The sequence below is a fragment of the Fulvivirga sp. AWR4_260 genome (genome assembly GCF_056158185.1).
On record NZ_JBSWSU010000015.1, the window covers coordinates 461,373 to 576,715 of the forward strand.

At 37.4% G+C, this 115,343-nt stretch carries 88 protein-coding genes and 2 tRNA genes (2 of these 90 cut by a window edge); 44 read left to right on the forward strand and 46 right to left on the reverse strand.

All coding sequences use genetic code 11. The features are described from left to right. The 11 genes in view from ACXACQ_RS08485 to ACXACQ_RS08535 are tightly spaced (at most 24 nt apart) and all read right to left on the reverse strand, a layout consistent with a single transcriptional unit that may run on beyond the window. Positions 1-920, reverse strand: partial view of a protein-glutamate methylesterase/protein-glutamine glutaminase gene (locus ACXACQ_RS08485; protein WP_474975502.1) — the 5' portion only. Its footprint begins 151 nt before the window's first position; 920 of the gene's 1,071 nt are visible here — the first part of the coding sequence; the start codon lies at positions 918-920; the stop codon falls past the left edge of the window. 24 nt (positions 921-944) lie between these two features. Beyond that, the gene (locus ACXACQ_RS08490) at positions 945-1,418 is read right to left on the reverse strand and encodes a chemotaxis protein CheD (protein ID WP_474975503.1); all 474 of its coding nucleotides are present in this window, start codon (positions 1,416-1,418) and stop codon (positions 945-947) included. After that, on the reverse strand, positions 1,418-2,299 hold the full coding sequence (locus ACXACQ_RS08495; protein ID WP_474975504.1) for a sensor histidine kinase: 882 nt from the start codon (positions 2,297-2,299) through the stop codon (positions 1,418-1,420). The genes ACXACQ_RS08490 and ACXACQ_RS08495 overlap by 1 nt, the downstream gene beginning before the upstream one ends. Positions 2,300-2,304: 5 nt before the next feature. Then, complete coding sequence (locus ACXACQ_RS08500; RefSeq protein ID WP_474975505.1) at positions 2,305-3,144, reverse strand: CheR family methyltransferase; 840 nt, start codon at positions 3,142-3,144, stop codon at positions 2,305-2,307. 5 nt (positions 3,145-3,149) lie between these two features. Then, the gene (locus ACXACQ_RS08505; protein WP_474975506.1) at positions 3,150-4,817 is read right to left on the reverse strand and encodes a methyl-accepting chemotaxis protein; all 1,668 of its coding nucleotides are present in this window, start codon (positions 4,815-4,817) and stop codon (positions 3,150-3,152) included. Positions 4,818-4,830: 13 nt separating this feature from the next. Next, a complete protein-coding gene (locus ACXACQ_RS08510) occupies positions 4,831-5,328 on the reverse strand; it encodes a chemotaxis protein CheW (RefSeq protein WP_474975507.1) in 498 nt (165 codons plus the stop codon). Between the two features lie 22 nt (positions 5,329-5,350). Then, the gene (locus ACXACQ_RS08515; RefSeq protein WP_474975508.1) at positions 5,351-7,372 is read right to left on the reverse strand and encodes a chemotaxis protein CheA; all 2,022 of its coding nucleotides are present in this window, start codon (positions 7,370-7,372) and stop codon (positions 5,351-5,353) included. Positions 7,373-7,374: 2 nt separating this feature from the next. After that, the gene (locus tag ACXACQ_RS08520) at positions 7,375-7,740 is read right to left on the reverse strand and encodes a response regulator (RefSeq protein ID WP_474975509.1); all 366 of its coding nucleotides are present in this window, start codon (positions 7,738-7,740) and stop codon (positions 7,375-7,377) included. Positions 7,741-7,754: 14 nt separating this feature from the next. Continuing rightward, on the reverse strand, positions 7,755-8,072 hold the full coding sequence (locus ACXACQ_RS08525; protein ID WP_474975510.1) for a hypothetical protein: 318 nt from the start codon (positions 8,070-8,072) through the stop codon (positions 7,755-7,757). A gap of 20 nt (positions 8,073-8,092) precedes the next feature. Then, positions 8,093-8,761: a hypothetical protein gene (locus ACXACQ_RS08530; RefSeq protein WP_474975511.1), complete on the reverse strand. Its 669-nt coding sequence runs from the start codon at positions 8,759-8,761 to the stop codon at positions 8,093-8,095. 9 nt (positions 8,762-8,770) lie between these two features. Next, the gene (locus ACXACQ_RS08535) at positions 8,771-10,513 is read right to left on the reverse strand and encodes a GAF domain-containing protein (RefSeq protein ID WP_474975512.1); all 1,743 of its coding nucleotides are present in this window, start codon (positions 10,511-10,513) and stop codon (positions 8,771-8,773) included. 582 nt (positions 10,514-11,095) lie between these two features. Between ACXACQ_RS08535 and ACXACQ_RS08540 the strand changes: the two genes are divergently transcribed. Together ACXACQ_RS08540 and ACXACQ_RS08545 are read left to right on the forward strand one after the other, a co-directional pair. Next, a complete protein-coding gene (locus tag ACXACQ_RS08540; RefSeq protein WP_474975513.1) occupies positions 11,096-12,682 on the forward strand; it encodes an aspartate:alanine exchanger family transporter in 1,587 nt (528 codons plus the stop codon). Positions 12,683-12,787: 105 nt separating this feature from the next. Further along, positions 12,788-13,618: an NAD(P)-dependent oxidoreductase gene (locus ACXACQ_RS08545; protein WP_474975514.1), complete on the forward strand. Its 831-nt coding sequence runs from the start codon at positions 12,788-12,790 to the stop codon at positions 13,616-13,618. Between the two features lie 27 nt (positions 13,619-13,645). Here ACXACQ_RS08545 and ACXACQ_RS08550 read toward each other — a convergent pair whose 3' ends face one another. Then, positions 13,646-13,999 (reverse strand): DoxX family protein, encoded by a 354-nt coding sequence (locus tag ACXACQ_RS08550; protein ID WP_474975515.1) that lies wholly within the window; start codon positions 13,997-13,999, stop codon positions 13,646-13,648. 109 nt (positions 14,000-14,108) lie between these two features. On the opposite strand from ACXACQ_RS08550, the gene ACXACQ_RS08555 reads away from it, so the two are divergent. Continuing rightward, on the forward strand, positions 14,109-14,462 hold the full coding sequence (locus tag ACXACQ_RS08555) for a winged helix-turn-helix transcriptional regulator (protein ID WP_474975516.1): 354 nt from the start codon (positions 14,109-14,111) through the stop codon (positions 14,460-14,462). Between the two features lie 50 nt (positions 14,463-14,512). On the opposite strand, the gene ACXACQ_RS08560 is transcribed toward ACXACQ_RS08555, so the two are convergent. Next, positions 14,513-15,469, reverse strand: coding sequence for a phosphatidylinositol-specific phospholipase C (locus ACXACQ_RS08560; protein WP_474975517.1), 957 nt, complete (start codon positions 15,467-15,469; stop codon positions 14,513-14,515). 256 nt (positions 15,470-15,725) lie between these two features. Between ACXACQ_RS08560 and ACXACQ_RS08565 the strand changes: the two genes are divergently transcribed. Then, entirely contained in the window at positions 15,726-16,226 is a 501-nt protein-coding gene (locus ACXACQ_RS08565; RefSeq protein WP_474975518.1) for a YcxB family protein, read from the forward strand. On the opposite strand, the gene ACXACQ_RS08570 is transcribed toward ACXACQ_RS08565, so the two are convergent. Continuing rightward, entirely contained in the window at positions 16,223-17,194 is a 972-nt protein-coding gene (locus tag ACXACQ_RS08570; protein ID WP_474975519.1) for a LysR substrate-binding domain-containing protein, read from the reverse strand. The two genes, ACXACQ_RS08565 and ACXACQ_RS08570, sit on opposite strands and share 4 nt — an antisense overlap. Positions 17,195-17,368: 174 nt before the next feature. Here ACXACQ_RS08570 and ACXACQ_RS08575 point away from each other — a divergent pair, with 174 nt between their 5' ends. Then, positions 17,369-17,785 carry an OsmC family protein gene (locus tag ACXACQ_RS08575; RefSeq protein WP_474975520.1) on the forward strand — a complete coding sequence of 139 codons (417 nt, stop codon included), beginning with the start codon at positions 17,369-17,371 and terminating at the stop codon, positions 17,783-17,785. 47 nt (positions 17,786-17,832) lie between these two features. On the opposite strand, the gene ACXACQ_RS08580 is transcribed toward ACXACQ_RS08575, so the two are convergent. From ACXACQ_RS08580 to ACXACQ_RS08595, 4 genes are all read right to left on the reverse strand, one after another. Beyond that, complete coding sequence (locus ACXACQ_RS08580; RefSeq protein ID WP_474975521.1) at positions 17,833-18,816, reverse strand: YeiH family protein; 984 nt, start codon at positions 18,814-18,816, stop codon at positions 17,833-17,835. 84 nt (positions 18,817-18,900) lie between these two features. Continuing rightward, complete coding sequence (locus ACXACQ_RS08585) at positions 18,901-19,797, reverse strand: LysR substrate-binding domain-containing protein (protein WP_474975522.1); 897 nt, start codon at positions 19,795-19,797, stop codon at positions 18,901-18,903. 204 nt (positions 19,798-20,001) lie between these two features. Further along, positions 20,002-20,484: a hypothetical protein gene (locus ACXACQ_RS08590; protein ID WP_474975523.1), complete on the reverse strand. Its 483-nt coding sequence runs from the start codon at positions 20,482-20,484 to the stop codon at positions 20,002-20,004. Next, positions 20,481-21,449, reverse strand: coding sequence for a heme-binding domain-containing protein (locus ACXACQ_RS08595; RefSeq protein ID WP_474975524.1), 969 nt, complete (start codon positions 21,447-21,449; stop codon positions 20,481-20,483). Before ACXACQ_RS08595 ends, ACXACQ_RS08590 begins: the two co-directional genes overlap by 4 nt. A gap of 186 nt (positions 21,450-21,635) precedes the next feature. Here ACXACQ_RS08595 and ACXACQ_RS08600 point away from each other — a divergent pair, with 186 nt between their 5' ends. Continuing rightward, positions 21,636-22,739 carry a LytTR family transcriptional regulator DNA-binding domain-containing protein gene (locus ACXACQ_RS08600; protein ID WP_474975525.1) on the forward strand — a complete coding sequence of 368 codons (1,104 nt, stop codon included), beginning with the start codon at positions 21,636-21,638 and terminating at the stop codon, positions 22,737-22,739. 13 nt (positions 22,740-22,752) lie between these two features. Here the strand turns inward: ACXACQ_RS08600 and ACXACQ_RS08605 are convergent, their stop codons facing one another. From ACXACQ_RS08605 to ACXACQ_RS08615, 3 genes are all read right to left on the reverse strand, one after another. Beyond that, entirely contained in the window at positions 22,753-23,238 is a 486-nt protein-coding gene (locus ACXACQ_RS08605; RefSeq protein ID WP_474975526.1) for a zinc ribbon domain-containing protein, read from the reverse strand. Positions 23,239-23,358: 120 nt separating this feature from the next. Further along, positions 23,359-24,465 carry a DNA alkylation repair protein gene (locus tag ACXACQ_RS08610; RefSeq protein WP_474975527.1) on the reverse strand — a complete coding sequence of 369 codons (1,107 nt, stop codon included), beginning with the start codon at positions 24,463-24,465 and terminating at the stop codon, positions 23,359-23,361. Positions 24,466-24,530: 65 nt separating this feature from the next. Then, entirely contained in the window at positions 24,531-28,520 is a 3,990-nt protein-coding gene (locus tag ACXACQ_RS08615; RefSeq protein ID WP_474975528.1) for a hybrid sensor histidine kinase/response regulator transcription factor, read from the reverse strand. A gap of 275 nt (positions 28,521-28,795) precedes the next feature. Between ACXACQ_RS08615 and ACXACQ_RS08620 the strand changes: the two genes are divergently transcribed. From ACXACQ_RS08620 to ACXACQ_RS08675, 12 genes are all read left to right on the forward strand, one after another. Continuing rightward, positions 28,796-29,986, forward strand: coding sequence for a glycoside hydrolase 5 family protein (locus ACXACQ_RS08620; protein WP_474975529.1), 1,191 nt, complete (start codon positions 28,796-28,798; stop codon positions 29,984-29,986). 36 nt (positions 29,987-30,022) lie between these two features. Next, a complete protein-coding gene (locus ACXACQ_RS08625) occupies positions 30,023-31,168 on the forward strand; it encodes an aldose epimerase family protein (RefSeq protein WP_474975530.1) in 1,146 nt (381 codons plus the stop codon). Then, complete coding sequence (locus ACXACQ_RS08630) at positions 31,165-32,199, forward strand: glycoside hydrolase family 43 protein (RefSeq protein ID WP_474975531.1); 1,035 nt, start codon at positions 31,165-31,167, stop codon at positions 32,197-32,199. Before ACXACQ_RS08625 ends, ACXACQ_RS08630 begins: the two co-directional genes overlap by 4 nt. 27 nt (positions 32,200-32,226) lie before the next feature. Continuing rightward, positions 32,227-34,662: a glutaminase family protein gene (locus tag ACXACQ_RS08635; RefSeq protein WP_474975532.1), complete on the forward strand. Its 2,436-nt coding sequence runs from the start codon at positions 32,227-32,229 to the stop codon at positions 34,660-34,662. A 27-nt stretch (positions 34,663-34,689) separates the two neighbouring features. Then, on the forward strand, positions 34,690-36,504 hold the full coding sequence (locus ACXACQ_RS08640; RefSeq protein WP_474975533.1) for a glycoside hydrolase family 2 protein: 1,815 nt from the start codon (positions 34,690-34,692) through the stop codon (positions 36,502-36,504). A 179-nt stretch (positions 36,505-36,683) separates the two neighbouring features. Further along, entirely contained in the window at positions 36,684-37,247 is a 564-nt protein-coding gene (locus ACXACQ_RS08645; RefSeq protein WP_474975534.1) for an RNA polymerase sigma factor, read from the forward strand. A gap of 554 nt (positions 37,248-37,801) precedes the next feature. Further along, the gene (locus ACXACQ_RS08650; protein ID WP_474975535.1) at positions 37,802-41,050 is read left to right on the forward strand and encodes a SusC/RagA family TonB-linked outer membrane protein; all 3,249 of its coding nucleotides are present in this window, start codon (positions 37,802-37,804) and stop codon (positions 41,048-41,050) included. 11 nt (positions 41,051-41,061) lie between these two features. Next, positions 41,062-42,921, forward strand: a complete 1,860-nt coding sequence (locus ACXACQ_RS08655) for a RagB/SusD family nutrient uptake outer membrane protein (RefSeq protein WP_474975536.1) — start codon at positions 41,062-41,064, stop codon at positions 42,919-42,921. 10 nt (positions 42,922-42,931) lie between these two features. Beyond that, entirely contained in the window at positions 42,932-43,672 is a 741-nt protein-coding gene (locus ACXACQ_RS08660; protein WP_474975537.1) for a DUF3823 domain-containing protein, read from the forward strand. A 213-nt stretch (positions 43,673-43,885) separates the two neighbouring features. Next, positions 43,886-45,907 (forward strand): beta-L-arabinofuranosidase domain-containing protein, encoded by a 2,022-nt coding sequence (locus ACXACQ_RS08665; protein ID WP_474975538.1) that lies wholly within the window; start codon positions 43,886-43,888, stop codon positions 45,905-45,907. Between the two features lie 35 nt (positions 45,908-45,942). Further along, entirely contained in the window at positions 45,943-49,320 is a 3,378-nt protein-coding gene (locus tag ACXACQ_RS08670) for an RICIN domain-containing protein (protein ID WP_474975539.1), read from the forward strand. Positions 49,321-49,468: 148 nt separating this feature from the next. Beyond that, positions 49,469-52,135: a glycoside hydrolase family 2 TIM barrel-domain containing protein gene (locus ACXACQ_RS08675; RefSeq protein WP_474975540.1), complete on the forward strand. Its 2,667-nt coding sequence runs from the start codon at positions 49,469-49,471 to the stop codon at positions 52,133-52,135. Positions 52,136-52,167: 32 nt separating this feature from the next. Here the strand turns inward: ACXACQ_RS08675 and ACXACQ_RS08680 are convergent, their stop codons facing one another. The 6 genes from ACXACQ_RS08680 to ACXACQ_RS08705 all read right to left on the reverse strand — a co-directional run bounded on the left by ACXACQ_RS08680 (position 52,168) and on the right by ACXACQ_RS08705 (position 58,344). Beyond that, a complete protein-coding gene (locus ACXACQ_RS08680; RefSeq protein WP_474975541.1) occupies positions 52,168-53,016 on the reverse strand; it encodes a DUF3298 and DUF4163 domain-containing protein in 849 nt (282 codons plus the stop codon). Positions 53,017-53,143: 127 nt separating this feature from the next. Beyond that, positions 53,144-54,484: a PhoH family protein gene (locus ACXACQ_RS08685; RefSeq protein ID WP_474975543.1), complete on the reverse strand. Its 1,341-nt coding sequence runs from the start codon at positions 54,482-54,484 to the stop codon at positions 53,144-53,146. A 160-nt stretch (positions 54,485-54,644) separates the two neighbouring features. Beyond that, complete coding sequence (locus ACXACQ_RS08690) at positions 54,645-55,052, reverse strand: GNAT family N-acetyltransferase (RefSeq protein WP_474975544.1); 408 nt, start codon at positions 55,050-55,052, stop codon at positions 54,645-54,647. Continuing rightward, complete coding sequence (locus ACXACQ_RS08695; RefSeq protein ID WP_474975545.1) at positions 55,052-55,702, reverse strand: AlbA family DNA-binding domain-containing protein; 651 nt, start codon at positions 55,700-55,702, stop codon at positions 55,052-55,054. The genes ACXACQ_RS08690 and ACXACQ_RS08695 overlap by 1 nt, the downstream gene beginning before the upstream one ends. A gap of 17 nt (positions 55,703-55,719) precedes the next feature. Next, positions 55,720-57,228 carry a sigma 54-interacting transcriptional regulator gene (locus ACXACQ_RS08700; protein ID WP_474975546.1) on the reverse strand — a complete coding sequence of 503 codons (1,509 nt, stop codon included), beginning with the start codon at positions 57,226-57,228 and terminating at the stop codon, positions 55,720-55,722. An 18-nt stretch (positions 57,229-57,246) separates the two neighbouring features. Then, positions 57,247-58,344, reverse strand: coding sequence for a vWA domain-containing protein (locus ACXACQ_RS08705; RefSeq protein WP_474975547.1), 1,098 nt, complete (start codon positions 58,342-58,344; stop codon positions 57,247-57,249). Between the two features lie 178 nt (positions 58,345-58,522). Here ACXACQ_RS08705 and ACXACQ_RS08710 point away from each other — a divergent pair, with 178 nt between their 5' ends. Then, the gene (locus ACXACQ_RS08710) at positions 58,523-58,654 is read left to right on the forward strand and encodes a hypothetical protein (RefSeq protein WP_474975548.1); all 132 of its coding nucleotides are present in this window, start codon (positions 58,523-58,525) and stop codon (positions 58,652-58,654) included. Positions 58,655-58,779: 125 nt separating this feature from the next. Here ACXACQ_RS08710 and ACXACQ_RS08715 read toward each other — a convergent pair whose 3' ends face one another. Further along, the gene (locus tag ACXACQ_RS08715; protein WP_474975549.1) at positions 58,780-59,304 is read right to left on the reverse strand and encodes an anti-sigma factor; all 525 of its coding nucleotides are present in this window, start codon (positions 59,302-59,304) and stop codon (positions 58,780-58,782) included. 4 nt (positions 59,305-59,308) lie between these two features. Further along, entirely contained in the window at positions 59,309-59,866 is a 558-nt protein-coding gene (locus ACXACQ_RS08720; protein ID WP_474975550.1) for an RNA polymerase sigma factor, read from the reverse strand. Positions 59,867-60,017: 151 nt separating this feature from the next. Between ACXACQ_RS08720 and ACXACQ_RS08725 the strand changes: the two genes are divergently transcribed. Beyond that, a complete protein-coding gene (locus ACXACQ_RS08725) occupies positions 60,018-60,368 on the forward strand; it encodes a DUF6249 domain-containing protein (protein ID WP_474975551.1) in 351 nt (116 codons plus the stop codon). A 357-nt stretch (positions 60,369-60,725) separates the two neighbouring features. Then, entirely contained in the window at positions 60,726-63,188 is a 2,463-nt protein-coding gene (locus ACXACQ_RS08730; RefSeq protein WP_474975552.1) for a TonB-dependent receptor, read from the forward strand. A gap of 43 nt (positions 63,189-63,231) precedes the next feature. Here ACXACQ_RS08730 and ACXACQ_RS08735 read toward each other — a convergent pair whose 3' ends face one another. The 11 genes from ACXACQ_RS08735 to ACXACQ_RS08785 form a co-directional block, all read right to left on the reverse strand. Next, positions 63,232-66,225 (reverse strand): DNA polymerase III subunit alpha, encoded by a 2,994-nt coding sequence (locus ACXACQ_RS08735; protein ID WP_474975553.1) that lies wholly within the window; start codon positions 66,223-66,225, stop codon positions 63,232-63,234. 2 nt (positions 66,226-66,227) lie between these two features. Next, a complete protein-coding gene (gene dinB, locus ACXACQ_RS08740) occupies positions 66,228-67,442 on the reverse strand; it encodes a DNA polymerase IV (RefSeq protein ID WP_474975554.1) in 1,215 nt (404 codons plus the stop codon). 54 nt (positions 67,443-67,496) lie between these two features. Next, positions 67,497-68,924, reverse strand: a complete 1,428-nt coding sequence (locus ACXACQ_RS08745) for an SLC13 family permease (RefSeq protein WP_474978467.1) — start codon at positions 68,922-68,924, stop codon at positions 67,497-67,499. A 141-nt stretch (positions 68,925-69,065) separates the two neighbouring features. Continuing rightward, positions 69,066-70,721 carry a DNA repair protein RecN gene (recN, locus tag ACXACQ_RS08750; RefSeq protein WP_474975555.1) on the reverse strand — a complete coding sequence of 552 codons (1,656 nt, stop codon included), beginning with the start codon at positions 70,719-70,721 and terminating at the stop codon, positions 69,066-69,068. Next, positions 70,722-70,943: a hypothetical protein gene (locus ACXACQ_RS08755; RefSeq protein WP_474975556.1), complete on the reverse strand. Its 222-nt coding sequence runs from the start codon at positions 70,941-70,943 to the stop codon at positions 70,722-70,724. After that, positions 70,944-71,837, reverse strand: a complete 894-nt coding sequence (gene porD / locus ACXACQ_RS08760) for a type IX secretion system protein PorD (protein WP_474975557.1) — start codon at positions 71,835-71,837, stop codon at positions 70,944-70,946. Then, complete coding sequence (gene coaBC, locus ACXACQ_RS08765; RefSeq protein WP_474975558.1) at positions 71,825-73,021, reverse strand: bifunctional phosphopantothenoylcysteine decarboxylase/phosphopantothenate--cysteine ligase CoaBC; 1,197 nt, start codon at positions 73,019-73,021, stop codon at positions 71,825-71,827. The genes porD and coaBC overlap by 13 nt, the downstream gene beginning before the upstream one ends. A gap of 13 nt (positions 73,022-73,034) precedes the next feature. Continuing rightward, on the reverse strand, positions 73,035-73,355 hold the full coding sequence (locus ACXACQ_RS08770; protein WP_474975559.1) for a DNA-directed RNA polymerase subunit omega: 321 nt from the start codon (positions 73,353-73,355) through the stop codon (positions 73,035-73,037). A gap of 21 nt (positions 73,356-73,376) precedes the next feature. Further along, complete coding sequence (locus ACXACQ_RS08775; protein ID WP_474975560.1) at positions 73,377-74,192, reverse strand: outer membrane protein assembly factor BamD; 816 nt, start codon at positions 74,190-74,192, stop codon at positions 73,377-73,379. A 105-nt stretch (positions 74,193-74,297) separates the two neighbouring features. After that, entirely contained in the window at positions 74,298-74,714 is a 417-nt protein-coding gene (locus ACXACQ_RS08780; RefSeq protein WP_474975561.1) for a T9SS type A sorting domain-containing protein, read from the reverse strand. 116 nt (positions 74,715-74,830) lie between these two features. Further along, the gene (locus tag ACXACQ_RS08785) at positions 74,831-76,465 is read right to left on the reverse strand and encodes an OstA-like protein (protein ID WP_474975562.1); all 1,635 of its coding nucleotides are present in this window, start codon (positions 76,463-76,465) and stop codon (positions 74,831-74,833) included. Positions 76,466-76,512: 47 nt separating this feature from the next. On the opposite strand from ACXACQ_RS08785, the gene tilS reads away from it, so the two are divergent. The 3 genes from tilS (at position 76,513) to mdh (ending at position 79,384) form a co-directional block, all read left to right on the forward strand. Then, entirely contained in the window at positions 76,513-77,838 is a 1,326-nt protein-coding gene (gene tilS / locus ACXACQ_RS08790; protein ID WP_474975563.1) for a tRNA lysidine(34) synthetase TilS, read from the forward strand. 91 nt (positions 77,839-77,929) lie between these two features. Continuing rightward, a complete protein-coding gene (locus tag ACXACQ_RS08795) occupies positions 77,930-78,349 on the forward strand; it encodes a Crp/Fnr family transcriptional regulator (protein WP_474975564.1) in 420 nt (139 codons plus the stop codon). Positions 78,350-78,451: 102 nt separating this feature from the next. Next, positions 78,452-79,384 (forward strand): malate dehydrogenase, encoded by a 933-nt coding sequence (gene mdh, locus ACXACQ_RS08800; protein WP_474975565.1) that lies wholly within the window; start codon positions 78,452-78,454, stop codon positions 79,382-79,384. 140 nt (positions 79,385-79,524) lie between these two features. On the opposite strand, the gene ACXACQ_RS08805 is transcribed toward mdh, so the two are convergent. The 3 genes from ACXACQ_RS08805 to ACXACQ_RS08815 all read right to left on the reverse strand — a co-directional run bounded on the left by ACXACQ_RS08805 (position 79,525) and on the right by ACXACQ_RS08815 (position 84,281). Next, the gene (locus tag ACXACQ_RS08805; RefSeq protein WP_474975566.1) at positions 79,525-80,139 is read right to left on the reverse strand and encodes a sterol desaturase family protein; all 615 of its coding nucleotides are present in this window, start codon (positions 80,137-80,139) and stop codon (positions 79,525-79,527) included. A 71-nt stretch (positions 80,140-80,210) separates the two neighbouring features. Then, on the reverse strand, positions 80,211-81,353 hold the full coding sequence (gene bshA / locus ACXACQ_RS08810; RefSeq protein ID WP_474975567.1) for an N-acetyl-alpha-D-glucosaminyl L-malate synthase BshA: 1,143 nt from the start codon (positions 81,351-81,353) through the stop codon (positions 80,211-80,213). Positions 81,354-81,368: 15 nt separating this feature from the next. After that, positions 81,369-84,281, reverse strand: coding sequence for a glycoside hydrolase family 3 N-terminal domain-containing protein (locus tag ACXACQ_RS08815; RefSeq protein WP_474975568.1), 2,913 nt, complete (start codon positions 84,279-84,281; stop codon positions 81,369-81,371). A 122-nt stretch (positions 84,282-84,403) separates the two neighbouring features. Between ACXACQ_RS08815 and ACXACQ_RS08820 the strand changes: the two genes are divergently transcribed. The 4 genes from ACXACQ_RS08820 to ACXACQ_RS08835 are packed head-to-tail and all read left to right on the forward strand — an operon-like array spanning position 84,404 to position 88,379. Continuing rightward, positions 84,404-84,754, forward strand: a complete 351-nt coding sequence (locus ACXACQ_RS08820; RefSeq protein ID WP_474975569.1) for a hypothetical protein — start codon at positions 84,404-84,406, stop codon at positions 84,752-84,754. Between the two features lie 15 nt (positions 84,755-84,769). Then, positions 84,770-86,638, forward strand: a complete 1,869-nt coding sequence (gene mutL, locus ACXACQ_RS08825; RefSeq protein WP_474975570.1) for a DNA mismatch repair endonuclease MutL — start codon at positions 84,770-84,772, stop codon at positions 86,636-86,638. A gap of 7 nt (positions 86,639-86,645) precedes the next feature. Further along, complete coding sequence (locus tag ACXACQ_RS08830) at positions 86,646-87,440, forward strand: rhomboid family intramembrane serine protease (protein WP_474975571.1); 795 nt, start codon at positions 86,646-86,648, stop codon at positions 87,438-87,440. Positions 87,441-87,443: 3 nt separating this feature from the next. Further along, positions 87,444-88,379 carry a rhomboid family intramembrane serine protease gene (locus tag ACXACQ_RS08835; RefSeq protein WP_474975572.1) on the forward strand — a complete coding sequence of 312 codons (936 nt, stop codon included), beginning with the start codon at positions 87,444-87,446 and terminating at the stop codon, positions 88,377-88,379. Positions 88,380-88,430: 51 nt separating this feature from the next. Here the strand turns inward: ACXACQ_RS08835 and rlmN are convergent, their stop codons facing one another. Next, the gene (rlmN, locus tag ACXACQ_RS08840) at positions 88,431-89,474 is read right to left on the reverse strand and encodes a dual-specificity RNA methyltransferase RlmN (protein WP_474975573.1); all 1,044 of its coding nucleotides are present in this window, start codon (positions 89,472-89,474) and stop codon (positions 88,431-88,433) included. Between the two features lie 233 nt (positions 89,475-89,707). On the opposite strand from rlmN, the gene clpB reads away from it, so the two are divergent. After that, a complete protein-coding gene (gene clpB / locus ACXACQ_RS08845) occupies positions 89,708-92,317 on the forward strand; it encodes an ATP-dependent chaperone ClpB (RefSeq protein ID WP_474975574.1) in 2,610 nt (869 codons plus the stop codon). 90 nt (positions 92,318-92,407) lie between these two features. Further along, positions 92,408-92,947 carry a DUF1697 domain-containing protein gene (locus tag ACXACQ_RS08850; RefSeq protein WP_474975575.1) on the forward strand — a complete coding sequence of 180 codons (540 nt, stop codon included), beginning with the start codon at positions 92,408-92,410 and terminating at the stop codon, positions 92,945-92,947. A 68-nt stretch (positions 92,948-93,015) separates the two neighbouring features. Here ACXACQ_RS08850 and rlmD read toward each other — a convergent pair whose 3' ends face one another. Then, positions 93,016-94,437 carry a 23S rRNA (uracil(1939)-C(5))-methyltransferase RlmD gene (gene rlmD, locus ACXACQ_RS08855; RefSeq protein WP_474975576.1) on the reverse strand — a complete coding sequence of 474 codons (1,422 nt, stop codon included), beginning with the start codon at positions 94,435-94,437 and terminating at the stop codon, positions 93,016-93,018. A gap of 41 nt (positions 94,438-94,478) precedes the next feature. Here rlmD and ACXACQ_RS08860 point away from each other — a divergent pair, with 41 nt between their 5' ends. Beyond that, entirely contained in the window at positions 94,479-97,154 is a 2,676-nt protein-coding gene (locus ACXACQ_RS08860) for a T9SS type B sorting domain-containing protein (protein WP_474975577.1), read from the forward strand. Position 97,155: 1 nt separating this feature from the next. Here ACXACQ_RS08860 and ACXACQ_RS08865 read toward each other — a convergent pair whose 3' ends face one another. Further along, entirely contained in the window at positions 97,156-97,884 is a 729-nt protein-coding gene (locus tag ACXACQ_RS08865; protein ID WP_474975578.1) for a hypothetical protein, read from the reverse strand. A 204-nt stretch (positions 97,885-98,088) separates the two neighbouring features. Here ACXACQ_RS08865 and ACXACQ_RS08870 point away from each other — a divergent pair. From ACXACQ_RS08870 to ACXACQ_RS08930, 13 genes are all read left to right on the forward strand, one after another. Further along, positions 98,089-98,161 (forward strand) — tRNA-Lys (locus ACXACQ_RS08870). Positions 98,162-98,328: 167 nt separating this feature from the next. Beyond that, positions 98,329-98,401 (forward strand) — tRNA-Lys (locus ACXACQ_RS08875). A gap of 375 nt (positions 98,402-98,776) precedes the next feature. Next, positions 98,777-99,676, forward strand: coding sequence for a bestrophin family protein (locus ACXACQ_RS08880; protein ID WP_474975579.1), 900 nt, complete (start codon positions 98,777-98,779; stop codon positions 99,674-99,676). A 141-nt stretch (positions 99,677-99,817) separates the two neighbouring features. After that, positions 99,818-100,411 (forward strand): TetR/AcrR family transcriptional regulator, encoded by a 594-nt coding sequence (locus tag ACXACQ_RS08885; RefSeq protein WP_474975580.1) that lies wholly within the window; start codon positions 99,818-99,820, stop codon positions 100,409-100,411. 40 nt (positions 100,412-100,451) lie between these two features. Further along, positions 100,452-101,504: an efflux RND transporter periplasmic adaptor subunit gene (locus ACXACQ_RS08890; RefSeq protein ID WP_474975581.1), complete on the forward strand. Its 1,053-nt coding sequence runs from the start codon at positions 100,452-100,454 to the stop codon at positions 101,502-101,504. A gap of 11 nt (positions 101,505-101,515) precedes the next feature. After that, the gene (locus ACXACQ_RS08895; protein WP_474975582.1) at positions 101,516-104,626 is read left to right on the forward strand and encodes an efflux RND transporter permease subunit; all 3,111 of its coding nucleotides are present in this window, start codon (positions 101,516-101,518) and stop codon (positions 104,624-104,626) included. Positions 104,627-104,628: 2 nt separating this feature from the next. Next, positions 104,629-105,957: a TolC family protein gene (locus tag ACXACQ_RS08900; protein ID WP_474975583.1), complete on the forward strand. Its 1,329-nt coding sequence runs from the start codon at positions 104,629-104,631 to the stop codon at positions 105,955-105,957. A 155-nt stretch (positions 105,958-106,112) separates the two neighbouring features. After that, on the forward strand, positions 106,113-107,477 hold the full coding sequence (locus ACXACQ_RS08905) for a M28 family metallopeptidase (RefSeq protein ID WP_474975584.1): 1,365 nt from the start codon (positions 106,113-106,115) through the stop codon (positions 107,475-107,477). A 65-nt stretch (positions 107,478-107,542) separates the two neighbouring features. After that, a complete protein-coding gene (locus ACXACQ_RS08910; RefSeq protein WP_474975585.1) occupies positions 107,543-108,433 on the forward strand; it encodes an energy transducer TonB in 891 nt (296 codons plus the stop codon). Between the two features lie 205 nt (positions 108,434-108,638). Then, positions 108,639-109,502 carry a substrate-binding periplasmic protein gene (locus ACXACQ_RS08915; protein ID WP_474975586.1) on the forward strand — a complete coding sequence of 288 codons (864 nt, stop codon included), beginning with the start codon at positions 108,639-108,641 and terminating at the stop codon, positions 109,500-109,502. Between the two features lie 192 nt (positions 109,503-109,694). After that, the gene (locus tag ACXACQ_RS08920; protein ID WP_474975587.1) at positions 109,695-112,304 is read left to right on the forward strand and encodes a beta-mannosidase; all 2,610 of its coding nucleotides are present in this window, start codon (positions 109,695-109,697) and stop codon (positions 112,302-112,304) included. A 287-nt stretch (positions 112,305-112,591) separates the two neighbouring features. Then, the gene (locus ACXACQ_RS08925) at positions 112,592-113,335 is read left to right on the forward strand and encodes a copper homeostasis protein CutC (RefSeq protein ID WP_474975588.1); all 744 of its coding nucleotides are present in this window, start codon (positions 112,592-112,594) and stop codon (positions 113,333-113,335) included. A gap of 12 nt (positions 113,336-113,347) precedes the next feature. Then, positions 113,348-115,343 carry the 5' portion of a GH92 family glycosyl hydrolase gene (locus ACXACQ_RS08930; protein ID WP_474975589.1) on the forward strand. The gene runs 275 nt beyond the window's last position, so 1,996 of the gene's 2,271 nt are visible here — the first part of the coding sequence; its start codon is at positions 113,348-113,350; its stop codon lies beyond the right edge, outside the window.

Consider the following 115,343-nt stretch of genomic DNA (forward strand, 5'->3'; position numbering starts at 1 on the left):
ATTTCTAATAATCCTTTTGCTCCATCTCCTCCCATTCCTGTCATTATAATGCCTACTGCATTTCTTCCTGCATATTTGGCAGTGGAGTAGAAAAGAACATCTACGGAAGGCCTGTGTCTATTCACAGGGTCTCCGTCTTTTATTTCAACATAGTACCTTGCACCACTTCGTTTTACTTCCATATGTTTATTGCCGGGTGCTATAAGTGCTTGTCCTCTCAGTATGGAGTCTCCATGACTAGCTTCTTTTACTGTTATTTTGCAAGTACTATTTAGCCTGTCGGCAAAAGATTTGGTAAATAATTCAGGCATGTGTTGAACGATTACTATTCCGGGGCAATCAATTGGCATGTCCAATAAAAATTTCAAAACTGCCTCAGTGCCTCCTGTAGAAGCCCCTACAGCCACTATTTTTTCTGTGGTGCGTATCATGCTTTGGTTTGTAGGGAGAGCACTATTGGGGGCTGCTGTAGCCATTGGAGTGGCTTTAGTAATCACGCTTCTTTTTCTTTTTACCACTGCCTTGCCTGCAGCTTTTACTATATCAATAATATGTCTTTCTGCAGTAGAGATGTTGTTTTTGTTTAAAGCTGATTTTTTTATAACATCTACAGCGCCAATTTCTAAAGCGTGCACGGCAGTTTCTGTGCCTCGTTCTGTTAAACTGGAGATAATAACTACTGGTATGGGGTGTTGAGACATTATTTTTCGCAAAAAAGTAATTCCATCCATGCGTGGCATTTCTACATCTAGGGTGATAACATCGGGTACTTCTTTGCTGATCTTTTGTGCTGCAATGTAAGGGTCTGCAGCTGTTCCCATTACCTCAATTTTTGGGTCAGAATTTAATATTTGAGATAATGTTTGCCTTACAACGGCAGAGTCATCAATGATAAGCACTCTTAATTTATTATTGATCATACCTGCTATTTCAGCTTTTAAGGGTTAAATTTTACTTATAAACTTCATTAATACTTGTCCTGTTCCTGTATTATACAGGATTTTACGGCCTGTATCACCTCCGGTGTTAGCGGCTATAATAGGAATTCTATAATCTTTAAGCATATCTTCGGCTAGTTGCACGTTTTGCTGAGCTATGCCATAAGATGCCATTTTTTCATATTGCGAAGCGCCTCCAAAAACCTTAGCGATAAGATTTTTTTCATTAGCACCTAGTCTTATCATCCTTTCTAAGAGCTTTTCTATAGCTATATTCCCATATTTGGGAGAGGCTAATCCGGAGCCTTTCCATACCGGTAGCATGTAATGGTTAATGCCTCCAAAAGCCGAATACTTATCGTATAGGCATACCGAAACACAAGAGCCCAATACTGTTTGTACTATAGTGGGCTTTCTTTCTGCGAATAATGAGGAGGCAAAAAGAAAATGAGAAGGTAAATTGGCTGGCGCATCAGTCATTAGAAGATTTGATCATTGCCAAACATTGATTCATCCCACTTATCCATTTTATTTGCATTTTGTTTTATTTGGCAAGGTATGCTCACGGTGAAGGTGCTTCCTAAATTACTGCTGTCCGTAAGAGATAGTGTTCCTCCTAAAATCTCTGTGATTTCTTTGGTTATAGATAAGCCAAGGCCATGGCCACTATGTTCTTTTTTAATGCCATAGTCTAGTTGGTAAAACCGTTGAAATATCTTTGATTCCTCTTCTTTTTTTACCCCTTTGCCTTCGTCTTTGATGCTCATTTTAAAAACTCCAGATTTAAAAAATGCCTCAACTTTAATTACACCATGCGGCTTTGAGTATTCTATTGCATTAGAAATCAGGTTAGAAATAACGATATACATCATGTAGCTATCCGTAACTATGCACAGCGGCATTACTTCCATTACTTGAGAGAAAGAAAGGTTTTTTTGATCTATCTTAAATTGGAAACTATCAATAACGTCATAAATTAATCTGGTGATGTCCACCATTACCATTTCAGGGAGTAACTTGCCTGCTTCTATTTCTGCCGCGGCAAAAATATTACGCATTTGAAAGTCAAGGTTGAAGGCTTCATTATGGATTAAAAAAGCTTTTCTTTGAATAGTTTCAGGTTCAAGCCCATCTGCCTGCATTAAAAATTTGGATAAACCCAGTACTGAAGAAAGAGGGTTGTTGATTTCATTTCTTATGTTGGATAAGAAATTTGTTTTTAATTGTTCAGACCGCTTTAATTGTTCTCCTAGATCTTCAACAGTTTTGAATATTTCACTTTGGCTATCCAGCCTGTCTTCTCGGGCCTTGGCTAGTCTTGAGCTCAAAATGTTTATTAATTCATCATCTGATAGTCCCATAGGCATTATTTTTTTTGAAAGATGGTAGGTCTTTTTTGGCTCACAGGTAAGTTCATGTGGTATATAGATTCGGAATGTCCAATAAACAAATAGCCACCTGCTTTGAGGTGAGATAAAAGTTTAGAAACCACTTTCTGTTGAGTGGGACGGTCAAAGTAGATTAAAACATTTCTGCAAAATATTAAGTCATAATCGTGGTCAACGTCCAGCGTACCATCAATTAAATTTAACCTTTTAAAACCAACTTTGCTACGAAGTGCAGGCACTATTCTAACAGTACGGTTGATTCTATCTTTACTTTTTAGTAAATATCTTTTCTTAATTTCTAACGGGATATCTTCTACATCTTTTTCAGTATAAATGGCCTTGAGGGCTTTGTTGAGTATTTTTGTGGAGATGTCAGTAGCCGTAATTTTATAATCAATTTTGTGTTTTAGACCATATTCTTCCATTGTCATGGCTATGGTGTAGGGTTCTTCTCCCGATGAGCATGCTGAGCTCCATACCTTGAATGGTGTTCTGCTATGGCTAGCGGCATATTCGGGTAAAATATGTTCAGCCATAAATTGAAAGTGCATGGGTTCCCTAAAAAAATCAGTTTTATTGGTCGCTATTGCATCAATCATATGAACCAACTCTTGTTTGGCACCTGCAGGGCTCATTACAAAGTCGAAATAAGCTTCAAAAGAGGTGAGGTTAAGGAAAGAAAGCCTTTTTCTTAACCTACTCTCTACTAAAACTTTTTTTGGGGAGGGTAAATTTATACCGCATTCTTTATAAATAAAGCTACTTATCTGTTGAAATAACTTAGTCGATAAATTTACTGATGCCACACTTTCTAACATAGGCTTTAATATTTTTCGTACCCACTATCCAAACTATCTGCGCCTCCCATATCTAATTTAACGCCACCTTTTTTTGTGCTAGGAGCAGGTGTGTATACATGCTTTTTGGCTGGCTGTGGTTTTACTTTTTTAACTTCTGTAGGCTTGTTTGCAGTCTTTTTAAATTGCTGCATATTATCCACTCTAAAGAAAGAAATAGTTTCTTTAAGGTGTTCGGCTTGGCTTGAAAGTTCTTCTGCGCTTGTTGCCATTTCCTCAGCAGCAGCAGCATTTTGTTGTATGATTTGGTTAAACTGCTGAATGGCATTATTTACCTGATCAGCTCCTGCATTTTGTTCGATACTAGCCGCTGAAATTTCTTGCACTAGCTTTGATGTATTTAATATGTTAGGCACAATATGCTCTAAGAGTTTTCCAGATTTGTCTGCAACGGAAACACTAGAGCCTGATAAGTCATTGATTTCGGCAGCTGCGGTTTGGCTTCTTTCGGCTAGCTTGCGTACTTCTGCTGCCACTACAGCAAACCCTTTTCCATGATCTCCTGCTCGGGCTGCTTCTACGGCAGCGTTAAGTGCCAGTAAGTTGGTTTGGCGAGCTATTTCACCAATTATTGTGATTTTTTGTGCTATTTCTTTCATGGAATCCACTGTAAGGTTTACGCTCGCACTACCTTCCTGAATGTCATCAGCGGCCTTTAAGGCTATCTTTTCAGTTTGCTGAGCGTTATCGGTATTCTGCTGTATGTTTGAGGCCATTTCTTCCATGGAGGATGATATCTGTTCTGCAGAAGCGGCTTGCTCTTGCGTGCCTTGGGACATAGATTGTGAGGTGAAACTCATTTGGTTGCTGGCAGTGGCAATATGATCAGAAGCTGTGGTAATAAATGAAATTACTTCTTTAAGTTTTATTACCATGGTTTTTAAATATTCGAGTAGTTCTCCTATTTCATCTTGATTTTTATTTTCTATTTTGATGCTAAGGTTGCCTTCCGAAATTTGCTTTATTATTTCTTTTGCCTCTCTTATAGAGTTACCTATAGACCTGATGATCCATGTGGATAGGCCGAATGCAATAATTAAGCTTACACCCAATAAAATCAAGGTGTTTCTTTTAGAGGCCGAATAAGCATGTTCTGCATGGTTGCGAGCCTCGGCCAGGGCTTTTTCATTTTTTTTGACTATTCGGGTAATCGTGCTCACCGCGGAAAGGGCAGCATCTCGTGCTTCGGTGGTAGATACTGTGTATGCTTCTATGTCTGAAGAGTCGCTGTTAATAAGTGCTAGTTTTTTAATTTTTGAAAAGGATTTTTGATAATCTTCCCATTCGCTGTTGAATTCATCGATTATAGCTTTTCCGTTTTCATCAGAAATAGAGTTGAGCTCTGTTATGCGTGAAGATAGTTCTATGTTTCTTTCGTCAATCATTCGTAAATACTCGCGCACTTCCATCTCGGTATTTACTAATATTACTTCTTTTTCTCTTTTAGTAATATATTGAATGTCTTCAGCTGCTTTTGATGCTAATATTAATCGCTTAACGTTAATATCAATTATTTGATTGATGCGGTCATTGAGGCTGCTTAAGTTGGTGTTTCCTAAGTAAAAAATGATGCCACTAAAAGCCACCAATAGTGTGAAGGCTAAAATGAGCCTTGATTTGATACTTGTTGTCATGATGTAGGTTGGATTAAGTGGTTTTTTCTTCTTTGGTTGCATTTTGCAGCATGCTTAAATCTTCTGCATTGAATACACGGTTCAGGTTGAGCATCATAATAAATTGATCATCCATTTTAACCATGCCGTCAATAAACTCCGATTTATATTTAGAGCCAATCGATGGGGGCTCTTGCATCTCGCTTTCACTTACTTCCAATACTTCCTGCACAGTATCTACCAATGCACCTATTTCTAATTCATGCTCTTCTAGCTCTATAGATAATACAATAATGCAGGTATTGATGCTGTCTGAAATGGGCTCAAATCCAAATTTATATCGTGTATCTATAACTGGTAGTACATTTCCTCTTAAGTTGATAACACCGCGCATATAGGCGGGCGCTCCAGGAACTTTTGTTATTTTAGAAAGTTCTAATATCTCTTTAACTTGAGACACGTTGGCCCCAAAAAATTCTTCTCCTAAACGAAAAGTGAGATAGGACTGAATGGCAGACTCATTTGTTTCCATACTCATTAGTTATATAAAAAAATTACAATTGTGCTTCTTCTTCTTTTTGAATTAGCTGTTTAATAAATTTATTAGTGTCTAGTACAAGGGCTACACTCCCGTCTCCTAAAATGGTAGCTCCGCTAAATTCGTCTTGGTTTTGGTAAAGCTCACCTAGTGGCTTCATTACGGCTTGGTATTCTCCTATTATAGTATCTACAGTTATGCACACGGGAAATTCATCATATTTTATTTGAATAACTTGTGTCACCTCTCCTGTATGCGGTTGTTCATGAAAAGCCGACCTTAGGTTAAATACCGGAGTTAGTTTGCCGTCAAAAACATGTTTTTGACTTACCTCATCTGATAGCTTATCTGTATATATCTCAAAGCATTTATCTACATGATTAAGCGGAATAAGGTAGTCTGTGTCAGCTATTTTTACCAACATGCCATCCATGATAGAGAGCGTGAGAGGTAATTTAATAGTAATGGTGGTTCCTTCTCCTTTTTTTGAGGTGATAAATACTTCTCCTTTTATGGCTTCAATCTTTCTCTTTACTACATCCATTCCTACGCCTCTTCCAGAAACATCAGTGATGGTTTCGGCAGTAGAAAAGCCAGGGAGAAATATTAATTCCAGGGCTTTGTCTTCATTAAAATCTGAGGCCCGGGAGATTAGCCCTTTTTCAAATGCTTTTCGCTTTATTTTTTTAGGGTCAATGCCTTTGCCATCATCTTTTATTTGGATGTAAACATGTGTGCCTGAGTGGTAGGCATTAAGCTCTATGGTGCCATGGGCAGGTTTGCCCGCTTTTAGCCGATCTTTAGGGGATTCGATACCATGATCAATGCTATTTCTAATAATATGTAATATAGGATCACTAAGGTTTTCAATTAGTGATTTGTCAAGTTCTGTTTCTGTACCTAGGGCTACAAAAGTAACTTCTTTTTCTAGCTCACTAGCCAAATCGCGGACCAGACGCTGAAAACGAGTTACAATTATTTCTATAGGGACTAAGCAAATAGAGAATGTATTGTCCCTTAATCTTCGAGTGATTTTTTCCATGCTTTCAGCAAGGCTTGTCAACTCTGGGTTCTCATTTTTTTCGGCAATAAGCGTTATCTGAGCTTGGGTAGTGACTAGTTCGCTTACCAAGTTCATTAGCTCGTCAAGCTTTGAGGATGCAACTCTTATGCTGTTTTCTGACTTTCCTTTTTCTGAAGATGTTATAGTTTCTTTTGTTTCCGCTTCTTCGGTATGCGTTTTTGCTAATGTTTCGATTATTTCTAGTCCGAAAATGGGCGATTCAAAAGGCTTGGATTCTATGGTGTCTTTGAAGTTTTCAATTTCTAGTAAATTGCCAATGGCCAATTGCTGAATAGTTATATGGCACTGGTCTTCCGCAAAAATGAAAACATCGTTTATTTCTGAAATAGGCTTTTCTGTAGCTAAAATAATTTCAAAAGAAGTATAGCATTCATCGGGCTGTAAAGCTGAAAACTCAGGTATTTCACTGCCACTAGCGGCTACCGCAGCTTCACCTAAGGCAGCTACATCATCAACTAAAAAAAGAGGGTTTGTGCCATTTTTAAAGATGGAGGAATGCGGCTCTATTAATACATAGAAGGTTTTAATCTCTTCTTTTTCTTCTGTAGTTGTGGTGGTTTCAGGGGCGCTGTCGTCTGTTTTTTCCAGAATAGCTTCAATACTTTTTGTTATCTTTTCATGGTTGCTTTTATTTTTAGGATCATTTAAAAATTGGTCGTTGAGGGTTCTTTTTAAATGGTCTAAGGCTATGAAGGTAACATCAAGAATTTCTTTAGAAGCTTTTATCTTGTTATTTCTTATTTGGTCATAGATAGTTTCAAGGTGATGAGTAGTTGAACTTATAGAGTCAAATCCAAACATGCTGCCGCCCCCTTTTAAAGTGTGCATGATTCGGAAAATTTCTTTTACTGACTGTTCATTTTCTAAGTCCTGTTCAAAACTCAATAGTGCTTTTTCAAGATTGGCAATAAGTTCTTCAGCTTCTTGTAAAAAGGATTTTTGAAACTTATCCATAATTATCTAATTACTTTTTGAACTACGGCTAATAACTTTTCTTGTACAAATGGTTTTACAATCCAGCCTGTGGCTCCAGCTTCTTTGGCTTGTTGTTTTTTTTCAGCTTGAGATTCTGTAGTTAGAAGCAGTATAGGTGTAGTAGCATAGTCATTTTTGGCTCTTACTTCTTTGATAAGCTCTATACCATCTAGTTTCGGCATGTTAAGATCAGTAATTATCAGGTCGATAGGTTGTCCATTGAGCTGGTCTACAGCGTCTTGCCCATCTATAGTTTTTATTACTGTGTAGCTGGCAGACTGTAAGGTTAGTTCTACCAAATCTCGAATGCTTTCTGAGTCGTCAGCGATAAGTATAGTTTTACTCATGAATATATAGTTAATTAAGTTGTTTGTAATTGTAATAGTTGGGCTAGTCCTGTTTTTTTGATTAGGAGTTCGTCATTTGGACTTACATCAGCTATGATTTTGCAGCTTTTACCTTGGTTGGTGATGCTTTCGCTGTAAGACCATAACATTTGTAAGAAGCACAGATCAATGCCGATGGGCTCGTTTATTTCTAGCTTTATGTTTTTGCCTTCGAGTTTTATCTCTTGAAAAAGCTCATATAAATAACTAGCATGCTTAACCGTAAGGTCTCCTTTTATTTTAAGGTGACATGTTTCTGTGGATTCTTCTATTTTAGTTATTTCTGGCTTCATTTTTATTTTATAATATAAGCTTAAAAAAGGAAATCTGAGGCAGAAGTATCAGCTTTGTTTGTCTTTATTTCTTGTATTATTACCTCAGGACTAATAGATTCTACTCTTAGATAACTGCTAAGTACCTGGCGCTCTGACGCGGTAGAATACAATGTTTCAAAATATGAAACTTTTTCTTTTACATCAATGACTAGTCCATCGAGACCTAGGTCTATAATGGATTTAAACATATTTTTGATTCTATCAACCCATCTTATTATGAGGTTGTAAGTTTCAGCAGTATATTGAGGTTTGTCTTCCTGATCTAATAGGTTGAGACAATTGTTAATATTGTCTATGGTTTTGTATAATTCTATGCTGGCGACTTCAAACTGAAGTAAGTTGAGCTTGAATACAGAGTGTGTAGCTTGTGGAGTTGCAGAACTCTGAGTTTGCTGCTGGCTAAGCTTTTGCTTAATAACTGCATGAATACTTTTAATATGCTCAACTTTTTGTTGTAGCAGGTCAAAGTATTGCAGTTCTTCTACCAATGAAGGAAGCGCATTTTTATTGGTTTTAACCTCTTTTACTTTTTTGATATAATTGGAAATCTGCCTGAATTCAGTGCCTGTGATCTGAAGGAAGTCAGACAGAATTTTATCCAAATCTTTTAATAGGTTGTTTAAAAGTTCGATTTCTTCTTTTTTCATCTGCCAACATCAAAATAAATCAATGGAAATTTTTTGCATGAAGAATGTGAAAATGACTCTTTTTTGAAATTCTACCTGCGTAGAAGTAATAAGTACATCCACCCATTCTCCAGCATTATTTTTTATCATAGTTTCAGTTCTCACTGAAATCTCCTTTTCTTCGCTATTGTGGTGATAATAAGGTTTTGCTTTATCTCCATCTTTGCGGATGGATACTTCCATTAAGTTTGATAGTTTGTTATTGATGATTTCTGCTTTATTCATAGCGAATATTTCTGCAGCTATGCTATTGCAGAACTCAATCTTGCCTGACTCATCAAAGCTGATTACACCGTCAACGCAGCCTTCTAGTATGGCATTGTTGCGGTTTTTTTCCTCTTCAGCCGATTTGAGCTGCTCTTGAAGTTTTACTTGTGTTTCTTCTTGAAGCCTGTGTATTTCTACCAGTTCGTTAGCCTGTTTTTGGGTTAGCTCTTCAAGTTTTAGTTGAGTTTGTTTATTTACTTTCTGATTGAAGCTATGGGCGGCAATGCTTTCAGCTACTCTTTCAATGTAATCTATCTGCTCGGGCTTGAAGCCTTTAAATGAGGCTAATTCTATAGCACCATATAAATTGTTTTTAAATAATAAGGGCACCATTAGTACTGATGCGGGCTCAGAGTTTCCTAGTCCTGATTCTATTTTTAAGTATTGAGAAGGTATATTTTCTAATACTAATGTTTCTTTCCTTCTTCCTAGCTCGCCCAATTGCCCTTGGCCTAGGTATATCTTTTCATCGTTATTGGCCAAAATGCCATAACTAGATAGGCTGTGGAAATATGGATTTTGGTCATCGTCTTCGTAGTTATATAGTACGCTGGCCATAGACGATACTGATTTTGATAAAAGAGAGATTATTCTTTTGTATAAATCGGGGTCTTCACTACTGGTTTTGAGTAGTTTTTCTAGCTCTGATAAGCTGTTGTTGATCCATGATGCTTGTTGTTCTTTGCTGGATAGATCGTCAAGCTGCTGTTGCATTTTTTTGAGCGACTCGCCAAAATGCCCTGTTAAATGAACACTTACTTCTTCATCAACACGGTTTGTGGTTATTTGATCTACAAATTTAGAGGCCGATTGTTGGGTTTCTTTGTAATATCGGGCCAGTTTAATCATTCTATTTATAGGAGAACCCTTTATTTTTTTTCTCACACTTTCATCTACATTCTCTTCAAGAAAGAGATTGAGAGCATTTAATGGCTTCATATACCCATAATAATTGAATGCGGGAACACATATCATCACCATGCATAGTAATATTAGTGAGCTCGATTTGGTGTGTTTGTACCATTCTAAATGCTTGTTGTATCGCTGTATTGCTAATGTGGCATGCTCGTTAATAGAGTCTATAAACTCCTGCATGCTTTCTATGTTGTGAGCAGTTAGGGAGGTGTTACTAGTGGTGGATACCGTTCTAAATATGGGCTGGTTAAGTTTCTTTATAATTGATTCAGTTTCAATATTTAAATATCTTAATTCTCGTTGAAGTTGTTGTATGTGCTCTTGCTGCTGTTTGTCAACAGTGCTGTTGTATTGTAGCTCTAGGTGAACTTTCTCTAGTTGATTTTGAATGGACTGAAGCTTTACGATGAGCTCATGTTGTTCGGCCTTTTCTTCTGCGAAATAAAAAGTCACGAATAAAGAACCAGCCAAAAGAGTAAATACTACTATTAGCACTATAGTATAGAGGCCGCTTCTGTGAATTTCTTTCATGGCACGCTGATTTAGGAATTCTTAGTAAATAATTAAGAGTTATGGTTTCTTTATATATCAGACATGCACACGTTAGGTAAGCGGACTTTTCAAAGGATTTTTATAATTGAGTGTTATCCTTAGTATTGTTGATTTTGTATTTAATTGAAATGTCTCTGTATTATTTTGCCTTATGAGTTTTGTAGAATAGTTGCTTCGTAGTTTGGCTAAATTATTTTTTCATTTATTAATGCTTGATATAGATAAAATATGATACGGTATTTTAATTGAATTATTTTATGTATTTATTGATTTATAATTAAGTGTAAGTTTCTTGGTCAATGTTTTGAAATAAAAAAAAGTTATGAGTTCACACTTACTATATTACACAACTAATATAAAACGGATTTTCTATTAAACTGATTAACAGCTTAATATGAAGGAGGCGTAATGAAACTGATTTTTGTCACCTGTTTATGTCATTTATTCTGTAGTTGAAAGTTGATATCTTCATGAGTAAACAAAGCCATATTAATTAAGGAGTTTCATTTAAATCAAAATTAATGGGCTTAATCTGCATTTAAGAGCATAAATCATATTGCTATGGATCTTTTTTCTAACAGCTATTTCGCATTATTTCTAATTATAGCCTTAGGTTTTATAATTGGAAGGATACAGATTAAAGGAATATCACTTGATGTTTCTGCTGTAATATTTGTTGCCTTAGTTTTTGGTCATTATGGAGTGTCTATACCTAAAGATTTTCAATATTTAGGATTGGTCCTGTTTATCTTTACTATAGGTATTCAGGCTGGGCCTGGTTTTTTTCAGTCATTTAAAAAGAATGGTCGAGAGTTGGCTGTCTTGGCTGTTATTCTTGTGGTATCATCAGGGTTAGTAACTTATGCCTGCTGCTCGTTTTTTGGGGTAGATAAAAGTTTATGCATTGGTTTGTTAACCGGTGCACTTACTAGTACTCCTGGTTTGGCTGCGGCTATTGATACTACAGGTTCTCCATTGGCTTCTATAGGGTATGGTATTGCTTATCCATTTGGGGTTATTGGGGTTATTTTATTTGTTAGCTTTTTGCCCAAAATATTGAGGGTGAACATTAAGAGTGCTGAGACTGATTATTTGAGTGAGCAGTCTACCGGGTATCCTGAAATATGTACACGAAACTTTATTGTCGAAAATGAAAATGTGGTGGGCAAAACCATTGAGTCAATCCATATCAGATATATGACTAAGGCGGTGGTTTCAAGGGTGATGAAAGGAGATGAGGCCATAACACCTACTTTAGATACGGTATTAAATAAGGGAGATATTATTAAGGCTGTAGGTGCGCATAGCGCTCTTGAAAGTGTGAAATTACTGATAGGGAGAGAGACGGATATAGAAATCCCTTTGGGAAAGTCTTCGGAGGTGCGCTCAGTGTTGGTGACTAATAAAAATGTGGTCAATAAAAGCTTAGCAGAGTTAAATATTTTAAATACTTATAGTGCTACTGTAACCCGTATTAGAAGGGCCGGAGTTAATATCGCACCTAGCCCTAGTTTCAGGTTTAAAATGGGGGATAAGGTAATGGTGGCGTGTAATAAAGATAATTTACCTCAAGTAATTAGAATTTTAGGAGATGATGATAAGCATTTAAGTGATACGGACTTCTTGCCGATTGCTGCAGGGATAATTTTAGGTGTGTTAGCGGGTAAGCTAAGTTTAAGCTTTGGAGATTTTACATTTAGTTTAGGCCTTACAGGAGGCATTTTATTAACGGCACTGGTGCTTGGTAGTATGGGGAAAACAGGGCCTTTTATGTGGACTATGACCGGGGCAGCTAACCAGCTTTTAAGGCAATTCGGCTTATTATTTTTTCTTGCAGCAGTGGGTACAAGTGCAGGTAAAAGTTTAGTGGCCACCTTCAATGAGTATGGAATAGATCTGTTTGTGTATGGTTTTTTCATTACTATTATTCCATTAATAATAGCTACAGTGGTTGCTAGGTATTTCTTTAAAATGAATTTACTTACATTGTTAGGAACACTCACCGGTAGTATGACTAGTACGCCAGGTTTGGCCACTGTAGATGGCATGTCTGACACCGATGCTGCCAGTATAGCTTATGCTACGGTATATCCTATAGCTATGGTTTTGTTGATCATTACGGTGCAGATATTAAGTCTTGTGGGCTAAATTTTATTAATACCGCAACAAAAGTTGTGATTTCGCATTTAACAGAGCTAAGGGGAGTAGTAATGTACTACCTTTGATTAGATGTGAAACTAAAAAATATATTTCATGAAACTAGGTTGGATAGGACTAGGAAAAATGGGGCGGCCCATGTCCCAAAAGTTGATAGAGGCAGGTTTTGACTTAACGGTTTATAACAGAACTAAAGCTAGAGTGTCTGAATATGACCAAGTGGCTGAATCGATAGATGAGCTGGTCAAACAAGTGGATGTGGTTATTATGATGGTGTCTGATGATGCGGCCGTAGAGGAGATTTTTAATGCTGATAATGGAGTAGTTGCTGGATTGACTAAGGGTAAAATTATAGTAAATATGAGTACCATATCCCCTGAGGTGAGCAGGTCCATGGATGCTTTGTGTAAAGTGTCTGAAGCATATTATGTTGATGCGCCTGTTTCTGGAAGTGTTAAGCAAGCCGAAGAAGCTTCATTAGTGGCTATAGTTGGAGGCGAAGTAGATATAGTTGAAAAAGTGAAGCCAATATTAAATGCCATGACTAAGGCTACTGTGCATATAGGTGCTGTTGGGGCTGGTAATGCTGCAAAATTAGCTGTTAACACATTTTTGGGAGTAGTGACTCAAGGTTTAGCTGAAGCTATTCAATTTTCTAATGCCATGAATGTAAAGACAGAGGACTTGTTGGGGATATTAAATAACAGCGCCTTGGGTAGTCCATACATTAAAATTAAGGGAGATGCTGTTGTTAATGATAACTATCAGGCAGCATTTACGCTTGAGCATCTTGCTAAAGATTTAAGGTTAGCAAAAGAGAGTGGATTAAAAGGGGAGGTAAGCCTTACTACTCATGATAATTTTCAAAAGGCTAATGAATCTTTGGGTGCAGAAGATGTTATGTCCATCATAAAATATTTAAAATAGTGAAGCGGGGCCAGAGGCCCTGCTGTTTCAGTTTTTATTAAGAAATAACCTGCTGGTAATTAGTAAAGCCAAGGCTACTATTGGCATTACTTGAGCCGAAGTAGGATCTCCACTTACAGTGTGGCCAATAAATGCAGAAATAAATGTGATTCCAAAGCCTGCATAGGCCCATTCTTTCATGACTTTTGGCGCAACAGGGATCACTAAAATCAGTACACCTATTATTTTAGCTATGGCCAATTCAATCCTAAGATAGTCCGGAAAGCCTAGAGTTTGAAAGCTTTCTTTCATGTGTGGGTTAGTGAAATATGCGTATGCACTGAAAAGCATCATGAGGCTTATTAATGCCGTAGGTATCCAATAAAATAATTTGTTCTTCATTTTTTACTTTGTTTCTAACAAACTTAAAGAAGCTTACTATACTTTTGTAAGTACTATACCAAAGTATAGTGCTATACTTTAATATAGTATTGTTTAAATAATAAGCGTAATGAAATACAAAGATCCTAAAGACCATCCCAAGTGTGTAGGTATGATAAGACCAGTACAAGATGCTCTAGATATATTAAATGGTAAATGGAAACTTCCAATTATTGTGGCCTTGGGGTTTGGTCCCAAACGTTTTTCTGAAATAGCGGCTGAGGTAACTGGCATTACAGATCGAATGCTATCAAAAGAGTTGAGAGATTTGGAGATGAATAAGTTGGTCTCACGCAAGGTGTATGATACATTTCCTGTAAAAGTAGAATATTCATTAACAGAGTATGGAGGTAGTTTGGATGAGGTGATAGACGCTCTAAGGAAATGGGGGCAGAATCATCGTAAAGTTATTTTTAGTGATTAATTTATAATGGATAATATCAAACAAGGAGCCTATTGGCTCCTTGTGAAGGGTTAAAAATTAGTTTCAATTATTGGTGAAACTAATTCTGTGCTGGCAAAATCCATAATTATAATACCATGTTTTCCTGATCGAGGTGTGTTAAAATATTCAACAAGTTTAGGATTCATGAAATCTGATACTGCGTTGATATCTGGTATGTTAAAAATGCCAGGTTTAGAACCACTGGTGAAGTTTATGAATAGCTTGCCGTTGCTATTGCTCAGTGCTTGGTTAAAATGATCTGTTATTAAATTCCATTTATTGCTGTTGTTAGGCACATTATACACATCTTGCACGCCCATTAAAGGTGTGTTATTTGTGAAAACTGCATTGTCTGGCCAGTAAGATGCATTTATGCCTTTAGGTGCCGAAGCTCCAAATCTCCTGAATAGCACAATTTTACCTCTTACATCACTAAGTAGAGGTATTTCATCTGCCAAATGCCAAAGGTGCGGATTCTTGTTTGTGTAGAAATCGAATGTTTCTTCAAATGAACGGGTGTTGTTGCTGGGTTCATGCTCCTCTTTTACTGACATCACTATGGTTTCGGTAGGGTGGGCAGCTAAAAAACTATTGCAATAATTGATAACATCATCAAAATTTATGTTTTGATAAACTACTCCATGGTGTATGGTGAAGGAATTTTCAATATGCCTGCATCTAATATCTAAGAAGCGAACGCCTATATTTAGTTGCTCAGAAATAGTTAAATCCTGACATTTTGCTGTCTTTTTTAATATTACATGGTCAAATCTTGCACCGGCATCGTGAGTGCCAGGAATGGATATATCTGATATTTTCATGTTTCCATTAATATTTGCCATCCAGTTTGTAGGTAGCCAGTTTAGTGCAAGTGCTCTTGGTTTTGTGAGATTTTCTGTTTGGTATGGTGAAATTTGGTCGCCTTCGCATGAATACAATGCAATACTTAGCACAAGTAGTGTAATCAATAGCTTGATACTTTTCATAGTTTATTAGGTTTAGGTTGATTGTTGAATCTTCAAGCTATATATAATTCTGCTCATACATGATAAGAAATAATTAAGACTGTGTTAATTCCTTTCACATGTGGGTTTTATAGGCATAAAGATTTAGCAATTGGCTTTAAATGACACGTAGAGGCGCTAAATCGTAGGGGTAGGTTTAAACACTTAGGTATACTTATGGGTTTTTATATCACTTAGCAGTAGCTAATTATATTATATAACCTAAGAAACTAAACATATGTCAAGCATAAAGATAAATACCCGATTAAGTTTTAAAGACTATTTAAGAGCTAATTATTTTCTGTTGTATCAGAAGTTATCCATGCGAATAATCACCATAATAGGGGCATTATGTATGGTAGCATTTTTTGTGCTTTATTTAGCCGCAGATATTTTTATTGGTCCTCTTGCCTTTTTAGGGCTTGCCTTAACTACGGCATTGCCACTTTATACTTATATGCGAAGCTTACATTTTTATAATAAGAACTATAAAATAAAGGAGAAGGTGGCGTATTATTTTGATGATAACGGTGTGTTGATAAAAGGAGAAACCTATAATTCAAATTATAATTGGCCACAGTTTAAGGTGTCGGAAAGTGAAAAATCCATTTTAATATGGACTAACAACCGCATCTCTAACTTTATACCGAAAAATGCATTTACGAATAAGGACCTAAGTGCTTTCCGAAAAATGGTGCAAAATAGATCGAGAATGGGCAATGCATTGAGGGTTTCTTAATGATCACCATTTAGTATATTATTGAAATAAGGAGAGTCGTTCCACTTAATTTTTTTGCGTGGAAACTCTCCTTTTATGTCTTCTGGAATACACTCATACATTGCTTCACTCATTTTTTCTAACAGTAGTTTTTTAGTGAATGTATCTGACACTACTAAGCTTATTTCTCTTACGGGCTGAGGCGAGGTAAAAGTTTTAACCGATTTAGTATTCATTTCATTAATGGCCGCCAGTTTAGGGATAATGGCAAAACCTTGGCCTGCCTTCACTAGGTTTTTTAGTGTTTCGATAGAGTTGATATCATAATTAAATTGATGTTGTAATTCATTATCACTTTTTAATTCGCATATGTCTAATAACTGAGCATTATAGCAATATTCATTTTTGAGTAGCAATAAATCGTTCAAATTTTGGTGGTCAATAGAATAATGCAGCTGACTAGCCGCTGGGTGGTTGATGTTTAAATAGGCTACAAATGGCTCTAGGAATATCGGGAATTCTTTAAAGCCATTATGGCCAGTAGGTGTAGACATTAGTGCAATGTCTATTGCGCCCGTTTCCAAATCTTGCATTAGCTGATAGGTGCTAGCTTCTTTTATTATATAATGTATTGCTGGAGTTACATCTTTAATTTTGCCAATGAAATTTGGAATTAAATAAGGCGATAAAGTGGATATTACTCCTAATTTTATTTCGCCTTCTAAGCTATTTTTTTGTGTTGCCACATAGTTTCTAATTCCTTCTGCTTCTCTGATTATTTTCTTTGCCCTGAGTATAATTTCTATTCCTGCTGTGGTGGGCTTTAATGGAACTTTGTTTCTGTCAAATATTCTTATGCCGATTTCTTCTTCAAGGTTTTTCAGTTGAATCGTTAAACCTGGTTGCGAAACAGCACATGCTTCAGCTGCTTTTGAAAAATTTCTCTCTTCATCTAAAGCAATAATGTACCTGAGTTGCTGTATAGTCATGATTATAAATTTAATTTATAAATGTAAAAAATTATTAATTTGATTTATGTAATCGCTCATTCTATTTTTGAATCATGATTGAAACAGAAAGGGTTAAGAAGGTAGTGAATAAGTAATTATTGGCTGGTAATTAACCTGTTAAAATAAAATTTAAAAAACTTAAATATTAGCAAGATGAAATTTACAAGAAAAGCGAGCGCAAACTGGAAAGGTACTGGTATGGAAGGTAAAGGTACCATTAGTACTCAAAGTACAACATTGGATAATACTCAGTACTCTTTTAAAACTAGATTTGAAGAGGGTGTAGGAACTAATCCGGAAGAGCTTGTGGCTGCAGCTCATTCAGGTTGTTATACTATGCAACTGAGCTTTCTGTTGAGTGAAGCTGGGTTTACTCCAACTGATTTAACTACAGATGCTAAAATTACTTTTGAAGATGGTACTATCACAAAAATTCACTTGGAATTGAATGCAGATGTACCTGAAATATCTGCCGATGAGTTTCAGAAGATAGCAGTAAAAGCAAAAGAGATTTGTCCTATATCGAAATTATTGAATACTGAAATTACTTTGTCAGCTAACTTGGCTTAAGTAACACTCACCTATTGGAGGCGGTTCTTATTAAAGAACCGCTTTTTTTATGTCCAAATAATAGCTATAAGTGTAAGAGAGGCAATGAAAATCCAAAGTATAACGCCCTGCAAGAGCGGTCTTATGCCTACGGCTTGTAATATAGATTTGTTTAATCCACTGCCTATTAAAAAGAGTGTTAAGGTAAGTCCGTTTTTTGACAAACTTACAATGTAATGACTGACTGTAGCTAGCGAAGGCAGATAGGTATTAAGTACCATGGCTATAACGAAAAGTATTATGAAATACGGAAATTTTAGCTTAGTACTTTTGTTTTTAAATATTAGTGCTGCCCCAATAGATACAGGAATTATCCACAGAGCTCGGGCTAGTTTAATGGTGGTGGCGGTTTCTAGTGCTATATTTCCATATTTTGAAGCAGCGCCTACTACAGAACTGGTATCATGAATGGCAATAGCAGTCCATAGCCCAAATTGCTCTTGTGTTAAATGTAGCCAGTGACCAATAGGAGGGAAAATGAATAAGGCTACAGAATTAAGAATGAAAACTGTACCCAATGCTATTGAAATGTGTTTTTCCCGCGCTTTTATTACTGGTGAAACAGCTGCTATGGCACTGCCCCCACATATTGCAGTGCCAGCTGCAATGAGAAATGAGGTCCTTTTTTCTATTTTAAGGAGCTTACTTAGCAAATAACCCAAGGCTAATGTGCCAAGTATTGAAAACACAGTGAATATAAAGCCTTCGCTGCCGGCATGTATGGCACTGTTTACATTCATGCCAAAACCTAAACCTACTACCGAAACTTGAAGCAAAATGTTAGTGGCCTTGTGGTTTAAATGCGAGTAGGGGTGTCCTACTGCCTGAGCAATAAAAATACCTAATAGTAAAGCAACTGCAGGAGAGGGCCATGAGGACGCACAGATTAAAGCTGTTACGCTGAAAATAACCTCACGTAATGATATGTTGCTGCTTAATACCTTGTTGTAGTGGAGGTGTAATTGGCTTTTTATGTGGCTGTAGTCCCTCATGATGTTGATGTTTAAGGTGTAAAGCTCCTGAAAACATCATCATGAGAGAAATCATTATTTATGATCTGTTATAACTTTAGGTTATTAAACTCTAAAATTATAGTGCTTGCAGAATTTTAGGAATAAATCTACCAAATGATCATTTTGCCCTTGTGGTTGAATGAAATTGAAATACCTTTCAATATTTATTTCATTCACATCTATAATGCAGCATTCTTTGTTTTTAAGCTCTTTGGTAATGGAGTGTATCGATACAAAGGAGAGGCAGCTAGAGTTTAAAAGATATAGTTTAATGCTTTCAGTGTTGCTCAATTGCATTTCTACATTGAGATCAGCCCTGGTAACGCCTGCGCTTTTTAAAGAGTGGTCTATAACATCCAAAGTACCAGATCCGGGTTCGCGCATTAATAAAGGTAGACTCTTGAGTTCATCTATAGTAATTTGTCCTTTTTGGGCGTGTATGCTTCGCGTACTTGTAGTAAGCACAATTTCGTCTTTCAAAAAAGGCGTATACTTTAATACGCTAGTTTTCGAATGCCCTTCAATAATACCTAGATCAATGGTTTTGTCTAATAAAGCATTTTCAATTTTTTCGGTGTTGTCAGTATGTAGAGAAATGGAGATGTCTTTGAATTTTTCGTGAAATGCGGCAATTACAGGAGGGAGTACATACTGCGCTACTGTGGTGCTGGCGCCTATTCTTAGCTTGCCAGCATGCTTACTGGCAAGAGCGTTCATATCTATTTCTAGCTTACGGTATACCTCAAATACCTCTTCAGTATACTGCATCAGTGTTCGGCCTGCAGGTGTAAGTTTAATTCTGGTGCCGTTTCTATCAAAAAGCTTAGTATTGAAGTATTGTTCAATCTCTTGAATGTGTTTGCTTACGGCAGGTTGTGTAATGTACATTTCTTGTGCGGCTTTTGTGAAATTTAATCTTTTGGCCACAGTAAGAAATACTTTAAGTCTAAAATCAAACATTTGATTCTCGGGGTTTTCAAATAATCGGTTAAGGTTGAATTGCAAGGACTTGAGTTAGCGGGTTAATTGCTAAGTGAGGTCAAATCCAGCTACATAGCTTATATTACTATACGTAAGCAATTGGGTAAACGATAGCCTACCAAAATGGTAAAATATGTATTTTTTACATTTTATCTGACGTGATAAAGGTTATGGTATTGCTATTCAGGGTATTATGGCTTTTTGGATGCCCTTAATCCATTTGAATCTTTTTGCTTCTAGGTCAGGTTTATTTACCTGAGATAAGGGATTTCCCTCAAAATATTGGTAAAACGAGCTGTCATTTATGAAGCGAACCGTTTCAATAGACATAACTCGAGCGGGTATATTGCCTCCAAACCATCTTTTGTCGGGTGTTTGTTGCCAAGTTACATATGTTAAAATAGAGCCATTAGGGTAGTTAAGGTTATTGGCGGTTTCTAAGTGGTTAAAGGCAATGTCATTGCCATATAAGGTGGACATAGTTTGGTGTGTTTTATTGATGAAGCTATTAATAACTTTCCCTTTTAAAGGGTTAAAACCTAGGCTTTGCGCATCAATTGATGCTTTTTTATTTAATGTAGCCTTTGAATATTCATTAGGTCTACTGGTGCAGCTCCAAAGATTAAATGCTATAACTGCCAATGCTATGTATTTTATGCTTTTCATTTGTTTAAGGGTAAGGGATATGTAAATACGTAATCTGTGTTTTTTACCGGTCTGTGGCAATCAATACACTCTTGAGTGAATAAGAGATTTTCTCCATAAGGGATTAATGATTTACCTCTCCATCTTGCCCAGCCCCAGCCTTTGGTATCTTGGTATTTGTCAGTGTCTTTAATCATGTATTCAACCTGAATAAACTCTCCAGTACTGATATTCCCTTCTACATCAGCTAGTTGCTTCCAAGCTGTTTTTGCTAGGATAGATCCATTAGGCCATGGGTTTATATTTCCTTCTTCTATTGCTTTTACTGCAATCTCATTGCCGTAAATCACCCTCATTGTACCATTATCGAACCTATCGGTGGTGCTTATTGCTTTCCAGTTCCAATAATCTGGTATATAATCAATGTGATTTAATGTAGGCTGAACATCATTTTTGTTTAGATGACCTTTATTGTGCATATGGTTTTGAAAAACCTCTGATTGCTGCTTTTTATAATTATGAGTAGAAGGTGAATCTAATTTAATGGGAGAGCAAATAGAGGCAAGGTAATCCTTAATTATATTGATATCCTTTTTCGATATACTGTTATGGTGCAATGCGCTGTAACTAGGCAGTGGCATTTCACCTGAAATGATATCGTTTATAGCTTGAAATAGCTTTCCTTTTCTCTTGTTATCTGGAATTCGATCCCACTCACTAAAGTTAAGTGCGTTTCTACCCTTTTCTATATGAGATTTTACAAGCCATGGAGCCGGCCCTATTTTATCAAACCAAGCTAATTTGGTTTCATTAGAATGGCAATCATAACATGAATTGCGAAATATGCTTTTTACCTTTGCCGGCAATATGATATCCTGCGTAATAGGAGGGTTCTCCATTGTTGGAGAAAAAAGCTGTATTATAATGACTGCAGCTAGCACTATGCCAGATGCAATCAGCCAGGTATTTGTCTTTTTAAAATTCATTTTTTGACTATTATTGAAGCTGAAATTTTATAAGTCGCTTTGTATGTGTTAATCTTTAAAGTGACTCAAATAAGCCGTATGTCTAGTTTAATGTCCATTTTATGATAGCGAGAGGGGTGAAATCATGGGTGAAGAGGAAAAAATAGACTTGAAGAAAACGGTATGAATACTTAATTAACTGTTTAGATGACTAAAGAAAGATTATATATTTTTACTTGGTTGGGGGTATCACTGGTGGTAATACTAGTGAGCGCTTTATCATTCAATTATTTATATAAAGTAGGCAAAGCCGGAATACTTCATGCACATGTGGAGAGTAGTCATCGTGAGGCGCGAGAGATTGGCCGTATGTTGGAGCAACAGTTGAAGAGTGGTCTTACAGAAGAGGAGGTCAAAAACAACCTGCAGCAAAGTATAGAAAATACGGATATACAGTCGGGTTTTATTTGTATGTACGATACTGGCGGGGTAGAACTGTGCCACCCAGACCCGGGAAGAATAGGGGCAGTAGTGTCGGCAGGTAGCTCTGAAGTGAAGGATTTGAACAGTAGCTATTTGGTTGACTTTGTTGACTTGCTTAATGCTGGAAATGCAGGAGGAGGCCTAAGATCATATAAAAGTGGCTATTCGGAAATTATATATGTTTACCCCGTTAAAGATACTGATTGGATGGTGGCCGGTCATGCTAACATACTGGTAGTAAAGCAACAGTTGAGTGACTTGTATCTGCATTTTTCTATAATCTATATTATTACAGCTATTATAATTATTGTTAGTTCTGTGTTTACTATCCGATACATTTCTAAAAAGTATGAGAAAGCGCTAGAGCATAAGCGCAGTGTGCTTGAAGAGGATGTAAAGGCGCTTACGGTATTGAATAATGATTTAATAAAGCAACAAGAAGTATTAAGTAAGCGGGCCAATACTTTAACTACGATTGCCAATAAGGAGCATAAGCGCAGGGTAATGACTTATTATAAAGATGAAATTGTTGCTGTTGGTGTAGAGCAAATTTCTTTTGTTTTTACTCAGGCATCACTCACACACATTGTTACAAATGCAGGTAAACTATTGCATAGCAACAGTACCTTAGATGAGGTGATGACAGATTTACCCGAAAGAGAATTCTTTAGAGCAAATAGGCAATATATTATTGCAGTGAAGTTTATTGCCAAGATATATCGACATGGGAAAAATCAGCTCAAAATAGTGATGACTCCAACTGATCATGATGAAATAATCATCAGTAAAAATAAAGTAGCTGAGTTTAAACAGTGGCTGAATTCATAAGGTAAAGTATGAATTATTTTAAGTGCTTTCTGTTTACTTTTAACCAATAGAGTACAAGAAACACTGCAGATGGTACCAAGAAATACAGGGCAATATATGAAGCGATAAGGCCGGAACCCACAAATAGATCTTCGTATACCAAACAGGCATATATTACTGAAACAAAGTAAATTAATTGTGAAATACTGTAAATGTATAGCCCCTTCAATTTCTTTCCTAGCATAAAAATAGCTCCAAATAAAGTGCCCACTGATGATATAGCGTATACCCAACCTCTTAAATAGGTGTGATCTGGGCTGAAATACGCTACTATTTCATAAAAAAATGCACGCGCAATTGAAAATAATGACCCAATAATGGTAAGTACACACAAGACTATTAAAAAAGAATGGTTGCCAGTATCATTACTGTTGTATTCAACTCTTTGATCGTGACCGCACTTAGGGCAGAAATTATTGCTGTCTTTAATTTCAGCGTTACATCTAATACATTTTGACATTCTTAAAGGATTAATTATTATCTTATTGGTGGATCTTCTTTGTAAATGGAGCCGGGGCCTGTGCCATCAAAAGTTAATTCTACAATTATAATATAATATTAGGCGTAATTATTATTTATATTAGGTTTTAGGCTTTAATAATTCAAAATTATCTAAATTTTGTTCTTTCCCATTGATAATGATAGCTACCTTGTGTAAACCCTCATAGTATTTGCGTGTAGTGATAACCTTGAAGCTTTGGTTTCTGGTTATAGAAGTAGCGCTGTTGGCTTCATATTTTTTCTCACTTATCTTAAATACTTTTCTTCCAAAGTCTTTTAGTCTTTTGTAGTAGATGGCGTACTCCAGCCTGATAAGTTTATCTTCAGGGTTGTTATTAACAACATTAAAGGAAAACGTGAGGCTATCACCAATCTTAACAATAGGGGTAAGTATATTGAAGTCAGTAACTTCAATATTATCGGAGCCAAGGCCATAATAATTAAGTATTTCGGTATTGCCCGCTTTTAGTAAAGTTCTACAACCATGCTTTATAATACCATCTGTATTTTTATGGTGGTTTTTCCAACGGTGCGCCAGTTGAATAACTACCAAAGGATGGTCTTTAGAAATGTCGTTAATATTATTGGCTACACTTTTTCTTACCCACTCGCTTTCATCGTTAATCATATTTTCAATTATAGGCAGTATGGGAGATGGGTCTTTTTTAAGAAAAGGAATGGCCATGGCCCATGGTAGTCGTGGGCGAGCACCTTCGCTAGCCAAGCGCCTTACTTTATAATTGGGGTGAGTAGACCATGCCTTCATTTGATTGAGCATTTTTTGCTCATATTTTAAAATAAATGGTCTTACTGCAAATTCACAACTAATAAACTGTGTGAGTTGCTCGAAAATTGGAATAGCATTATCAAAATCATCAATGCCATAAGTTTCCACATAGTCGGGGAGAAACATAAAGGCCAATTGGTCTTTATCTTCATTATCTGCTTGTAACTGAGTGATCAGTTGAGGAAAGATAAGTGCCGTTTCAGGGAACCTTGAAGGTAAATAATTGTGAAGCGTGGCGGTCACATGCTTCATACGCTGTTTCCATTCCAATTGCTCAAATCCGTTACCCATAACATCAGTTAAAAAACCATCACTATCAAATGATGGAATTACCTTTGTTGCGCTGCTAATGAAGCGGTTGAAGAAAGCTAGGGAGTAAATATCTTTAATTAATGACATGTTTTTTGAAAGTTGGGTCTGTCAAAATTATCTTTAATTCAGTGATAATTTCTCGATAGCACTATCTATTTACTACCTTCTCTTTGGTTAATAAACTCAGTTGGAGTCATACCAAACTGCTTTTGGAAGTTTCGTCCAAAACTGGTTTGTGAGTTATAACCGACCATATATGATACTTCGTAAATCTTATGGTCGCCCGTCATTAATAACTCTGCTGCCTTTTTTAACCTTGCCAAGTTAATTAGTTCATTAGGGGTAAGGTTAGATACTGCCTTAATTTTTCTGTACAAGGTAGGTCTGCTCATGTTCATTATATCAGCTAAATACTCTACGTTTAGGTCTGTGTCAGATATGTTAGCATAAATGGCTTCGTTGAGTTTTTCTAAAAACTGCTCGTCAGTTTTAGAATGAGCCATTGTTTTAATATGAGTAAGCGGGCTATTGGCAAAGTATTCTTTGATTTTGTTCTTGTTAGCCAATAAATTTTTTATTTGTACATTGAGGTGAGCCAATGAAAATGGCTTTTCTATGTAAGCATCCGCACCGCTTTCTAAACCTTCTATTTTCGCCTGCATACTATTTTTTGCCGTAAGCAAAATAACAGGAATATGGCTGTATTCAACATTAGTTTTTACATTATAGCAAAGCTCTAACCCTGACATTACAGGCATGGTGACGTCACTTATCACTAAATTAATGTTTTCATTATTTATAATGTCTAGTCCGTCTTTGCCATTATGCGCAATGATAAAATGATACTCTGCTTTTAACTCAGAGGAGATAAAGTCAACCATTTCAAGGTTATCTTCAACTAATAAAATCACAGGCTTACTAGTTTGCCCATTGGCATTTGCTTTTTCAGCTTCTTTGGCAGAGTTTGCTTCCTCTTTAATGTAGAGGTTAAATTCATTGGCTTGCCTTACTGGTAGCGTTAAGATAAATGTATTATAAGGAGCTGTTTTTTTCTTAATAGTAAGCGAGCCTGTGTGTAGCTCAGCTAATGATCGAGCCAGCGGAAGTCCTATGCCTGTGCCTTCTTTCTCCTGAGTTTCCTCAAGCCTGTGGAATGGCTCAAATATTCGTTCTTTTTGGTCTTCAGGTATCAGTAGCCCATCATTACTCACTTCTAATACGAAGTTTTGATCCTTTTCTAGCTCAAACTCATGCAGGGTAACTGATACTTTGCCTGCGGCATATTTTAATGCATTGTTTAATAAGTTGCTCAGTATTTTTGTAAAAGCTTCAGGGTCTACATAAGCATAGCAGTTAGACTCTGGCAGGTGCAGGTTAAATTGTATGTCTCGCTGTTTGCTAAAAGGCTCGAAACGAAGATAAGTCTCCTGCAGTATCTGTTTTATATTGGCTTTTACAAAGGTTAAACTGAACTGTTTGATTTCGGTTTTTCTAAAATCTAACAGCTGATTGGTCAGTTCTAATAACCTATTAGTGTTTTTTTGCATTACTTTCAGGTTGTTCATCATTTCAACCTTATTGAGTTCTGCATTTATAAGTTTATCTAGCGGAGCAGTAATTAACGTGAGTGGTGTTCTTATTTCATGCGCCACATTAGTGAAAAACTCAATTTTTGCCTGATAAATCTCTTTTTCCTTCTGGCTTTGAAGTAAGTTGATTTTACGTTCATTTTTCTTTTCTGTACTCTTACTATAGGTTCTAAATATAAAGTAAAGTACTACTGAAGCTATAATAATGTAAAAAAGATAAGCCCAAACTGTGGCCCATATGGGTGGTAGAATGGTGATTTTTAATTCTTTAGGTTGTTCAGTCCAAATGTTACTAGTATTGGCAGCCTTAACTTGGAATAAGTATTCTCCAGGAGGCAACTCTGTAAAATAAATTCTTCTATTAGTAGTTAAGGTAGTCCAGTTTTTTTGCAAGCCTTTAAGTCTGAATTTATACTGTGTGGTTTTGGGAGCAGTATAAGTTAAGGCAGCAAAATCAAGGCTTATATTAGCCTGATCGTATTGTAAAGTTATTTCATCGGCATATAGTATAGATGCCGTAGGCATGCCTTTAAGTTCAGAATAAGGCGTGTTATTTACGTATAGGCCAGTAATGTGGAGCTGAGGAATATATCTGTTTTCTTGAAATTTATCAGGGTTAAAGCTGATCATCCCCTTTACTGTACCAAAATATAGCCTTCCATTTTCGTCTTTGTAAGAAGAAGAATAGTTAAACTGGTTGCTAAGCAAACCTTGGTCTTTAGTGAAAACATTGATGTCGTTAGTACGGGGGTTTAGCTGTACTAAACCTTTGGAGGTTGATATCCATAAAAAATGATTATTGTCCTCTTTTATGGCGAATACCATATTACTGGGCATGCCGTTTTCTAAAGTGTAATGGGTAAATTTACCAGTTGTTGGATTGAGCTTACTTAGTCCATTTTCAGTGGTAATCCACAAGTTGTTTTGACTATCTTCAAACAGGTTAGTAACAACATTATAAATCAATGAGTTTAAATTGTTGTCTTCGTGCGCATACTGCCCCATTACCCTGGTGATGGGGTTATAAAAGAAAACTCCATGACCATGCGTGCCTACCCAGAGTGTGCCGTGGCTATCTTCTAAGATGGATGAATATAAATAATTGGTGTTGAAGCCAGGTACAAACTCAAACTGATCTTTATGCGCAATATATTCATACAAGCCACCAGTAGTGCCAAGGAGTATACGGTTTTTGCTGGTTTGGCCAATGGTGTAGATAAAGTTGTTTTTAAGCCCACTACTTTGATCTTCACTGGTGTATTGTTTAATTACTTTTCCAGTTTTTACATCTAGTATATTTAGCCCATGTTCAAATGTACCTACCCACAGTTCGTCTCCCACTGTAGCTAAGCCGTGTATGTTGTTATAAGATAGCTTAGAGTTAGCCGTATTATAATGTACGAAGCTCTGTGTAGCAGTGTCATATTTGTTTAAGCCTGCATCTTCTGTACCTATCCACAGGTTGCCATATTTGTCTTTGGCAAATTCCCTAACGTCATTACCGCTAATACTTGCCTCTGCTTTATCAGGGTAGTACCTGCTGAAAGGTGTATATTGTTTTGGGAAATAATTAACGCCTCCAAAGTATGTACCTGCCCAAATGCCTCCTTCTTGGTCTTGGTAAAGGCTATAAATTGCATTATCGGATAAAGAATAAGGGTTGTTGAAGTCTTTTTGAAGGTTAGAATAGCTATCAGTAGTTAAGTTGTATATAATAATACCAGATTCGGTACCTATCCAATATTTATCATTAACCTTTAAAATGTCTCTAACAAAGAGTTCATGTCCCGTAGAGGTCTGAGTTACAAGATCTCGGTATTGCTTGGTTTTTCTGTCAAATAGCTTTAACCCTTGAGATGCCGTGCCTATTAATATAATGTCATTGTCATCTTTGATATAGAGTGTTTCGATCCATTTTGAAGGAACCTCTGGCGAGTGATCAAATAAGTTATATTGTTTAAAGGAGTTTTTTTCTTTGATGTACTCGTAAAGTGATCCATATGATGATACCCATATAGAACCATCTGGCGCTGCGGCCATAGATGAGGCCATAAAAGCTTGGCTGCCATTGTACCAAGTAACCTGATGAGATTTGGCGTTGTATTTTGCTAAGCTTACGTTATCTATAAACCAGATGTTGTTTTCTTTGTCTACACAAAAATCACGTGTATTGGTGTTTTCTAAGCCTATAATAGGTGAAAACTTCTCTGTTTTGGGCTGGTAGCTGTATATACCTTTGTCTGTACCTATTAGAAGGCAGGTATCGAGCTCTAGCATTTTACGGATATAATTACTCTTTATAGTAGAGTTAGAGTCTATGGGGCTATAACGGAATAGTTTAATATTATAACCATCAAACCTATTAAGCCCATCTTTGGTGCCAAACCAAATAAAACCATATTTATCTTGTAGGGTACAGATCACAGAGTTATTAGATAACCCTTGTTCTACCTCATAATGTTGTATGTTGTAAGGTTGAGCATTTAACCTTTTTGTGCCGCATAAACCAATGCAAAAAAATAGAAACCACAAGTGTAGTGTAGGCCTTCCCATGTGTCGTAAATTATAAAATATTATCAACAATATGTTTCAAATCATTATCATTTCGTGTCAAAGTAGTGACAAATTCCTTGTTTGAGACAAAACAGCGAAAATTAACTGAGCAAGAATTGAACATTCTTCTAATAATTTTCTTTACTTTATCGAACTCTGCAATCGTTACCAAGAGAGTCGCATCTGGTAAAAGATCGTAAATCAATAAATTTTTTCAACAATCCCCTTTTTCTCTGTTGATAAAAGTGGATGCAAACTAAATCGATTAAGCTACTATGACCAAATATCTCAATACGGGATTCATTCTACTTCTCATGTTAGTTATTACATCATGTAATAACTCTAAGCCTCAGGATGAGGATGTTAACAGCAAAACTAATTCATCTGAGACAACTACCCATAATTCTAGCGAAGGACGAGACAAATGGACGAAAGAAAAAGCAAATAAATGGTATGCCGAGCAGCCATGGCTTGTAGGGAGTAATTTCAATCCTCGCACTGCCATTAATCAATTAGAAATGTGGCAAGCAGACAGCTTTGATCCAGAAACTATTGATCAGGAGTTGGGCTGGGCTCACGATTTAGGTATGAATACCGCGCGTGTTTATTTACACGATTTATTATGGCAGCAAGATTCAACTGGTTTTGTAGATAGGTTAGACAAATTTTTGGCTATAGCTGAGAAGCATGAGATCAAACCTTTATTTGTGTTATTTGATTCGTGCTGGGATCCATATCCTGAACTAGGTAAACAAAGAGCTCCGAAACCACACGTTCATAATAGCGGATGGGTACAGAGCCCTGGAAAAGAAGCCTTGGAAGATACTACATCTTACCCAAGGTTAAAAAAGTATGTACAAGGTGTAGTAGGCGCTTTTGCTAACGATAGCAGAATTTTAGGTTGGGATGTTTGGAATGAGCCTGATAATGACAATGCTCGTGCTTATGGTAAAGTAGAGTTGAAAGACAAGCCGAAGTATGTGCTCCCTCTATTAAAGAATGCTTTTACTTGGGCTAGATCAGTAAATCCTTCTCAGCCACTAACTTCTGGTATTTGGTTGGGCGATTGGTCTTCAGAAGATAAGCTAAATCCGGTTCAAAAGACTCAATTAGAGCAATCTGATGTAATCTCATTTCACAATTATGATTCGCCTGAAGAATTTACAAAGAGAATTGGCTGGTTAAAAAGGTACGAGAGACCTCTATTGTGTACTGAATACATGGCAAGACCAAACGGAAGTACTTTCCAAGGGTTTTTACCTATAGCCAAAAAAGAAAATATAGCCATGTTTAACTGGGGTTTTGTAGATGGAAAATCTCAAACAAAATACCCTTGGGATAGCTGGGACAAACAATATACTTCTGAGCCGGATGTATGGTTTCATGAAGTGTTGAAGTCTGATGGAACTCCTTATGACACTGCCGAAACTAATTTAATAAAGAAGCTCGCGGCAGAGGCTAACTAAGAAACATTTATTACCGACTATATAATTGACATTAATATGCATTCGATTCTGAATAGAGCTCTGGCTCTTGTAATAGGCGTAACTTTTATTACAGGGTGTAACAGTCCTAAGAAGACTGAAGAAACCGCTGATACTGAAACTAAAGATAGTTTAGAAGTTTTTGGACAGGTAGATGGGACAGATGTTTACTTGTACAAACTTGAAAATAAGAATGGAGTAGTGGCCACAGTAACTAACTATGGCGGATTAATCACCTCTCTAATGACTCCCGATAAAAACGGTAAAAAAGAAGATGTCGTTTTGGGCTACGATAACCTAGATGGCTACTTAAAAGAAAGCCCATATTTTGGAGCACTTGTAGGTAGATATGGTAACAGAATAGCAAAAGGGAAATTTACCTTGGATGGGAAAGAGTACACTTTGGCTATAAACAACGGACCTAATAGTTTACATGGTGGAGATAAAGGTTTTGATAAGGTGATATGGGCTGCAGAGCAACCTAATGCAGAAACTTTAAAATTAACTTATACCAGCCCTGACATGGAAGAAGGGTACCCTGGTAATCTTGATGTAGAAGTAACTTATACATTGAATGATAACAATGAGTTGAAAATCGATTATAAAGCGGTTTCCGATAAAAAGACTGTTATCAATCTTACCCAGCATTCATATTTTAACCTTACGGGAAATACTAAACGAGATATTCTTGACCATGAGGTGATGATCAATGCTGACAAATTCGTGCCTGTGGATAGCACTTTAATTCCTGTGGGCGAATTAAAAGCGGTGGAAGGAACACCTTTTGATTTCAGAGAAACCACAAAAATAGGAGCAAGAATTAACCAAGATAATGAGCAGCTAAAATTAGGCGGGGGTTATGACCACTGTTGGGTTTTAAATAAAGATAAAGCCTTTAGCCTGGCCGCTACAGTGCATGATCCAGAAAGTGGTAGAACCATGGAAGTATACACTACTGAGCCAGGTTTACAATTCTATTCTGGTAATTTCTTAGATGGTAGTCTTACAGGAAAGTATAACACAAAATATGCACAGAGGTATGGTTTCGCTATGGAAACAGAGCATTACCCCGATTCGCCCAATCAGCCACAGTTTCCTACAGTAGAGCTTGATTCAGGGGCGGTTTATACTACTTCTACGGTATATAAATTTTCTACTAAATGAGGTATTTGATGCTTTTAATGCTTGTGTTGCCATTGGTGACACAAGCTCAGGATAAAACTTTTACTAACCCTTTGCTAAAAGGCGGGCCAGATCCATGGTCTATTCACAAAGATGGATATTACTACTATACGCACACTATGGCTAACCGAGTAGTAATATGGAAGACTGATAACTTGGCTAATTTGAAAGATGCAGAACAAGTTACCATTTGGACTCCACCTGCCACTGGAATGAACAGTAAAGAGATTTGGGCTCCTGAAATTCATTTTATTAAAGGTAAATGGTATGTATATGTAGCCGCTGATGATGGCAACAACAATAATCATAGGCTATGGGTGCTGCAGTGCCAAGGAAAAGACCCCATGAAAGATGAGTGGAAAGTAAAAGGTAAACTTCAAGATGAAGGAGACCACTGGGCTATAGATGGCTCAGTATTTACTTTAAATAAACAGCTTTATATGGTATGGTCTGGTTGGGAAGGATCCAAAAATGGCCGACAAGATATCTATATCGCAAAAATGAAGAATCCATGGACGCTGGAAGGTGAGCGTGTGATGATTGCAACTCCTGAATTTGATTGGGAAAAACATGGAAAAGTCACATGGGACGAAAAAGACCTAGACCATATATATGTAAATGAAGGGCCTCAACCTTTAATTCATGGTGACAAAATATTCGTGATTTATTCAGCTAATGCCTGCTGGACAGACTACTATGCGCTAGGAATGCTTACTGCTGACATAAATAGTGACTTATTAGAAGCCAAAAACTGGACAAAATCTAAAAAGCCTGTTTTTGAGCAAAACGAAGCTAATGGAGTTTATGCTCCTGGGCACAACTCTTTCTTTAAATCACCTGACGGCAAAGAAGACTGGATTTTATACCATGCTAACAGCGAGCCTGGTTTAGGTTGTGGTGATACCAGATCACCTCGAATGCAAAAATTTGAATGGGATGCCAGTGGCAGGCCTGTTTTTGGTACTCCTGTAGAGGCCGGAAAAGCCATGCCAATTCCTTCAGAAACTAAATAACTAACTTATACTCAATAACAATAACTCATGAATAACAAATTACTGATGAAATTATGGGTGCTATTGGCGGGCACTTGCATCTATGGATCGGCATGGTCGCAAGCAGAAAAAGCACCTGCTTACCCGCTCATTGCGCATGACCCTTATTTTAGCATTTGGTCATTTACTGATCAAGTAAATACAGCTTCTACTAAGCACTGGACTGGTGCTGACCAGCCTATAATGGGATGGGTAGAAGTAGATGGTACTAAATACAGAGTTTTAGGAAAAGACCCTGTTAATTATAGCGCTTTATTGCCTACTTCAGATCAGGAATCTTATACTGTTAAATTCACAGAATCAACTCCTGAGCAAGGTTGGGAAACATTAAAGTTTAATGATAAAAACTGGAAGTCTACCGAAGGGCCTTTTGGAGATAACCCTTCAATGGCTAAAACAGTGTGGAAAAGCAAAGATTTATGGGTGAGGCGTACTTTTGATTTACCCAAAAAGTTTGATGCTAATGCTCTTTTCTTAAAACTGAGCCATGACGATAACATAGAGGTTTACATCAATGGTGTTTCTATTTATGAATTTAAAGGATGGAATACTAAGTATAACTACCATGAATTAAACGAAAAGGCAAAAGCTAGTCTTAAAAAGGGTGAAAATGTATTAGCAGTACATGTGGCTAATACTGCCGGAGGTGCTTGGCTAGATGCAGGTTTATCAATAAAAGAAAAGCCAAAGAATGATAACATGCAAGTGGCTAAGCAAAACAGTGTTGATGTTACTCCTACACAGACTATTTATAATTTTGCCTGTGGTGCAGTAGATATGAGCCTTACGTTTACCTCTCCATTATTAATGGATAACCTTGACTTATTGGCTAGACCTGTATCTTATATTACTTATGGCGTAAAAGCTAATGATGGCAAAGATCATAAAGTAAAAGTATACTTCGGGGCATCAGCTACTCTCGCTGTAAACACACCTTTTCAGCAAGTTACTACTGAAAAATATACTTCAGGAGATTTAACCATATTAAAAGCGGGTTCTAAAGAGCAACCTGTATTAGAAAAAACTGGTGATGATTTAAGAATTGATTGGGGATATATGTATGTAGCTGCGGCTACTGCTGCCAATACTACTCAAGAAGTGCAAGAGCATCAAGAGGTAGCTGGCAAAACTACCGGTCAGGATGTAATTCTTGGAACCACTGTAGACCTAGGTCAGGTGAATAAAACTGCTAAGAGCCAGGTATTTATGTTGGGGTATGATGACTTATACTCTGTGGAATATTTTGGAAACGAAATAAAGCCTTGGTGGAAAAGTGGAAATGCTACTATAGAAGGAGAGTTGACCAAAGCATATAAAGACTATGAAAAAGTAACTAAAGCTTGTGATGCTTTTGATAAAGAATTATACAGCAGAGCTGTTAAAGCCGGGGGTGATGAGTACGCAAAACTTTGTGCTATAGCTTACAGACAAGCTATTGCTGCACATAAACTTGTAAAAAGCCCAGAGGGAGAAATTTTATTCTTATCAAAAGAAAACTTCAGTAATGGATGTATCAATACTGTGGATGTTACTTATCCTTCAGCGCCATTATTCTTAGTGTACAACCCTGATTTATTAAAAGGAATGCTTAATGGTATTTTCTACTATAGCGAAAGCGGAAAGTGGAAGAAACCTTTTGCTGCTCATGATTTAGGAACTTATCCTAAAGCCAATGGTCAGGTTTATGGAGGAGATATGCCAGTGGAAGAATCTGGTAACATGATCATTTTAACAGCTGCAATAGTAGATGCAGAAGGTAAGCCTGATTATGCTAAAAAACACTGGGAATCATTAACGCAGTGGGTTAAGTTTTTAGAAAAGGATGGTTTTGATCCTGAAAACCAATTATGTACCGATGATTTTGCAGGGCATATCGCAAGAAATGCAAACCTATCAGTAAAAGCTATAGTGGGTATAGGTGCATATGCCAAAATGGCTAAAATGCTTGGTGAAGATGAAATAGCTGAAGAGTATCACCAAAAAGCTAAAGACTTTGCTGAGAAGTGGATGAAGTTGGCTGATGACGGAGACCACTATTCATTAACATTTGAAAACCCAGGCACTTGGAGTCAGAAATACAACTTAGTGTGGGATAAACTTATGGACCTAGACCTGTTCCCAAAAGAGGTTTACGAAAAAGAGATCAAGTATTACAAATCACAGCAAAACGAATTTGGCTTACCATTAGATAGTAGAAAAGGTTACACTAAATCCGACTGGATAATGTGGACAGCTACTTTAACGGATAACAAAGATGACTTTGAAACTTTTGTGAAGCCAATTTATAAGTTCGCTACAGAAACTACAGATAGAGTACCATTAAGTGATTGGCACAGAACCAAAGACGGAACTCAGCGTGGCTTTCAGGCCAGAAGCGTAGTAGGTGGCTATTTCATTAAGTTAATGGATAAGCACAACAATTAATAACTACAGTAAAATTCAACTTTTAGAATGAATAAGATACTATCTATATTATTAATAACACTTTTAGGAGCTACCACAGCCTTTGCTCAGTGGAAACCCGCGGGCAATAGAATAAAAACTAAATGGGCTAAAAATGTAGATCCTAGTAATGTTTTGCCAGAATATCCTCGTCCGATCATGGAAAGGAAAGACTGGAAAAACTTGAACGGACTATGGAATTATAGCATAAAAGGAATAGATGAGGCTAAGGCAGAAAAAGCGGATGGTCAAATTTTAGTGCCTTTTCCGGTAGAGTCTAGCTTATCAGGAGTTCAAAAAAGAGTAAGTGAAAAAGAAGTAGTGTGGTACGATACTGAGTTTGAAGTATCATCTGACTGGAAAGGTCAAGATATATTACTTCATTTCGGTGCGGTTGACTGGAAGGCTGAAGTATGGGTAAACGACATTAAAGTAGGAGCTCATACAGGAGGTTATACATCTTTTAGTTTTGACATTACTCCATTCTTACAATTTTCAGGAAAAGAAAAATTAACTGTACGAGTTTGGGATGGTACCAACACTGGTGACCAGCCAAGAGGTAAGCAGGTAAATAAACCAGAAGGTATATGGTATACGCCCGTTACTGGCATATGGCAAACAGTATGGTTAGAGCCCGTGCCCGCTAAGCATATAGAAAACCTAAGAGTTACGCCTGATATTGACAGAAACTTGTTGCAAGTAGAGGCCAATGTAGCTGGCACAGCATATGGCGATGTTGTAGAGGTTCAGGCTTTAGATAAAGGTACAGTAGTGGCTACTGCTAAAGTTGTAGCAGGAGAAACAGCCGAGCTGTACATCAAATCTCCAAAGCTATGGTCTCCAGAGTCACCATTTTTATATGACTTAAAGGTAAGCCTCATATCAGAAGGTAAAAAGACCGATGCCGTAGATAGCTACTTTGCTATGAGAAAAATCTCAAAGAAGAGAGACGACAAAGGCATAGTGAGGCTACAGCTTAATAACAAGGATTATTTTCAGTTTGGTCCACTAGACCAAGGTTGGTGGCCCGATGGATTATACACAGCTCCTACGGATGAAGCTTTGGCTTTCGATATCAAAAAAACGAAAGATATGGGCTTTAATATGATTCGTAAGCACACCAAAGTAGAACCAGCTCGCTGGTATACTCACTGCGACAAGCTAGGAATATTAGTGTGGCAAGATATGCCTACAGGTGGAGGTTTCCAGAGATGGGAAAACCGTAGGTACTTCCATGGAGAAGAGCTACAGCGATCTGCTGAGTCTGAAAAGAATTTCCGTAAAGAATGGAAAGAGATTATGGACCAATGTTATTCCTACCCGTCAATAGTGGTTTGGGTGCCTTTCAATGAAGCTTGGGGGCAGTTTAAAACTAAAGAAATTGTAGAATGGACTACAAATTATGACCCTAGTCGCTTAATAGATGGAGCAAGTGGAGGTAATCATTTCGCTGCAAGTGACATGCTGGATTTACATAGTTACCCCGCACCTGAGCTGTTTTTGTACGATGGTCAAAGAGCTACCGTGCTAGGTGAGTATGGTGGTATTGGCATGGTTGAAAAAGGGCACATCTGGGACGAAGAGAAAAACTGGGGTTATGTACAGTTTAAGAATAAAAAACAAGTAACAGACGAGTATGTGAAATATGCCAAAATTCTGAAAGGGCTGGTAAAAGCCGGTTTTTCTGCGGCAGTATATACACAAACTACAGATGTAGAAGGAGAAGTTAACGGTCTATTGACTTATGACCGTGAGGTGATCAAGGTGGATGAAGCTAAGGTAAGAGCTATTAACCAAGAGGTAATCCACAGCCTTGATAAATAAGAAATCTTACTAAACAGTAAGGTAATGATGATGTAATCAGGATCGGTTAGTAATCACGGCAATTTTTGCGGTTTTGTTCTTTTTCTCAGGTGCAAAATTGTCGTGATTTTACAACCGTAAAAGTTACAGTTTAAAAAAATGGTGATTAGCCAAAATGTATGGTTTCAACTAACTACACTATGATTAGTCCAGTTTCTGAAAGTAAAGAGGCAGTAAGCCATGTGGATTTATGGGAAGGTGTAAAAGCTGGAAATAGGACGGCATTCAGAGCTATATACAATATGTATCTGGATGATTTATATAAGTATGGCATGCGGATTTCACCTGACAGTTCTATCGTACAGGATTGTATTCATGATGTTTTTACAGATATATGGAAGTACAAAGAGAATATTCAAATAAAGTCTTCACTTCAGTTTTATCTGTTTAAAGCATTACAAAGAAAGATTATAGTAACACTCAAAAAAGCTAATAAATACAGGGTTTCTGATAATTCATATTGGTTGCAAGAAGGCAGCCCATCAATAGAAGAAAGCCTTATACATGAGCAGACAGTGTTAGAAAGAAAAATGCGTTTTGAGCAATCATTAAGGTTTTTGACCAAAAGGCAGCAAGAAGTTATTCAATTGAGGTATATGGAGAATTTTAGCAATGAAGAGATAAGCGGTATTATGAATTTAAGTATAGAGTCAACTTATAATCTTATTTCTAAAGCTATAGCCTCTTTAAAAACCAATATTTAACCCAGAGTGCAAGACCTGAAAAAAAAGTAAAAAAATATTAAAAATAATGGTGAGTTATTCGATTTAGCTCACTCGTAGTTATAAATGGCAAGTTATCTTTTGATTTTCAATCGTTTTCATAACTCAGCGTGGTTATCTGTTTCTGATAAAAAGTCGGGCTGGAAAAACTACGCCTTAGAAATAACAAAAACTATATGTGCACATGTGCGCTACTCTCTAATTGATTCTTCTCAGTTTTTTTTATTTCTTAAACTGAAATCGATTTCGAAACAAGAAAAATACACTTTTCAGGTTTTATTACACTCATATTTCTGTGTGCGAACATTAAAAATCCTCTTTCTAAAACATGTTTTAGAAAGAGGCGCATACTATTACCGATAGCCCAAAAACAAAAAATTAAATCAACAATTTATTTAACCGACCCATGAAAGAAAACACTAATACGAGTTAACGCGGAAGATTAAATGTCACCCATTAACAAAGGCTCATCAGAGCATGCAGTGAGCTAATAACTCATGTATTTACTACTACTTATTTAATTAAATGATAATGGTATGAAATTAAAACTACCTCAAAATAGAGGGATGCGCAGACAGAAAGTGCTTTTTACGGTACTTCTGCAGGTGATTTTTGTAGGAATTTTATCAGCTACAGAAATTACTACTTCTCGCATCTCTAATAATAACACAACGCACCCTGTAATAGCCGAAGGGATTGATAAAATTAATGATGAGGCTGATGTTACAGTTGAAGGTACAGTTACTTCAGAAGATGGAGAAGCTTTGCCAGGGGTGAGCATTTTAGTAAAAGGAACTACCAAAGGTACGGTTACAGATATAATGGGACATTATACTATTTCAGTGCCTGAAAGCGGTACTACATTAGTATATTCTTTTATAGGGTATAAGCCTCAGGAAGTAGAGGTTGGTAGCAGAAGCAAAATAGATGTACAATTAGAGCCTGACGTAACAGCACTCGAAGAAGTGGTGGTAGTAGGGTATGGAACTCAAAAGAAAGAATCTTTAACAGGAGCCATAGCCAGCGTAAGTAGCGAAGATATAGAAAAGGTAGCTTCTGGTACTACCAGTGGAATGTTAGCAGGTAAAGTACCGGGCTTATCTTTTAGACAGCCCGATGGTCGTCCTGGTGCTACAGCCAATATTCAGGTGAGGAACATGGGTACACCATTATATATTATAGATGGAATTCAAAAAGATGCAGGACAGTTTAACATGCTTTCTCCTAATGATATAGAGAGTATTTCTGTTTTAAAAGATGCATCTGCAGCAATATATGGTTCACGTGCGGCTAATGGAGTTGTTTTGGTAACTACCAAGCAAGGTAAGTTAGGGCAGGGGCCAGAAGTAAATATCAATGGATATTATGGTATTCAGAATTGGACAAGGTTTCCTGAAGGTGTTAACGCCTATGAGTATAAGCGTGCTCAGGTAGAAGGTAGTATTAATGAGTATGGTTACTCTGATATTAGCCCTAATGAGCTGGCTAACTGGCAAAAAGGTACAGATGCAGGGTATAAGAGCTTTGATTGGTATGATTATATAGTGGAAGGCAACGCGCCTCAAAGCAACATTAACTTAAATGTGAATGGTGGTTCTGAAAATACCAAATACTATTTCTCTGTAACTCGTTTTGATCAAAAGGCTGTTTTTGGAGATGCTTTTGATTTTAATAAAACCAATTTGCAGTCCAATGTAGAAAGTAACATTACTGATAAACTGAAAATTGGGGTTCAGATTAATGGTAGACAAGAAATAAGAGAAAATCCAGGGTTGCCAGATCCTGATGATTACTTATTTCCAAGGTTAGCCATTTTGAAAAACAGACCTACAGAAAGACCTTTTGCAAATGATAATCCTGATTACCCGAATGCAAACCTTAATGACCCTAGTAAAAACTGGGCGTTTATGAACTATGAGACTTCAGGGTCTTTTAAAAGTGAGTGGAGAATAGCTCAGGCTAACCTAACAGGAGAGTATCAAATATTAGAAGGATTGAAAGCTAAAGGGCTTTACTCTTACTATCAAGCCAATAACATTACTAATAACTTTGAGTATACTTATACCGGGTATAATTACAACCCGGAAGATGACTCTTATGACCCCGTACAAATCAACCAAAACCCTTATAGGTCTCGTAGTTATGAGAATATTTTGGAAACGGTTATGCAAGGCCAATTATCATATAACCATACATTTAATAATGATCATACTTTCGGGGCTACTTATGTTGCAGAAAGAATTGAGCGCAACAGAAGGTATCAATTCATGCATGCTGTACCTACCAATAATTACCTCGAACTGATCAGGTTTGATGATATGGATGCTGATTATACTGATGAAGAATACGATCAGGCAAGGGTAGGGTATGTAGGTAAATTAAACTACGAGTATAAGAGGAAATACTATTTAGAATTAGCCGGCAGGTATGATGCTTCATGGAAATTTTCTAAAGACAACAGGTTCGGTTTCTTCCCTTCAGTATCTGCGGGGTGGAGGATCACAGAAGAGCCTTTCTTCCAAAATTTAGGCTTAAATGCATTGTCTGATTTAAAATTCAGAGCTTCATATGGTGAATTAGGAGACGATAATATTCAATATAACGGAGCAGATATAGACCCATATGCATATATCTATGGGTATAATTACGGGGCTTCAAAATATATAGATGGAGGTTCTGCAGTAAATGGATCAAGAGATAGAGGTATTCCTATCACAGGGTTATCTTGGTACACCAGTAAGGTGACCGATATTGGTGCTGATTTCGCTTTATTCAACAGTAAGTTAAGCGGATCACTTGATTACTTCTACAGACAAAGAGATGGTTTGATTCAGGAAAAATATGATGTGGTTTTGCCTTCAGAATTTGGAGCTGCACTGCCTCCTGAAAACCTCAATAAAGACGCCCAGATGGGAGGTGAAATTGCTTTATTCTACAATACTAATGTAGGTGATTTCCAATTTAATTTTGGTGGTAACTTCTCATATTCCAGATATAAGCAAATTTCTACTTACAAGCCTAGGTTTAAAAACAGCTGGGATGAGTATAGAAACTCTACTCAAGACAGATGGGGCAATATTTTATGGGGTAAAGAAGTTATTGGTCAATTCCAATCACAAGATGAAATCAATAATTACCCTGTTAACATAGATGGAAAAGGTAACGAAACTCTTTTACCAGGTGACTTAATTTATAAAGATGTAAATGGTGATGGTAGAATTGATGGCTACGATGATAGACCAATTGGGTACGCCAGTGGTGATGCTGCTCCTGTGCTCAATTATGGTTTAAATATCAGTGTGAAATATAAAGCATTTGATTTAACCATGGACTTCTCTGGAGGGGGCATGTTCACCTACGTGAGAGATCATGAAGTGAGAGAGCCATTCCAAAACAACGGTAACCTAAATAAAATCTTATATGAGGACCGTTGGCATCACGAAGACCCTTATGATCCTAACAGTGCTTGGATTCCGGGTGAAAACCCTGCTTTCAGAACTTATGCAGGTACTGGTGACCTTTCTAATTACAACACTTTATCTGATTGGTGGACAATTAACGTGAAGTATTTAAGATTGAGAACATTAGAGATAGGGTATACATTACCTACATCATTATTGGAAAAAGTGAAAATGAAACGTGCACGTGTGTATGTCAATAGTTACAACTTGTTGTCATTCGACAATGTGAAGAAATTTGACATTGACCCTGAAGTAGCTGCGGATAATGGTATCCAATATCCTCAAAACTTCTTAGTAAATGCTGGGTTTAATATCACCTTTTAAACACGCTTATTATGAAAATTAAAATATCAATATTAATCCTGATGCTATTCGTAGTGGCGAGTTGTAATGATCAGGAGTTTTTATCAAAGAACCCAACAAATATTTTGTTGGAAGATCAGATTTGGAGTGATTCGGATTTGGCATACACTGTGCTTACAGATTTGTATGACCGTTATCCTACCCATCAGCAGCTAGAAGCATGGTGGTTATTTGCTGATTTTGACGAAGGTTTAGGCTCGTTTGGTGCCGATCATTGGAGGGTGAAAAACTCAGAGTATGGCTATGATTTTCTTTCTTGGTGGGACTATGGCTATGTAAGGCAAGTGAACCTATTTATAGAAAAATCTACTGCTGCAGATAATTTTGATCCTGAAATTAGAGAACGATTCATTGCTGAAGGCCGATTAATTAGAGCTGCTATTTATTTTGATTTGGTAAAAAGAATGGGTGGTGTGCCTTTAATAACTGAGTCATTAGAATATAACTACGATGGTAATACCGAAGCTTTAGAGTTTCCACGCTCAAAAGAGTATGAAATCTACGATTTTGTCATCTCTGAGATGGAAGCCATTAAGAATACACTCCCTAATGACCCAAATATCAAAACAAGGGCAACGAAAGGTTTAGCGCTGGCTATTGAATGTAGAGCTGCGCTATATGCGGCTTCTATTGCTAAGTATGGAGCAACTACTTCATCTGTTAAAGTGGAGCCTAATATAGTGGGTATTCCTGCTTCAATGGCAGATGATTATTATAAAACGGCCTTGGAGGCTGGGCAAGAAATTACAGGTTATTCTCTTTACTTACAAGATGATGATTTAGAGAAAAACTTCTCTGACTTATTCTTAACCAAAGAAGGAAATACAGAAGTTATTTTTGCAAAAGATTACTTGCGTGGTTCTAGGTGGCATGGTTTTACTTTTGAGAACATACCGTTGTCAATGCGTGAAGATAATGATGCCGGTGGCAAATTAAATCCTTCTTTAAACTTAGTAGAAGCATTTGAAAAACTAGACAACACTTTTGAGCCTTTAAAGGCAGGTAAAGATGTATACTACGAAAACCAGTTAGATATTTTTGAAGGTAGAGATGCGCGCTTGGCAGGAACTGTAATATTACCAGGGTCAAAATTCAGAAGTAGAAATGTTGATATCCAGGCTGGATTAAAGTTGCCAAATGGAGATTTATACTCAATAAATGACCCAGGTAAATACGATACCATTCCAGGGACTGAGGTTACTGCAAAAATCGTAGGTAATGATGGTCCGGTGCAAGGAAGAGATTTTACCACTCAAACAGGTTTCTTAATCAGAAAATACTTAGATACCAATAAAGGAACTGGCCGTAGAGGCACGGGAAGTGACGTTTGGTGGATCAGGTATAGGTATGGAGAAGTATTGTTAAATATGGCAGAGGCTGCTTTTGAACTAGGTCAAAACGATGTTTCTGTCGGCTATTTGAATCAGGTGAGAGCCCGAGCTGGTTTTGAAACACCATTGACAGCTGCTGATTTGTCGCTGAATAGATTTGTGCATGAGCGTCAGGTAGAGTTAGCTTTTGAAGACCATAGAGTGTGGGACTTGAAGAGATGGAGGTTAGCCCATGTCATTTGGAATGGTCAAGCACTGTCTATTGATGAGTTGGATAATAATTTAGCGGATGCTACTTCTAAAAACACTCAGATGTATGGCCTATTGCCATATAAAGTTTATAACCCTGGAGATGAGCATGATGGACAATGGATATTTGTTAAATCAAAACCTCAAATAGTGGGTGATCCTGAAAGATGGAGATTAGGAAATTACTATTCTGAAATTCCGGCAGATGTTTTGGCTAATAACCCTAAGCTGGTAAGAAATCCAATATTATAAAATTTGAGATATGAAAATATTATTTAAATATATAACATTATTATTTATCGGGATTACTCTTTTTTCTTGTGATTACGATAATTATGATGGCCCAAATGCCAAATTACATGGAAGCTTGTCTTACCAAAATGAAGGAATTAACCTTGGGTATAATGATGTTAAGTTTTTACTATTTGAACCCAAATATGATGAGACACCAGGGTCAATGGATGTCTTTATAGATACGGATGGAAGTTTCAGTTCAGCTTTGTTTGACTCGCAATATAAAATCGTTTTTGTAAGTCAGGCTTTAGAACAATATCCATTTGTTTTGGGTACAGAAAGTGATACGATAGACGTAACAGTTTCTGGTAACACAGAATTTAATATTCCAGTTACACCGTATTATACAGTCTCTAACCCAGCTTACACTGTTACTGATTCAATTCGAGTAAGTTTTGGTGTAAATCAGATTATAGATGGAGCAAATGCTAAAAATGTAGAAAGAGTAAGCTTTTACTTAGGTAAAACACGTTTCGTTGATGATGGTAATAACATACAAGGCGATAAAGTTAGCAGTGATGATGATGATAACCTTCAAGGAGCTGCTAACATAGCAGTGGATGAAAATACAGACTTAAGTAGTTTTAATATGGTGCTGCCTAAGCCTGATTTTATACATGATCAAAACTATGTGTTTGGCCGTATTGGAATAAAATTAGCAGGTGTTCAATATATGATATTTTCACCTGTACAGAAAATAGATTTATAGTATAGTTGTACTATCACTGCGCCATTTGGTAGCTTGTCAGGTAATTACCGCCTATTAATCATAACATTATTAAAGAATGATACTTCAACATGATTGACAAGCACCATTTGGTGTAGTTTTATTATGTACTTACCCCGGGTACATCAATTTAGTTTTTGAGTAAGAAGCAGTTAGAAATTCTATCTCTTCTTTTTTACTAATAAAAAGCTAACCATGTATTCATTAAAGTATATAATGACCCTGGGCATTGTGGTGTTTGGTCTCAACCAACTCATTGCTCAGACTAAAAATTCTAATTATACGGGCAGTAGAGCCCCGTTACATCAAAATCCGTACATTTTATTACCCATAGGTGATGTTAGGCCTCAAGGCTGGTTGCTAGATCAGCTAATAAGGCAAAAGGAAGGCATGACTGGTCATCTCGATGAGCTATATCCTCTCGTAATGGGAGAAAGAAATGGCTGGCTCGGTGGTGATGGCGATCAATGGGAAAGGGGCCCTTATTGGGTTGATGGGCTATTGCCTCTGGCTTACATCTTAGATGACGATGAGCTGAAAGCTAAAGTGAAGCCTTGGGTCGAATGGAGCATAAATCATCAGCAAGCAGATGGTTATTTTGGCCCGTTGGAACCTGAAAAGCCATATAGCTACGAAGATGGCTTACAAAGAGATAACCTAAAGGACTGGTGGCCAAAAATGGTGATGTTGAAAGTGCTTCAGCAATATTATTCGGCTACAGAAGATAAAAGGGTCATCGAGCTGATGACAAAATACTTTCATTATCAATTGGAGGAGCTGCCCAAAACTCCTCTGGGGCATTGGACTTTCTGGGCCAACAGAAGAGGTGGTGATAATCTTCAGGTTATTTACTGGCTGTACAATATTACTGGCGATCAGAAGCTCTTAGAGTTAGCAGAAATTGTACATCAACAAACTTTCAATTGGACAGATGTTTTTCTACATCAAGATCATCTAACCAGAAAAGGTAGTCTGCACTGCGTTAATATAGCACAGGGAATAAAGGAGCCTATCATTTATTACCAGCAGGCTAAAGAAGATAAGTATCTCAAGGCTGTGGATAAAGGTTTTTATGACCTGATGAAATACAATGGTCAACCTTATGGCTTGTATGGCGGAGATGAAATGCTACATGGTAATGTGCCCACACAAGGCTCTGAATTATGTTCGGCAGTAGAAATGATGTTTTCTCTAGAAAGCATGCTGTCAATAACGGGTAACTTGAGTTTTGCAGATAGGTTAGAAAAGATAGCGTTCAATGCATTGCCAGCTCAAGTTACTGATGATTATATGGCTCGTCAATATTTTCAGCAAGCTAATCAAATTGAAGTATCGCGTAAATACAGAAATTTTGTGAATCCTAATGGTGCAACAGTTTCATGTTTTGGGCTACTAACAGGATACCCTTGCTGTACTGCTAATATGCACCAAGGCTGGCCAAAATTCACTCAAAATTTGTGGTATGCTACTATTGATGGCGGAGTGGCCGCATTAATTTATGCTCCTTCTAGTGTAAATATAAAAGTGGCAGATCAACAAAAGGCCACAATTACTGAAACCACAAATTATCCATTTGAAGACAGGATAGAGTTTCGTATTGAGAAGCTCTCTAAGAAAAATTTATCATTTCCATTTGAGCTTAGAGTACCAGAATGGTGTACCGAAGGCGTTGTTATGGTCAATGGTAAAATAATTAAAAAAGGTAAAGCAGGAGGATTGGTTAGACTTGAAAGGCAATGGAATAAAGGAGATAAAATTACCTTGCAGTTGCCTATGCACGTTACTACTCACACTTGGAGTGAGAATGCTGTTTCTGTTGAACACGGACCACTTGTGTATGCCCTGCCTATTAAAGAGGAGTGGAAGAAAGTAGAAAATACAAAAGACCCTCAGTGGTATGGGAATTTCTATTATGAAGCTTATCCTAAAAGTGATTGGAATTATGGTTTGTTAAAGATTAACAATGAGCCATTGGAGCCTAAAGTAGAAGTAAAAAGAACCACTTATAATGGTAAGTATCCTTGGAATCTGGAAAATAACCCCATAAAGCTTACTATAAAAGCTAAGAAAGTACCTCGATGGCAAGCCTATAATGGCATGGCTGGCCCACTTATCTACAGCCCCAGTGTAGAAGAAAATAAAGAGGTAGAGGAAATAGAGCTAGTCCCCTATGGAAGTACTATCCTGAGAATATCAGAATTTCCGGTAGTATGGTAATCGAGTACATTATTAATTAACCTAAATCTATAAAAATGCGTAATTTCTCTCTTACTCTAACTCCTAAGTTATTAGGAGTTAGAGCTATTATCGCTGTGGTCATGTTTTTCAGCGCCTACAGCAGCAGTCCTGCTCAAACATTGACTAAAGAGCAATACTATGACAAAACACTCGCCATGCTCATAGGTAGTTGTGGAGGAGTAGTAACAGGTTACGAATACCTGAAAGTATATAACACGCCCAATGGCTTTTATCAGCCTGGAGCTACCTTAAAACAACCTGTTGAATTTTTATTAGGCCTTCCTGATGATTGGTTTATCTTACTCAACGGAACCTTAGGAGGTACTACTCGTGATGAGTACAATTACTTTTCTAATTACGAACCAGGCATCATCTATTCGGATGACGACCAACATGTGGAGGTTTTAAATCAGCATATTTTGGAGAAGTTCGGTCCGGCAGTAGCTTATCAAGATATTAAGCAGGAATGGGTTAATCATGAGTTGATGGATTTTGGAGGCACAGCGGATGCTATAGGCCTCATCAATAGTAAAAATTTAATAGCACCTCTTATGGGGCAGCGCGAACATGGCAACTATGGGCATTGGCTGCCCGAATGCTATATAGAGCATGAAATGATGGGGGCCAATTTTCCCGGTATGCCCAACAAGGCAGCAGAATATGTAGCCAAATTTGCTAGCATGTCTGGAGAAGGAGAAAATTTGCTTTGGGGACAATACTGGGCTGCTGCTCATGCCATTGCTTATTTTGAAACAGATGCGCGTGTAGTGATAGAAAAAGCCTTGGGAGTGTTGCCACAAAACTGTTTTGCCCGAGAGATGTATCAGGTAGCAGTAGACTTACATAAAAAATACCCCAACGATTGGCGTGCGGCAGTAAGAGAACTATGGAATGATCATAGAAGAGGGGTGTATGCCGTTGGTTCAGATAAAATTCATTTACAACCAGAGGTGAATCATGGTATTGGTTTACTGAGTGTTTTGTATGGTGCTAACAATTATATGGAAACACTGAAAATATGCTCTTTGGCCGGAGGAGATGGAGACTGTACTGCAGCTAATATTTGTGGCATGATGGGAATTATTAAAGGAATGGCAGGTACTCCAGCCGCATTTGTAGATAAGATTTATGCCAATGGCGAAGGCAAGTGGATCAACGATATGAACCATGCATTGCATATGAATAAAGACTTCCCTGTAGAGCATAAATTCACCGATCTTACCTTGCAGTTTCAGCGAAATATGGAGCGTATGATAAGAGCTTACGGTGGTAAGATCGTTGACAATGCATATCAAATTCAGCCCCAAAGTGCTAGCTTACCAAGTGTTTATGCTGCTAACTGGGATTTTGAACATGGTGATTTTAATGGCTGGCAAGTATGGAATTCTCCCGGAAGTAATAACAGCGTGTTTGTAGAGCGCCAGTGTAATGATGTAACAAGAGCTTGCTTGGCAGCCACAGGAGAATATAAGGCCACTCTAATTACTGGTAATAATAATGACGAAGCCAAAGTGTTTAAAATTATTGGAGGTCTACAGCCTGGTGCTACTTATAAAATTGAAGGTAGGTTAAATGCTACAGCAGGTAGAGAAGCCAGATTATATGCGGATAATTATGGAGGGAGTTATATCTACACTTCTATTTATCAGCATCTGTCAGATTTCCCGTATAGACATTTGTACGTAACACTGGGCCCAACTAATACTTCTATGGAAGTAGGGGTACATGCACCTCCTTCAAGTAATCCTTCTAAATGGATTAATTTTGATGATTTGGTAATTACAAAAGTCAGTACGGTTCCATTTGCTACATATGAAGCTGAAAATGGAGTTGTAACTTCTGCAGTTGTGCATAATTCAGGCACTGCATCTGGAGGAAGGTATGTAGGAGGTTTAGATACTAATAACAGTAGCGTGCAGTTCAATAATATTCAAGCAAGTTATAGTGGTGAACATATAGTTCGTATTTACTATGCCAATGCTACAGCATCTATGGCCTTGCATCAGCTTTCAGTTAATGGTAAAATTTTAGGCAATGTAGAATACCCTGATAGCGGTCCTTGGGGGCAGTTTTCTCAGAACTTTATAGAAGCGTCTGTCAGGTTAAACAAAGGTGGTGATAATGTAATTAAACTCAGTAGAGTCTCCAGTTTTGCAGAAATTGATAGAATAGAAGTGGAAGCTGCTTTTGGAGGGCAGAAACCTTCTGATGATGCCGGTATAGTTACAGGCGGCATTTATAAAATCATCAATAAGAATTCACAAAAAAGCCTAGATGTAGGTTCGGCAAGTCAAGAGAATGGAAAGGAAGTAGTACAATGGGATTACTTTGGCAGCGATAATCAGAAGTTTAGACTAGAAGAGATCAATAGTGGTGTTTATGCCTTTTATGCTGTACATAGTAATAAAGTATTAGATGATTTGGAGTGGTCTTTGAATGATGGCGCTCAGGTGGTGCAATGGCAATATGCAGGTACACCTAATCAGCAATGGTCGTTACAAAGTACGGGAGGCGGTTTCTTTAAAATCATAAATAACCATAGCGGCAAGGCCATGGTGGTGGCTGAGTCAGCGACTAACAATGGAGCTCCTATAGTTCAAAGTGAGTATACGGGAGATAACGGCCAACAATGGATGTTAGAGAAAATTGCTGATCCTTCTCCTAATGAAGTAGTGTCAGGTGGGGTCTACAGCTTAATAAATAAATTTAGCGGAAAAGCTCTGGATGTAGATGATATGTCTCAAGGAAACTTAGCCCAATTGATTCAATGGGAGTACTTTGGCAATCTCAACCAAAAGTATAGAGTAGAGCTGGTAGAAGGTGGGTTTTATAAGCTAATAGCCATGCACTCTGGCAAAGCTGTGGAGGTGGAAGGTTTTGGCTTGGAAAATGGTCATTTAATAAAGCAGTATGACTACTGGGGAGGCATTAATCAACATTGGCAGATAATACCTGCTGGTGATGGTTACTATAAAATTATCAATAGAAATAGTGGGAAAGCATTAGATGTTTTAGGCGTAAATCCTAACAATGGAGCTCAAGTAGGGCAGTGGGACGATGTTGGAGGCAACACACAACTATGGAAATTTGACCGTGATTTTAATAACATTTCAGGTTATGCTAAAGTAGCTGCTGGCCCGCTTTCTGTAGAAAAGAATGAGGTTACTTTATACCCTAATCCAGCAAAAACTATCATTAATATCAATCTTCCTAATGCTGTAGAAAAAGCAACTGTAATCATAATGGATACTAACGGCAAGGTACATTATGAAAATGATGCATTTTCTGGCCAAACATTGGAACTCAATACAAGCCATTTGAAAAAGGGTATTTACTATGTGAAAACTCAGTTTTTGGATAAAAATGTATATAACAAGATAATTGTTGAGTAGTGTAAAGAGGGCAGTTTAAAAGTGATTTTGGCTGCCCTTATTTCATTTTAGGGTTCTATAATTCAAAGAAAGGGGTAATTCTATTCAGTTTACGGTGCCAATAATCAGTAATAGGTAGTTTAGCCCTAATCTACTATTACACTTTGCTATGAATAAATTTCTTATACTTCTGTTAGTCACATTTTTCACCTGTTCAATTACCACTAACGCTCAGCATACCCCAACTTTTAAAGCAGATAAAATCAGCATTAATAATCAATGGAAGTTTCATAAAAGTCATATTGACTTCCCTTCCCCTAAGGCTGTGGAGTGGCAGTCAATAGATTTGCCTCATACTTGGAATAATAAGGATGCTGTGGATGATATGCCTGGTTATTATAGAGGTGACGGTTGGTATTCTAAAACTATAACAGTTTCTGGAAAATGGAAAAATAAACAGGTTTACCTCTATTTTGAAGGGGCAAATCAGGAGGCGGACATATATGTTAATCAACAATTAGCCGGTTCTCACAAAGGTGGGTACACAAGGTTTTACATTCCTATTTCAGCATTCATTGATTTCTCTTCTGAAGATGAGTCGGTTCAAATTGATGTTAAAGTAAGCAACGCTCATAATGAAGATATCCCGCCTTTAAGTGCTGATTTTACGTTTTTTGGAGGTATTTATAGAGACGTCTACTTAGTGCTAAAGGATCAAGTACATTTTGATTTTGGAGATTTAGCCTCCTCTGGTGTTAAATATTATACTACTAATGCCTCTGTAGATCATGTTGATATTCATTTAGTTACGCAGCTGGCAAATGAATCTACAAATTCAAGAGATGTATTAGTGACTCATTTGATAAAGGACGCTGCGAAAAAAGTAGTGCAAAAAGTATCTGAAAAAGTGAAACTTGGCGCAGGAGAGAGTAAACAGCTAAGCCAAACAATAAAAAAGTTTAAAGACCCTGAATTATGGTCTCCAGAGCATCCTTATTTATATGAAGTGAGTTCCATTATTACCGATGCCAAGACTGATGAGCAGCTTGATGAGATTAGGCAATCGCTGGGTGTTCGCTGGTTTAGTTTTACGGTTAGCGAAGGGTTTAAATTAAATGGGCAGCCTTATAAGCTGATAGGCACTAATCGACATCAAGATTTTAAGGGTTTGGGCAATGCACTTTCTGATGCGCTCCACATCAGTGATATTAGCCTTCTTAAGCAGATGGGTGGCAATTTTCTGAGAATTTCTCATTACCCTCAAGCGCCTGAAATTCTACAAATGTGTGATAAGTTAGGAATTATAACTTCAGTAGAAATCCCCATTGTTAACAGGGTCACCGATAGTGAAGGTTTTAAAGCCAATAGTCAGGTAATGCTAAAAGAAATGATTGCACAGAATTATAATCATCCAAGTGTAGTCATCTGGGCATATATGAATGAGGTGTTGCTTTCTCCAAGGTTTAATGAGGATTCACAAGAAAGAGCTGATTATTATAAAAAGATACAATTACAAGCCCAAGCATTGGATGACATTGCAAGAGCAGAAGACCCTCATCGGTATACCATGATCGCTAACCACGGATGGTTTGATGGGTATTTTAACAATGGTTTGGCTGAGATTCCAATGGTTGTTGGCTGGAATTTATATCAAGGCTGGTATGGTGCGGATATTACAGGCTTTGAGAAATTTTTAGATATGCACCATAGTAAACTACCTGATGTACCTATGATTGTAACAGAGTATGGCGCTGGAGCCGATCCTAGGCTACACTCTTTTGCTCCTGAGCGTTTTGATTTTACTATTGAATATGAAACATATTATCATCAGCATTATTTGCCAGAAATATTAAAAAGACCATTTGTGGTAGGCGCTAATGTTTGGAATCTGAATGATTTTTATTCTGAGGGTAGAGGAGATGCGGTGCCTCATGTCAATAATAAAGGCTTAGTGTCTCTAGATCGACAACCAAAAGAAGTATTTTATTACTATCAAGCCGCATTGACTAACGCTCCTTTGGTGAAAATAGGAAATAGAAATTGGAAATACCGTTCGGGAATAGCCTCAAAAGAGGAAGCTGGCGTCAGTCTTCAGCCTTTAAAAGTTTTTAGTAATCAGGGTGAAGTTCGGTTAATTGTTAATGGAAAAGAATTAGAGACTAAAAAAATGGAAAACTTTACAGCTTCATGGATGGTACCCTTTAAAAATGGAAACAACTTAATTGAAGCCGTAGCAGAGAGTGAAACTGGTGAAATAGTTAAAGATTTTGCAGAGGTGCATTTTGAGTTACTGCCTTTTCAGTTCGATAATTCATTTGAGGCAATACATATTAATGTTGGTGCACATAGTTATTTTCATGACCCTGTGACGCATCAGGTTTGGCTACCCGATCAGGCATATAAAAAAGGGCAGTATGGTTGGCTAGGAAACGCTGAAGTAAAAGCAGCAAATGCTAATATTTTGAAAACTGAAAATGACCCACTCTTTCAAGTACAGCAGTCTGGCTTAAGCAAATATAAGTTAGATGTGGCAGCAGGTGAATATGAACTTGTTTTACATTTTGCTGAGCTGCTTTCTCATGAGCAACGTGAAGAGTTGGTTTATAATTTAGGTCAGGATACTAAACAGGAAAAGGGAGGAGAAAGAGTTTTTGATGTAAACGTTAATGGCAAGGCTATCATAACTTCATTAAACTTGGCCAAAAGCTATGGGGAATACCAACCAGTGAGCTATAAGGTAAATGTTCCGGTGGCTGACAGTGGTCTTACCATTACGTTTGATGCAAGTGTAGGCAGGTCAGTTTTAAACGCTTTAGAGCTGAGAAAAATATATTAAAAGCAAAAGGCTCCGAGTAGGAGCCTTTTACTTTATTTTTTTGCCATAATTATAGATGATTGTGGCTGCTTTAATATTTCCTTAAGTTCGTCAAAACTCACCCTTACCTCTGATGGGCCTTTTGCGTAAGCGGCTATTTCATAACTGTTGTAGAAAAATTTAATGCCATCATTTAAGATAGCGAAATTTCCCGGGTTGAAATATTCACCATTTTCAAATTCGTAACCTTCATCACTTAGGTCTGTATCCGGACTGATTTTATACTTCGTTCTAAATTTTTTCTCCACTATTTGGTTAAGCTTCTTCTCATAGCCAGGATTGAAAAGTGAGCTTAAAGAGATGCTATCCCCCGTCTGTGGGTTGTAATTTAAGTATTGTAGACTATAAGATCCGTGTGCTCCACCCGTATACATGTCAGAGGCTAGTACTATGCTTATAACAGCGGTGTCATTTCTTAAAACTTGGCCATTGAGCTTAATGTACCAGCCAAAAGCTTCACCAAATGTTTCTTTTACCTCTTTGTAGTCAGCTATAAATGTGTCGGCATATTTATCAAGAGATACTTCTCCTGAAGAATCACTTGCAAAGTCTGCCAAAACATGTTTTTCTATTTTTTCATTAATGATCTGGGCAGCGCCACTATTGTATAGCGTGTCAAACTGAGGGTAGTTTAAGATAATTTCAGTACAGTATGCACTAGTGTCAGAGTTGCAGTCGCCATATTTGCGGCTAAAATCTTTGAAAGTATAGCTTAGAGAGTCAGTCTTTTCTGAATCAATAGTGGTAGAAGAAGGTTGCTCAGTAGATTCATGTTTCTTTTTACATCCAACAATGCTGGAGAATATCAAAAGTGCCGTAAGTATTAAAAAATTGACTTTCATTCGTGTTTATAAAATTATTACCTGAAAATTATGCAATAAAAGTTATTCTTGCTTTTAATTGCTGGAATATTTTGTTCAAAGTCAGGTGTTTAGCCTGACTTTGATCTGTACTTGTAAAACAATAAAATTATAACAACTCATTTGCCAAATTGGCTAATTCAGACCTTTCTCCTTTTTCAAGAGTGATGTGAGCGTACAGTGAATGATCTTTAACTCTATCAATGAGGTACGATAGTCCATTACTCTGCGAATCGAGGTAAGGGGTGTCTATCTGATAAATATCGCCAGTAAATATAATTTTAGTATTTTCTCCTGCCCTAGTTATTATCGTTTTCACCTCATGTGGAGTTAGGTTTTGAGCTTCATCTACAATAAAGCAGATGTTAGATAAACTTCGTCCTCTTATGTATGCTAGTGGTGTAATTACTAGTTTCTCTTGGTTCACCATTTCCGTTAGCTTAGCATATTCTTTATCCGTTTCATGGTATTGGTTTTGGATGAATTTTAAATTATCCCACAACGGCTCCATGTAGGGGTTAAGTTTGGATTTAATATCACCGGGCAAAAAACCAATATCTTTATTACTTAGGGGGACAATTGGCCTCGCCAAGTATATTTGTTTGAAATCTCTTTTTTGTTCTAGGGCAGCGGCCAAAGCGATAAGCGTTTTTCCAGTTCCTGCCACACCTTGCATTGTTACCAGCTTTATTTCAGGGTTAAGTATAGCATGAATGGCAAAGGCTTGCTCTGCATTTCGGGGTTTTATACCATATGCAGATTTTTTTTCTACGTGCTCTAGGCTTGCAGTAATAGGGTTGTAGTGTGCCAGAATCGATTTCTTTCCACTTTTTAATATGTAATAGCTGTTTTTTGTAGGCTTTTCATCTCCTAGGATGTCTTCAGGTGCTGCAGAGCCTTCTTCATATAATTTATTGATTTTGTCTGGGGCAGCTTTGTCATAAATAATTTTGCCGGTATATAGTGAACTTACATTCTTAACCTTTCCTGTATTGTAATCTTCAGCCGGAAGCCCTAATGATTTGGCTTTTAGTCTTAGGTTAATGTCTTTGCTTACTAGTATTACCTTTTTGCCCTTAGCTTCTTGCTGTAGCTGTAGTGCGGCATTGAGTATTCGATGGTCCGCCTTTGCCTCATCAAATACTTCATTGGCATCTATTTTACTTTTAGAATACATCAGTACTTTAAACTTGCCCTTGGTTTTGCCATTCAGGCTGTTCCAGTTGTGCAACATTTTACCTTCTGCCAGTTTATCAATTAGGCGGGTAAACTCTCTGGCTTCAAAGTTTTTGGTGTCATTACCTTTTTTGAATTGATCTAGCTCCTCAAGTACCGTGATGGGAATGCCTACATCATGTTCTGCGAAATTCATGATGGAGTTATGCTCAAAGATGATTACAGAAGTATCTAATACGAATATCTTTTTTTCTTTAGTTTCAGCTTTAGCCATATAGGAGAGATTAGTTTTATAGAGAATGTGTCTTCTATAAATTTAATTATCTGTAGGTAAAACGGAAATAAAAGGAGAGTAAAGATCTGTACGAATATGAAATTTTTAATTAGCCTACGGAAGTGGATAGCAGAAGAAATGCTAAAGTAAAGCAGCTTTTTTAGAAGGTTTTTTCCATAATTACATACTGTTTACCTCCTTTTGTGAAGGTTTCGGGAGTAGTGTGAAGGCCAAATCTCACATAAAATGCGGTTTTATTGGTGCGAGCATTGCACCATAAACGCTTCACCTGGTGCTGGTGGGCTACATTGATGACATGTTGTAGTAGCTCAGAGCCATATCCATTACCTTGCTGACTTTCTAGAGTAGCAAATTTTCGAAATTGAGCTTCATTGTTTTCAATAAATAAAGAGATTACAGAAACAAGTTCGTTGTTTTTTAATAGCCCAAAATGCTGTCCTTCGGCATCATTTTTCAGCTTTACGTAATCAAGGGGCTTTTCAGGCCACATTACTTGTTGCCTTATCGGCCATGTTGCATTCGCTGAAATTTCTGTTATTGTATGCATTAGTAGCTACTTTTTACAGTAAAGTAATCTTCTTTTTCGTCAGGATGAATTTGTAAAACATTGGCAAGCACCATAAGGATTAGCGTACGGCTAGCCTGGTACTGGTTTCTGCCACTAAGCTTTTTAAACTGCTCGATAGTGATTTTATTATTTTCGTCAAGATAGGCCATCAGTAGTTTCTCTTTCTCACCAAAGTTGAACTGAATGCTTTTGTTTTTGCGCTGACGGTCGAGTATTTCTTTTACATGCTTGCTCGCTTTAATGCTGCGATCTTGAACCCTTACAAAAGCTTGTCTGTACAAATGCTGTTCTGCATTAATAATACAATGAGGCTTTTTGTCACTGGCCGGCACATCATATACTACAATAGAGTAGTCTTCGGTGAGGTCAACAGTGTGTATAGTGTAGTCAAAAGCAGGCTTGCAGTATTTTTCTATGGCTTTATCTAATGCGAAAATGTCATCTTCAGGGTATTTTACTCCTGCTAAACTTCCGTCATCGTTTACGCCAATAAAAAGATAGCCTCCGCAAGTATTTGCGAAAGCTACCAATTCTTTTATCACCTTTTCGGGGTGTCTTATTTTACGTTTAAACTCTATGGTATCGGTTTCTCCATTACGGATTAGCCTTTTTACTTCTGAGAGTGTCATTTTTTTGTCGGTTCATGTTAAAAATGACTTTCATCCTCATCCTCTTCATCATCAGGGCCAGGCATAGTAAACATGCCGCTCAATAGATCTTTAAATTGCAAGCCACGAACCAACTCATGCTTGCTGAGTAAACTATATTCTGCAAGACCATGTAAGGCAAATTCCATCAAGAATAGTTTGGTTGCCAAATCTTTGTCTTCGTAATAAGTATCTACTAATTTTTCTAGCCCAGGTACGCCTTTAAGTGCTTTTTCGTGCTCCTCATTGGTGAAGTCATTTAGCAAATCTAATTCATGTTCTTCACCAAACCAATCTGTAATAGTTTTGTATGGATTTTCTAGCTTTTGTTTTCTTAGCTTGTCAGGGTCTGGAAATAACTTTACAAATTGAGTTCTAATGGCCTTGCCTACCAAGTTACGAGCTACAATGCCAGCTCCCTCTTGCTCTCCTTCATACACTAGCTCTACTTTACCAGTAATTGATGGTACTGCACCATATAAATCAGACACTCTTACCCTTGTTTTGCCTCCATTATATAACGCCCTGCGTTCCGCTGCACTGATAAGGTTTTCGTAAGCAGAGATAGTAAGACGAGCAGAAACGCCACTTTTGCTATCTACATACTCACTGTCGCGCGCCTCAAAAGCTATTTGCTCTATCAGGTCTTTACTCAAATCATTGGCCTCTACAGTTTCAAGTTGCTCTTTTTTAATGAATGCTTCTTGCTCTGTAATTTTTCTTCCTGTTTCAATATCCTTAGGATAGTGGGTTATGATTTGACTGTCTATTCTATCCTTTAAAGGAGTGACTATACTACCTCTGTTAGTATAATCTTCAGGGTTAGCTGTAAATACAAATTGAAGGTCCAAAGGCATTCTCACCTTAAAACCTCTTATTTGGATATCTCCTTCCTGTAATATATTGAACAAAGCCACCTGTATTCTGGCTTGTAAATCTGGTATTTCATTAATAACAAAGATACCACGGTGCGATCTTGGGATTAACCCGAAATGGATCACTCTTTCGTCAGAGTAGGGCAGTTTAAGCGTAGCGGCTTTGATAGGGTCAACATCGCCAATCAAATCAGCAATGGAAACATCAGGAGTAGCTAATTTTTCACTGTAACGGTCGTCTCTATGAAGCCATGTTATAGGCGTATCATCACCTTTTTCGGCCACTACATCTCTGCCATATCTAGAGATGGGCTGAAAGGGATCATCGTTCATTTCTGAGCCTTCTATCACAGGTATGTATTCATCTAAAAGCTTCACCATCATTCTGGCCATTCTTGTTTTGGCCTGACCGCGAAGTCCTAGTAAATTAATGTCGTGCATAGAGAGTATGGCACGTTCCATGTCAGGAATTACCGTGTCTTCATAGCCCCATATGCCTGCAAATACATTTTCTTTATTTTTTATTTTATTGATTAAGTTATCTCGCAACTCTTGTTTTACGGATTTTGTGGTATAGCCAAGGGCTTTTAGTGCTCCAAGTGTTTTGGCTTCCTTCAATTGAGCTGATTCCATAAATGATAAAGTACCGGTTTAAAGTTTCTTTCTTCTGTTTTTTCTGTAGTCTTCAAAAATCAAATGCCCCAGTCCTTGAAGACTGCTATAGTATGCATTGCCATTATTTACTTGCGTAAATTCTTTTACAAACTCCTTTAAATAAGGGTCAGAGGCAATCATAAAAGTAGTGACTGGTATTTTTAGTTTTCTACATTGCTTAGCCAAATTCAGCGTTTTGTTCAAAATTTTGCTGTCTATGCCAAAGCTGTTTTTATAATATTTTATGCCTTCTTTTAGGCAGGTAGGCTTTCCATCTGTAATCATGAAAATTTGCTTATTAGGATTTCTCCTTCTCCTAAGCAAATCCATGGCTAGCTCAAGGCCAGCTACGGTATTGGTGTGGTAAGGTCCTACTTGTAAATAAGGTAAGTCTTTAATTTCAATCTGCCACGCGTCATTACCAAATACTATAATGTCTAAAGTGTCTTTTTTGTATTTTCTGGTAATGAGTTCTGCCAGTGCCATGGCCACCTTTTTAGCTGGGGTTATCCTGTCTTCGCCATAAAGTATCATAGAGTGTGAAATATCAATCATCAGCACCGTAGAGGTCTGTGTTTTGTATTCATTCTCTAACACTTCGAGGTCGTTTTCAGTCATCATAAAATTATCCAGACCATGGTTGATCTGTGCATTTCTTAATGAATCTGTCATGGACAGTTGTTCCAAGGTGTCACCAAATTGGTAGTCGCGCCTTTCGGTACTGGGCTCATCGCCAAGTCCGCCAAGGTTGGTCTTGTGCTCACCACGCCCCGATTTTTTTAGTTTGCCAAATATTTCTTCTAAAGCAGATGAACGTATTTTTTGTTCGCTTTTGGCTGTTATTTCGAAGCTTCCGTCAGGAGTATTATCAGTAAGGTATCCTTTATCTTTTAAGTCTTCAATAAAGTCACCTAGTCCATAATCAGGAGTGGTGAGGTTATATTGCTTATCTAGATTAGTTAACCAGGAAAGTGCTTCCGATACATCTCCACCTGTGATAGTAATGAGCTGCATGAAAATATCCATCAGCTTATCAAAATCCGATTTATTCTGCTCGGGAGCGGGTATATAATCTGTGAATTTGTAGCCTAACATAATGTATGGGAAAATATGTGATAAAGATTAACTAGTAAACGAAACTCAATGGTTTTCTGTTCATCCTAGTTGTAGGAACAGGGTCGTTCCTATATTGCATACACGCATCTGTTCAAATAAAGTTTTGGTATTTTTTTTGATTTCAGAATAACATGTTGAATTGGAAATAAAAACAATTATGAAAAGAACTTTACTAATTTTTGCAGTTGTGGCAGTATTAGCTTCTGGATGCTCAGCGTATACATGCCCTACATATAGTCAGGCACCTATAGAAAAAGCAGCTCCTGAGCTTGCAGAAGACTGTATTTAAAGGTGTTATCTCTTTAATGACTAGAGTAATTGTAAAGCCAGGAGCAGTGGGCGATGTGATGATTATGTAGAATGCTCCTGTATCTTTATTCTCCCTAACTGGAAGTTCTATTCCATTATTGGGAATTAATAACTCGATTTTTTTCTTTTTTGGAAAAATGGATGGAGAATCACCCTATCAAAAAGTATTAAGGAGATAATTAATAAAATGATAATAGATACATTGATCAGAGGGGTGACAGGGAGTGATACACCCGGAATATTAACACTATAATTTTTCCAGCTGAGACTAATTCCTTCAATAGTTTCGTGCAAATTACCAGACACAGGCAGGATTAAAGCAGTAATAATCGTTGCCAAAGCCAACGCAAGCATAATACTACCTATTATAGTATTTCTTTTTCTCCAACTTTCAGAAATCATTTTTACTGTGGCCACATCTTGCATTACTCTGCTGGTAAAGCTTAAGGAGGGGGTTTGTATCTCCGAGTGACTAAGTAGAGTATTTACTTTTTTAAACTCCAGTAACTTGTTATTCCATTCTTTATGCGTATTGCAGTATTGTTCTACCATTCTGGCTTCATCAATGGACAAATTACCATCTATGTAGTCAAATAAAATATCTTCGGTTATTATGAATTGCTTTTTCATGACTTTATAAGTTTACAATCTCCCCCTTCAATATGTTTTTCATTGCTGCTGCCAGCCTTTTGCGGCCTCTATGGAGCTTAACTTTAATATTACTAATACTTAAATCTGTTATTTCAGCAATTTCTTCAAGAGAGAATTCCTTTAGATAAAATAACGAAATTATACTTTTATCTATATCAGAAAGCTTATTTAAAGCTTGTCCTATAAGTTTTTTTTGATCTTCACTTTCTAGTGGAGGTTTAGTATTATGGTCATATACATGGGTAGCGGTATCAATATCTTCTTGAGGTAAGCCTTTCTTCTTTTTGTAATTAAGCGAAGTGTTGAATACTATTCTATAAAGCCACGAACTAAATTTCGCCTCTTTTTTAAAAGATGCCAGGTTTTGATAAGCTTTTATAAAACTATCGTGTGCAGCCTCTTCAGCATCTTCTCGATTGTTGAGAATATTTAAAGCAATGGTAAAAGCATAATTTTTATGCTTTTCGATAATAATATTAAATAGCTGGTGTTCACCATTTAATACCCTATCTAGTATAATATCGTCATCTTTAATTTGCACGCTTCTTAGACTACAGCTTTTTGATATAAGTTACACTGTAGGTGTAAATTTTTTTCAGAATAAGAATTTTATAAAAAGTAAAAAGAAGCTGTAACCTCCCATTTGATTTTTGTGTCAAAGGGGTATAATTTAATTAAAACTCAAAATAGATATGGAAGTAATAGCATTATTTATACCTATACTAGCGGTGGTAGGTATTGTAATTATGGTCATTTATTTAAGAAAGTTCACTAATGATGAAAGAATGGCTATGATAGATAAAGGTATAAGTGTGGAGGATTGGCCTGTAAACAGAAAATCTAATGCCAGTTGGGCTCTGAGGATAGCATTAATGTTTATAGGAGTGGGATTAGGGATTTTAACCGGTGCACTTGTAGCTAATAACTTGTCTGATGATCAGCAGCCTGTGGCTTATTTTTCAACTTTCTTTATTGGAGGAGGCTTAGGGTTGGCTATTTCGTACTTTATTGAAGAAAAAAAGAACAAGACACTTAATAATTAGAATTTATCAGGGCAGCATTCAGGGTCAAATGCTGCCTAATTTCTTCTTTGCACTCTACCCCAGCCTCATCATTTCTTGAATTTTATTTATAACGGATGCAGCCTTTTGAAAAATCTGTAGTCAATAAGGTGTAGGCTACAGTTATATCTTTGTTTTAATATGACAAAATCAATAAATTATTTGGTAAAATAAATTTATGTCATTTTAGAACCAGTAAACATTAAAGATAACCGCTCGCTGTAATACTAAAACAATGGGCTGATTATCTGCGGTATAATTAGACGTAATAACAACATCATCAGTATGAAAGGGTCAATTCATGCTGATGACAACAACAAAAACTCAAAATAAATTACTATGTACACTCTTTACAGTAAACTTTTACATGTAAGGCAGTTGTCAAAAATGGTGATGCTTGCATTATTATTTTGTCTGACAGCTCCTGCATTATTTGCCCAATATCATTTAACGGGTAAGGTTAAGAATGAGCAAGGAGAGCCAGCTCCTTATGCCAATGTCCTTTTGCTTAATGCTACAGATTCCTCTTTGGTAAAAGGTACAGTAACGGATACTACAGGGTATTTTGATTTGTATCAAGTTAAGGCGGGAGATTATATGGTATCTACGCAAACTATTGGTTATACTAATTATTATTCTGCTGCTTTAAGTATTAGTGCCGATAAAAACCTTGGAGTAATTCAAATTACGGAGCAAAGCACTCAACTTGATGCCGTGGTAATAAAAGCTGATAAGCCTTTGCTAGAGGTTACTCCTAATGCGATGGTAGTTAATATTGAATCATCAGCGGTTATGAAAGGAGGTAATGTGAAGCAGGCTTTGGAAAAATCTCCCGGTATAACCATAGATCAGGATGGTAATATTTCACTGAAAGGAAAGAGCAATGTACTGATATATATGGATGGCAAGCCCACCTACTTATCTGCTGCGGATTTGGCTCGCCTTTTAGAAAGTACATCTGCTGAAAATGTAGAGAAAATAGAAATTATGGATAATCCACCGGCCAAGTATGATGCATCAGGTAATGCAGGGATTATTAATATTGTAAGGAAAAAGAGTTCAGACCAAGGGCTGAACGGTACTGTTAGCTTACGCACGGGGTATGGTAAATATGCGAAAGTTAATCCTACACTTACTTTAAACTACAGGAGCGGTAAAATGAACCTGTTTGGTAATTATGGGTATTACTACAACAAGAGTTATCATAGTAATAATATTTACAGAAAAGTTCCTTTCGAAACATCGGAGGGAGAGGAGTCTCTTACCATATTTGATCTGAAAAATAAAGAGATTACTAAATACCATAATCATAATTATAGGTTTGGAGCTGATTACTACCTCAATAAAAATAACACTATTGGTGTTATGGTTAGTGGGCGTAATGGTGGATCAGATAATTTCGGCACTGGTGGAACGATGATAACTGGAGATAATAACTATAATTATGATGGTTTAACGGTTACGTCCCCAGAAGAAAGAACCAACGAAAATTCTACCTATAACTTTAACTATACTCATGATTTTAACGATGGCAGTGAATTTTCTTTTGATGCGGATTATGTGACTTGGGATAATACAAGTTCGCAAAAGAATGATAATTACTATTATACAAACGATGGTTCTGCCACAGATGACGCTTTATTAGTAAAGACAGATATGGCTACAGATATCGATATTATTGCTATTAAAGGAGACTACTCAAGAACAATTTTTAATGAATATGGGCTAGAAACAGGTTTTAAGATCAGTGATGTAAAAACAGATAATGACCTAAAGTTTTTTGAACAGCAAGATGGTGTTTATGAAAATGATGGGAAAAGAAGTAATAGGTTTAAGTATGATGAGTCTATTTATGCGGCTTATATGAATGTTAATAAAAAGATTAACGACCAATGGAAGTATACGTTTGGGCTGCGCGCAGAACATACCTCTTCACAGGGTGAATCAGTAACGCTCGATAGCGTGGTAAATAGAGATTATTTTAATCTTTTTCCTAGTGCTAGTATTTCGTTTGTTCCATCTCAGAAGCATACTTTTTCAGTTTCATATAGCAGAAGAGTGGATAGACCAGATTATGATGATTTAAATCCATTTGAATATTTTATTGATAAATTCACTTTTGGTAGAGGAAATCCATTCTTAAGACCGCAATACACTAATGCTTTTGGATTTAATTATGGCTTTAATAACATGATATACCTCACGCTAAATTATAATAGAACTACAGATATTATCTCTGATGTTATTATTCAGGAGTCTGCTAGCCAAATTGTATATCAAACCAGTAAGAATCTTAGCAATTGGCATAACTACAGTGCTAATATAGCGGCTCCTATTACTGTAAATGACTGGTGGATGGCCAACCTTAACCTTACCTCTTTCTATAACCAAATAAAAGCACAGTATGAAGAAGGTGTGGTAGATAAAAGGCAATTTGCCGAAATGGTGAGGTTGCAGAATACTTTTACATTACCTGCAGGCTTTAAGCTAGAGGTAATTGGCAACTATAGTACCCCAATGCTGTGGGACATATTTGAAATAAAAGAGCGCTATTGGGTAGATGCAGGATTATCAAAATCTATCGGTAAGTTTAACTTACAAGCCTCTTTAAATGATGTTTTTGATATACAAAGAACCAATATTGATATAAAACAAGGCGATGTAGATGCTACAGTTAAAAACAGGTGGGAGTCACGTGCATTTTACCTTAATGTTTCTTATCGGTTTGGTAATGATAAAATTAAACAAGCCAGAAGAAGGGGTACGGCCTCTGATGACTTAAAGCAAAGAGCAGGAAATTAAGTTATAAATAATAAAGCCAGTCTACGCTTAAGTAGGCTGGCTTTTATATGCTTTTGTAATGTTTCCTTCTTAATGCCTTACCATTGCTTTCGCTATATCGTGGGTCATCTATAAAAGCTTCTTTGTGCATTTCCATCACTTCTAAGCTATAAAAGTCAAATTCTTCCACCACTTTGCCTATGATATAATAAATCCCTTTGCCCCTAAAGGGCCATTTGGCAGCTACTGGAGGAAAATGTACTGTGTCAATAAAGTGACCTTCTACATCTAAAAATGTTCCGAAGTACATTCTGTCTCCCTTTGATGTCCTAGTGTTTTTTACAGCTACTAAGTAGCCATATATGGCCATGATTCTGTTTAAGTTGATTTTAAGATCGGGTACCGTATTGAAGTAGCTGGGTTTGTTTTTTAATAAGGTAAATGGGTTGCCCAAGAAAAAGCCAAATAATTCTAATTCATCAAATGCATTTTCAGCAGCTGTGGGGGCATTTACCTGCGGCAGTGTGGCATTCTTAATACTGCTGTCAAATAACTTGGGTAAAGGAATAGCCTTTTTTGTATTGCCGAGCACGAAATGAGCTTCCCAGAGTAATTCTTTTTTATGTTTGCCTGTAAAATTAAATACTCCAGATTTTATGAGTAGAGCTACCTGATCTAGTGATACAGTTACTCTTTTGATGAAGTCTATCAGAGAGTTAAAGCATCCATCTTTTTTTCGGCTAACTAATAGCTGCTCTATTACCCGATGATCCATGTCTTTAATAAACCCAAGTCCTAAGAATATGGTATTGCCAAAAATAGTACAGGTATCATTGCTATGGTTGGCACAAGGAGGCTGTATAATAGCACCATGCATGCGCGCCTCATGAATGTATAACTCAGTTTGGTAGAAGCCACCAAAGTTATTAATGGTGGCTACCATGTATTCTAAAGGATAATAGGCTTTTAAAAAAAGACTTTGGTAGCTTTCAACAGCATAAGAGGCGGAATGTCCTTTAGAAAAAGCATAGCCAGCAAAACTTTCTATTTGCCGCCATATTTCGGCACTTTCTTTATAGTCATAACCTTTTTCTTCGCAGTTGGCAAAATATTGAGCTTTGGCTTTTTGAAATTCATCTCTTGAGCGAAACTTACCAGACATGCCTCTGCGCAGTACATCTGCTTCTGCTAATGATAAGCCAGCAAAGTAATGCGCTACTTTTATCACATCTTCTTGATATACCATTACGCCATAGGTCTCAGGCATAATTTCTAGCATTACCTTGTGCGCATCTTTTCTTCTTTCAGGGTTTCTAAAGCGGAGTATGTACTCGCGCATCATTCCCGATTTAGCAACACCAGGTCTAATGATGGAGCTGGCCGCAACTAGGCCTAAGTAGTTGTCTGCTTTTAGTTTTTTTAGCAACATGCGCATAGCAGGAGATTCCACATAAAAACAGCCTATAGCTTCTCCTTGCCTCAATAATTCTTTTACTTTTTCATCTTTTTTGAAGAGGCTGATATCGTGGATGTCAATTTCTGGCGCATGAGGTTGATTTAACTTGACTATGCTGAGTGTATCTTTAATTTTCCCCAATCCTCTCTGGCTGAGGATGTCAAATTTGTATAGGCCGATGTCTTCGGCTACTATCATGTCAAATTGTGTAGTTGGGTATCCTTTGGGAGGCATATCGGTGGCTGAATAATTGTGAATATTTTGTTCCGATATGAGAATTCCCCCCGCATGGATACTCAAATGGCTTGGAAAGCCTTCTATTAAACGACTATATTTTAACACCAGGTTACTGTAGTAGTCTGGTTTTGCATTACCTTCTGCTATTGCTTCTATTTCGTGTGGAGGTAAACCAAATACCTTGCCTAGTTCACGAATAACAGCGCGTAGCTGGAAAGTGCTGTAAGTGGCAAGCAACGCCACATGTTTAAATCGCTTAAAAATATATGCTGTAATGTCCTCTCGGTCAGTCCAAGAGAAGTCAATGTCAAAATCTGGTGGATTTTTTCTGTATAGGTTAATAAACCTTTCGAAATATAAATCCAGCTCAATAGGGTCTACATCTGTTATTTTAAGCAAGTAGGCCACTATACTGTTGGCACCACTTCCTCTGCCTACATAAAAATACCCCCGCCTTCTGGCGTAGCTCACTATGTCCCAGTTAATAAGAAAGTACGCCAGAAACTCCTTTTCTCTTATAACTTGAAGCTCTGTTTTTAACCGCTTTTTTATTTCATCTGAGATATGAGTATACCTGTATTTTAACCCCTTATAGCATAATTTACATAGCTTTTTAAAATCTTCTGCTTCAGATCCTGTGTATGTACGCTGGTTTTTATGCTGTTGGTCTTCGCCAAATTCAAACTTGATGTTACAGTTTTCAAGTAACGTCTTTGTGTTTTTGATTATTTCAGGAAACTCAGAATATATATTCAATAACGTAGCTTCATCATACATTTGATGATGGGGCTGGCCTTCTTCATTTTTAGGGAGCTTGCTAAGTAGCGTGTTGTTATCAATAGCTCTTAGTAAACGATGGGCATTAAAATCTTTTTTATTCCTGAAAGTGACCGTCTGTAATATAACTGCTTTTTTAGTAATATTATTAGCTTTTTTAGAGAATTTAATATGACTGATGTGCTCAGGTCTTACCCCTATATATTCATTTTTCTTTAGCTTATGGCCAGTGTATTTTTCGTAAGGATATATGATAAAAGCATGTTGCAGCTGTTGCTCTAAGGTGTTAGGCATGGTGCAGGATTGATGCAGTGCTCTACTAAGTAAATCGTTTAATTCTTTGAACCCTGCATTGTTTTTTGCTATGCCTATAAACTGTTGGTCTGCTCTGTTTCTGAAGTCTATTCCTAAAATAGGTTTTATACTGTGCTGTGTAGCAAGTCTTACAAAGTTTAAACAGCCTGCAGTGGAGTTGATGTCGGTAAGTACCATGGTGTCAATTCCTTTGCTAGCAGCTTCTTCTAGCAGCTCTACACAAGACATGGTTCCGTATTTAAAACTATAATATGTATGGGAGTTGATATACATATTTATGCTTTGCGGTTGGGTAAAAGTGGAGGTGCATCCCCTTTGAAAGGGTTAAACCTTCCTATGGTTTTTGCCCCCATACTAGCAGCTCTTACCAGCATTCTGTCTCCGTGTTTATCACGTATCTTGTCCATGGCTTGGTATAAGTGTATCATTTCCAAAGAGTCTTCGAAAAGGCTTATTTGATAACTTCCATTAACCAAATGGCTGAATTTTACTCCAATCAGGCGCACCAAAAGTCTTTTTTGATAGGCTTTATTGAATAGCTCCATTACCGCAGGAATTAAAATATGGTCTGCTGAAGTATAAGGTATTTTTGCCTGCAATGTATGAGTATTAAAGTCCGAGTATCTAATCTTAACACTCACACATGCGGTTAGCTTTTGCCCTCTTCTGAGCTGAAAAGCTAAATTTTCAGCCATAGCCAGTATTATTGATTTTAGTTTTGTAATATCAATGGTGTCTCTATCGAAAGTGCGTTCTGTAGATATTGATTTTCTTTCAGAGTAAGGGATAACTGGCGATGTATCTATTCCATTTGCTTTTTTCCACATGGCAATACCGTTTTTGCCGAAGGCTTTTTCTAAAAGCTCTGGCGGAGTTTCCTGTAGCGTGTGGATTTGCTTTATGCCCAAATCGCATAGCGACATGAAAGTTTTCTCTCCAATCATAGGTATTTTCCTTACGGAAAGAGGTGCTAAAAAATGCTTTTCGCTACCATATTCTATTTGTATCTGATTGTTGGGCTTGGCTTCTCCTGTAGCTATTTTAGAAACGGTTTTATTTTCCGATAAACCAAATGAAATAGGAAGGCCTGTATGACTAATAATTCTCTCTCTAAGCTCACTGGCCATTCTATAGTTACCAAAGAACTTATCCATGCCTGACATATCTACATAAAACTCGTCTATAGAGGTCTTTTCAAATAAAGGAACTTGCTCTCTAATGATTTCTGTTACTTCGTTTGACTTGGCCGAATAAGTATTTGAATTGCCTTTTATTACTATAGCTTCAGGGCATAGCTCGCGAGCCATTTTCATGGGCATGGCAGAGTGAATACCAAACTGCCGTGCCTCATAACTGCACGATGCTACCACTCCTCTGTCTGAAGTTCCTCCAATCAATATTGGTTTATTGTTTAGCGTGCTGTCTATTAGCCGTTCGCATGACACAAAAAAAGTGTCTAAATCCAAGTGTAATATTGATCGTGAAACCATGATACAATATTACTAAATATATTAGTAATTACTAATAATAGTTAATCATATATTTTACAAACTCCATTGAATAAGATAGTTAGAAGCTATAGTTAAAATGATAATGGCCAGAATATTAAGTATGATGCCTGTTCTTACCATCTGTTTCATTTTTATATGGCCACTTGCAAATACTATTGCATTGGGAGGGGTAGATATTGGCATCATAAAGGCACAGCTGGCGGCTAGGGTAGAGGGCACAACTAGTAGTAGTGGGTCCATGTTTAGTCCTTGGGCAATGCCGATAGCTACTGGTATAAAAATGGTAACTAATGCTACATTGCTCATAATTTCGGTTAGAAATAACACCAGCGCAGTGATAATGCCTATAAATAGGAGGTGGTTGATGTCTTTGAATTCAGAAACATAAGCTCCTATGCTTTGTATAATCCCAACTTGTTCTAAAGCTTTTGCTAAGCACATACCTCCACCAAACAGAAGTAATATTCCCCATGGGAGTTTTTCTGTATCTTTCCATTTCAATAAAAATTTATTGCTTTTAATGTTTACTGGGGTTATAAACATAAGTATACCTCCAGCCATGGCAGTAGAAGTGTCTGATAGTAATTTTTCACCTATAAGGTTGTTGATCTGACTTTTGAAGATCCAACAGAATGCTGTAAGTGAAAATACGATGAGAACGAGTTTTTCTTCTAGGGATATTTTCCCTAAGTCTTTAAGTCGGCTGTGAATAAGCTGCTCCGATCCTTCTACCTTTTTTAGGTTGTTGGGGTAAAGTACTTTGGTTATCAGTAAGTATGTAATGGCCAATAGGCTTATGCCTACAGGCAGGCCTATGAATAGCCAATTACTGAAAAGCATTTCATAATGTAGCATTTCATTTAAATAGCCCGTCATTACTACATTGGGCGGAGTACCTATGAGAGTGATGGTGCCACCTATGTTGGCAGAGTAGGCGATGGTAAGCATGAGGCCTAGCGCAAACCGCTGATGCGATTTATCTTTTGTGCTCTTATCTACAAATAGGTTAACTACTGAGGCCGCCACGGGCAGCATCATTACCGCGGTAGCGGTATTGCTTATCCACATGCTTAGTAATGCGGTGGCAAGCATAAATCCGAGTATTATGCCATTGCCACTCGTTCCTGTTATTTTTATCAGGTTAAGCGCTATGCGCAAGTGCAGGTTATGCTTTTCTAGCCCCAGAGCTATCATAAAGCCACCCATAAATAAAAAGATGATGGAGCTGGCGTAAGGTGCAGTAGCTTCGCCAATTTTAAAAATACCCAATAGAGGGAACAGTACCATTGGAAGGAGGGCTGTTACGGGTATGGGGGCAGCTTCTGAAATCCACCATACTACCATCCAGGCAGCTACCGCTAGTACTTGCCATATCTCAGGACTTAATATATGAGTGTGCTGTAGCTGTAAAATTAAAAAAAGAGTAGTGGTCCCACTACGAGAAAAATGGGTTTGTAGGATTTCATAAGGTTTAAGCGTTTATTCAATAATCAATTTAAAAATTGATTTAAAAAAAAGAAACCCAATTAATCTACAGAAAATATGATTTTTGACAGGTTTGAGTAAAAGAGGAAAGGCATACTATAATGTATGCCTCATGTTTTAAGCAGACTGAATAAGTTCTCGTGCACTTTGAAATGCTATTTCGGAAGGCTTGTCACCTCCAATCATTTTAGCTATTTCTTCTATGCGCTCACTTTCTTCCAGTGCTTTAATTTTACTTACAGTCTTTTCAGAAGTATTGTCTTTAAATACAAAATAGTGCTTGTCTCCTTTGGCAGCAACCTGAGGCAAATGGCTAATAGTAATTACCTGGTGTTTCTCTGCCATTTTTTTCATCATGGTGCCTAGTTTTAGCGCTATTTCTCCGGATACTCCCGTGTCTATTTCATCAAAAATGATGGTAGGCATAGAGATTTTATCTGCCAGAATATATTTTACGCAAAACATTAACCTAGAGAATTCACCTCCAGAGGCCGCTTTTGATATTTCTTGAGGCGCTATTCCTTTGTTAGCACTAAAAAGTAAGTTGATGAAATCTATACCATGGTCAGATAATTCTGTGATTTCATTGGTAATAGATATAGCAGCATTAGGTATACCTACTTGTGCCAATAATTCCATAAGTTCTTTTTCCAGCTTGCTAAATACCTTCTGTCTTGAAGTGCTTAACGTTTCGGCCTCTTTTTGGGCAGTTTCTCTTAAGCTTGTAGCTTCTGCTTCTAAGCCTTCAATTTCTTCATCCATATTGTTGAACTTGTGAGCTTTCTCTTCAAGTTCTTGCTGTATGGCTAGTAATGCATCTATAGAGTCTACATGGTGCTTTTGCTGCAGCTGATATATCATGCTGAGCCTTTCTTGTGTCAACTGGGTAGTTTCGGGGTCAAACTCTATATTGTCTTCTTCCTTTTCCAACTCACTGATTACATCCTGAAGCTCTATAAAAGTGCTTTCGAGCCTTTCTGATAGTGCTTCATAGTTTTTAGAAAAGCCTTTCAGCTGAGCAACTAGCGTTTTTGCTTGTTGTAGGTTAGATATAGCTGCAAATTCACTATTGGATAATGCCGATAGTGATTCGTTCAGTTTAGTTTTTATCTCCTCAGCATGCTCCATTACTTCTAATGAAGCTTCTAGCTCTTCTTGTTCGTCACTTTTTAGTTCGGCCTTTACAAGTTCATCAAGCTGAAAGTTATTGAAATCTGCTTCTTTGCCTATTTCCGCATTTTCCTTTTTTAAGGCATCGAGCTGTTTAAGTACTTTTTTGTATGCTAAGTATGCCGATCTATACTTTTGGCGCTGAGCGGTAGTGCCGGCATATGCATCAACAAAGGCAAGCTGATAGTTGTGTTTACCTAAGCTTAGGGTTTCGTGCTGAGAGTGTACATCCATAAGCTTTGTGCCCAGCTTTTTAAGGACATCCAGCGTTACCGGAGTGTCATTAATAAAAGCGCGCGATTTGCCCGATGGACTTATTTCCCTTCTGAATATAGAAACAGTAGCATAATCAAGGTCTTCTTCATCAAATGCTTTTTCTAGCTGGTATTCGCTTAGATCAAACTGACCTTCTATTATACACTTGCTGCTTTCATCTAAGAGTGATTTTGTGTCTGCCCGCTTTCCTAAAAGTAGGCCTACAGCGCCAAGCATTATAGATTTTCCTGCTCCCGTTTCACCTGTAATAATATTGAAATTACGAGATGGGTCTATCTCTAAATGTTGGATTAAAGCGTAATTCTTAATTAAAAGATGTTTTAGCATCTATACTTTTATATCTACTATGATTTCAGAAATATCGTTAATATTGATCTTCTGCTTGGCCAAACGCATGTTTTGTACCTGCAGTGTATCTTTCTCTTTTTCAAGAAGAGTTACAAAGATCACACTTTTATTGTTCAATACAATATTAACTTTTTTGCCAGATACCTCTGACCATTTTTCTGATAGTAGAGCGGAAGGAATACGTATTTGCCTTTTAGCCATTTATTTTATGATTTTTTCATATGACTCTTGGCCGGAAGGATCCAGCTTCATGAGTATGTCATAAGCTTCTCGTCTCACCTGAATGTTTCCGTCTGAGAAGATATTGATTAACTCGTTTTTCTTAGCATCAAGAAAAGATATTACTAAAATAGAGTTAGGGTAAGCATCTTTTACCTTCTTTATATCTTTCAATACATCAAGTATTTGCTTTTTGCTTTTGTCTTTATCTTCTTCAAAAGTGTCTAAAGCCAGTCTATGATAAGCATAAGCGCCTCTTCTTATATTCGCCATTCTTTGATTAGTAAGATTTTCTATCAACCAATAGCGGTTTCTTGTACTTCCTAATGCATCCCATCCAGGCCTGTTAGCTTGCTGTGCATTGTTAACTATGTTCATTGCTTTTTGAAAATAAGGAGTGCCTCCCATTTCGCTGAAAGAATCATAATCATAACCTAATATAAGATAAGCATAGAACGCCAACATGGAAGTGAGGTTGGTGGTGTAGGAGTTGTCGTTATATTGTAATGGCTGCGATTCTGTATACTCAAAAGTCCAGTCTCTATCTGCAAAATTTAATAGAATAGACTCGTAATTGGCATTGTACACAGGCCTTGCAGATTGAATTTGTACCGTACCTTCATAATTACCTATGCTGGTAGGGTTTTTTAATGTAATTAATATATTACAATTTATTTTCTCAAAATTTTCGTAGGTGTTCTCAGTCCATTTTCTGGTATTTAGAAATTGAGAAAAGGAATTTTCCATGTCGGTAAATATCCTTCTGTCAGAAGACTGCACCTGATCGGCATTAATCTGCACTTTACAGTTTAATTCTTGAGCAAAGCTAGCAGGGGCTGAGGCCAGTAAAAGGCAAAAAGTAATTATTTTATACATTCAATAATGGTATTGACAATATCGTAAGCAACTTCTTTCTTACTCTTTAACTCAAAATGGCGAACTTTATTTTGTTTGTCTATGATTGAAATTTTATTGGTATCATGACCAAAGCCGGCACCTTTATTATTTAGTGAGTTAAGTACGATTAGGTCGAAGTTCTTTTTCTTTATTTTTTCTTGGGCATGCTCTAGCTCATTTTCTGTCTCTAGGGCAAAACCTACTGTAAACTGATTATTTTTTTTCACTTTTCCCAAAGCCTTAGCTATATCCTCTGTTTTTGAGAGGGTGAGGCTTATGGATTCAGTATCTTTTTTTATTTTCTGCGCAGCTACTTCAGCGGGTTTATAGTCTGCTACTGCTGCTGCAAATATGGCTATTGTAACTTGAGGGAAAAGTTTGGCGCATGCCTCGTACATATCTTGAGCAGACGTAACTGTTATCACCTCTATGTTAGGATGCGAAATATTTATCTTGGTAGGTCCGCTAACAAGTTTCACTTTTGCTCCTTCCATGGCTAACTTTTCTGCTAGGGCATAGCCCATTTTTCCGCTAGAGTGGTTGCCAATAAAACGTACAGGATCTATAGCTTCATAAGTGGGGCCTGCTGTTATTAATGCTTTATGCCCTTCGAGTCTCTTGTTATGTAAGGTGCTTTCTATAGCGTTGACTATAAATTCTGGCTCTTCCATTCTGCCAGTACCTATTAGCCCGCTGGCAAGTTCACCATGCTGTGCTTCTATTATTATATTACCGTACTCTTGTAGTTTTTTAATGTTGGCCTGTGTAGATGGGTGCTGGTACATGTCTAAGTCCATGGCCGGTGCTATTAATACAGGACACCTTGCCGATAGGTATGTGGCTATTAGTAAATTATCACTGATGCCGTTGGCCATTTTTGCCAGTGTATTAGCCGATGCCGGTGCTATTACCATGGCGTCAGCCCAAAGGCCCAAATCTACATGGTTATTCCATTCTCCTTTATCATTTTTGATAAAGTCTTTTAATACAGGATTTTTTGAAAGAGTAGCTAGTGTGAGGGGGGTAATAAAATTAGAAGCAGAGGTAGTCATTATGATTTTTACCTCTGCTCCTTGTTTTACTAGTAGCCTTGTTAATAAGGCTGCCTTGTAAGCAGCTATGCTTCCAGAAATACCGAGAATTATTTTTTTCCCCTGGAGCATAGTTTTTCTAATATTATAAGTTTAATCCGCCATCAGCTTCAGGTCTGCGGAATGTTACTTTACCTTCAATAAATTCTTCAATAGCTACGTTAGTAGACTTCGGCATTCTTTCGTAGAACTTAGAAATCTCAATCTGCTCTCTGTTTTCGAAAATTTCTTCAAGGTTATCTACAGTAGAGGCAAATTCAGCCAATTTGTTGTTGAGCTCTTCTTTTACATTTACTGCAATCTGTCTTGCCCTTTTAGAAATAATTGCCACACTCTCATAAACATTGCCGGTAGGAGCAGCAAGTTTGTCCATATCTCTTGTAACAATAGATGCTTGAATAGCCATAATGTTATTAATTAAGTTAATTTATTTTTTTGCCAATTCGCCAACTTTTTCAAGGCTGTCGGCATACCTTTTTTCAGCGTCTTTTATGAACTCACTATTAGGGTAGCTGTCTAAGAACTCTAAATAGTACTCATTTGCTGCTTGGTATCGCTCTAATTGTTTAGAGCGGATACTTTTTTCTGCCAAATTAAATTCGGCCATAAATTTCAAAAATGACACCTCTTCGTTGTACTGAGAGTCAGGGAAATCATTTCTGAATGAATCAAATGCTACAACAGCTGCTTTATATCTGTCTAATTTATAATACAACTTAGCGTTTTCGTAACCTTTTTTCTCTAACTTTCTCTGTATGTCATCAATTACTGCCGTAGCATCATCTCTAAACTCAGAGGTAGGGTATTTGTTTATGAAAGTCTGCATTGCAGTTACCGCCTCTTTACTACTCGTTTGGTCTAGGTTATAGGCCGGAGAGTTAGCATATAGAGAGTAAGCGTGCATATACTGAGCTTCTTGTGCAAATTCACTGCGAGCATATGTTTGGAAAAACACCTTGAAATGGTGTGCTGCCAACAAATAGTATTTTTCATAATACTGGCAGTATGCAAAGTAAAATTGCACTTTTTCTCCTTCAGGGAGTCCTCTTACTATTGGCAGTATTTGCTCAAATAAGGTTCCTGACCTGTAGTAGTCTTTATTTTCATAATACTTTAACGCTGCTTCATACTTCACTTTCCAGTCTTCACTTTTTTCTATTTTTCTGAACTTACTACACGAAGTCAGTAATGCCACAAAAATTATGAATAGCAGCAGATGCTTAAAAAATACCCGTTTCAACATAAGGGTGCAAATATAGGTTAGTAATTAATAATAAGCAATATTGCTATGTTTATAGAATTGCCTTTAATAACGTAGTTTTTGTTATTGTGGTCTATACTAACACTATTATTTTCTGATAATTAGCTTGTGAGTTAATACTCCTTCACCGTTTATGTACAAAGTATAGAAGTAAACTCCCGAGTTAAATGATTCTGTATCTATTTTAAATCGGGTTTCCATAACTGGTAGCGTGTGTTCGCTCACAATAGTTCCCAGCACATTATGTATAACCAATTTGGCGGAAGTGTTTTGGTTAATGATGTTGTAATGAAATATGGCAAAATCATTTATTGGGTTAGGGTATACCTCTTTTAAGATAAAAGATGAAGAACTGAAAATTACTTTTGGTTCTTGATTGCTGTTAACGGAGATCCTTAAGGGAGGATGGTTTTCCCCTAAAGTATATGCCATAAAATTTGCAGTAGCATTTTTAGAAATGCATATTGATAAAAGTAAAATAGCTACTGAAAGTAAAGCCTTCATTTAGGTCAGTATTAATAAGGTATAGGTTAGGTCTATTTGTGCTTCAATATATGAATTTATATTTAAAAACACGAGGCAAAATTACGCTATTGGACAATTACAATAAAATCAATCTTTTATTTTTCCTTACTTCTCTTTAACTTTTTCTTATTGATAATATTAACGCCAGCAGGTGATTTTATGATTTCATCATCATCAGTTTCCTCAGCTTTAGTGTCATTAGAGTCTTTTTCTTGCGTTATTCCATTTACTACTTCTTCTTTCTCTGGCTTCTCCTCTATGCGCCATTTAAAGCTCTTGAGCTTTGTTTGTGGAGCTTTTAATTCGTGAGGAGGAATAAAGGAAGCCTCTGGTTTAACGTACGAAGTGAGGTTATCTACTTTGTTTTCTTTAAAGTAAATGATCATGTAGCTGCAAGTGATCTTGTTCATGCCTACTAGGGCCGTTTCGGTGTCATTTAATGCAAAGAATAGACTTTCGGCATTGCCATTAACATCTACTTTACTGATATTGCCTTCTTTAAAGTAAGCCACCATGTCTAGCCCTTTAACCTGATTATAGTTCATAATGCTGTCTTCAGAAATTACAAATGAATTGTTAGTCATATTCATTTTGTTGATGGTGCCATTCGCAATTTCAATATTAATGGAGTCAGCAGTCATTTGTGATGAGTTAGACCATAATACAGGGTCAGTGTAAAAATATATGGTAGAATCAGACGTGAAATAAGCTAGTGAATCAGCCTTACCCTGAAGGTCTGATTTAAAGATTTTTACATTGTTGTAGGCTAGGAGTCTCTTTTTTGCCGGGTCTTCGTTTTCTATTGCCACAAGGGTGTCTGCTGTGAGATAGAGTGTGTCTTGCTGCATTATCTTTTTCATTACAGCATGGCCAAATACCTTCGAAATGCCTTGTTGCTTTTTGTAAAAGCCTTTATCTCCTGTTATAATCAGGTTCTGTGTTTTTGATTTTAACTCTACATTGCCCGTGGCTCGGTAGTATTTTCGTAAGTCATCTAAATTGAGATTATCACCTTTCAAGAAGTATTCAGGGGTTTCTACTTCTCCTATGTTCAGGTCAGATCGCTTTATCTTTGTGTCGTATTGGCCTTCTTTATAGTTAAATATATTTCCTTCTACATCCACAATCTCTGTCTGATCTCGGAAATACACAATATTGGTTTTTGTGTTATATTGTAATGTATCTGATTTTAATGTGTAATCAGGGTTGGTGGCTACTACATCTGATTTAAACGAGGCCATGTTAGTGTTTACCTGATAATATCCTTTTTTACTTGTTAGTACATTGGTGCTATCTACTAATTTACCACCATTATAGTACTGAGCTTCTTGCCTTAACCGATAATAATCTAAGTAATCTGTGTAAAGTGTTACTTGTCCTTTTTTAACAAAAACAACATTATCCCTTAGTTTGGCTTCTTTCTTATCTCCTTCATAAATTAAGCTTTTGGACGTAATAACAATAGAATCGCCCTCAGTGATTTTTACATGTCCAAATGCTTCTATGTAGTTTCTCTTTCCAAAGAAATGAGCGGAGTCACTGTAGATGGTGGTTTCATTTTGTTCGAATACTACATCTCCAACAAAGCGTTGAAAATTTTCTCCGTCTTTAGAACCTGCAAGAAGGCTGTTGGCTTTCTTTAATTTTACTTTTTTCTGAGCCGAGGCAGAGAAAGATGTAAAAATCCCTACAATAAGGATTAGTGCTATTTTTAGGATAAATTTGATCATGTTTTTCATTAGAGCCGTAAAATTAATTAAAAAACTGAGCAGTGCCGATGGTTAAGCGATTTTTAGAGTTTATTGAGCAAAATGTATTGTGTAATACAGGAGATGAAATTCTGGTTACAGTGAGTGGTGGCGTTGATTCTATGGTGTTGGCATCGCTGTTTAAAGCCTGTGGCTTTAGTTTTTCGGTGGCGCATTGTAATTTTAATTTGCGAGGAGATGAATCTGATGGTGATGAAAAATTTGTAAAACAATGGGCTGAAAGCATTGGGCATAAGTGTTATGTGAAATCTTTTGATACCAAAAATTATGCCGATCAGCATGGGGTGTCTATAGAAATGGCAGCTCGTACATTGCGCTATGCTTGGTTTTATGAGTTGGCAGAGACTCACGATTATACTTGCATAGCGACCGCGCATCATTTAAACGATAGCTTAGAGACCTCCATCTATAATTTGGTGAGAGGTACGGGTATTAGTGGGGTACGTGGTATTTCGGTGAAAAACAAAAGAGTTATACGGCCCATGTTATGTTTTACTAAAACTGAAGTAAAAGCATATGCAGAAAATGAAGGGATACGATGGAGAGAGGATAGCACTAATGTTTCAGTAGATTATATGCGAAACAGGATCAGAAACAATGTGGTGCCAGAACTGAAACAGATCAATTATGGGTTGGAAAACACCTTTAAGCATACTCAGCAGCGTTTAAGAGAGGCGGAGTCCATTTTGAGGAGGGAGGTGGAGAAATATAAGGCTAAGCTTAAACAGGATGGAGATGATGTGTACTTGGAGAAAAAGTGGTTTGCCAAAATTGAAGAGAGTATAATTATTGAAGAGCTATTGAAGCCATTTGGCTTTAACTACACTCAGGTGCTAGATATTCAGCAAGCACTTAAAGGTACTGAGGTAGGGAAGGTGTTTTATTCAAAGAGTTATTGCCTCAATATTGACCGTGAAGTGGTGATAATAAGTGCTGTTAGTGAGCAGGCAAATGAAGAGATTCTTATTGAAATAGATGATGTAAATGCTACTTATGCAGGGGGTAAACTAAAGCTTTATACTTCATTGCCGCATCAGGGTATTTTAAAAGAAAAGACAGCGGTAAGTATTGATTTTGATAAGCTTAAGTTTCCCTTAAAAATTCGTAAATGGCAGCAAGGTGATAGCTTTATTCCTCTGGGAATGAAGGGTAAAAAAAAGCTGAGCGATTTTATGATAGATGAGAAAATTCCTTTAAACTTGAAAGAACGTGTCTATTTACTAATGTCGGAAAATGATGTGGTGTGGGTGATTGGGCATAGGGTAGACAATAGATTTAAAGTTACGGCTCATACCAAAGAAATATATAACCTTGTAATAGCTAGCCATGGTTAACCCCTTTAAAAAAACATTTACTCCTGAGGAGCATGATTTATTTTTGTTTTTGTCAAAAATTAAATTGTTTTCTAGTCTGAATTACAAACAGATGTCTTTGTTTTTGCCATATATGCATGAAAGGAAATATGAGCAAAATGAAGTTGTTTTTTTTAGAGGTGATCCCAGTCATGCTCTTTACCTGATAAAAAAGGGAGAGGTAAGTCTTACTATAGAGGTGAATGATAAATTTGAAGCCTTGAATACTGTTTCTGCAGGAGTGGCCTTAGGTGAGAGCTGTCTTTTAAGAAATACTAAGAGGCTTTTGAATGCTTTTGTAAGTTCAGAGAAGGCTGAGTTTTATGTTATTCCTCAAGATAACATTTTCGATATTTTTGAAAATAACATTAAAATAAAAGCATTGATGTTGGAGACTATAGCGGAAATATACAATGAATACAATTCTAGTTTGTTTAAGACTTATAAATCGTCTCTAGGTTTCTTTAATTTAAGTCAGGTTTATAGGGGTTAAAGCCCTAATTTAATTGTTTGTATGCTTAGTGAATTGTGTCGGATTGGTTAGTTTTGTTCAACATACTTAAACAATTCATTCAATCATTTACATATAAAAATTATGAAAATAACAGTAGTTGGAGCCGGTAACGTAGGTGCTACATGCGCAGACGTGCTAGCTTACAGAGAAATTGCTAATGAAGTAGTTCTTGTAGATATTAAAGAAGGAGTTGCTGAAGGAAAAGCACTAGATATTTTCCAAAAGGCACCTATTAACTTGTACGATACAAGAACTATTGGTTCTACAAATGATTATACTAAAACTGCTGGTTCTGATGTAGTAGTAATTACTTCAGGTTTACCAAGAAAACCTGGAATGACTCGCGATGATCTTATCGAGACCAACGCGGGCATTGTAAAGTCAGTTACTGAAAATGTAATTCAACATTCACCTGATGCTATCATTATCATCGTTTCTAATCCTCTTGATGTAATGACTTATCAGGCTCACCTTTCTTCAAAATTACCTAGAACTAAAGTGATGGGTATGGCTGGTATCCTTGATACTGCACGTTACAGAGCATTCTTAGCTGAGGCTTTAGATGTATCTCCTAAAGATATTCAGGCAGTATTAATGGGTGGACATGGTGATACTATGGTGCCACTTCCAAGATATACTACTGTAGGTGGTATTCCTGTAACTGAGCTTATTGATGCAGATAAATTAGATGCTATCATTAAAAGAACTCAGTCTGGTGGTGGAGAGCTAGTGAAGCTTATGGGTACTTCAGCTTGGTATGCGCCAGGTTCTGCAGCAGCTCAAATGGCAGAAGCTATCGTTAAAGATCAGAAAAGAGTATTCCCTGTATGTGTGAAATTAGAAGGTGAATACGGTATCGATAACTGCTACTTAGGCGTGCCTGTAGTGTTAGGTAAAAACGGTATTGAGAAAATTATAGAGCTAGATCTCAATGATGAGGAAAAAGCTTTATTAGAGACTTCAAGAAAACACGTTACTGAAGTAATGGAGGTTTTAGATAAATTGAATGGTTAATTAACCTTTTGATTTAGTTACAATATTAAGCCTATCAGTTATTACTGATGGGCTTTTTTATTAACAGGCTGAAATTTTAGGCATAAAAAAAACTCTGCTGTACTTTTAGCAGAGTTTTTTATTTATGATTAAATGATATTTTATTTTGACCTCTTAGGCATTGTTCCGAAAATATAATCCCATAAAGGAGATGATACTCCAAATGCTCTTTCGGGATCTTTATAATGGTGGATGGCGTGATGCACCCACAATGTTTTAAATGTGTTTTTAGGAGGCTGAAATGCATGTACAATAAAGTGTACAAATAAGTAGCCTGCATAACCGATTAAAAAACCAGGTAAAAACCCAAAAACAAAATCACCCATTATCAAGCGTAATAAAAATAATAGGGTAGTGGCTATAGTTAAACTAGCTAATGGCGGCATGGCTAGTCTATCTTTATCTTTTGGATAGTCATGGTGCACTCCATGAGTAAGGTACTGAATTTTTCTTCTTAACTCGGTATAAGTACGCATATGGAAAAGGTACCTGTGCATGAGGTATTCAACAAGTGTGAATACTAGAATACCTGTGAAAAATAAAGATGTAGTAGTACTTACTGATAAATGAGTATTGGCTATACTCCAATACAATAATCCGCCAGAGTATATGGCAAATAACGTAATGGGAATAGATATATGAGTTCTTGTTAACCTTTCAATGAAAGGGTTTTTTGATAGAATTTTAGTATCGCTTGCTTTTGTTGTTTCCGCCATATCTGCTTATTTTTTACAAAATTAGTGGATGCATAGTTTTTTTAACAGCATTTATCAGAAAATTATTCTAATTAAATGGTGCTGTTCAATTTCTGTTTTTCTAAAACTTTGGTGTATATATTTTCATAGAGCGGCATTACCGTTGTGATGTCAAATGTTTTAGCCCTTTGTAATGCTTTTTCTTTGAAACTATTGAGGTGCTTGTTGTCTAGTATATACAAGGCATTTTTTGTCATGTCTTCAATATCACCTACTTTACTTAAAAACCCAGTTTCTCCCTGAATGTTTAGCTCAGGTAGTCCTCCGGCATTGGTAGAGATAATAGGTACCTCGCAGGCCATGGCTTCTAAGGCTGCCAAACCAAAACTCTCTTTTTCTGACGGCATAATGAAAAGGTCCGCTACAGAAAGTACTTCTTCTACGGCTTCAAGCTTACCCAAAAATCTTACGTCTTCAGAAATGCCGAGCTGACGGCAAAGTGCTTCTATGTTATTTCTTTCGGGGCCATCGCCTACTAGCAATAGTTTTGCGGGTATTTTAGCTCTAACATTTTTAAATATTTTAACCACATCGTTCACCCGCTTCACTTTTCTGAAATTAGAGGTATGAACAATCAGTGGCTCATTGTTAGGGCATATGGCTAGCTTAAAATGTTCTTTCTTTTGTTTCTTAAATCTATTAAGGTCAATGAAGTTAGGAATTACTTCTATGGCATTGTTGATTTTAAAGTGTTCGTAGGTGTCTTTTTTCAAATCTTCAGACACAGCAGTAACAGCATCAGATTCATTAATGCTGAAAGTTACTACCGGAGCATAAGATGCATCTTTGCCTACTAGTGTGATGTCGGTTCCGTGAAGTGTAGTAACCACGGGTATGTGTATGCCTTCAGTTTTTAAAATTTGCTTTGCCATGTAAGCGCTAGAAGCGTGTGGAATGGCATAGTGTACATGAAGGAGGTCTAGCTTTTCGTATTTTACCACATCTACCAATTTGCTAGCCAGAGCCAGTTCATAAGGAGGGTATTGAAACAAAGGATAAGATCTGATGTCTACTTCATGATAAAATAAGTTGGCATTGAAAAAATCCAGTCTAGTGGGTTGCGAATAAGTAATAAAGTGAATCTGATGTCCAGATTTGGCTAGAGCTTTTCCTAATTCCGTTGCTACCACACCGCTACCTCCAAATGTTGGGTAGCATACAATTCCTATTTTCATTGGATAAATATGTTATTAATACGCATAGTGGTTTTCATTGTACTTCCACATGGCTTCGTATATCACGTCCTGAATTCTTGTACGGATATTGTTTTTAATTAGTTTAGAATTATTTGCGTCAGGGTTAATTCTGTTTGATAAAAATATGAATATCAAATCAAATTCAGGGTCAGCCCAAATGGCGGTGCCCGTAAAACCTGTGTGGCCAAAGGTTTGTGGAGATGCCCATTGGGAGGTGGGACCGTACCATTTTCCTTGCAAGGGTTTATCCCAGCCAATGCCTCGTCTATTTGTTTTATATTGTTGGCTTGTAAAAGTTTTGATAGTACCCGGCTGAAAATATTGAGTGCCACCATATTGTCCGTCTTGTAAGTGCATTTGAAGCATCTTTGCTAGGTCTAATGCATTACTAAACAGGCCAGCGTGTCCAGCTATTCCACCAGATAATGCCGCGCCTTGGTCATGTACCATGCCATAAACTAATGTATGTCTAAAGTCTTGGTCATTTTCTGTAGGGGCTATTCTTGAAAGTGGAAAATGACAAAGAGGAAGGTACCCGGTAGTAGTCAGTCCCATTGGTTCGTAAAAGTTCTGATGGAGGAATTCATCTAATGGCTGATTTAATATTTGCTCCACTGCTCTTTTTAGTATGTAGTAGCCCATGTCACTGTACTTATAGTCGTATGGAGTATTTGGAGCTTTGTCTCTTACTCGTGCCTCTTTTATCCATTGCCATAGGCTGTCTTGCATTACTTCAGATGTGTATAGTCCGTCTGATACTTGAAAGTTGAACTCGCTCGTAGGACTGTTATTGTAGTACTTTCTTATGTAATGAGAGTCTTCTAATGTTTCTTTCCAGAAAGGAAGATATGGCCATAATCCTGCTTGGTGAGTTAATATGTCTCGCCATATCATATTTTCTTTGTTGGTGCCTTTTAAATCAGGTAGGTAAACTGAGGCCTTTTTGTCTAAATCAATCATGCCCCTTTCTACTAGGAAGGTAAATGCCTGCATGCTGGCCATTACCTTGGTTACGGAAGCAATATCATAAATGGTGGATGGAGAAACTGGCTGTAGGCTGTCATAGGTGTAGTACCCATAGCCTTTTTCCAATATTACCTTGCCCTTGCGTGCTACTACTATTTGGCAGCCAGGAGTTGCCTGATCTTTTATGGCTTCTGATACAATTTCATCTATTCTTTTTAAAGCATCTTCATCCATGCCTACTTCGTAAGGAGAGGCAAAGCTTAACCGTCCTAGTGCTTGCGTAGCATTGACAGTGCCTTGTTTAAATTTATTAATGGTTACTGGAATTCGACCACTGGTAGCAATTGCTCCGAATAAGGCAGAGGGAATAATCTTCTGTGTAAGGTTATTATTCTCATATGAACAGATGATAGGGCTTTCATTAGTGAATAATGATGCCGCATACGGAGAGCCTAAAAGGCATATTGTGACTTTAGTAGTTTTGCTCAGTCTTTTGATTAGGCTCAAGGCTTTTGCAGGTACATTGTATCTTTCTTTTGAAGGGATTATATCTGCAATGCCTATTACAATGGAACTATAGTTTTTTAGCTCTTTGTAAAGTATTTCTTCATTAGCACTTTCGAAATTGTAATTGCTGAAAGGAGCGTATTTCTCTAGATAATCAACAAATATGCCTGTATTGCCAATGCTAAGCGAGGCAAAAGATTCGTTGTCTAATGTCTTAATCGGTAATCGTTCATTAGGGTTGTTTATTACGGTTACAGATTTTTCATATAATTCGTTTTGGAGTGCTCTGGCTCTTGGTTCATGGAGCTTAAGCGAAATGTTCTCTGTATTTAACGGTTGCCAGGCGTTGTTAAGTCCTGCTTTGTATTTCGCTCTGAGTATTCGTTTAACGCTTGTTTCTAATTGGTCTTTATCTATTTTTCTTTTCTTTAAAGCATATTTTATAGCATTAAAGGCAAGAGGTATGTCATTAGAAAAAAGCAATACATCATTTCCAGCTTTAAGCGCTTCTACTTCAGCTTCACCATTACTATAGTTGTTGGTGATGGCCTTCATATTAAGGGCATCAGTGATAATTAAACCCTTGTAGTCATATTTTTCTCTTAAAATATCATGAATTGCTTTCTCTGAAAGTGAGGCAGGAGTGTTTTTCTTGCTGTCTATGTCGGGTACATAAATATGAGCAGCCATAATACTGGAAACACCAGCTTGCATTAGTTTTTTGAAGGGATAAAGTTCTAGAGTGTCTAGCCTTTCAGAAGAACTATTAATTTTTGGTAACCCTATATGAGAGTCAGTTTTTGTGTCACCGTGGCCAGGAAAATGCTTTGCGCATGCCAATACTCCATTTTCCTGCAGTCCGCGCATATAAGCAATGGCTTTATTGGCTACAATTTCTTTATTACTTCCGAATGATCGTGTTCCAATAACAGGGTTTAGAGGGTTGGTGTTGATGTCTGCTACAGGAGCGAAATTCATATGTACACCTAAAATTTTCATTTCACGTGCTATTTCTGCTGCCATTTCATAAACGAGACTATCATCATTTATTGCCCCTAATGCCATGGCCCTAGGAAAGGACAAGGTGCTATCCAACCTCATGCCTGCTCCCCATTCCATATCCATTCCAATAAGTAATGGCGTTTTGGAAAGGCATTGAAGCCTGTTGGTGATTTTTATTTGTTTAACGGGAGAGCCCTGCATAAAAATGAGGCCTCCGATGTGATATTCTTTAATTAATGCTTCTGTTTTCTGTAGCTCTTTTGCTGAAGCATGCGAATATACAGGTACAGTAAAAAGCTGGCCTATGCGAGCTTCGTTACTTAATTTATGATATACGCTGTCTACCCATTTTTCTTGTTTTTTGTCTTGTGAAAATGAGTGTGTTAGCGATATTGATAATATGAAAATGGCGCCAAAAACTTTTTTGAACATGCAGCCGTTACCTTTATGATTTAAACGTTTAAAAAATTAATTTTGTGTTACTACTAAGATATGAATAATAGTCAACATGTGTCCTTTTTTATGTAAACGGATTATGTACTAAAAAAATATTTATGAAATTCTCATTTTTGTTTAAAACTCCAAAGTATCAACGATTTCACATAGTTCCTCGTCATTACGATCCGGTAAAAGAAGAGGTAGAAGCACGCACTGCACGGATAAAAGGAGTGCTAGATGCTGATGAAGGATTGGAGTTTAATGAAGGGTATAGTAGATCTCGCATCAATGGGGCTTTTGCTTCTCGCAGACCAAAAAAAGCTGCGGTTAATTTTATGCAATTAATCATCGTAGTGCTCATTTCTGCGGGGCTTGCTGGCTATTGGTATTATGGAAATATCGCATTATATATTTTTCTTCTAGTATCTTCTGTACTTTTGTACTTGAGAATAAAGAGAATTATATAAAGCTAAATAAGATAAATGCCCGACATTATACGCCTACTTCCTGACTCATTAGCCAACCAAATAGCTGCAGGTGAGGTAGTACAGCGTCCGGCATCTGCCATAAAAGAATTACTAGAGAATTCTATTGATGCCGGAGCAGATGATATAAGTTTGATTGTGAAGGATGCCGGAAAGACCATGATGCAAGTCATGGATAATGGTAAGGGCATGTCAGAAACGGATGCTCGCATGAGCCTCGAGCGCCATGCTACTTCGAAGATTACAAAATCAGAAGACCTTTTTTCTATACGTACCATGGGATTTCGTGGCGAAGCGCTTGCTTCTATTGCTGCGGTAGCTCAAGTGGAGATAAAAACGAAACAAGAAGATGCTGAACTAGGAACAATGATTGTAGTGGAGGCATCTGATATTAAAAGACAAGAGCCTGTAGCTTGTGAAAAGGGTACCTCTATTTGCATTAAAAACTTGTTTTATAATGTGCCCGCCAGAAGAAACTTTTTGAAGTCTAATGGCGTGGAAATGAAACATATAGTAGAGGAGTTTCAAAGAGTGGCCTTAGCGCATCCTGAGATTAAGTTTTCTCTATTTAATAATGACCTGGAAATGTATAATTTACCTTCGGGTAAGCTTAGCCAGCGCATAGTAGGGTTGTTTGGGAAGAATTATAGAGAGCAACTGGCTGCTTGTTCAGAGGAGATGGCTGATATTACTATACATGGTTATATTGGCAAGCCTGAGTTTGCTAAAAAGACTAGAGGCGAGCAATTCTTTTTTGTAAACGATAGATTTATAAAAAGTAATTACCTGAACCATGCAGTGATGAATGCCTATGAAGGCTTACTGCCCGATAGTAGCTTTCCTTTTTATGTGCTATTTATAGAAACAGATCCGGTACATGTGGATGTGAATGTGCATCCTACCAAAACAGAAATAAAATTTGATGATGAACGGACCGTTTATGCTATAGTTAGAGCTGCGGTAAAGCAAGCTTTGGCTACGCATAATTTCACTCCAACTATAGATTTTTCTGCAGACATCAATCTGGGTACTAAACTAGCTTTTGATGCTCCTAAAGAATCGAGAGAAACTACCTCGATACAAGAAAAAAATTATACTCAATTTAAATCTACTCCACTTACTGCTTCACCTAGAGAGAAGGCAAATAGAGATAATTGGGAAAAGCTTTTCAGTCAAGAGCATGAAGGTAAACGCCCTTTTGTAGAAGTTGAAAGGGATGCTGAAGAGGAAAGCTTAACGTTAACTTTTGATAGTAAGCTTAATACGGAGCAAGATGTAGGGGTGAAGCCCGCTGAAGAGAGGGGGAAAGCTATATTTCAACTTCATAATCAATATATACTTATTCAGGTAAAATCGGGGATGATGATTGTGGATCAGCAAAGTGCCCATGAGCGTATTTTGTTTGAGAAATATTTGAATAATCTAAGCAATCATTCTGGGGCATCGCAGCAGTCGTTATTTCCGCAAACAGTTTCTTTAAACCCTGGCGATCACTCTCTCGTTATGGATATGCAGGAGGAGATGCGTGCGTTGGGATTTTTAATAGAGCCTTTTGGTGCTCATGATATTATAATTAAAGGTTTGCCAACAGATATCGGTAATGCTAGCGAGCGTGAGATTTTTGAAGGATTGCTGGAGCAGTTTAAAAAGAATAAGTCTGAATTGTCGATACCAAGAAGGGAGAATCTTGCCAGAGCTCTGGCTAGGCGTACTGCCATAAAAAGAGGGGCGCGACTTAGTGAAGAAGAGATGACAGGGCTAATAGATCAGCTATTTGCTTGTTCTAATCCAAATTATGCGCCTAATGGGCAAACAACTTTCCATATTTTGGATTTAAATAGAATAGAAACTTTTTTTAATAGATAAGAAATTTATGCAGCGTATAACACCAGTTGTTAAAAATTTGCTCATTATTAATATAGTAGTATTCATTTTGCAAAATTTGCTGAGCGAATACCATATTACAGAGTATATATCGCTTTGGATGGTCAATTCACCCAGCTTTAGGCCATATCAGTTCTTTTCATACATGTTTGCCCATGCTACTTTTTTTCATATTCTGTTTAATATGATGGGGTTGTATTTTCTCGGGCCACTGCTAGAGCAGTTTTGGGGGCCAAAGCGCTTTCTAATATTTTATATGGTTACAGGTATTGGCGCAGGTGTACTGTATTCTGGTATAGAATATTATAGGTCAGAGCAGCTAAAAAGCGAAGTAACGGATTATGTGCTTAGTCCTACTCCTGATAATTTTATGAGGTTTGTGGATGAGAACAGTATGTATTTTAATAGTAAGGTGAATGACTTTGCTAATGAGTTTTCGAAAGATGAAAACAATGAATACTATATTAAACAAAGTAAAGAGATTGTAAAAAATACATATTCTAGCATATTAGAAGGAAGTAAAATGTTAGGCGCCTCAGGTGCGGTATATGGTATATTGATGGCCTTTGGTTTATTATTTCCTAATACTAAGATGATGTTGTTGATTCCTCCTGTGCCGATAAAAGCGAAGTATTTAGTGTTGATTTTAGGGGGTATAGCCTTATATTCAGGGTTAAGTAGAAATCCTGGCGATAATGTAGCTCATTTTGCACACTTAGGAGGGATGATTTTTGCTTTCATAATGATTAAAATCTGGAAGGGAGACAGAGATAAATTTTATTAATAGATGTATAATAACGGAGGCGTATTCGGTGAGTTTAAAAATGCCTTTAACAGGCCTAATAATGCTCATATACAGCTTATACTGATAAATGTTGCGGTATTTGCTTTCCTTGCAATATTAAGGCTTGTGGCAGCGCTATCTAACTTGCCTATAATTTTCGGGGTGGTTTATGAGCAATTTAGCATACCACCAATATTCGCTGATTTCATCACGCGACCCTGGACTATTATTACTTATGCATTTGCACATGATTTAAGTAGTATTTTTCATATACTATTCAATATGCTGGCATTTTACTGGTTTGCAAGGCTAGTGGTGGAGTATCTGGGAAGTGATAGAGTCATTAGCATATATGTTATAGGTGCCATTTCTGGAGCTATATTTTATTTATTGGCCTACAATTTTGTGCCATATTATATAGAAAGATCGGGTATATCTGGCATGGTGGGTGCATCAGCGGCAGTATATGCTGTGGTGGTGGCAGCGGCTACTTTGTTGCCCAATTATTCTTTCAACTTAATGTTTATAGGTCCAGTAAAAATCAAATATATCGCTGCATTTTATATTGGCTTGTCCATTTTAGGTTCTGTAGGAAGTAATGCAGGTGGTAATGTAGCTCATATCGGAGGTGCATTTATGGGTTGGGTTTATATTAAACAGCTGCAAAAAGGGCATGATTGGGGGACTTGGATTTTGGCTATAGTTAGATTTTTTAAGAGGATATTTAGTAGTAATCCTAAAATAAAAGTGAGTTATAAGCGAAAAGCTAAAGCCGCTTCTTCATCAAAAAAGTCTACTATTAATGTAACACCTTCGGCAGCACAAACGAAAACAGACCAAGAGGAGATAGATGCTATTTTGGATAAGATCTCTGAAAGGGGATATGAAAGCCTAAGTAAAGAGGAGAAACAAAAGCTTTTTAATGCTAGTAAAAGCTAGTTATTAGATGATGAAAGATAAATAAAAAAAGGAGCTCTAGGCTCCTTTTTTTTATTTATTGGCTAATTGACCGCAAGCGGCATCTATGTCTTTGCCTCTGCTTCTTCTAACATTAACTATAATGTCGGCAGCTTTAAGCTTTTGTTGGTAGAGCTCAAGTGCCTCTTCAGAGGCTTGTTGATATTCTCCATCATCTATTGGATTGTATTCAATAAGGTTTACTTTACAGGGGATGATTTTGCAGAATTTCACCAGTGCATCAACATCTTCTTCTTTATCATTAATGCCGCGCCAAATTACATACTCATAGGTGACTTTTTTCTTAGTCTTGTAGTACCAGTATCGTAAAGATTCTGCTAAGTCCTCCAGCTTATTAACATCATTAATGGGCATTAACTTAGATCTGGTTTCGTTAATGGCGCTATGGAGTGATACGGCTAAATTGAATTTTACATCATCATCAGCCATTTTAATGATCATTTTTGGAATCCCCACTGTAGATAATGTAATTCTCTTTGGCGACATTCCTAAGCCTTCAGGTTTAGTGATTTTTTCAATGGCCTCTATTACATTAGCGTAATTTAATAATGGTTCTCCCATGCCCATTAACACAATGTTGGTCAATGGCCTGTTCATAAATTGCTCGCTTTGATCTTTAATGGCCACTACTTGATCATATATTTCATCAGCGTTCAGGTTACGCATCCTTTTTAGCCTGGCAGTAGCACAGAAGTTACAGTCAAGGCTGCAGCCTACCTGAGAGGAAATACAGGCTGTGATTCTGGTATCTGTGGGGATGAGGACAGATTCTACAATCTTTCCATCGTAAAGTTTTACTGCATTTTTAATGGTACCATCGCTACTTTTTTGCATTTCATCCACAGCAATGTGGTTAATGACAAAGTCAGTTTTTAGTTTTTCTCTGGTAGGTAGTGATATGTTGGTCATTTGGTCAAAATCTTTCGCTGATTTTTTCCATAGCCATTCGTGCACCTGCTTTGCTCTAAATGCTTTCTCGCCTATGCTGGTGAAATACGTTTTAATGTCTTCTAGGCTTAATTGCCTGATGTCTCTTTTCTCCCCTTGTGCTAACATAATTGCAAAGATAGATAAATGATTTTGATCTTTTTCAGCTTAAGAAAAAGTGAATGTGGCATTTGATGATTTAAGGAAGAAATGTCGTAATTCAGCTCAAAATAATGACATATTGTCTTTGATTTGGTAAAATAGGCTCGATCTTAAGACATTATTTCCGATTTATTTCAATTATAGTAAGTGGCTATATATTTGATTAACATCTGTCGAGACTATAAAAGAAACTACTGAATATGAATTTCGATAAATATACAATTAAATCACAGGAGGTGATTCAGAAGGCTGCGGAGGTTGCTACTGGCAACGGGCAGCAGGCTATTGAGCCTGGTCACTTGCTAAAGGCTATTTTAGCTTCAGATGAAAATGTAATTTCATTTTTAATTAAAAAGCTGAATGTGAATAGGTTGCATCTGGAAAATAAACTGGATGAAATTGTGAGTGGTTACCCTAAAGTAAGTGGGCAGCAGCCATACTTATCTAACGATGCCGCATCGGTATTGCAGCAGGCAGAAAAGGAATTGAAGCAGTTTGATGATGAATATATAGCTGTAGAGCATATTATTTTAGGTGTGCTAGAAGGTAAAGAAAAGGTGGCTAGGTTGCTGAAAGATGTAGGCTTTGAAAGGAAAACTTTGGTTGCTGGAATTAAGGAGTTGAGAGGTGGTAGTAAGGTGACTGATCAAAATGCAGAATCAAAATATAAATCACTGGAGCGCTATTCTATTAATTTGAATGAGCAGGCTAAGGCTGGTAAAATAGACCCTGTTATTGGTAGAGATGAAGAGATTAGAAGGGTATTGCAAATTTTATCACGAAGGACAAAGAACAATCCTATTTTATTGGGAGAGCCAGGGGTTGGAAAAACAGCTATAGTGGAAGGAATGGCGCAGCGTATTGTAGATGGAGATGTGCCTGAAAACCTTAAAAGTAAAGTGATTATTTCACTGGATATGGGGCTTTTGGTGGCTGGCGCTAAGTATAAAGGTGAGTTTGAAGAGCGACTTAAGGCTGTGATTAAAGAGGTGACCGATTCTAATGGTGAGATTATCCTTTTCATTGATGAGATTCATACTCTTATAGGTGCAGGTGGTGGAGGTGAAGGTGCAATGGACGCAGCTAACTTATTAAAACCTGCTTTGGCTAGAGGTGAACTTCATGCAATAGGAGCTACTACTTTAAAGGAATACCAAAAGTATGTAGAGAAGGATAAGGCTTTGGAACGCAGGTTCCAATCTGTAATGGTTGATGAGCCATCTCCTCAAGATGCTATTTCTATTTTAAGAGGTATTAAGGATAAGTATGAGCTGCATCATGGGGTTAGAATTAAAGATGATGCTGTTATTGCAGCAGTAGAATTGTCCAATAGGTATATATCTGATAGGCATTTGCCCGATAAGGCCATTGATTTAATGGATGAGGCCGCTTCTAAGCTTAGGTTGGAAATGGATTCAATGCCGGAAGAGCTGGATGAGCTTAATAGAAAAATTATGCAGCTGGAGATAGAGCGTGAGGCTATTAAGAGGGAGAAAGATGTAGAGAAAGAAAGAGTATTGACTAAAGAAATAGCTGACTTTACAGAAAGTAGGAATGATCTTAAGGCGAAGTGGGAAAATGAAAAGGCTGTAGTACAAGGTATTAGAGAGCAGAAAGAGGCCATTGATAAGTTGAAGTTTGAAGCTGAGCAAGCAGAAAAGTCTGGTGACTTCGGAAAGGTAGCGGAGATTAGGTATGGTAAACTTGTGGAAGCAAAACAGCAATTAGAAGATTATCAGAAAAAAATGTCTGAAATTAAGGGTGGTGGTTTAATGAAGGAAGAGGTTGATAATGAGGATATTGCTGAGGTTGTGGCGCGATGGACCGGCATACCTGTTTCCAAAATGTTGCAAAGTGAACGAAAAAAATTACTATATTTGGAGAAGGAGCTTGGTAAACGAGTTGCAGGGCAAGGGGAAGCCATTCAGGCATTGTCTGATGCGGTAAGAAGAAGTAGAGCAGGACTGCAAGATCCGAAACGGCCTATAGGTTCTTTTATCTTTCTGGGTACCACAGGTGTGGGTAAAACGGAGTTGTCAAAGGCATTGGCAGAGTATTTGTTTAATGATGAAAATGCCATGGTGAGAATTGACATGTCTGAATATCAAGAAAGACATGCCGTGAGTAGGTTGGTAGGAGCGCCTCCGGGGTATGTAGGGTATGATGAAGGTGGACAATTGACAGAGGCTGTGAGAAGGAAACCATATAGTGTGATTCTTCTTGATGAGATAGAAAAAGCTCACCCTGATGTATTTAATATATTGCTTCAGGTGCTTGATGATGGTAGGCTTACTGATAATAAAGGTCGTGTGGCTAATTTTAAAAACACGATTATCATTATGACTACTAACATTGGTTCAGGTATTATTCAGGAGCGGTTTGAGAACTTAACGGATGGCAACCTTGAAGAGGTGATTGAAAATACCAAAAATGAGGTATTTGAGCTATTGAAAAAGTCGGTGAGGCCTGAGTTTCTAAATAGAGTGGATGAAACCATTATGTTTAGGCCGTTGTCCAGAGCAGATATTAGAAAGATTGTAGATATACAATTTAAATTGATAAAACAACGATTAGATGAGGCTGGTGTTAGAATAGAAGTTTCTGATAAGGCCTTGGATCATCTGGCGCAAATAGGGTTTGATCCTCAGTTTGGAGCTAGGCCGCTTAAGAGGGTGATTCAGAGGGAAATACTCAATCAGTTGTCGAAAGAAATATTGGCAGGAACAATCAATAAAGATGCCCTAGTGGCCGTTGATATAAATGAGGATGGAAACATCGAATTTATAAATCTTGACGAAATTAAAGTTTAGGTATGTGAAGTTGGTATTTGGGTTTAGGTTGAACAGATCCCGGGGTGGTGCCCGGGATCACTTTTTTTGTACCTACTTCATTTAACAGACATGAAAAAACACATTGCAATTTTAAGGGGGATAAATGTAGGCGGCAAGCGCAAAATATTAATGGCAGACTTGAAATCGCTGTTTGAAAGTTTGGGGTTTGCTCATGTGAAGACCTACATTCAGAGTGGAAATGTGGTTTTTGATGTGAAAGAAGCTGTGGAGGATTTGACTTTAGCAGAAAAGCTGGAGAAGGCAATAGCAGAGCAATTCAATCTTGATGTGCCAGTGGTAGTGAGGTCTGCGGAGGAGTGGGAGAGTTTATTGACGGTTAATCCATTTTTAAAAAATGATTCTAGTGATTTAGAACGCTTGCATGTTACTTTTTTAAAGTATAAGACCGAAGTAAGTGCGGCAGAGGTGAGCGAAATGATTGATTCTGGAGATGATCGGTTTGAATTGGTTGGTAAAGATATTTTTGTGTATTGCTCAGGTAAGTACAGTGATACGAAACTGCAAAACTTATTTTTTGAGAAGAAATTTAAGGTGCCAGCAACTACCCGTAATTGGAAAACGGTATTAAAATTGAAGGAAATGCTGTAGTTGACAGCATAAATAATATAAAAGCCTGCACGTATTTTACGTTGCAGGCTTTTTTTATGTGTTCGGTATTATTTCAACTCAAGGGTGACAATGTTTTCAACATGGTGCGTATGAGGGAACATGTCAACAGGCTGAACTGCTGTTACTTTGTATTTACTGTCTAGCAGTGCAATGTCTCTGGCTTGTGTGGCAGGGTTACAACTGATGTACACTATCTTTTTTGCTGCGGTATTGAGTAATACATCGCAAACATCAGGGTGCATGCCTGCTCTTGGAGGGTCGGTAATCACTACCTCCGGTCTGCCATGCTGGTCTATAAACTCATTGGTGAGCATGTCTTTCATGTCACCAGCATAGAATAAGGTATTCTCAATGTTATTGATCTGTGAGTTGATTTTGGCATCTTCGATAGCTGCTTCTACATACTCTATGCCTATAACTTTTTTTGCTTTGTGAGCCACATAATTAGCAATGGTGCCTGTGCCTGTGTATAGGTCATATACTAATTCATCGCCTGTTAGGTTGGCCATTTCAAATGCCCTGCGGTAAAGTAATTCTGCTTGTTTGGCATTAGTCTGAAAGAAGGATTTAGGTCCTATCCTGAAACTTACGCTTTCTGCAGGCTTGTCAGGTAGAGGCATGTGCTCAGTAATGTATGGCTCACCATGATATGTAACTACCTCTAAGTCATTAAAAGTCTCATTTCTTTTCTGGTTGATCACATAGTTTAGTGAGGTGATCTCGGTGAAGGTTTCTTTTAAATGATCTAGAATGAGGTGAAGCCAAGTAGGTTCATTACCTGCTACTTGCAATATTACCATTACTTCTCCGGCAATGGTGTTTCTTATAATTAGGTTGCGGAGATATCCCGTTTGAGCTATCAAATCAAAGAAAGGGATGTTGTTTGTCTTGGCTGCTTCTTTTACTGCTAGCCTTATTTTGTTAGAAGGCTCTGGTTGTAAGTAACAATGGTTGATGTCTAAAATTTTGTCAAACCTTCCAGGTATGTGAAACCCTAAAGCATCTTTATCTATATCAGTGTCTGCACTTTCTATTTCTTCGCGCGTTAGCCATTTTTTGTTAGAAAACGTAAACTCCAGTTTATTTCTGTAGTATGTAGTTTCACTTGAAGCGTCAATGTAACTGGGCTCAGGAAACGGCACTTTTGCGAGTCTTTGCAGGTTGTCAACTACTTGCTGGTGCTTATAGTGTATTTGAGTATCGTATTGTATATGTTGCCATTTGCACCCGCCACAAGTTCCAAAATGCTCGCAGAATGGTTCGTTTCTTTTGTCAGAATATTGTGAGATTTTTACAGGTATTGCTTCTAGAAAAGACTTTTTCTTCCTTATTACTTTTATGTCCGCAATATCTCCTGGTGCTACACCTGTTACAAAAATCGCTTGTCCCTCGTATCTGGCTATGCATTTTCCTTCCGCTGCAATACCTTCTATTTCTATGTCTTTTAAAACTTTATTTTTTATCTTCATATAATATATACTACACTTAGGCTACTGTATACTTAAACCTTATGCGCAAAGTTCATTTAACTCTACTCATTATATTGATTTGCAAAGTTAGTTCTTTTGCTTCGCATATCGTAGGGGGAGAATTTGAATTCAGTCATGTGTCTGAAAATTATTACCGACTCAACCTCATTATTTACTTTGATGAGATTAATGGTAACCAAGGCGCTAAGTACAGTCCTACACCTGTTGCTTGGATTTATCGTAAGAGTGATAATCAGGCTATGACCAGTATTACTTTGCCATATCAGACAGAAAGTAAAGTGCAATATAGCCAGCCTGCTTGTCAAAATGATGCTGTTGTTAATACCACAAGAATGGTGTTTTCTAGTCTGGTGTCGTTAAATATGGATAGCTATGCCGATCCGCAAGGTTATTATATTGTTTGGCAACGATGCTGTAGAAATTATACTATACAGAATATAGTTTCTGAAAATCCTGATACAGGAGGTATTGGCTCTGGCCAGACTTTTTATTTAGAAATACCTCCGCTCAAAAAAAATGGGCAGCGTTTTGTTAATAATTCCCCTCAGTTATTTCCTCCATTGAGTGATTACGCCTGTATCAATAGAAGTTTTTACGCTGATTTTGGAGGAACTGATGTAGATGGAGATTCATTGGCTTATGAAATAGTAACTCCCTTAAATACTCCATCGGCCACTCCGCATCCACAGCCACCATCAAAGGCGCCATATCCAGGTGTTCAGTGGGAAGGTGGGTATAGTTTAAATGATATACTTCATGGTAACCCTGATCTTACTATTGATAAAAATGGAAGGTTGAAAGTGACGCCTACGGAGGTAGGGCTTTTTGTTTTTGCAGTTAAATGCAGTGAGTATAGGAATGGCCAGAAAATAGGAGAGGTAAGGAGAGATTTTCAAATGGTAGTGGTAGATTGTCAGGATGCTGGGGTGCCTCCGCAATTGCAGGTACAGTTGAAAGATGGTTCTACTTATCAAGAAGGACAGGTTTTATACTTTGATGCAGATAATCAGTCTAAATGTGTGGACTTTACGGTAAAAGATAATAGTGGTAAGCAGGTGGATTTTGATGTGGAACCGGTAGGTTATGAAGAAGATAATTTCACCTTTAATATACTAAGTACTTCGCCTTCTAAGGATGAGGTGAAGGTAGAGGTTTGTTTTACTGATTGTCCTCCGGAGGGAGATCTTCCTTTTAAGGTGAGTTTTATAGGTAAGGATAATACATGCCCGCAGCCGTTGCAAGATACGCTTACAATGACTATTCAAATAACGCCACCTGATAATAATGTACCTGTCTTAGAGCATAAGGAAGATATTGATAGTGATTATGATAATGCATCTGAGAGAGAAGTAGTGGTGACAGAGAAAAGTGGTGGACTGAAAATAGTGGAGTTGCTGGGGAGGGATGCGGATAATGAAATGATGAGCATAGATTATGAGCCTGTTGGTTTTGATATGAGTGAGTATGGGATGTCAGTTGTATCGCAAAGGAATGCATCAGGAACCATTGAAGAATGGCTGCAATGGAATTATGACTGCCAGCAGATAAGCTTTGATGGTAAAACAGAATTTGAAATTAAAATATATTTAGAAGATGAGGATCAGTGCGAGTATGATGACCCTGCTGAGCTTTTACTTAAGTTGAAAGTGATACTTCCGCCAAATACCGAGCCTGAAATTAATAGTGATGAATTGCCCGATGTGGATCATTACTATTACAAAGAGATAGCTTTAGATGAATCTTTTAGTTTTGACTTGGACGGGGAAGATCTTGATGGTGATTTAATAACGCTTTTTGCTGAAGGTGTAGATTTTGATTTCAGTGATTATTCTATTGGATTTAACAGTGTTACTGATCAAGGAGGTAGTCAAAGTAGTGAGGTGCATACTCGATTCAATTGGGATTTTCAATGTGATGATTTTAATCTGGTGGAAAGGGATTCGTTGCGAGTATATTTTATGGTTGAGGACTTCGATAAGTGTGAGATTACCAATGCAGATACCATTACTGTTGATTTTAAATTGGTTCCGCCACCTAATGAGGCTCCTGTTTTATTTGCCCATGTTGGGGCTGAGCAAGTTCTAGAAAGTGATAGTCTTAGTGTGATTGTGGGTGATGAGGTAGTGGTGAAGCTAACAGGAAACGATAATGATGGAGACCTCATTAATCTGTCTCTTAGTAGCGAATTTAAAGATGCGTTAGGTTATAGCTTTGAAGCTGTAGAGGGATTTGGTACTGTTCAATCAATATTCAGTTGGGTGCCTGATTGTTCTAGCTTAGAGGGTGCGGCCTCTAAGACATATGATTTGCCTTTTTTATTGTCGGATAGGCCGTGTGCCACTCCTGACTTAACGGATACACTGTGGCTTAAAGTGCATGTAAAAGATATTGATAATAGAGAAGAGCTTTTTATACCTCCAAATATATTTACGCCTAATAAGGATACGCATAATGAATTTTTTGGGATGTATTCTTTAGATACCGAAACTGGTGAGTTGCAGAATATTCTGCCTATAGATAACTGTGCGGGTAGTTTTGAGAAAGTGGTGATTTTAAACAGGTGGGGAAAAGAGGTTTATGAGAGTGATGATAGGGATTTTAAATGGTATGGAGAAGATATGCCCGCAGGAATTTACTATTATTATATTCAATACTCTAATCGGAAATACCGCGGGTCACTTACATTGATTTTTTAGATCAGTAAAAAGTAACAGGCATTAGTTTGTCACTTTTGATATATGCTTTTTGCCCTTGCCACTCTGTGGTGGTCCAAACGTCTTCAGTGTTATTAATGGGGAGTCTATGTCCCTTTTCTATAATGGCGATAACATCTGCGCCAGCAGAAGGACCTTTCATAAGGTAAGTGTTTCTTTTTATTACAATTCCTTTGTTGTAACTCCTTCCGAAGTTTAAAGTGTAAAACAATAGAGCTAAGATTATTAATGCTCCAAAGCCGCTGGCGATAGGCTTAGTGTGTTTTCTGTATTTTTGATGAAACATAATAGCTAGCATCAAAATAGAAAGTGCCAACAAGGAGTATACTATATGATTAAAGTATTTGAAGAAAATAGCTTTTACGAAGGCTAGATCATTGAATGCATAGCCTTCCAGCTTTTTGCTTTCAGCTAGTTCTTCCATTTTGCGCAATGCAGTTTTATCTGATGTATATAGATAGTAGAGGTTGAGGTAGTAGAGTGCTTTGCTGTAGTCTCCTAATCCTTCTTTTATATATGACATGCGCAGTAGCATGGCGGGAGAAGCTTGCTTCTCAACATGTAATAACTGCTCATATAGTTGAAATGATTCGGTAAACTTCTTCGAAGCAAATAATGAATCTGCCTCAGTAAGTATGTTATTAACCTGTTGCTGGGCATTGCATAGGGTAAATGAAAAAAGCGCAATAGAAGCAATGAGTATTTTTCTCATACAGATACCTATTATATTAATTCGTGCAAATATAAAATCGTAATGTTTATTAAACGAACAAATGGCGGTTCATTGTTATGTTGATATGATTTTGAAAAAAAAAACTTAATAATTTATTGTGGGAATGTTTGTGAAAAAGAAATCTTATATTAGTTTTGCATCTCCATTAAAAAAGAGGGCTAAACGAAGCAGCTCTTATGGTAAGATTCCGTAGCTCAGTTGGTAGAGCATCTCCCTTTTAAGGAGAGGGTCCTGGGTTCGAGCCCCAGCGGGATCACGTACTTAACCTGAGAAAGCTCAGGTTTTTTTATGTATTGAACGAGTGAATGGTTAAGAAGAAAAAATATTTTCTACTTAAATTTTGGAACTTAAAATAAAGTTCTTACATTTGCACTCCCATTAACAAAGAGGCTATCAAGTATCAAGTAGTCTTCTTTAAAGGATGATTCCGTAGCTCAGTTGGTAGAGCATCTCCCTTTTAAGGAGAGGGTCCTGGGTTCGAGCCCCAGCGGGATCACAAGTAATGACAACAGGTCAAAAGCAGAAAGCCACATATTTTATGTGGCTTTTTTTGTTTCTAATTATTTGATATGAATCTATTTTAGATTTACTTATCTCTTTTGCTTCTTTCCAAATTTCTTCGGGTGTTTCAAAGTTTGTATGTCTTGAGTGAGCTGAATGTTTTGTCTGCTAATTCATATAATTATTTTGTAGATACATTGATCTCGCTATGTAAATGGTTTCATGCTTATTCAAGACTGTAATTAAGAGTGATTGTCTATTTGCTGATATTTTCAGAAAATGTATGTTATTAAAAATTTGGATTTGAGTAATTTATAATTGTGATCTGTGGTGGTAAATTATTATTATAGGGGTTAAAAATGTAGGGTTTATGTTGCTGTCAAAAAGAGTAAGGATAGGTCGGGTTATTTCGGGATCATGGAAATATTTTCTTATTGATTTATTTATTTGTTCGCTGGTTTATTTGATTTATCTCTATTCTGGGGTGGTTTGGCATATTCCGCCATTATTGCCTACTATATTAGGTACAGCGCTTGCCTTTTTTATAGGCTTTAATAATAATCAGGCGTATGACCGGTGGTGGGAGGCTAGGAAAGTATGGGGTGCTCTGGTTAATGATTCTCGCACATGGGCTAGGCAGTTGTTATACTTTTCTGATTCTGCTTCTAAAAATGTAGGTAGACTGGAGGTCAACATGATTAAGAGGCATGTAGCTTTTTTGTATGCCCTAAAAGCAGGGTTGAGGGGGGGATCTCCGGATATTTTGCGTTCTTATTTGGATGAAAGCGAGTATGTGAAAGTTGTTGCTGATACTAATAAGGCTAATGCTGTGCTTAATATCCAAGCGGAAGATTTAAATACCCTTTATAAATCCGGTTTGATTGATGGTTTTCAGTTTATGCAGATGAATCAAATGTTGATCAATTTCTGCGATGGTATGGGGAAATCTGAAAGAATAGCAAAGACGGTTTTTCCTACTACTTATAATTACTACACACGTTTTTTTATATGGATATTCATTATTTGTGCTACAATGGTGGCTGCAGATAATATAGCTGGGTGGTCTATTTTTTTTGGTAGTATGATAGGCTATGTTTTTCTTACGATCCATCATATTGGCGAGAGTTTGCTTAACCCCTTTGAGGAATTGCCAACTGGTGTGCCTTTAAATCTTATTACAAGAACTATTGAAATTAATCTTCTGGAAATGCTTAAGGAAGAGGATGTGCCTGAGCAAATTCAAAGTGTAAATGGTGAGTATATCTTGTAGCCTCTCTATAATGATTTAATTTAAGGGTAACTAAATATAACTTTTCTTGTTTTTATTGACAAAAGTTGATTTTGTGTCGATTTATTCGACATAAATTATATTTTTGTCATGAATTAAACATTTTTAAATAAAATGTCGAAAATGAAATCGAAGGAAGAGTTTGTAAAGGCTCAGATTATAGAGTCTTCTAAAGACGTTTTTAGGCGTTTGGGATATGCGAAGGTGTCTATGGATGATATTGCAAAGGCATCAGGGAAGGGCCGAAGTACCCTATATTATTATTACAAAAACAAGCGAGATGTTTTTGAGGCATTTGTGAAAGAAGAATATGCCGAAATAATAAAAGATGCGCAGGCTCAAGTGAGTAAGCAAAAGACTATAAATGAAAATCTTGTAAGTTATAATAAGCTTAAGCTTGAGTTTTTCCAGATTAAAACAAGGGATTATAAGCATCTTGTTACTGATTTGCGTGAAAACGAAGAGGTGCTAATAAAGCTCTTTTTGCAAATAAGGACTTCGGACATAGAGCTGGTGAATAATTGCTTGGTCTGGGCTATTGAGAAAAAGGAGATCTCCCCGATCTCTTCAGAAGAACTGGAATACCTATCTCTTGCTATAGTAACCGCAAATAGTAGTATGGAGAAAGAGATGTTTTTTTATGGGTCTATTAAAGAGGATATGATGAATAGACTTTATTGGATCAATGAATTGATGATCAAAGGATTGCAGAAATAACTAAGAATTTAACTAATCAACAATATCACAAATGTGTAAAATGAATATACATCATGCATTTATTCTTATGCTGTCGATAATTTTTGTCAGTTGTGAGAAGAAGGAGACCGAACGGGAAGTTCAGCCAGTAGAAGTTAAGGTGTTAAAGATAGGGGCAGAATCTTCTTTAGGGGGTAGTAGCTTTGGGTATCCAGGGACTATTGCAGCCAATAAATCAGTGAATTTAAGTTTTCAGGTGCAGGGTACATTGCAATCTGTAGCGGTAGAAATGGGGGATTTCGTGTCTGAAGGAGCTTTAGTGGCCAATGTAGAGTCTACTGTTTATACTAATCAGTATGAAACTATGAAGGCTCAGGAGGAATTGGCTAAAGAAAATTATGAGCGGATAGATGAGGTGTTTAAAAAGGGGAGTATTGCTGAGATAAAAATGCTCGAAGCCCAATCTAATTACAAAAGAGCTAAGGCAGCAGCAAGTGCGGCATATCAAAATGTAAAGCACACCAAAATTTATGCTCCTTTTAGTGGATATGTAGGGAGTAAGGTGTTGGAGGAAGGGGGGTTGGCAAACCCGGGAGTGCCTGTGGTAGAGCTGTTGGATATAGACAAGGTGAAGGCAATTATTCCTGTGCCTGATAGCGAGGTGAATAAATATCAATCGGGAGATAGTGCTACAGTAAATATTGATGCTTTAAGCAAGGCCTTTTCTGGCGCGATAGCTGAAGTAGCTGTGCAGTCTGGAAATGGGAACCCTGTGTACACTGCAAAAATAGTTATTGATAATAAAAGCCGTATGATAAAGCCAGGAATGGCGTGTAAGGCATATTTATCAACTTCAAAAGATCAAGGTAATTCAGCGCAGCAAGAGATTGTTGTTCCTATCGAGAGTGTATCAGTTACGGACAATAATGAAAATTTTGTGTATACAGTGGATGGTCAAGGTAAAGCCCATCGGCAGACGGTGCAAATCGGACAGTTGTACGATAATGGCATCTCTATATTAAAAGGATTGAAGAAGGGTGATAAGGTTATTATTTCAGGTTATCATAAGTTAACCGATCTCACTCCAGTAAAAGTAATAGCCACCACTCTTTAAATTCTCGAAAAATGAAGAAGCAACGATCGCTCATCGAATGGGCCATGGAGTATAAGGCTTTTCCGCTTGCTCTCGCTTTTACTTTTGTAGCTATTGGTTTACTGGGGCTCTTTAATATGCCAAGAAACGAATTTCCTGATTTCACTATTAGGCAAGGGTTGGTGATTGGCTTTTTCCCAGGGGCTTCAGCTGAGGAGGTAGAGCAGCAGCTGACATCCAAGGTGGAGCAATATTTATTTAGCTACAATGAAGTTGATAAGGGGAAAACATACTCTTACTCGCAAGACGGTAAAATGTACATTTATGTAGAGGTGGCCAGTAGGTTGAACAAAGATGCTACAGAGCAATTTTGGAACAAGCTTAAAACAGGCCTTTTTGCATTTCAGCAGCAGCAATTGCCCTCCGGAGTTAGGGGTGTTATAGTAAATAGTGATTTTGGAAGTACTGCGGCTATGATATTGGCCGTAGAGTCTAAAAGTAGGCCTTACAAAGACTTGCAAAGGCATGTTGAGGACATTGAGGATGACTTGAGGCAAATAGAGGATATGGCTAAGATTAGTCATTCTGGGGGTATGACGGAGCAGGTGGCGGTTTATGTAGATCAAAATAAATTGGCGCAGTATGGTATAAGTCCTGCCAGTATAATGCAAAGTTTGAAAACTCAGGGTGCAATTAGCCCGAGTGGTACTTTGGAGGGGCAGAGTTTTGACTTGCCTATTCATGTAGATGTTTTTCTCAAAAATGAAAGTGACATTGCTCAGCATATTATCAGGAGTGATAAAAATGGCAACACGGTTAGGGTGAAGGATGTGGCAGAGGTGAAGAGGGAATATGAAGACCCTGATGAGTTCATACTTTCTGGAGGAACCAAGTCTATGATCATAACTTTGGAGATGGCTAAGGGACATAATATAGTTCAGTTTGGCAAAGAGATAGATGAGCACTTGGAGCGTCTTGAGGGGCAATTACCTGCAGATGTTCATATTAGAAAAATAGCCAATCAGCCAGATGTGGTGCATCATTCTATTGCCCACTTTATGAAGGAATTTGGTTTTGCTTTAATCGGGGTGATTATAGTAGCGCTAATACTGCTCCCTTTTAGGGTGGCCGCAGTGGCCGCAGCTACTATTCCGATAACCATTTCGTGTACGTTAGCCATTATGTACTTGTTGGGGATGGAGCTAAATACAGTTACTTTGGCAGCTCTAATTGTGGTGCTGGGTATTGTTGTGGATGATCCTATAGTGGTAATTGATAATCATGTGGAAAAGCTCGATGAGGGCAATTCGGTATGGAAATCGGCTATGAATAGTGCTATTGAGTTGTTCCCTTCTGTATTTACAGCAACCTTAGCTATTTCTGCCACTTTTTTACCTTTGATATTTTTCTTGTCGGGTACAGCACGTGATTTCTTAAGCACATTTCCTTTTACAATAATGATTGCGCTGTTTTTGTCTTTGGCTATTTCAGTGCTCTTGGTGCCGTATTTCAATACCATATTTATCAAAAAAGGACTGCACGATGAAGAAAAGAAAAAGTCAGAGAAGAAGTCGATGCTCGATAGGCTTCAATCTTTCTTTGATAAAACAGTAGAGAAGGCTTTGGATCATTACAAGCTCACCGGGTTGTTAGGGCTTGTTTCTATTGTGGTGGGTGTGTTTTTGTTCTCTTTGCTCAGTCAGGAGCTCTTTCCTATAGTGGAGCGTAATCAATTTGCTGTGGAGGTTTATTTGGCTAAGGGTGAAAATCTCGAAGAAACAGAGACGGTGGTTCGTGAGTTTGAAAAAGTTTTGGCAAAGGATGATCGTATACTAAACTATACTAGCTTTATTGGATCTAGCTCACCACGGTTTCATATGGTGTATGCACCCAACTTGCCAGCTAAAGATTATGCTCAAATACTCGTAACTACTGCATCTGATGATGCCACGGAGGAGGTGCTCCGAGAGTATGACGAGAAGTATTCAAGGCTATTTCCTAATGCTTATTTCCGGATGAAACAGCTCAATATGGTGGGAAAACCAGCGCCTGTTGAGATTAGGCTGTTTGGTGATGACATAAGTGAATTAAAGAAATATGGAGATCTTATCGTTGATAAGGCAAGGGCTACTCCTCAGACTATTTGGTCTAGAACTAATTATGGGGAGATGCAGAAAGGGGTGAAGGTTGATGTGAAGGAAGATGTGGCTGCAAGGTTGGGTTTAACACAACAAGATATTTCTAATACAATAGCTATGAATATGGAGGGTTTGGTAGCTACGCGAGTTTGGGATGAAGATTACCCGATAGATGTTAAGATCAAGTCTAAAAAAGGTGAAAATGAAACGGTAAATAACCTGCGGGAGCTTTCTATATTGGTGCCTTCTACGGGTAGTGTGGTGCCTTTGCGGCAGGTGGCGGATGTAAGCCCATTTTGGGAGCAAGAGCAAATTGTTAGAAGAAATGGAATGCGGTGCTTAACAGTGAGGATTGATATTGAAAAAGGAGCAGTGGCCAATGATATATTAAACGCCTTAAATCCAAAAATTGAATCACTGAATATACCGGAAGATATAAGGATTGGGTATGGAGGTGAGTTTGAAATGCAGCAAGAGAATCTACTTCCTATGGGAATTTCTTTGCTAATGAGTGTATTGGTAATCTTTTTGATCTTGGTAGGTCACTTTAAATCCCTTAAGCATGCTTTTTTGAGTTTTATGACTATGCCTTTAAGTCTTTTTGGGGCAGCATTAGGGCTTATGTTGATGCAGTATCCTTTCGGTTTTACTTCATTTTTAGGGCTGTTGGCGCTGTGCGGAATAGTGGTGCGAAACGGTATTATATTAATTGACTTTGCGGATGAGCTTAGGGCTGAGCATGGATATTCGGTTAAAAATGCAGCAATAGCAGCAGCTCAGCGAAGAATGCGTCCTATTTTCTTAACATCTTCAGCGGCAGCTGTGGGTGTAATTCCTATGATAGCGAGTAGATCTACTTTATGGGGGCCATTAGGTACTGTTATAGCTTTTGGTTTAATGCTTTCTATGGTGTTAACGCTTTTTGTGCTTCCTGTTATGTATTGGTTAATGTTTAAGGGGCAGGAGAATGAACAGCATGTTGAATCTGAAATGTCAAAATCATGATAATGAAGAGATTATTTTTAAATATAAAATATGGTAGCGCTGCATTCTTAATGGTTTTGGGGGTGAGTAATGCAGTGAAGGCCCAAGAGCAAGTGATAACTTTAGAGGCTGCAAAAGAAGCCGCTCTAGAGTATAGTAATGATATTAAGAATGGAAAGCTGAGGATAGAGCAGGCAGATGCGGCAAAGAGTCAGGCTTTGACTAATTATCTTCCTACGGTGCAGGCCATGGGGGTAGGGTTATATGCATTCAATGATTTTGTCGCTCCTATTCCAGGTATTTTGCCTGATGGTATAAATAATATATATCTGGCTACTGCCACGGCTACAGAGTTAGTTTATGCTGGAGGTAAAGTAAGGGCTGGTAGTGAGCTGGCTACTATACAAGTGGAGGCTAATAAAATAAAGGCAAGGCAGTCGGTAGATTCGGTGTTGTTATTAACAGAGCAAAAGTATTGGCAGCTGGTGCAGATTCAAGAACAACAGAAGGTGCTGAAGGTGAGTGAGGTTTACCTGAATGAGCTCTTGAAGCAGCAAAGTGACTTGCTTAGTGCTGGGCTCATTGCGGAAAATCAACTTTTACAAGTGAGAGTGAATAGAAGTAAACTGCTTTTGCAGCAAAGTAAGCTTAATAATGTACGTAAACTCGCCTTGTTGGATTTTGCTCTTTATACTGGCATTAGCTATGATACGGGGGCTGTAGTAGTAGATACTTTGGGGGCGGTGAAGTCACCAGTACTGAGTTATCAGTCACCAGAGTTGGATTTAAATAGAAACAGTAATTATCAGTTGCTAGAAAAGGCAATTAAAGCGTCTCAGTTACAGACGAAAATGGCTAAAGCAGATATGATGCCTCAAGTGGCAGTAGGTCTTAGTGCGGCTAAATTTGGTGTTGTTGGTCAAGATTTGGATTCTGACGTGCAGACAATAGGTTTCGGAACAGTAAGTATTCCTATATCTAATTGGTGGGGAAGTAATAAGTATAAAATACGGCAAAGGGAAATCCATGAGCATATTGTGGCTAATAATTTTAAAGACGTACAGGATAAACTTACGGTAGGTATTATGAAGGCATGGTATGATCTGATAGATGCTTACCATCAAGTAGAGTTTGCTCAAGAAAATCTAGATTATGCCAAAGAAAACTTAAAAGTGCAGAGAGATAATTACAGTAGTGGGTTAAATAATATTACTGATTTGTTAGATGCTCAGCGCATAGAGCAAGAGGCCAAAACGGAACTGGTGAATGCTTTTGCTAATTATGAAACTAAAGAAGTGGCGTATTTATATCGTACTGATCAATTGAGTCAGCCACTAGAAATAGAGGAATAAAGAATAGAAATGTGCATAGTGTGAAAAGGCTATTGTGCTATATGCACGGTAGCCTTTTTTTTGTTTAGTAAAAGTGGTATTGCCATTTAAGTAATAGATGTGGTGTTTTTATTTTAATTCTCTTATTATTAGCATAGTAGTTTAAAACAATTTTTATGAAGTATTATTTACTAAGTTTTATTATTCTTTTAGGTGGTAAGTTATATGCTCAGGCACCTGCGGCTGTTGATGGTCGTATTTATGATGTGATAGCTTCAATATCTGCAAAAAGAATAGAGGGTGATATTAAAAAGTTAGTTTCGTTTGGCACCAGGCATACTCTGTCAGATACTACTTCAAAAAAGCGGGGGATAGGAGCAGCAAGGAGATGGATTAAAAGTGAATTTGATGCCATATCAGAAGATTGTGCAGGTTGCCTCGAGGTGAGTTTTATGAAGGATATGGTGAAGGGAGATCCCAAGAGCAGAATTAAAACTGATGTGGAGATAGTAAATGTGATGGCTATTCAGCGTGGTACTAAATACCCGAATAGATACGTGATTATGTCTGGAGATATTGATAGTAGAGTTACTGATGTAATGGATGCTAAGTCAGATGCTCCGGGAGCTAATGATAATGCCTCAGGGATGGCCGGTGTTATGGAGGCTGCACGAGTTTTAAGTAAGTATAAATTTGAGTCGAGTATTATTTACGTAGGGCTTTCTGGTGAAGAACAAGGGTTGTTTGGTGGTAAGGCTATGGCTCAATATGCCGTGGATAACCATTGGGAGGTAATCGGTATTTTGAATAATGACATGATTGGTAATATTGAAGGTGTCAATCATGTGATTGATAACAGAAGTTTTCGTATTTTCTCAGAGCCAACACCTGTTACTGAAGGTGAAAGGGCTAGGAAAATGCGCAGGTACTATGGCGGTGAGGTAGATGGGGTGTCTCGGCAGTTAGCCAGGTATATTGCTAAAATAACGAATGTGTACATGCCTGAAATGAGGCCTATGATGATTTATAGGTTAGATAGGTTTGGTAGAGGTGGACATCATAAGCCTTTCAATGATGCTGGCTTTGCAGGCGTGAGAATCATGGAGACTAATGAGAATTATACTTGGCAGCATCAGGATATTAGAACAGAAGATGGGGTGGCCTATGGAGATGTTTTAGAGCATGTGAATTTTCCGTATGCCGCCAAGCTAACAGCTGTAAATGCGATAACAATGGCGGGGGTGTCTTGGGCTCCGCCAGAACCCAAAAACGTAGAGATTGCGGGAGCGGTACAGGCGAGTACCTCCTTAAGATGGAGTAAAGTGGATGATGATAATCTTGCGGGGTATAAAATTTATTGGAGGGAAACTACTGAGGCACAATGGCAATATTCAAAATTTGTGGGTAACGTGTCTGAGTATTTGCTCGAAAATGTTGTCATAGATAATTATTTCTTTGGTGTAGCAGCAGTAAGCAAAGAGGGGGATGAAAGTGTGGTGGTATTTCCTGGTGCTGTTTATAGTAGGGGAGATCATCATTGATGCTAAGGGTCTGTTTTGTTATTTAGTTTATGGTTGGTAATAAGTTTCAATAAGCAATATTTACTATGAAAATGAAATGTCATTATTTACTCTTTTTTGTCTTCGCATTGATCGTTGTTGAAAGTAATGCGCAAAAAATAGTTACGTGTAAGATTGTTGATGAGCTAACAGGAGAGTCAGTAGATAGTGCAATGGTTTCAGTGCTTAACAGTTACGAACATACACATTCTAATCGTCTGGGCTTTTTTCAGCTAGAGGTGAAAAAAACTGATGTTTTGAAAGTGGAACATGATCAATATCAATCTAATATGATATCGGTTCCTAAAGCAGATAAGTTTACCATTCAATTAAGAGCAAAAAAGTATGCTGAGTATGCACTAGTTGCTACCAGGTTTGAGAAAGGATATAAAGATGAGGGGCGTAAAGTTGGACTTTGGAGTTACTATGATCGTCCTGATGATTTATGTATGCAATTTGATTATGATAGTAATAAGATGAAGTACATTAAGCCCGATACTTCAGCGTTGAGGTTAAATGGAGAATACGTGTATAGTTTTACAGATACACCTTCTCATTATTTAGGTTCTATGGCTCACTGGTATACTGTTTTTGTTCAGTCTTTAAGAGAGTTGCAGAATGACAAACGAGAGGAGTCTGTAGTATGGGTTTTGTTTGATGTCGATGAAGAAGGAATGATAGGTGATTTACAAGTTGTAAACGGCTTTGGTGTTGAATATGATAATAAAATTAAGCAAGCTTTTCATCAAAATACTAATGGTTGGGTGCCAGCTTTATTGCATGGTAAAGCGGTTAGGTCCAGGTTTGCTATTCCAATTGTTTATCAAAATAAAAGGGATAAGGCTGTAGAAAATATTAGTCCGCCTGTAGTGGCTCGTAGGTTGCCTACAGTATTCATTTCTTTCGCTATGTTGTCTCATGCAGTGAGGCGTAATTGAGTGATTGTGTTAAAATTTGTAACCACCTAGTTAGTAGTGGGTTGAGTGGAAGGGGGTTGTGTTTTAAGAATTATCAAAATAATAATTACTTGTTGATAATTTTTTGTTTATTAAAATTTTGTTTAAGGCATGTTTTTCAGTGTTTGATTTTGATTGTTAAATAGTGTTTATTGTAGAAATTTTAATATACCAACCTTAATAAAATATGTTAAACCAATACCTTAGAAACAGTCTCTTATTATTTTTTCTGTTTTTCACATTTACAACATATGCGCAGTTAAAAGGAGATACATATGCTGCTGCTAAATCTAAAGGAGCAGCTCATTGGGTTTTCACGTATTCAGAAGCTCCTGGTTTTGCTACAAAAGAAGATGGAAAGCTCTCAGGAATTACTTTTGATTTAATGAATGCATTTAAGTCTTATGTTGAACAACAAAAGCATATTGAAGTTGAAATTACCTACGATTATGGAGCTTCTTTAGACTTCAAAATGTTTATGAAAGAGGTGAAGGATGCGCAGGGAGGTGTTTTTGGTTTAACAAGCGCCACGATTACAGCTGAAAGAAAAAGGGTTTACAATTTTAGCCCTCCTTATATTGTTAATATCAGTATGATTTTGTCGCATAAATCAGTACCTACTTTAAATAATATAGAGGAGATTAGTTCAAAATTTGCAGGGATGACAGCGGTTACAGTTCAAAATTCCACAAATGCCAAATTATTGGAGGAGGTGAAAGCAAAATATTTTCCAGCTTTGGTTATAGAGTATGCACCTTCTACGCGTGTGGCTATGGAAACAATTGCTAAAGACCCTAAAAAATTTACTAACGTAGATTTTAGTTATTATTTTGAAGCTGTACAAAATGGTGCTGATGTAAAGCGGCATCCTGCAGGTGATACAGATACTGAGCAATTCGGTATTATAATGCCTAAAAGTAATGATTGGGCTCCTGTTTTAGAAGAGTTTATGAGTACCGATTTTTTAACAAGCACTCAGTACAAGAAAATTTTAGCAGATAACCTCGGGCCTAGCGCCATGAAGTTTTTCGAAACATTAAAGTCTAAATAATATTTAAATTTCATTAAAACCTCTTGCTTGCAAGAGGTTTATTTTTTGTATGCGGTTTCGTTTACTTTAGGTCAAGTCTGACCTTTCATTATTTTATAGCAGTAGTAGGCTTATTTACTTTTCTTTTTTAACGATAAATTTTGCATTTTTATAATGCTAAAAAGATTTAGTAACCCTCATTCCTACTATTATATGAAAAATCTTTATATCCTTATTTTCGCATTGCTGGCATTTTCTTGCCAGACTCACGTGCAAGAGGTGGTGTTGGCTCCATCTCAAACTACTAAAGAGCTAAGTCAGAACTGGAGCTTCGAAGAAGTGGATGGTGATTTAAAAGGTAAAGCTACCGTGCCAGGTACTATCCATACTGATCTTTTGGCTGAGGGCAAAATTAAGAATCCATTTTATAGGACTAATGAAAAGGATTTGCAATGGATAGATAAAAAAGACTGGGTTTACCATACCATATTTGAAATCAATGAAGCTGAGCTCGCCAATACGCATATAGAGCTTGATTTTAAGGGGCTTGACACCTATGCTGACGTTTATTTGAACGATGAACTGTTGTTTGAAGCTGATAATATGTTTCGAGAATGGAGAGTGGATGTGAAAAATGTATTGAAGAAAGGTGAAAATCAGTTGAAGATATATTTTCATTCACCTATCACAAAAGGGCTTAGTGCTTTAGAAAATTCACCATACGGTTATCCTGCGGGCAATGATCAGTCAGAAAATGGTGGAGTTGGAGATAAAAAAGTGTCTGTTTTTACTCGTAAAGCAGGGTATCATTATGGTTGGGATTGGGGGCCTCGATTCGTTACTTCAGGTATTTGGAGGCCAGTGTCTCTAAAAATGTGGAGTGAGGTTAAAATTAACGATGTCTTTATTGCTCAGCCAGAGGTGACGGCACAAAGGGCTAAATTATCGGCCGAATTATCAATTAATGCTGATGATAAAACGAAAGGACAGGTTCAATTAATAAATGAAGCTACAGGGGAGGTGTTTGTGAGTGAGCAAATTGAACTGAACAAAGGAAGTAATGAAATAAGTTTACCTTTTAGTATTGCAAAACCGAAATTATGGTGGTCGCACGGGCTAGGAGAAGCTTATTTATATGATTTTAAAGTTGTATTTCAGTCAGAGAATGGTGCTTCTGATTTATATACTATAAAGACAGGGCTTCGCAAAATTGAACTGGTGCGAGAGAAGGATGAAGATGGAGAATCATTTCTTTTTAAGTTAAATGGTGTGCCGGTTTTCATGAAAGGTGCCAATTATATACCTAATGACAACTTTTTGCCCAGAGTGGATAAACAAGAGTACGATCAGGTGATTGCCGATGCAGTAAATGCTAATATGAATATGCTGCGAATTTGGGGAGGTGGTATATATGAAGATGATTATTTCTACGACCTCTGTGATAAAAACGGAATTCTTATTTGGCAAGATTTTATGTTTGCTTGTTCTATGTATCCTTCAGATTCAGCTTTTATCGATAATATAAGAGCAGAAGCTAAAGACAATGTAGAGAGGTTGAGGAATCATCCTTCCATAGCCTTATGGTGTGGAAACAATGAAATTAATACCGCATGGCATTACGGATCAGAAGGCGGCTGGGGATGGAAAGAGCGCTATACCTCTGAGCAGCAAGAGGAATTGCAAAAAGGATATCTCAAAATTTTTCATGAGGTGCTTCCGCAAGTGGTTAAGCAATATACCGATGGTGATGACTATTGGCCATCATCTCCGCAGGCAGGTCATGATTGGCAAAAGCATGCTAGTTATGATAATACCTCTGGAGATATGCATTATTGGGGCGTATGGCACGGTCTGCATCCATTTGCTGATTTTGAAAAATATAAAGCCAGATTTATGAGTGAATACGGTTTTCAGTCTTTTCCTGACCTAGAAATAGTGGAGACTTATGCCGTAGAAGAGGATTATGATATAGAGTCTGAAGTGATGGCTGCACATCAAAGAAGTGGAATAGGAAACCTGAGAATAAAGGAATACATGAGCTGGGAGTATGATGTGCCCTCAGATTTTGATGATTTTCTGTATATGAGTCAGGTTTTGCAAGCGAAAGGAACAAAGATGGCCATCGAAGCTCACAGAAGAGCGATGCCTTACTGTATGGGAACATTGTTTTGGCAAATTAACGATTGCTGGCCCGTAGCCAGCTGGAGTAGTACTGATTACACCCATAAATGGAAGGCTATGCATTATACTGTGAAGAAATTATATCAACCGGTAATGTTAAGCCTGAAAGCAGGTAAAGATCAGCAATTGGACATATATGGTGTGTCTGATTATTTGAATGATACTACAGGTATACTGAAAATGTCGTTGATGACATTTAGTGGAGATACCATAAGTTACAAGGAAGAGAAACTGAAAATGAAAGCCAATACCAGTGAAATTATTAAGACATTGAGTATTGCTGAAATGATGACTGATCAAGATACAACGAGTACATTTTTAGCGGTTGATTTTAGCGTTAGTGACAATGTTTTGGCAGATAACATTTATTATTTTGCTACTCCTAAAAATCAGCATTTGTCACATGCTGACATTAAAATAACCTCCACCAAAAGTGCGGAGGGAGTGATTTTGCAGGTAAATAGCCCTGAATTAGCTAGAGAGGTGTATCTCAATTACCCTGGTTTAGAAGATGTGTTTTCCGACAACTATTTTGATATTATACCTAATAAGGTCTATTCAGTGGAGCTGCAAGGCGTGAAAGATTTTGATGTAGATAGGCTGACTGTGAAACAGTTGAGTGATGTTCAAAACAACTTATAGCGCATAAGAAAAGGACCCATCACTGTCTGGATGTTGCTAAAAATCATTTTGTTTTCTTACATAAAGAATTGCGGAAACTCCCTCTTTTTTCTGAATGAATAAAAAGGAAGATTTCCGCAATGTCACCCAAAAACGTTTAAATATATTTAATAATGAATTGATTTTTAATTTGTTGTGTGTCTTTTTTACCTAAAACATCAATTTGTGAAATAAATACATGTTAATATTATGTTTGGATTTGTGTCGAAAGGTACATTGTTAATGTTGGGCTATAGCATTGATTTTTAATGGATAACAGAGAAATTATAATTGAAGTAGTTACAGATTCAGTGGCTTCCTGCGTAAATGCACAGGCAGGTGGTGCTGATAGGGTAGAGCTATGTGATAACCTTTTTGAAGGAGGAACTACACCGAGTGCTGGTATGATAAAGCTGGTGCGTGATAAAGTGAGTATTGGCCTTATGGTGATGATCAGACCACGAGGTGGAGACTTCTTATATTCAGAAGATGAGTTTGAGGTGATGAAGGAAGATATAAGGATAGCCAAGTCCCTTGGTGCAGATGGAGTTGTGTTTGGGCTACTTACCTCCAAAGGGCAAATTGATAAAACCAAAACCAAAGAATTAATCGACTTGTCCAGACCATTATCGGTCACTTTTCATAGGGCTTTTGATATGGTAGCAGATCCATTTCAGGCCCTAGAAGATTTGATAGAACTTGGAGTCGACAGAATATTAACTTCAGGATTAGAACGTACAGCATTAGAAGGAGTTGACCTTTTGAAGGAATTGATAGCAAAGGCCGGTGATAAGGTTGTTATACTAGCGGGAGGTGGTATAAGGCCACATAACATCAATAAAATAGTGAAAAAAACCAGTGCTAAAGAATGCCATGTATCTGGCAGGCAAGCTGTAGAAAGCAAAATGGAGTTTAGAAATAGCAGAGTATCCATGGGAGGAGCCTTACAGCAGCCGGAATATAGCACCTCTATAGTTGATGGTGCTGTTATCCAATCTTTTAGGAAATTGTAACAAACAATACTTATGTATAAATTATCAACTTTTGTTTTAGCAATATTTCTGTTTGCTCAATGTAGTGATACAAAGCCTGAGCCAACTGCAGAAATACAAACTGCTAATTTTACCAAATATGTAGACCCTTACATTGGTACTGGCTATCATGGCCACGTATTTTTAGGTGCTAATGTGCCTTTTGGCGCAGTGCAGTTAGGCCCCACAAATATTACTCATGGTTGGGACTGGTGTTCAGGCTATCACTATAGCGATTCTACTTTAATTGGTTTTGCTCACACTCACCTTTCAGGAACGGGTATAGGTGATTTGGGAGATATTATAATATTACCTACTACGGGAGATACGAAATGGACTCGGTATAATAAAGAGAATCCTGAGGACAGTTACATGGCCTATTATTCTCATAATGATGAAAAAGTACAACCTGGATATTATAGTGTATGGATAGATAAGTATAAGGTGGAGGCAGAGCTTACAGCCACCAAAAGAGTGGGTTTTCATAAATACACTTTTAAAAATACTGATGCCCCAGCCCATGTGTTAATAGATTTGGAAAGAGGCATTGGTTGGGATGGGCCGGTGCAAACCCATATAGAGCAGGTAAATGATTCATTGGTTACAGGCTACAGATATTCTTCAGGCTGGGCTAAAGATCAGAAAATATACTTTGCTTTAGTTACCTCACAGCCCGTGACAGGCATATCCTTTTCAGATAAAGATTCATTAATTACCGGTGCGGCTGCTGATGGTAAACAGCTGAAGAGCATATTGGATTTTGGTCAACTGAAAGATGGAGAACTCCTTATGAAAGTGGCTATATCTCCAGTAAGCATACAAAATGCCTTAGAAAATATGCAAGCAGAACTGGTTCATTGGAATTTCGATGCAGTGAAAGAAGCTGCTAATGATGCTTGGAATGGAGAGCTCGCTAAGATAGATGTAACTATGGCTGACGATGATAAAATGAAAGTATTTTATACTTCTCTCTATCACTCTATGATAGCCCCTTCAATATTTCAGGATGTGAATGGAGATTACCGTGGTGCTGACGCCAAGAATTATACAGATACTACTTTTACCAATTACACTACTTATTCTCTTTGGGATACATATCGTGCAGCACATCCGTTGTTTACGCTTACACAAAGAGATAAAGTAAAGGATATGGTAAATAGCTTTTTAAAAATATATCAGCAACAAGGTAAGCTTCCTATTTGGCACCTGATGGGTAACGAAACTGATTGTATGGTAGGCTATTCGGCTATTCCTGTAATTGCAGATGCTTACTTCAAAGGCATTGATATGGATACAGAACTGGCAATGGAAGCTATGTTAGCTTCTACCACAAGAGATGATGAAGGTGTGCAGTTCTTAAAATCAGAAGGATACATACCAGCTGATAAGGAAAATGAGTCGGTAGCCAAGGCGTTAGAGTACTGTATATCTGATGCTGCTGTTGCTAGGATGGCAAAGGCTCTGGGCAAGAATGATATTTATGAGAAGTATAAAGAGAGATCGGAGTCATACAAGAAATATTTCGATAAAGAAACTCAGTTTATGCGTGGCTTAATGGCCGATGGAAGCTTTAGAACTCCTTTCAGTCCGTTTAAATCTAACCACAGAAGTGATGACTATACCGAAGGAAATGCGTGGCAATATACGTGGTTAGTGCCAGCAGATGTAGAAGGCTTAATTGCGCTTTTTGGCAGTGAAGCTGCTTTTGAAACAAAACTAGATAGTCTTTTCATGGTAGAGGGAGATATGGGCGAGCATGCATCAGCAGATATTTCTGGGCTTATTGGTCAGTATGCGCATGGTAATGAGCCTAGCCATCATATCGCATATTTATATCCATATATAGGTAAACCTGCTAAAACAGCTGAAAAGGTAAGATACATTATGGACAGTCTTTACCTCCCTAAACCAGAGGGTATTTGTGGAAATGAAGATGTTGGACAAATGTCGGCTTGGTATATCCTTTCTTCACTAGGTTTCTATGAAGTGA

What these genes read in the sequence shown, in the direction of transcription:
- ACXACQ_RS08490 (WP_474975503.1), bottom strand. Translation starts at nt 1,418, where the DNA reads ATGACTGATGCGCCAGCCAATTTACCTTCTCATTTTCTTTTTGCCTCC.
- ACXACQ_RS08495 (WP_474975504.1), bottom strand. Translation starts at nt 2,299, where the DNA reads ATGGGACTATCAGATGATGAATTAATAAACATTTTGAGCTCAAGACTA.
- ACXACQ_RS08500 (WP_474975505.1), bottom strand. Translation starts at nt 3,144, where the DNA reads ATGTTAGAAAGTGTGGCATCAGTAAATTTATCGACTAAGTTATTTCAA.
- ACXACQ_RS08505 (WP_474975506.1), bottom strand. Translation starts at nt 4,817, where the DNA reads ATGACAACAAGTATCAAATCAAGGCTCATTTTAGCCTTCACACTATTG.
- ACXACQ_RS08510 (WP_474975507.1), bottom strand. Translation starts at nt 5,328, where the DNA reads ATGGAAACAAATGAGTCTGCCATTCAGTCCTATCTCACTTTTCGTTTA.
- ACXACQ_RS08515 (WP_474975508.1), bottom strand. Translation starts at nt 7,372, where the DNA reads ATGGATAAGTTTCAAAAATCCTTTTTACAAGAAGCTGAAGAACTTATT.
- ACXACQ_RS08520 (WP_474975509.1), bottom strand. Translation starts at nt 7,740, where the DNA reads ATGAGTAAAACTATACTTATCGCTGACGACTCAGAAAGCATTCGAGAT.
- ACXACQ_RS08525 (WP_474975510.1), bottom strand. Translation starts at nt 8,072, where the DNA reads ATGAAGCCAGAAATAACTAAAATAGAAGAATCCACAGAAACATGTCAC.
- ACXACQ_RS08530 (WP_474975511.1), bottom strand. Translation starts at nt 8,761, where the DNA reads ATGAAAAAAGAAGAAATCGAACTTTTAAACAACCTATTAAAAGATTTG.
- ACXACQ_RS08535 (WP_474975512.1), bottom strand. Translation starts at nt 10,513, where the DNA reads ATGAAAGAAATTCACAGAAGCGGCCTCTATACTATAGTGCTAATAGTA.
- ACXACQ_RS08540 (WP_474975513.1), top strand. Translation starts at nt 11,096, where the DNA reads ATGGATCTTTTTTCTAACAGCTATTTCGCATTATTTCTAATTATAGCC.
- ACXACQ_RS08545 (WP_474975514.1), top strand. Translation starts at nt 12,788, where the DNA reads ATGAAACTAGGTTGGATAGGACTAGGAAAAATGGGGCGGCCCATGTCC.
- ACXACQ_RS08550 (WP_474975515.1), bottom strand. Translation starts at nt 13,999, where the DNA reads ATGAAGAACAAATTATTTTATTGGATACCTACGGCATTAATAAGCCTC.
- ACXACQ_RS08555 (WP_474975516.1), top strand. Translation starts at nt 14,109, where the DNA reads ATGAAATACAAAGATCCTAAAGACCATCCCAAGTGTGTAGGTATGATA.
- ACXACQ_RS08560 (WP_474975517.1), bottom strand. Translation starts at nt 15,469, where the DNA reads ATGAAAAGTATCAAGCTATTGATTACACTACTTGTGCTAAGTATTGCA.
- ACXACQ_RS08565 (WP_474975518.1), top strand. Translation starts at nt 15,726, where the DNA reads ATGTCAAGCATAAAGATAAATACCCGATTAAGTTTTAAAGACTATTTA.
- ACXACQ_RS08570 (WP_474975519.1), bottom strand. Translation starts at nt 17,194, where the DNA reads ATGACTATACAGCAACTCAGGTACATTATTGCTTTAGATGAAGAGAGA.
- ACXACQ_RS08575 (WP_474975520.1), top strand. Translation starts at nt 17,369, where the DNA reads ATGAAATTTACAAGAAAAGCGAGCGCAAACTGGAAAGGTACTGGTATG.
- ACXACQ_RS08580 (WP_474975521.1), bottom strand. Translation starts at nt 18,816, where the DNA reads ATGAGGGACTACAGCCACATAAAAAGCCAATTACACCTCCACTACAAC.
- ACXACQ_RS08585 (WP_474975522.1), bottom strand. Translation starts at nt 19,797, where the DNA reads ATGTTTGATTTTAGACTTAAAGTATTTCTTACTGTGGCCAAAAGATTA.
- ACXACQ_RS08590 (WP_474975523.1), bottom strand. Translation starts at nt 20,484, where the DNA reads ATGAAAAGCATAAAATACATAGCATTGGCAGTTATAGCATTTAATCTT.
- ACXACQ_RS08595 (WP_474975524.1), bottom strand. Translation starts at nt 21,449, where the DNA reads ATGAATTTTAAAAAGACAAATACCTGGCTGATTGCATCTGGCATAGTG.
- ACXACQ_RS08600 (WP_474975525.1), top strand. Translation starts at nt 21,636, where the DNA reads ATGACTAAAGAAAGATTATATATTTTTACTTGGTTGGGGGTATCACTG.
- ACXACQ_RS08605 (WP_474975526.1), bottom strand. Translation starts at nt 23,238, where the DNA reads ATGTCAAAATGTATTAGATGTAACGCTGAAATTAAAGACAGCAATAAT.
- ACXACQ_RS08610 (WP_474975527.1), bottom strand. Translation starts at nt 24,465, where the DNA reads ATGTCATTAATTAAAGATATTTACTCCCTAGCTTTCTTCAACCGCTTC.
- ACXACQ_RS08615 (WP_474975528.1), bottom strand. Translation starts at nt 28,520, where the DNA reads ATGGGAAGGCCTACACTACACTTGTGGTTTCTATTTTTTTGCATTGGT.
- ACXACQ_RS08620 (WP_474975529.1), top strand. Translation starts at nt 28,796, where the DNA reads ATGACCAAATATCTCAATACGGGATTCATTCTACTTCTCATGTTAGTT.
- ACXACQ_RS08625 (WP_474975530.1), top strand. Translation starts at nt 30,023, where the DNA reads ATGCATTCGATTCTGAATAGAGCTCTGGCTCTTGTAATAGGCGTAACT.
- ACXACQ_RS08630 (WP_474975531.1), top strand. Translation starts at nt 31,165, where the DNA reads ATGAGGTATTTGATGCTTTTAATGCTTGTGTTGCCATTGGTGACACAA.
- ACXACQ_RS08635 (WP_474975532.1), top strand. Translation starts at nt 32,227, where the DNA reads ATGAATAACAAATTACTGATGAAATTATGGGTGCTATTGGCGGGCACT.
- ACXACQ_RS08640 (WP_474975533.1), top strand. Translation starts at nt 34,690, where the DNA reads ATGAATAAGATACTATCTATATTATTAATAACACTTTTAGGAGCTACC.
- ACXACQ_RS08645 (WP_474975534.1), top strand. Translation starts at nt 36,684, where the DNA reads ATGATTAGTCCAGTTTCTGAAAGTAAAGAGGCAGTAAGCCATGTGGAT.
- ACXACQ_RS08650 (WP_474975535.1), top strand. Translation starts at nt 37,802, where the DNA reads ATGAAATTAAAACTACCTCAAAATAGAGGGATGCGCAGACAGAAAGTG.
- ACXACQ_RS08655 (WP_474975536.1), top strand. Translation starts at nt 41,062, where the DNA reads ATGAAAATTAAAATATCAATATTAATCCTGATGCTATTCGTAGTGGCG.
- ACXACQ_RS08660 (WP_474975537.1), top strand. Translation starts at nt 42,932, where the DNA reads ATGAAAATATTATTTAAATATATAACATTATTATTTATCGGGATTACT.
- ACXACQ_RS08665 (WP_474975538.1), top strand. Translation starts at nt 43,886, where the DNA reads ATGTATTCATTAAAGTATATAATGACCCTGGGCATTGTGGTGTTTGGT.
- ACXACQ_RS08670 (WP_474975539.1), top strand. Translation starts at nt 45,943, where the DNA reads ATGCGTAATTTCTCTCTTACTCTAACTCCTAAGTTATTAGGAGTTAGA.
- ACXACQ_RS08675 (WP_474975540.1), top strand. Translation starts at nt 49,469, where the DNA reads ATGAATAAATTTCTTATACTTCTGTTAGTCACATTTTTCACCTGTTCA.
- ACXACQ_RS08680 (WP_474975541.1), bottom strand. Translation starts at nt 53,016, where the DNA reads ATGAAAGTCAATTTTTTAATACTTACGGCACTTTTGATATTCTCCAGC.
- ACXACQ_RS08685 (WP_474975543.1), bottom strand. Translation starts at nt 54,484, where the DNA reads ATGGCTAAAGCTGAAACTAAAGAAAAAAAGATATTCGTATTAGATACT.
- ACXACQ_RS08690 (WP_474975544.1), bottom strand. Translation starts at nt 55,052, where the DNA reads ATGCATACAATAACAGAAATTTCAGCGAATGCAACATGGCCGATAAGG.
- ACXACQ_RS08695 (WP_474975545.1), bottom strand. Translation starts at nt 55,702, where the DNA reads ATGACACTCTCAGAAGTAAAAAGGCTAATCCGTAATGGAGAAACCGAT.
- ACXACQ_RS08700 (WP_474975546.1), bottom strand. Translation starts at nt 57,228, where the DNA reads ATGGAATCAGCTCAATTGAAGGAAGCCAAAACACTTGGAGCACTAAAA.
- ACXACQ_RS08705 (WP_474975547.1), bottom strand. Translation starts at nt 58,344, where the DNA reads ATGTTAGGCTACAAATTCACAGATTATATACCCGCTCCCGAGCAGAAT.
- ACXACQ_RS08710 (WP_474975548.1), top strand. Translation starts at nt 58,523, where the DNA reads ATGAAAAGAACTTTACTAATTTTTGCAGTTGTGGCAGTATTAGCTTCT.
- ACXACQ_RS08715 (WP_474975549.1), bottom strand. Translation starts at nt 59,304, where the DNA reads ATGAAAAAGCAATTCATAATAACCGAAGATATTTTATTTGACTACATA.
- ACXACQ_RS08725 (WP_474975551.1), top strand. Translation starts at nt 60,018, where the DNA reads ATGGAAGTAATAGCATTATTTATACCTATACTAGCGGTGGTAGGTATT.
- ACXACQ_RS08730 (WP_474975552.1), top strand. Translation starts at nt 60,726, where the DNA reads ATGTACACTCTTTACAGTAAACTTTTACATGTAAGGCAGTTGTCAAAA.
- ACXACQ_RS08735 (WP_474975553.1), bottom strand. Translation starts at nt 66,225, where the DNA reads ATGTATATCAACTCCCATACATATTATAGTTTTAAATACGGAACCATG.
- dinB (WP_474975554.1), bottom strand. Translation starts at nt 67,442, where the DNA reads ATGGTTTCACGATCAATATTACACTTGGATTTAGACACTTTTTTTGTG.
- recN (WP_474975555.1), bottom strand. Translation starts at nt 70,721, where the DNA reads ATGCTAAAACATCTTTTAATTAAGAATTACGCTTTAATCCAACATTTA.
- ACXACQ_RS08755 (WP_474975556.1), bottom strand. Translation starts at nt 70,943, where the DNA reads ATGGCTAAAAGGCAAATACGTATTCCTTCCGCTCTACTATCAGAAAAA.
- porD (WP_474975557.1), bottom strand. Translation starts at nt 71,837, where the DNA reads ATGTATAAAATAATTACTTTTTGCCTTTTACTGGCCTCAGCCCCTGCT.
- coaBC (WP_474975558.1), bottom strand. Translation starts at nt 73,021, where the DNA reads ATGCTCCAGGGGAAAAAAATAATTCTCGGTATTTCTGGAAGCATAGCT.
- ACXACQ_RS08770 (WP_474975559.1), bottom strand. Translation starts at nt 73,355, where the DNA reads ATGGCTATTCAAGCATCTATTGTTACAAGAGATATGGACAAACTTGCT.
- ACXACQ_RS08775 (WP_474975560.1), bottom strand. Translation starts at nt 74,192, where the DNA reads ATGTTGAAACGGGTATTTTTTAAGCATCTGCTGCTATTCATAATTTTT.
- ACXACQ_RS08780 (WP_474975561.1), bottom strand. Translation starts at nt 74,714, where the DNA reads ATGAAGGCTTTACTTTCAGTAGCTATTTTACTTTTATCAATATGCATT.
- ACXACQ_RS08785 (WP_474975562.1), bottom strand. Translation starts at nt 76,465, where the DNA reads ATGATCAAATTTATCCTAAAAATAGCACTAATCCTTATTGTAGGGATT.
- tilS (WP_474975563.1), top strand. Translation starts at nt 76,513, where the DNA reads ATGGTTAAGCGATTTTTAGAGTTTATTGAGCAAAATGTATTGTGTAAT.
- ACXACQ_RS08795 (WP_474975564.1), top strand. Translation starts at nt 77,930, where the DNA reads ATGTCTTTGTTTTTGCCATATATGCATGAAAGGAAATATGAGCAAAAT.
- mdh (WP_474975565.1), top strand. Translation starts at nt 78,452, where the DNA reads ATGAAAATAACAGTAGTTGGAGCCGGTAACGTAGGTGCTACATGCGCA.
- ACXACQ_RS08805 (WP_474975566.1), bottom strand. Translation starts at nt 80,139, where the DNA reads ATGGCGGAAACAACAAAAGCAAGCGATACTAAAATTCTATCAAAAAAC.
- bshA (WP_474975567.1), bottom strand. Translation starts at nt 81,353, where the DNA reads ATGAAAATAGGAATTGTATGCTACCCAACATTTGGAGGTAGCGGTGTG.
- ACXACQ_RS08815 (WP_474975568.1), bottom strand. Translation starts at nt 84,281, where the DNA reads ATGTTCAAAAAAGTTTTTGGCGCCATTTTCATATTATCAATATCGCTA.
- ACXACQ_RS08820 (WP_474975569.1), top strand. Translation starts at nt 84,404, where the DNA reads ATGAAATTCTCATTTTTGTTTAAAACTCCAAAGTATCAACGATTTCAC.
- mutL (WP_474975570.1), top strand. Translation starts at nt 84,770, where the DNA reads ATGCCCGACATTATACGCCTACTTCCTGACTCATTAGCCAACCAAATA.
- ACXACQ_RS08830 (WP_474975571.1), top strand. Translation starts at nt 86,646, where the DNA reads ATGCAGCGTATAACACCAGTTGTTAAAAATTTGCTCATTATTAATATA.
- ACXACQ_RS08835 (WP_474975572.1), top strand. Translation starts at nt 87,444, where the DNA reads ATGTATAATAACGGAGGCGTATTCGGTGAGTTTAAAAATGCCTTTAAC.
- rlmN (WP_474975573.1), bottom strand. Translation starts at nt 89,474, where the DNA reads ATGTTAGCACAAGGGGAGAAAAGAGACATCAGGCAATTAAGCCTAGAA.
- clpB (WP_474975574.1), top strand. Translation starts at nt 89,708, where the DNA reads ATGAATTTCGATAAATATACAATTAAATCACAGGAGGTGATTCAGAAG.
- ACXACQ_RS08850 (WP_474975575.1), top strand. Translation starts at nt 92,408, where the DNA reads ATGAAAAAACACATTGCAATTTTAAGGGGGATAAATGTAGGCGGCAAG.
- rlmD (WP_474975576.1), bottom strand. Translation starts at nt 94,437, where the DNA reads ATGAAGATAAAAAATAAAGTTTTAAAAGACATAGAAATAGAAGGTATT.
- ACXACQ_RS08860 (WP_474975577.1), top strand. Translation starts at nt 94,479, where the DNA reads ATGCGCAAAGTTCATTTAACTCTACTCATTATATTGATTTGCAAAGTT.
- ACXACQ_RS08865 (WP_474975578.1), bottom strand. Translation starts at nt 97,884, where the DNA reads ATGAGAAAAATACTCATTGCTTCTATTGCGCTTTTTTCATTTACCCTA.
- ACXACQ_RS08880 (WP_474975579.1), top strand. Translation starts at nt 98,777, where the DNA reads ATGTTGCTGTCAAAAAGAGTAAGGATAGGTCGGGTTATTTCGGGATCA.
- ACXACQ_RS08885 (WP_474975580.1), top strand. Translation starts at nt 99,818, where the DNA reads ATGAAATCGAAGGAAGAGTTTGTAAAGGCTCAGATTATAGAGTCTTCT.
- ACXACQ_RS08890 (WP_474975581.1), top strand. Translation starts at nt 100,452, where the DNA reads ATGAATATACATCATGCATTTATTCTTATGCTGTCGATAATTTTTGTC.
- ACXACQ_RS08895 (WP_474975582.1), top strand. Translation starts at nt 101,516, where the DNA reads ATGAAGAAGCAACGATCGCTCATCGAATGGGCCATGGAGTATAAGGCT.
- ACXACQ_RS08900 (WP_474975583.1), top strand. Translation starts at nt 104,629, where the DNA reads ATGAAGAGATTATTTTTAAATATAAAATATGGTAGCGCTGCATTCTTA.
- ACXACQ_RS08905 (WP_474975584.1), top strand. Translation starts at nt 106,113, where the DNA reads ATGAAGTATTATTTACTAAGTTTTATTATTCTTTTAGGTGGTAAGTTA.
- ACXACQ_RS08910 (WP_474975585.1), top strand. Translation starts at nt 107,543, where the DNA reads ATGAAAATGAAATGTCATTATTTACTCTTTTTTGTCTTCGCATTGATC.
- ACXACQ_RS08915 (WP_474975586.1), top strand. Translation starts at nt 108,639, where the DNA reads ATGTTAAACCAATACCTTAGAAACAGTCTCTTATTATTTTTTCTGTTT.
- ACXACQ_RS08920 (WP_474975587.1), top strand. Translation starts at nt 109,695, where the DNA reads ATGAAAAATCTTTATATCCTTATTTTCGCATTGCTGGCATTTTCTTGC.
- ACXACQ_RS08925 (WP_474975588.1), top strand. Translation starts at nt 112,592, where the DNA reads ATGGATAACAGAGAAATTATAATTGAAGTAGTTACAGATTCAGTGGCT.